The sequence below is a fragment of the Parabacteroides faecalis genome (assembly GCF_022809355.1).
GTDB lineage: Bacteria > Bacteroidota > Bacteroidia > Bacteroidales > Tannerellaceae > Parabacteroides > Parabacteroides faecalis.
In genome coordinates, this window is the sequence record NZ_JAKZMM010000003.1 from 57672 (window position 1) to 138765 (window position 81094).

Consider the following 81094-nt stretch of genomic DNA (forward strand, 5'->3'; position numbering starts at 1 on the left):
CCGGAGGCATGGGCAACTACGGGCGCAACGTGAACCAGACGGCTGGCAAGGCTGGCGGATTCGCAGGTAGCGTGGCGGGTGCTACTGCTGGCAATGTGGCCGGACGTGTCGGGAAACTGCTGAGATAAAGAAAGTATGTGTAACATCAAAACATGGAGAAAACAAGAAAATGGAATTCAAGTCATTAAAGAACATCGAGACATCGTTCAGGCAGATTCGCCTGTTCAGCATGGTGTTCCTCGCCTTGTGTGCCGTGGTGACGGTGTGGAGCGTGTGGAGTTCCTACCGCTTTGCGGAGAAACAGCGGGAGAAGATTTATGTGCTGGACAACGGGAAGTCGCTGATGCTGGCCCTCTCGCAGGACCTGTCGCAGAACCGTCCGGCGGAGGCAAGGGAGCATGTGCGCCGCTTCCATGAGCTGTTCTTCACGCTCTCGCCTGAGAAGAGCGCGATTGAGCACAACGTGAAGCGGGCACTGCTGTTGGCCGACCGCAGCGTGTACAACTACTACTCGGACTTTGCGGAGAAGGGTTACTACAACCGCATCATCGCAGGCAACATCAACCAGGTGCTGAAGGTGGACAGTGTGGTGTGCGACTTCAACGGCTATCCGTACCGTGCCACCACCTACGCACGGCAGCAGATTATCCGGCAGAGCAACATTACGGAGCGTAGCCTCGTGACGACGTGCCGCCTGCTGAACGCATCACGTTCGGACGACAATCCCAACGGATTCACCATCGAGGGATTCACCATCATTGAGAACAAGGATTTACAGACAATCAAACGATGACGGGTATGAAAGAAAACAGAATCAGAAAAACGGCGTGGAGGCTCTTCTGGAGTCTCCGCGACAAAAGAAAGCAGATGACGAAGTCGGCGAAAGACCGGCTGGAGAGTCTGCCACATCGGACGAAGAGACGCATCGTATTGGGAATGCTCGCCGTCTTTGCGGTGCTTGCCCTCTACACTTTCGGCAAAGCCGTCTATGACATCGGAAGGGACGAAAGTCCCACAATAGAAACAGGACATATCAAACCATTAAACGTAAATGCGTATGGAACAGACGAAGATTGAAGTACAAGACAAGGACAAGACTCCCGACAAGGAGAAAGGCAAGGAAAAGCCCAAGCAGGAGCGCACACCGCTGACGGAGGCGGAACGACTGAGACGGCAGAAGATGATTGTGCTGCCTGTCATGGTGCTGGTGTTCCTCGGTGCGATGTGGCTGATTTTTGGCCCATCGTCTGAGGGGACGAAAGAGCCGGGCATGGACGGCTACAACATGGAGATGCCGGATGCCGACAAGGCCGACAGGCAGATTATCGGCGACAAGGCGAAGGCCTATGAGCAGGGAGCGATGGAGGAACGTAAGGAGAACCGCAACCGCTCGATGATGGAGCTGGGGGATATGTTCGACCGTGAAGTGGCTGGAAACGAATCCTCTGCGGATTTCAGTCTGACCGATAATGACAGCACGGAAAAGAGCAAGCCCCTGGCGCCGCAAAGCATCCGTTCGTCTGCCACTGCCTACCGTGACTTGAACACCACGCTTGGCAGTTTCTATGAGCAGCCAAAGGAGGAAAATGCGGAGATGGAGGAGCTGCTGGAGCGCATTGCCTCGCTGGAATCGGAACTTGAAAGCGGAAAAGGCAAGGCTTCCGATATGGACGACCAAGTGGCACTCATGGAAAAGTCCTATGAACTGGCGGCAAAGTACATGGGCGGTCAGAATGGCGGACAGCCCAAGCAGGAGGCAATGCCTGCCACTGTGAGCAAAGCCGGGAAGAACACCGTCACTCCTGTGAAACAGGTAACGAAGCAGGTAGTGTCCTCTCTCGGACAGCCAATGAGCAACGAGGAGTTCATCGCCGCCCATGCGCAGGAACGGAACTATGGTTTCAACACTGCTGTGGGCAAGGTCGGGGTGACGGACAAGAACACCATATCGGCGTGCGTCAATGGAGCGCAGAGCGTGACGGACGGGCAGGCAGTGAAGCTGCGCCTGCTGGAGCCGATGGCCGTGGCGGAACGGATTATTCCCCGAAATGCCGTGGTGGTAGGTGCGGCACGTGTACAGAGCGAACGCCTCGACATCGAAATCACCTCGATAGAGCATGAGGGAACCATCGTGCCTGTGGAGCTTTCGGTCTATGACACGGACGGGCAGCAGGGCATCTTCATCCCCGGCTCGATGGAGATGGATGCGGTGCGGGAGGTTGCCGCCAACATGGGTGGTTCGCTTGGCAGCAGCATCAACATCTCTACCAATGCGGGGGCACAGTTGGCCTCCGACCTCGGCAAGGGGCTGATACAGGGCACAAGTCAGTATATCGCCAAGAAGATGCGTACCGTGAAGGTGCATCTGAAGGCGGGCTACAAGGTGATGCTGTATCAGGACAGAGACTGAGAAATATAAAAGATAAAGTAACAACAATCCAATTTTTATTCACCACTAAAATCCAAAGTGAAATGAGAAAAGCAATCATGATTTTTGCCCTCGCGATGGGCATCGTAACTGCCAATGCGCAGGAGAACAAGACCGTGAAGGAAAGTAACGTGAGTGACGGACAGCCGACCCTGACCAAGGAGGTCTATCCGCAGAAGGAGGCGGACGGCGACCTGTATCACGGGCTGACGAAGAAGCTGACCTTCGACCGCATGATTCCGCCCCACGGGTTGGAGGTGACGTACGACAAGACCGTACACATCATCTTCCCGGCAGAGGTGCGCTATGTGGATTTGGGCTCGCCCAACCTGATAGCGGGCAAGGCGGACGGTGCGGAGAACGTGATCCGTGTGAAGGCAACCGTGAAGAACTTCAAGAACGAGACGAACATGAGCGTCATCACGGAGGACGGCAGCTTCTACACCTTCAATGTGAAGTATGCCAAGGAGCCGCTGCTGCTCAACGTGGAGATGTGCGACTTCATCCACGACGGCGAGGCGGTGAACCGTCCGAACAATGCTCAGGAGATTTACCTGAAGGAACTGGGCAGCGAGAGTCCGATGCTGGTGCGACTTATCATGAAGTCCATCCACAAGCAGAACAAGCGTGAGGTGAAGCACATCGGCTGCAAGCGTTTCGGCATACAGTACCTGCTGAAAGGAATCTATACGCACAACGGACTGCTGTATTTCCACACGGAAATCAAGAACCAGAGCAACGTGCCGTTTGATGTGGACTATGTGACATGGAAGATTGTGGACAAAAAGGTGGTGAAGCGCACCGCCGTGCAGGAGCAGGTTATCCTGCCGCTCCGTGCGCAGAACTACGCCACTTGCGTGCCGGGCAAGAAGAGCGAGCGCACCGTGTTCACAATGGCGAAGTTCACCATACCTGACGACAAGTGCCTCGTGGTGGAACTGAATGAGAAGAACGGTGGCCGTCACCAGTCGTTCGTGATTGAGAACGAGGATTTGGTGCGTGCCAATACTATCAACGAACTTCAAGTGCGCTGACTCTATGAAGAAATGTCTTTTTATGATTATCGCGTCGCTTGCCCTGTTCACGGGGCAGGCGCACGCCCAGCGATGCCTCCCGAAAATGCAGGGCATCGAGGTGAAGGCGAACATGGCGGACGGCTTCAAACTTGGTGGTAACGATGGCGGGTACAGTCTTGGTGCAATTCTTTCCACCTATACCAAAGGGGGCAACAAGTGGGTGTTCGGTGGCGAATACCTGCTGAAGAACCAGCCCTACAAGGAGAAGAAGATACCCGTGGCGCAGTTTACGGCGGAGGGTGGTTATTATTTCAAGATACTTTCCGATGCCCGTAAAACAGTGTTTGTCTATACCGGAGCTTCGGCTCTCGCAGGCTATGAGACGGTGAACTGGGGCGACAAGGTGCTGCATGACGGGGCGATGCTCCACGATAAAGATTCCTTCATCTATGGCGGTGCGCTGACACTCGATGTGGAGTTTTATGTGGCCGACCGTGTTGCCCTGCTCGCCAATCTCCGTGAACGGTGTCTATGGGGCAACTCCACGAGACATTTCCATACGCAGTTCGGCTTGGGCGTGAAGTTCATCATTAACTGATATTGTGTATGGAGATTGACGCATTGAGGCAGATACCGCTGGCGGACTTCCTCACACGTTTAGGGCATGAACCTATCCGAAGAAGGGGAAATGAATGGTGGTATGCCGCACCTTACCGCACGGAACGCACTCCCTCGTTTCGTGTGAACGTGGACAAGCAACTCTGGTATGACTTCGGTTTGGGTAAGGGTGGTGACATCTTCACGCTGGCAGGCGAGTTTGTCCACAGCAACGACTTCATGGAGCAGGCAAGATTCATCACGGAAGCGGGCATCGTTCCGCTTCCGCAGATAGAACCTCGTCCTCATAAGACCGTGGAAAAGAAGCCTGTATTTGAGGAGATGGAGATAAGGCCGTTAAGTCATCGGGCATTACTCTCGTATTTGGAGGAGCGTGGAATTGCTCCGGCGATTGCCCAACGGCATTGCAAGGAAGTCCATTTCCGGCTCTACGGAAAGCGGTACTTTGCCATCGGTTACGGAAATCGTTGCGGAGGATTTGAGCTACGCAACCGCTTCTTCAAGGGCTGCATACCGCCAAAGGACTTTTCTTCATTTAGACAGGGAAGCAGTCGCTGCCACCTCTACGAGGGCTTTATGGATTGGCTTTCTGCGCTGACTCTGGGCATCGGGAATGAGGAGGACAGCCTTGTGCTGAACTCCGTAGCCAATGTGGACAAGGCAATCCCTGCCTTGGAGAACTACCAAGAGATAGTCTGTCACCTCGACCATGACGATGCCGGACGCAGGGCGGTGGAAGTCTTGTGGAAGCATTTTGGGGAGCGTATGACAGATCATTCCGGACTCTATTCGGGCTACAAGGACTTGAACGAGTACCTTGTGGCCAAACAGAAAATCAGTAACCATCAAAACAAAGAATGACAATGAATATCAAGAACAACAAGAATCTGAGAGTAAGATTTATGAGTATGGCAACCGTCCTGTTCATGGGGCTGATGGGGTGTTTCCTCGCCTCCTGCGACGACGAGCTGGACATACAGCAGTCCTATCCGTTCACGGTGGAGACGATGCCCGTGCCCAACAAGGTGACGAAGGGGCAGACAGTAGAAATCCGCTGCGAGATGAAGAAGGAGGGCAACTATGCCAATGCGCTCTACACCATCCGCTATTTCCAGTTTGAAGGTGAGGGCACGCTGAAAATGGACAATGGCATTACGTTCCTGCCCAACGACCGCTATCTGCTCGAAAATGAGAAGTTCCGCCTGTATTACACATCGGGATGCAGCGAGGCACAGAACTTCATCGTGGTGGTGGAGGATAATTTCGGGAATGCCTACGAGTTGGAGTTTGACTTCAACAACCAGAACGCGAAGGACGATACGCTGTCTGTTGTCCCCATCAGTAACTTCAAGCCTTTATCGTGATGATGCGGATATTCATGGCTATCTTTTGTTCGTTCCTGACGGTCTGCCCTCTGTCTGCACAGGGCGACCGCACAGAAACGGCAAGGATATATCGCCTGCCCCGTTTTGAGAGGGCAGTGCGCTGCATCAAGTTCTTCGAGGGATGGCATACAGAAAGGCACTATCCGTACGTCGGGTATGGTCACCAACTCCAACCGGGCGAAAGGTATTCCGCAAGAACTATGACACGCAAGCAGGGCGAGGCGTTGCTGCGGAAGGATTTGCGGAAGTTCTGTGCCATGTTCCGCAAGTTTGGGAAAGATTCTCTTTTGCTTGCCACACTTGCCTACAATGTCGGACCATATCGGCTCTTGGGAAGCAACAAGATACCCAAAAGCACGCTGATAAGGAAGTTAGAGGCTGGCGACCGCAACATCTATCAGGAGTACATCGCTTTCTGCAACTACAAGGGGAAACGGCACAAGATGCTGCTCAAACGCAGGAAGGCGGAGTTTGCGCTACTGTACGAGCCTTAAAAGAACTGATAAATAATAGTTAGGCGTGCCATTTTGTCATTTGGCACGCTTTTTGCACTTTTTGTAATAAAAGCGTAAAAATATGGATTATTCCCAAAAACTGAGACAAATAAATAATCGATACAATCCAGATTCTTCAGTGCTCGTAGAGCAAAGGATGTTCAGTGGAGAGTCTGCATATGATAAAGATGTGGCAAGGTATGTAATGCGTGCAATGAAGGCGGTTGATGATGAATACACAAAACGTACCAAAGCCGCAGGGGAGGTCGTTAAACAGCATCTGAGAGAATCTCTAACGAATGTATCGTATGAATACCAAGGCTCTGTTATGACAGATACACACATAAGGGGAGCTAGTGATATAGACTTGCTTGTACTATGTGAGAAATTTGTCGGAACAGACATTTTTAAGGTAAGACAAGAATTAGCGAAAACATGGAAATATAATGACTGTCAAATTGGCAGATTGTGTCAGTTCGATAACTCATTTTCTCAATATGAGGGAAATAGTTCTCAGGATATGGCATCCTTGCGGACACAGATTGAAAAGATAATGTCACGTACATATACTATATGTGACACATCAAAGCCAAAGGCTGTGAAAATTACTAATCAAAATCTTCATCGAGATGTAGATATTGTAACATCATCATGGTTTCAATCATTGGATTATGTATTGGATGGAATGCCAGAGAATGAACGTGGCATAAAAATATATAATAAAAGCACTGGACTTTCTGAAGGACCGGATTATCCGTTTCTAAGCATATCAAGAATAAACCAAAGAAGTGCAGATACAAATGGACGTTTGAAAAGAATGATCAGGTTTCTAAAAAATGTTCGTACAGATTCTGAGAAAGATATCCCACTTACAAGTTTTGAAATCAATGCTATCTGCTACTCAATACCAGTACAAGATTACGTACAAAAAGAATACAAGGATTTGGTTTATATCTTGTGGCATACGATGTTCCATTTATGGAATGACGGCAAGCAAGATGACCTGAAGTCAGTGGTTGGAAACGAATATGTTTTTAAAGATAAGCCAGAAAAACTTGCGGCATTAAAAGTATTGGAAGACGAAGTTTATAAAATAAATAAGGATTTAGGTAATATATGAAACCAAGAATATTTATCGGTTCGTCAAGCGAAGGTCTTGACGTAGCTAAACGAGTTAAAGACTTTTTTAAGGAGAATTACGATTGTTATCTTTGGACTGACAATATCTTTAAGAACAATGAATCTTTTTTAGAAACATTGGTTAAATCTGCCAGTCTATTTGATTTCGGTTTTATGGTATTTTCTGCTGATGACGAACTTATTGTCAGAGATACACATTTTGAATCAGCCCGTGATAATGTCTTATTTGAATATGGTCTTTTCCTTGGTCGTGTAGGATTGGATCGAGCATTTGTAATAGCTCAACAAGAAGCAAAAATACCTACCGATTTGTTAGGTATAACTAACACACGGTATGAAGTGAAATTTGATGCAGAGGGAAATAAAGTAGCTACAGATTCACTGGAAATAGGTTTGGCTAAATTAAAAAAACAAATTGACGAAAATATTAATCTTGGGCATTTAGGACTCTTGCCATCAACCGTTTTAGCAATTTCTTATTTTGAAGGATTTGTAAAACTTGCAGCAGAATGGCTTACAGAAAACACGCCTGGATTGGAGATTGACGGCATCAAATACGACAAGGGTATCTTAAAAATTGTGATGCCGAACTCTCTTGATGCAGATATTAAAAAGAGTGCGATGTTGTATTACAAGAAATTGGGGTTAAAAGAGACTAAGATTGACACAAAACAAAGAAGTTACCCTATTCATTTTGCGACAAAAGATGGTGACGATTCTTTAGAAATCTATGATATGCCAACTATTTTAACGGGTATAGACAAGGCAATCGACATGTATTTCCGTGTAGGACATATAGGGAAGAAAATCGAACAAGAACTTGCCGAAGAGAATGAGATGAATAATTTTCGAAGAGTTTTGCAACTATTAATCAACGAGGATGCCTTTTGTAGAGAATGTGTAATAATTGAATAAAACTAAAACTCCGATGAAGTTACGGCTTCATCGGAGTTTTAGTTTTCATACATTCGGGATTGTTCCTTTACCGATTACCTCATCATCCTTGCAATGCTCGATAATGCCGGGAGAGAATCCCATGTCCCTGATTGCGATATGCCGGATATATTCCACATATTCCTGATCTTGAAAATTTCTGCCCGTGAGGTTTCTGAAAATCATCTTTATGCTTATTCCGTCATTGCTGTGCAAGATGATTTTTTCGTTCTGTCTGATTGTTTCCATGATTAAAATTTGTTTTTGTGAATACGATCGTAGATTGGCACAAAGGTTTCTTTGCTACTTTCTTTTCCGCTTGCCCTGCTCATGAAAGAAAGTAGGCGGCTTGCGCCGCCCACATATCAAAAGTGCGTATAGAGTCCCGTCACTTGCGTAAAGACCTCTTCCAACATATCGAAGAAGATGCCTTCATGTACTTCTACGTCCATTGCCTTGCTCTCGAAGGTCTTCTTGCTGAACGTCTTGCGGAAAAAACGCATGTTGTAGAGGTCAGTCCCTGCATCATAGATGATGTCAAGGCGGTTGGCACTGGTCTTGTTCCTCGCAAGGCTCATGCGCAGTCTGTTGCCCATATCCACAAAATCCCTGCTGCCTGTCATGACGGCAAAACGCTTGCCGCCTATCTGCTCCAATATAGTCCGTGCTATCGTATTCATTGCCTTTTGGTTTTAGGTTTAGGCGGTGCGGACACCGCCTAAACGCAAGTGAATTTCTCAATACTCTAATTTCTCAGTGATAGATGTGTACTTCTCCAACCACTCTTTCAGACATTCCATGTTGTACTCGCTCGTGATGACTGCCGTATGGCGGTCAATGGCGGTAAAACGGCTGCTCTCGTAGTTGTCTATCCACTCTTTCAAGGTGGACACTCCCCATGCTTCGGCATCGTCAAACATTCCGTCCAATGTAGTGATTGGCTCGCAGAACCTGACAATCAGTGTTTGATAGGTCTCGCTCATAGTCTGTCCTCCTTCCTTTTCAGCCACTCGTTACGCTTCTGTAGGCACTCGTCCAACGTGGGCTTCACGCAGGAGAAAAGTTCTCCGTCCGTGTGGCGGTAGTCGTATTGCACAAGGGTACGCTTGCGTCTGCCGATACCCGATTGAAATCTCTCGTACTTCTCAGTACCTGCCGCTGTGCAGGTACTGAGTCCGTTGATGGTCATTTGTGTAGTCATAATCGTTTCTATTACGCAGCCTTCATCCGCAGACGGATAAGGTTGATGTTGCTGTTTACAAGATTGATGATGCGGTCGTGATACTCGGTGTTGGCATTGCACACGCCTCGGCTCTGAACCACTTGGAGGGTCTTCAGCGACACCTCTATCGTCTCGATGCGCTTGCCGTCAATGGTGGCTGAAAGTATGAGGGAGTCGGCTCGCTTGTAGTACGTGCCTACGCAGTGGTGCATTGCCTTGCCCTCCAATATCATTTCCTCTACGCTCTCTATCACCTTGACGGAGATGAGTTCATCGGCAAACACAAGTCCGAAGAACATGCCTTTCTCTTTGAGGAACTTCTTCTCGTCCTTGATAGCCTGCGCTCGCTCCTCTGCTGTCCGCTCTCGCTGCAATTGCTCCTGCCTTTTCGCTGCCAACTTGTCGTGGAGGACTTTGAGGTCGGTCGGGCAGACGTATTTCGGCTGACGTATGTCCTTGCCGAAGTGGCGCAGGAGGTCTATCGTGTCGCACCATAGAGAGCCGTCGGGAATGGTGTAGCCGTTGCGGATGCAGATTTTCACGGATGCCCAATAGTCCTCCATGTTGCAGGAGGAGTTGAGGTAGTGGCGCAGCATGGGGTGTTGCCCTGCCTTTATCAGCGTTTCCGCACGGCTGTCGGACAAGAGTGCAGGAATAAGTTTCGTGGGTACGATGTCGTGGAAGTCGCCACGGAAGCCGTTCCTGCGCAGCTTGTCCACCGCCTTGTATTCGGGGCAGATGGGCATGTGGGCGATATGCTGGTAGGCAAGGTTGTCGCCACGGATTGCCATGGGGGAGGCAAAGGTGAAGGTGTCTATGTACCTGCCTAACGTGCGCTGTATGGCTACGATGGTGCGCTTGCCCTGCCTGTTCCACCAATAGCCGCCTATTTCAAGGGCGGTGGGAGTAGCCTTGCAGCCTTTCTCCATTTCCACGATGAGGAGGTACATGCGCAGCACTTGATACTCTCCGCAGGTGGTGAGTAGGGTGAAATACTGCTTCTGCTGCAACTTGCGCTCCAAGGTGTTCTTCACCTGCAGACGTGCCTTGCAGTGGGGGCAGGTGCAGGTGCGTGCTGTGCCGTCTGTCTGCCATGTGTGTCCACAGTCCATGCAGGTGGTGCGTCCTTTGGGTTGCCGGTAGGCATAGTGGTCCACGCACTCACGGAACGCCCATTTCAGTTGTCGCTTGCTGATGGGGTGCAGGTGCCTGCTCTCGGCAAGCACCGCTTTCTCAAACTTGTTTCTCGGTCTCATACTTCAAAATCGAATAAGGAGGGTTGTACTTCGGTAGTCTTTGGCTTGGCTGCCCTTGCTCTCTGTCGGTTCTGCATCTTGCGCAGTTCCTCGTCTTGGTATTGGCGGATTGCCTTTTGACGTGCTTCCGCTTTTTCCTCTGCGGTAAGTTCCACTACGTGGTTCACCGCTATCTGACATTGCAGGGGCTTGCCTACCTCTATCTCGTTCTCGTCATAGTAGTGTACGGCTTGTCCGTAAATCTCTCCGTCCGAAAAGCCGTTGCAGCCGCTCTTCTGCACATAGTTCAGAATGTAGGTCACGCAGTCGTCGATGTTCTTGGCAGGGTTGCGGTAGTTCTTGGCGAAGAGTTCGTCCTCCGCTGCACGCTGCTCCAAGTACATCTGTATCGTTTTCTTGAAATGGTCTGTTCCTTTCATGTCGCTTGCTGTTTTATAGGTTATTGTTCTTGTAAAGTATCTCGCAGTCCTCCACCTCGGTGGGCAGTCCGAAGAGGGGGTAGTGGCTGAAATAGGGGTGCGTATTGCCGTCCTCGTCCATGAGGGGCGAAACGATTTCCACCTGCCATTGGCTGACCCACTCGTCCACCATTCGGATTTCCTCGTCTGTCAGCGCTGTTGCATCGCCATTGATGAGGTAGCACAAACTCCATGTGGGTATCTTCTCTGTTGTTCTGTTCATATCGCTGTCTGTTTATAGGGGTTATAACATTCGCTTGATAATCTCTCTGTGGTACTGCGGATTGACCTCGTTGAATAGGAACTCCACGAAGTCCTGCCGTGCCTCCTTGTTCAGTTCGTGGTACAATTCGCTGAACGTGCTGTGGTTGCCGTTGATGTAGGTTTCCACCATATACTCGAAGATGTTGTCCACCTCGTAGTACCTGCACTGCTGCGCTGCCGTCTTGCTTGTTCTCTTTGCCATTGCCGTAGGGTGTTAAAGGGTGAGTAACCAAAGGAGAAGCCCGAAGAAGGTGATGAGGGAGAGCATGAGCACTATCACGCTTACCACTACTCGGAACACTCCGTTCACAATCTCTCTGATGACGCTCCAAAGGATGCCTATGAGCCATAGGAACGCCTGTACGATGAGGGTGCATATTGCTACCGCCATGTAGTGTGCCGTCTGTCTGATGTCCATTGCTGCTGTCATTGTCTGTTGCCGTTTTGAAGTTCCACGATGTTGTCTATCCTGCCGTAAATCACGTTTCTCAGTGCCGTCTTGTCCGCAGCCTGATACTCGCTCCACCTTCCGTATTGGCACACAAGGTAGGGGCGGAGCACATCGGAGAAGTCGAAATTCCACCCCATGAGGGGGACTGCGGTCGTGAAGTAGGTGTTGAAGTTCACATTGTGCGTGAGCCAATCCTTCTCCTCTCGGTTCATCTTTCCTCCGTTGTTGAGTTTGTTGCGGAGTCTGTAAACCTTGCTGTCTTGCAGGGTGTCCAGTTCTGGAACTTCCCATTCGACGAATTTGGTTGCCATTGTTGTTGTCATATCCGTTCTGTTTTTAATTTTTATATGCGGATCCAAGAGCTGAGGGAGTTGAGTTTCAAAACTTCTTATCTGCCTCTCGGTTATCCGACATTTTTTTTATGCGTCTTCCTGTCGCATCGGTCGTTTTCGTTTCGGTTGCCCCATCAAGGTAGGGATTCGGAAATGCAAGGTTTTTCGGGAAAAATACTACCCGTAGGGCTGGAGATTTTTCTCGCAAAACAGGAGGCTTGACCTTGCTTTTCCGGCAAATCCCGGAGTTACCTTTGCAGCCGAACGAGAATGACCACCTGATGCGTCGTCTGGAAGTCGCAAAATGGAGGTAAGCGTAACAAGAGGCAGATTGAATGGAACATCTTCAAAATGCGGAACTGCATGAGAAAAGAAAACGTACTCTAACTTGGAGAATTGCTTGAAAGCGTGAACAAGCCGAAGCCCCACAAAGAAGTATGCCCGTATATGCCTATCCGACTTGTTCGGACAGACACATACGGACATTCTTCTCCGGCTTCGGCGGTGTAGACAACCTTTTGTGGCTCACCCGTGAGCGGCAAGTGGTTGGCTGTACCTATCCCTGTTCCGCTTTCAACAAAAAGAAATATAGAGAGGATAGAGTATGAAAGCGTGAACAAACTGAAGCCCCACAAAAGAAGTGTGTCCGTATATGCCTATCCGACTTGCTCGGACAGACACATACGGACATTCTTCTCAGGCTTCGGCGGTACGGACAACCTTTTGTGGCTCACTCGTGAGTGGCAAGTGGTTGGCTGTACCTATCCCTGTTCCGCTTTCAACAAGAAACAAAAGGCGCAAGTGGTAAAGGCGGTTGTGCCGTAAGAAAGATAATCCGCACATCCATCGTCAAACCTTCGGTTTGATGCGGATATACGGACTTTCTTTCAGCCATGCCGCCAGTGCCGATGACCGACCCTTACCATGTAAGGGTGAATCATCAGCACGGTTTCATTTGCGACAAGAGGAACAACAAAAAAAGAAACGGCAAGCCCCCGTAAAAGTACCTCTCTCGCATAGCCATGAAAGGGTTGTCCGCTTGCCGATTGTCTAAACGAGAGTTTAGGCTTCAAAAGCGGACATTCCTTTCGGATATGCCATAGTAGGAAAGAGGTTGTCTGAACTCGTTTCAGCCAACGCCTTTCCTACAGGAAAATTCACTTTTACGGAAGAACAGTAACAAACAGGTCAAGAAATCACGCTCAAAACACAGAAAAATGAGCAATTCCTTGGGGTACCCGAATAAAAAGTGTACCTTTGCATACAGAGTTGTGAGGCGAAGTAAATCACAGAATATCAGTGCACTTGCACTTTCGCTAAATCGTTACCATAAATCCGTAACTCCTTCATTCCAATCTGATACTCAATCAGATATAAGTTTTTTGATTATCCAATGCAAGATACGAATAATGATCAAACTTTTTTTTGAAATCTTTTATCTGTTCAAAAAAGATATTAACTTTGTGGGCTGTAAAGAAAAAATATTTTAGTGAACAGATTATGATTAAAATTACATTTCCGGATAATTCCGTAAGAGAATATGCAGAAGGAACAACAGCCATGCAGATTGCTGAAAGCATCAGCTCTCGTTTGGCTCAGGAAGTATTGGCTGCAAGTGTAAACGGTGAAGTCTGGGACCTGACACGTCCTATTCATCAGGACGCAACTGTAAAACTGTTCAAGTGGGATGATGAAGAAGGTAAGCATGCTTTCTGGCATTCAAGTGCCCACCTGATGGCTGAAGCTTTGCAGGAGTTGTACCCTGGCATTAAATTCGGTATCGGTCCGGCCATTGAAAATGGATTCTACTATGACGTAGATCCGGGTGAAACTGTTATTAAAGACAGTGATTTTGCTACTATCGAAGCCAAGATGATGGAATTGGTAGCAAAGAAAGAAGCTATTGTTCGTGCAGATATTTCCAAGGCTGATGCTTTGAAGATGTTTGGCGACAGAGGCGAAGAGTATAAAGTTGAGTTGATCAATGAATTGGAAGACGGTAAGATTACAACTTATACACAAGGCGCATTTACCGATTTGTGTCGTGGTCCGCATCTTCCGAATACATCTTATATAAAAGCCGTTAAGGTTTTAAGTGCTGCAGGCGCTTATTGGCGTGGTGATGAAACACGCAAGCAATTGGTTCGTCTTTATGCCATTACTTTCCCGAAGAAGAAGCTTTTGGATGAGTATTTGACTTTATTAGAGGAAGCTAAGAAGCGTGACCATCGTAAGATTGGTAAAGAGCTGGATCTGTTTATGTTCTCGGATACAGTAGGTAAAGGATTGCCGATGTGGTTGCCGCGTGGTACTGCTTTGCGTTTGCGTTTGCAGGATTTCTTGCGCCGTATCCAGGCTCGTTATGATTATCAGGAAGTCATGTGTCCGCCTATTGGTAATAAATTATTGTATATTACTTCAGGACACTATGCGAAGTATGGAAAAGATTCTTTCCAGCCGATCCATACACCTGAAGAAGGTGAAGAATATTTCCTGAAACCGATGAACTGTCCTCATCACTGTATGATCTATAAAAATTCTCCGCGTTCTTATAAGGATCTGCCTTTGCGTTTGGCTGAATTTGGTACGGTATGTCGTTATGAACAAAGTGGTGAGTTGCATGGTTTGACTCGTGTACGTAGCTTTACGCAGGATGATGCTCATATCTTCTGTCGTCCGGATCAGGTGAAAGATGAATTTATCCGTGTAATGGATATCATTTCAATTGTTTTTAAATCGATGGACTTTAAGAACTTTGAAGCTCAGATTTCATTGCGGGATAAAGTGAACCGGGAAAAATATATCGGTAGCGAAGAAAACTGGGAAAAGGCAGAACGGGCTATTATCGAAGCTTGTGAAGAAAAAGGTTTGCCTGCTAAAATAGAATATGGTGAAGCAGCTTTCTATGGTCCGAAGTTGGACTTTATGGTGAAAGATGCCATTGGTCGTCGTTGGCAGTTGGGTACGATCCAGGTAGATTATAACTTGCCGGAACGTTTCGAACTGGAATATACGGGAGAAGATAATAAGAAACATCGCCCAGTTATGATTCACCGTGCACCATTTGGTTCAATGGAACGTTTTGTTGCCGTATTGATTGAACATACTGCCGGTAAATTCCCATTATGGCTGACTCCGGATCAGGTAGTTATTTTGCCGATCAGTGAGCGCTTTAATGAATACGCTTGGAATGTGGCTCGCGAACTGAAGCAAAAGAATATCCGTGTCTTGGTTGATGACCGAAATGAGAAAATCGGACGTAAAATTCGTGACAACGAGATGAAACGTATCCCTTATATGCTGATTGTTGGAGAAAAAGAAGCAGAAAATGCAGAAGTTTCTGTAAGAAAACAGGGCGAAGGTGATAAAGGTTCGATGAAAATTACTAACTTTGCAGCGCTTTTGAATAACGAGGTTGAGGAAATGATCAATCGTTGGTAAAAAGTGAAGATTTAATTAACAAAATAACGAGGAGAATAAAACATTTTTGAATGAAGATTGACAATTCAAAAGAGCAGTATAGAATTAATGAACGAATTCGTGTTCGTGAAGTTCGTTTAGTCGGTGATAATGTAGAGCAGGGAGTTTATCCCACATCACAGGCACTTAAAATCGCCGAAGATCAAGGGTTAGACCTGGTTGAAATTTCACCCAATGCTGCGCCCCCCGTTTGTAGAGTGATTGACTATCAGAAGTTCCTCTACCAACAAAAGAAACGTCAGAAAGAACAGAAGGCAAAATCTGTGAAGGTCGTTGTGAAAGAAATTCGTTTCGGACCTCAGACGGATGATCATGATTATGCCTTTAAGTTGAAACATGCCAAGGGCTTCTTGGAAGAAGGTGCTAAGGTTAAAGCTTATGTATTCTTTAAAGGACGTTCTATTTTGTTTAAGGAACAGGGTGAAGTTTTATTGCTCCGTTTTGCTAATGACTTGGAAGATTACGGTCGTGTAGAACAGATGCCTCTTTTGGAAGGTAAGCGAATGATTATCGTTTTAACTCCGAAAAAAGGCGCCGGTTCTTCGAAAGCTGCCAAGAAATCTGCTGCTCCTGCTGAAAATACAGCGAGTGATGCAAGTGATAGCGAAGAATAGTATAAATAATGAAATAGAATAAACATTTCCTTTTGGGAAATGATCGTTTAATTAATTAAAATAGATTGGAAAATGCCTAAGATGAAGACTAATTCCGGTGCCAAAAAGAGGTTTGCCCTTACCGGAACAGGAAAAATCAAGAGAAAACACGCTTTTAAAAGTCACATTCTGACAAAGAAGACTAAAAAGCAGAAGAGAAATCTTACTCATACTGGTATTGTTGCCGGTGTTGATGTAAACGGTGTAAAGAAATTGCTTTGCATGAAGTAATTATTAGAGCGAGTTTTTTTAGATTTTTATTAACCGAGTGTATTAGCTAAAAAGATCATCGTAAAAGATGACGCTAACATTCAAAACAGATTAGAATTATGCCTAGATCAGTAAATCATGTTGCTTCAAGAGCAAAAAGAAAACGGATTTTGAAACTTACCCGTGGTTATTACGGTGCTCGTAAAAATGTTTGGACCGTAGCAAAGAATACATGGGAAAAAGGTTTAACGTATGCATTCCGTGACCGTCGTAACAAGAAACGTAACTTCCGTGCTTTGTGGATTCAGCGTATTAATGCTGCTGCTCGTCTGGAAGGTATGTCTTACTCTCGTTTGATGGGTGCTTTGCACGCTGCAGGTATCGAAATCAACCGTAAGGTGTTGGCCGATTTGGCTGTTAATCATCCTGAAGCTTTCAAGGCTATCGTTGCTAAAGTAAAGTAAGAATTGAATTTCTTAGGATAAGAAAAGGATCTGTCTGTAAAAGGTAGATCCTTTTTGTTTTTATATTCGGTGCCTATTGCTAAATATTGCTTCCTTGTTATTCTGAATTTGTCGGATAATGTTTTAGAGAAACTTAAACTGTTGATTTATAAATAGGAAAAAGGCAGAAGAGAAATCAGTGAGAATTAAAAACAAAACTCTTGAAAATCGTTTTCGTTTTTCGTTTATTTTGTTGCTAGTTCTTGTGTATTTTTTTCTATATAATATTTGGTTTAATCAAAATAAAAGTATATATTTGCAATACAATCAAACGAGCTTAAAGAGTTAAGCCGCACTTGTTCGATTGGGAAACTCATCAAATTATAATAATTCCGAGACATAGCTTTTGTCACTAATGGCGGGCCGCGCCCTTCGGGGTATGCTTAGCACGGCGGATTACAAAGGTGGCATGGCACTCAAATCCTGTCATACGGAGTTTATTCATATCTACGGTGCGGCTTTCATTCATATAGGGATTACCTCAAAAGGTAATCCCTTTTTTTATGCGTATCTTCATTTCTTTTTGATATGACTGTATGTACTTTTCAGGTAATGATTCGCTATTAAAAATGACTTTTTGTTGTTATGCGTTAAAAAAGTAGTGATATTCGAGTCATAACGTATTTTTTTAGTATATTTGTTTTATACATTAATTTTATCGCACTATGGACTTCGTTAAGTATTTATATATAGCTATTCGGGCAGCTTTGGATGCCGGCAAATCAATCATGGATATTTATACTGATCCTAATTCTGATTTTGGAATTGAACGTAAAGAGGATAATTCTCCATTGACTTTAGCCGACAAGGCTTCTAACCGGATTATTGTTTCTGCTCTTTCTGTTACTCCATTTCCGATTTTAAGTGAAGAAGAAAAGCAATGTCCTTATGAAGAGCGGAAGACGTGGGAGACTTTATGGGTCGTTGATCCGCTGGATGGAACCAAAGAGTTTATCAAACGTAATGGAGAGTTTACGGTCAATATAGCTCTTGTACATAAAAATGTGCCGGTGCTGGGAGTAATTTATGTGCCGGTTCGCAAAAAATTATATTTTGCTTGTGAATCTATTGGAGCTTATAAACTGATGGATATTGACAGTGCTAACCAGCCTTCTATGGATGTACTGAAGAAGAATGCTTCTCGTCTGCCGTCGGCTATGTTCCATCAAGGTATAGTTGTGGTGGCTTCACGTTCACATCAGACGGAAGATACGACACGGTATATTGATAATTTACGGAAGAAAGGTCAGCCGGTGACTTTGATTAGCAGTGGCAGTAGTTTGAAGATTTGTCTGGTTGCAGAAGGTTCGGCTGATGTTTATCCTCGTTTTGCTCCGACAATGGAATGGGATACGGCTGCCGGTCATGCAATAGCTAAAGCTGCCGGTTGTGAGGTTTATCACATTGACGAAAAGACACCATTGTCATATAATAAAGAGAATTTGTTGAATCCTTGGTTTGTAGTGAAGCCGGTGAATAAGTAATTTTGTCTGTGTCATTTTCTGAAAAATAGAGGTGTATTTGAAACTCATCCGTTTAATTCCAAATTTTTTATGTAAGTTTGCACTTCGTCTGAATAGAAGTAAGGAAAAACAATGAGTTTTGAAGTAGTATTTGTATTCTTAGCTTTAATCGGAATGATTACAGCTCTTGTCATGGACAAAATGCGTCCGGGCATGATCTTGTTGACTGTCGTCGTTTTATTTCTGTGCGCGGGTATTCTTACCCCGAAGGAAATGTTGGAAGGCTTCAGCAACAAAGGGATGATTACAGTCGGGATGCTTTTCCTGGTGAGTGAAGGAATAAGACAGAGTGGAGCGTTAGGGCAATTGATCAAGAAATTGCTTCCGCAGCATCATACAACAGTCTTTAAAGCTCAGCTGCGTATGTTGCCGCCGATTGCTTTTATTTCTGCTTTCCTGAATAATACTCCCGTAGTTGTTATCTTTGCTCCGATAATAAAGCGATGGGCCGAGTATGTCAAACTGCCGGCTACAAAGTTTCTGATACCTCTTTCTTTTGTCACGATATTAGGTGGAATTTGTACGCTGATTGGTACATCAACCAACTTGGTTGTGCATGGGATGATCTTGGAAGCCGGTTTTGAAGGCTTTACCATGTTTGAACTGGGTAAGGTTGGTGTGTTTGTGGCAATAGCCGGTATTCTTTATCTTTTTGCATTCTCTAAATTCTTATTGCCGGAAGACCGGTCTGATTCTGTTTTGGATGATGATGAAGAACAACATACCGGTCTGCATCGGGTAGAAGCCGTTTTGGGAGCCCGTTTCCCTGGTATTAACAAGACATTGGGCGCATTTAATTTTACCCGCCATTACGGAGCGATTGTCAAAGAAGTCATCAGCGGCGGTCGTCGTTATACCCATAATTTGGATAAGGTTCGACTGAATGAAGGTGATACCTTGATTCTTTGGGCTGATGATTCTTTCATTCCGACTTGGGGTGAATCAAGTGTGTTCTTGATGTTGGCGAATGGGAAAGATAGTCAGGAACCTGTTTCTGCCAAGAAACGATGGCTGGCATTGGGATTACTTATATTTATGATTGTAGGTGCAACGGTGGGTGAATTACCGGTTGTAAAGGAAATGATTCCGAATATGAAACTGGATATGTTCTTCTTCGTTTGTATAACCACGATTATTATGGCGTGGACGAAAATATTCCCTCCTAAAAAATATACCAAATACATATCTTGGGATATCCTGATAACCATTGCCTGTGCTTTCGGTATTAGTAAAGCCATGGAAAATTCAGGTTTTGCCTCTTTGATTGCCCAGCATATTATCAGTATGGCTGATGATTTGGGACCTTATGCTTTGCTGGCTATTATATTTATCATTACAAATATCTTTACGGAATTAATTACAAACAATGCTGCGGCAGCATTGAGTTTTCCGATTGCGCTGTCGGTTGCTTCCCAGTTGGGTGTTGATCCGAAACCGTTTTTTGTCGTGATATGTATGGCAGCTTCGGCCAGTTTCAGTACGCCGATCGGTTATCAGACGAACTTAATCGTGCAAGGTGTAGGTGGATATAAGTTTATGGACTTTGTAAAAGTTGGTCTGCCTTTGAATATAATAACCTTCCTGATCTCGGTTTTTCTGATCCCTCAGATCTGGAAGTTTTAACTAGAAGATAATAGGAAAAGTGAATATGGATATAAAAGAAAAAGGATATACGGGAACCGATAATCCGAATCATGTATATCCTATTTTTGATAGGATGATGAGTCGTGCCGACAAAGAAGAGCTTCTGCATCAGAAAGGTCTGATGGTCTGGTTTACCGGACTGAGCGGCTCAGGTAAAAGCACGATTGCCATTGCGTTGGAACGCGAATTACATAAACGAGGTTTGCTATGCCGGATTTTGGATGGAGATAACATTCGTAGTGGAATCAATAATAATTTAGGTTTCTCTGCCGCTGATCGGGTAGAGAATATCCGACGGATAGCCGAAGTAGGTAAACTTTTTGTTGATACAGGTGTTATCACATTGGCCGCATTTATCAGTCCGAATAATGATATTCGGAAAATGGCTGCTTCAATTATTGGGGAAGACGATTTTATGGAAGTTTATGTAAGTACTCCGATTGAAGAATGTGAACGTCGTGATGTGAAGGGCTTGTATGCTAAAGCCCGGAAAGGCGAGATCGCTAACTTTACCGGTATTTCAGCTCCCTTTGAAGCTCCCGAGCATCCGGCTTTATCATTGGATACTTCCGTCCTGACGCTGGAAGAATCTGTGAATCAGTTATTGGAAATAATATTACCGAAAATAAGAAAATAAAGATATTGGTTATGTCTGATTATAAATTAAGTCATTTGCAGGAACTGGAAGCCGAGGCGATTTATATCATTCGTGAGGTGGCTGCCGAATTTGAAAATCCTGTTATGCTTTATTCTATTGGTAAAGACTCATCGGTTATGGTTCGTCTGGCAGAAAAGGCTTTTGCTCCAGGTAAGGTTCCGTTCCCGTTGATGCACATTGACTCAAAGTGGAAGTTTAAGGAGATGATCGAATTTCGTGACAATTATGCCAAGAAGTACGGTTGGAATCTGATTGTTGAGTCGAATATGGAAGCGTTTAAGGCTGGTGTTGGTCCGTTTACGCACGGAAGTAAAGTCCATACCGATTTGATGAAGACGCAGGCCTTATTGCATGCGTTGGATAAATATAAGTTTGATGCCGCCTTTGGTGGTGCCCGTCGGGATGAAGAGAAGAGTCGTGCGAAAGAACGTATTTTCTCTTTCCGTGATAAGTTCCACCAGTGGGATCCGAAGAATCAGCGTCCGGAATTGTGGGATATTTACAATACTCGCGTTCATAAAGGAGAAAGTATCCGTGTGTTCCCATTGTCTAACTGGACAGAACTGGATATCTGGCAGTATATCCGATTGGAGAATATTCCTATTGTTCCGTTATACTTCGCCAAGGAGCGTCCGATTGTAGAGATCGACGGCAATCTGATTATGGCTGATGATGATCGTCTGCCGGAACAATATCGTGACAAGATCCAAATGCGTAAAGTGCGTTTCCGTACCTTGGGTTGCTGGCCTTTGACCGGAGCTGTCGAGAGTGAGGCCGATACGATCGAAAAGATTGTGGAAGAAATGATGACGACAACGAAGAGTGAACGTACAACGCGTGTCATCGATTTCGACCAGGATGCCAGCATGGAGCAAAAGAAACGCGAAGGCTATTTTTAAATAAGAGGAGTTTGTTATGGCTATATTAAATATAAAGGACTATTTGGATAAAGATGAGCAGAAAGACTTATTGCGCTTTCTGACTGCCGGATCGGTGGATGATGGTAAATCTACGTTGATTGGTCGTCTGTTGTTTGACAGTAAAAAGCTGTATGAAGACCAGCTGGATGCGTTGGAACGCGACAGCAAACGTATGGGAAATGCCGGAGAACATATTGATTATGCCTTGTTGCTCGACGGTTTGAAGGCCGAACGCGAACAGGGTATTACAATCGATGTCGCTTATCGTTATTTCAGTACCAATAACCGTAAGTTCATTATTGCCGACACTCCGGGGCATGAACAATATACGCGGAATATGATTACCGGAGGTTCGACAGCTAACTTGGCGATCATTCTGGTGGATGCCCGTACGGGTGTGATCACACAAACCCGTCGACATACTTATCTGGTTTCTTTGTTGGGAATCCGTCACGTGGTTTTGGCAGTCAATAAGATGGACTTGGTTGATTTCGACAAGCAGGTGTTCGATAAGATTGTTTCCGATTATCAGGCTTTTGTCCAGCCTTTAGGTATCGAAGATGTAACCTGTATCCCTCTTTCTGCTTTGGATGGCGATAATGTGGTGGATAAAAGTGACCGCACTCCTTGGTACGAAGGTCCGTCATTGTTGGATTTTCTGGAAACAGTGCCCATTGATAAAGATAGGAATTACGAGAATTTCCGTTTCCCCGTGCAGTATGTCTTGCGTCCGAATCTGGACTTCCGCGGGTTTAGCGGAAAAGTGGCAAGCGGTGTAATCCGTAAAGGGGATGAAGTAATGGCTTTGCCTTCCAGAAAGAAATCTCGGGTGAAGAGCATCGTTACTTACGAAGGCGAAATCGAAGAGGCTTTTCCTCCTATGTGCGTTACTTTGACCTTGGAAGACGAAATTGATGTATCTCGCGGTGAGATGCTGGTACATCCGAATGATCTTCCGGTAGAAAAACGAGGCTTCGAAGCGATGTTAGTCTGGATGGATGAAGAAGCGATGGATACAAACAAGCAGTTCTATCTGAAACAGACCACCAATACTACGCGAGCACGGATCGATACAATCCGGTATAAAGTCAACGTCAATACGATGGAACAGTCGGCTGTTGATCATCTCGAACTGAATGAAATCGGGAAAGTAGTCATTTCAACGAATAAAGAATTGTTCTTTGACTCTTATGCAGCTAACAAGCAGACCGGTTCTTTTATCTTGATTGATCCGATTACCAACAACACGTCGGCGGTTGGTATGATCTTGAATCCGGTGGACGATAACCAGCTGGTTCTTGAAAATGAAAGCAATGTCATTACGCTGAATTTACCGGAAATGGGAATCAATCCGGAGCATTACGAGGCTGTCGAGAAAGTATGCAAGGAGATCGAAAGCCGGGGTATTGAGTTGCGGATTATTAAGTGAATGGATATAAATAATACGACCTTTTAATTTTTTGACAGATGTCGAAAAGCTTTAGCACATCTGTCGAAAAGCTTTATCACAGTTGTCAAAAAGCTTTTCGACAATTGTGCTAAAGCTAGAAGGTCACTAGTTTGAGGATAAAACATGGGATTACTTCAGTTTGATAAGCTACCGATTAATACATTGGTAGGTGCCGATTGGGATACCTTTAAGAAGATAACCGACGGGCAAGTCATAGGCGATGAGTACAAAGCCAAGTTTAGGTTAACGAAAGCCGTTTGCAGGCTGTTGAGTTTATTGAAACCTTTTGAAGACGGTCGTTACGCAAAATTAGAAAACCAGCCGTTGGAAATGGATCCGTTGTTCATCTTAGGCCATTGGCGGAGTGGTACAACTTTCGTGCATAATGTTTTTGCTTGTGATAAGCATTTCGGTTATACAACGACTTATCAGACTGTATTTCCGAACCTGATGTTGTGGGGACAGCCTTTCTTCAAGAAGAATATGTCTTTCCTGATGCCCGATCATCGTCCGACCGACAATATGGAATTGAAGGTGGATCTTCCGCAGGAAGAAGAGTTTGCCCTTTCCAATATGATGCCTTATACGTATTATAACTTCTGGTTCTTCCCGCAAAAGATGTTGGAATATTGCGATAAATATCTTTTGTTTGATACAATCACGGAAGAAGAACGCCAGATCTTTATGAAGGCTTTTCTGAAGCTTGTCAAGATATCTTTGCATAATACAGGCGGAACCCAGTATTTAAGCAAGAATCCTCCACATACCGGACGAGTAAAGACCTTGTTGGAAATGTTTCCGAACGCCAAGTTTATTTACTTGAAACGTAATCCTTATACAGTCTTTGAAAGTACACGCAGTTTTTTCATCAATACGATCAAGCCGCTTAAACTGCAACCTATTTCGGATGAAGAGCTGATACATAGTTTTGTGGAAGTCTATAAGCGTCTGTTCTATAAATTCGAGGAAGAGAAATCGCTGATTCCGGAAGGAAATCTGGTTGAGCTGAAATTCGAGGACTTCGAACAGGATGCATACGGTATAACTGAAGATATTTACAAGCGGTTAAACCTGCCCGGTTTTGAAGAGTCAAAAGACCAGATTGCCCAATATCTGGGGAAAAAGAAAGGATACAAGAAGAATAAATATAAGTATGAAGAAGCAACTGTGCATACTGTTGAGGAAAACTGGGGCATGGCTTTGGAGAAATGGAATTATTCTTTGTAATAAATAGGCTGAATGCAATGAAAAAGTATGTATATGTTTGCTGGATAATGTTGGGCTTGTTCCTTTGTCAGGGAAGCTGGGCTGCCGGTGAGAGAGAACAAACCTCGGATGAAAAGGTTGTACCTTTCTTATATGGTGATATGGATCAATGGGTGGTTCGCGAGATTTCTGAGTCGGCAATTATCGGAGGTGAAACGAAGTTGCTTTATGAAATTGCACCGCATGATACCATAAAAGGAAATATTCCGTATGCGAATAAAGGCGGTTCTCCTTGGGCTAACTCGAATGTGATGGCGAAAGTAGCCGGTATTGTCAAGACGAATGTATCGGTATTTCCGGAACGTCGTGGAACTGGCTGGTGTGCCCGCATGGAGACTCGTATGGAAAAGGTGAAGGTTTTCGGTATAGTAGATATTGAAGTGGTAGCTGCCGGTTCTGTATTCCTGGGCTGTATTCACGAACCGATAAAGGGAACGAAGAATCCGCAAAGCATGTTGTTGAGCGGTATTCCTTTTACGAAACGTCCGAAAGCCTTACAATTCGACTATAAGGTGAAAGTGATGCCGGAACACAAGCGGGTGCGTAGTACGGGATTCAGCCGGAAGACAACCGTGCCGGGCCAGGATTCGGTTGCAGTAGTCTTGTTCTTGCAGAAGCGTTGGGAAGACAAAGACGGGAATGTATTCTGCAAACGAGTTGGGACGATGGTTCAGCGATATGCTCAATCAAGCAACGGATGGGTAAATAATGTAACTTATCCGATATTATATGGAGATATAACGAAAGATTCGGCCTATAAAGATTATATGCGTATTCAAGTGGAAGAACGCTATACAACCAACAGCAAAGGTGAAAGTGTTCCTATTCACGAAGTAGGTTGGGCTGACAAGAATGAGACACCGACGCACATGATCCTTCAGTTTGTGTCCAGCCATGGCGGGGCTTATATTGGTTCGCCGGGAAATACATTCTGGATTGATAATGTGAAATTGGTTTATTGATTAGAACTGAAAGTAAAATAATAAAATATATCTGTTGGCAGAATTGAATTAGTGTAACTTGGTTCTACAATCTATGTAGAGTGTTTAAAAATTACGTATGAAAAAAGTATTAGGACTATTTTTGATGTTGTTGTTTGCATGTACGTCTAGACATGAAAATGAAATACAGACACTCTCTGTAGATTTACATTCTTCTGCAGTCTCTTTCGAAGACTTGTTCTCGAAAATAGAGATAATACCTCTGGAGACGTCTGACAGTTGTTTGTTGGTGGATGTAGAGAAAATCGTACAAGTTGATAGTTTGTTGTATATTTTCGATAGTAGGCGTCCTGCGTTATATGTGTTTGATGAGAAAGGGGCGTTTGTTAAACAAATATCCCAATGGGGTAGTGGTCCAGGAGATCATTTGTTGATAAGTGATTTTATGGTTGATAAAAAACAACAGACTATAGGCTTGTTGAGTCCCAACGGGCATCTGGGAATGTATGATTTAGGTGGAAAATTTATCAAGCAAGATGTGTTACCTGCCAAGCCTAATTATTTTGCCGTTGCTTCTCTTGGCTCGGACAAGTGGGCTTTCTGGTCGTGTGTGAGAGAAGATGAGGATGGAATTACAGTTGTTGGAAAAGACTCTTTAAATACCGTCAGTGGTTTTTGGAGGAACGATCGTATTTTGGATATGGGTAATTTGAATCCTTTTTATGAATACAATGAGAATGTGTATTTTGCTACGGCATACCAAAATATAGTCTATAGGTTGACAGAAAAAGGAGTACATCCTGTTTATTGTTGGGATTTTGGTAAAGAAGGCATTGATGATGAAATGTTGCAAAAATATCGTTTGATTGAAAATGAGGGAAAACGAAATGATGAGCTGATTAAAGATTTGTCTGATGGAACACTCCCTTTTTGCATGAAATTTCATCGGGAAAATGATATATATTATTATGTATCTCTGCAAAAAGGTTTAGGTACAGCGAACAAGAATATTAATGTGTTTTATAGAAAACAAGACGGTAGTACGTTTGTCTTTGAAAAGTTGGCTGAAAAATTAAGTATAAATCCTCTTCTATTTACAGAAGATTACATTGTTTCAAAATTAAATTTTGATGATTATACTTATTTGTGTCCTTTTTTGTCAGAACAAGACTACTCAAAACTTTTGTCGCGTAGGGAAGATGATAATCCGTGCTTGATAAAGTATTATTTTAGAAAAGATGGGGAATGAGAAGGCTCGGTGACTTTTGATTTAATGCTTGAGTTATCTATGTAGGTACTTCTTGATTCAGTAAAGTAACTTATAGTCGGATTATAATTTTGGCTTTGTCGGCCGTTTCTTGGTACATTTCCTGATTCATAGCCTAAATTGCCGGCTACCAACTTGCATATGTTCAGAAATTTTGCGAATATTGCATATATGTTGTGCATACGATATTTGTCTATTAAAAGCTTTTATTGCCTTTAATTCGCTAAATATCAACAGTGAATACAACTTTTTATACATAAATCTTTTATCAATTTAATTTCGCCAACGAGTAACATATATTTCAAGATGTCAGTGAAAGAACAAATAGAAGCTTTGCGGAGTGAGCTGGAGCAACATAATTATAATTATTATGTCTTGTCGGCACCGACTATTTCCGACAAGGAGTTTGATGAGAAAATGAAAGAGCTTCAGGATCTGGAAGCTGCTCATCCTGAGTATTATGATCCGAATTCTCCGACACAACGCGTCGGAAGTGATTTGTCAAAAGAGTTCGAACAGGTACAACATCGGTATCCGATGCTTTCGTTGGGTAATACCTATTCGGAAGAAGAAGTACGTGATTTCTATGAACGCACAGAGCGTTCGTTGAATGAACCGTTTGAGATTGTGGCTGAACTGAAGTATGATGGGACGTCTATCTCGTTATGGTATGAAAAAGGTCGTTTGGTGCGGGCGGTGACACGTGGTGATGGCAGTAAAGGAGATGATGTAACGGCGAATGTGAAAACGATACGTTCCGTTCCTTTGCGTCTGAGGGGAAATGATTATCCGGAAGAGGTTGAGATCCGAGGTGAGATATTATTACCTTGGGCTGAATTTGACCGCTTGAACAAAGAACGTGAAGAACAGGAAGAACCTTTGTTTGCCAATCCTCGTAATGCAGCGTCTGGAACTTTGAAACAACAGAATCCGGCTATTGTGGCTGCCCGTAAGCTGGATGCCTATTTATATTATGTATTGGGCGAACATTTACCGGCCGATACGCATTATGGTAATTTGGAGGCTGCCCGTCGCTGGGGGTTGAAAATACCGGATGTGATCAAAGTATGCCATAATTTGCAGGATATATTTGATTACATCCATTACTGGGATACAGAGCGGAAGAACTTGCCGGTTGCCACCGACGGAATTGTCTTGAAAGTTAATTCGCTCCGTCAGCAGAAAAACTTGGGATTTACAGCCAAGAGTCCGCGTTGGGCGATTGCATATAAGTTCCAAGCCGAACGGGCGGAAACGCGTTTGAATTCAGTTTCCTTTCAAGTCGGACGGACGGGCGCGGTTACTCCGGTAGCCAATCTGGAACCGGTCTTATTGGCCGGAACTGTGGTAAAGCGTGCTTCTTTGCATAATGCGGATATCATTGAAGGCTTGGATCTTCATATTGGCGATCAGGTTTATGTGGAAAAAGGCGGAGAGATTATTCCGAAGATCGTAGGCGTAAATACCGAAGCCCGGACGATGATGATAGGAGAGAAGGTCCGTTTCATTACCCGTTGCCCGGAATGTAAAACTCCTTTGGTACGTCCGGAAGGCGAAGCGGCCCATTATTGTCCGAACGATAGTGGTTGTCCTCCTCAGATCAAGGGGCGAATTGAACATTTCGTCACCCGCAAGGCGATGAACATCAATATCGGTCCAGAGACAGTCGAAGATTTATTCAATGTCGGGCTGGTAAAGAATATTGCTGATTTGTACGATTTGCGGATAACAGATTTGTTGACTCTTGAGCGTTGGGCTGAGAAGAGTGCCCGTAATCTGATGAACAGTCTGCGGGAATCGAAGGCAGTACCTTTCGAGCGAGTCCTTTATGCGTTGGGAATCCGTTATGTAGGCGAGACTGTGGCTAAACGTCTGGCTTCGTCGTTTCATTCGATAGATCGTTTGATGGAAGCTTCTTTTGAACAATTAGTCGATGTGGATGAGATTGGTGATAGGATAGCGCAGAGTGTAGTTGCTTATTTCTCGGATGCAGAAAACCGGCAGATTGTGGAGCGTTTGCGAGCACATGGTTTGCAGATGGAAGTGTCAGAGGAAGTCTTGGCTAACCGTTCGGAACGTCTGAAGGGCCTGACCTTTGTAATCAGTGGTACTTTTACGCAACATTCGCGTGACGAGTATAAAGCCATGATCGAACAGCATGGAGGAAAGAATACGGGATCTGTTTCGGGCAAGACCAGTTATATTCTGGCAGGCGAGAATATGGGACCGGCCAAACTGGAGAAAGCAGCCAAACTGGGTGTTCGTATTATTCGTGAAGATGAATTCCTGAAAATGATTGAAGAATGATATTATCACATTACTTTATACGGAAGAAAATCTTGTCAATGCAGGTACAGCCGGCAGTACGCCAGCCGAAAGCTCTTTCTCTGGAAGAAGCAGAACGGATTCTTCTAGTGTATGACTATGCAGACAAAGAGGAAGTGGAAGCTTGCCTGGCAGGAATAAAAGGAAAGCAAAAATGGTTGCATTTGATTTTTTCCGAAACGCCTATACCGGAAGCTGATATGACTCCGGAAAAGTTGGTCTGTACCCGGAAAGAGTTAAATACAAGAGGCTTCCCTCCGGAAGCGTTGGTTGGAAAAGTAAAATCCCTCAAGGCAGATTTGCTGATTGATTTGACAACCGACGTTTGTTATCCTCTATTATATATGGTTGTACAACATCCGGCCGGCATGAAAGTTGGCGTCAAGAAACCCTTGGGTGAGTTCTATGATTTTTCTTTGGCATTGAACTCGCGCGAAAAGATTTCGTATATATGGCAACAAATCGTATTTTATTTGCAGTCATTTCGTACGAAATAATAGAATTTTCTTATTTTTGCAAGAAATAAAGAGATTTGTCAATTAAAACTTATGGCGGATATAAATTTAAAAGGGATGGGTGTTGCTTTGATAACCCCATTCAAGGAAGACGAGAGCGTTGACTATGAGGCTTTAGGTCGGTTAGTCGATTATTTATTGCAAAATGGAGCGGACTATTTAGTCGTTCTGGGAACAACTGCGGAAACTCCAACTTTGACTGAAGAAGAAAAGAAAAAGATTATAGAACTGGTTGTTACGAAGGTTCGCCATCGTATTCCTATTGTCTTAGGTGTAGGTGGTAACTGTACAAAATCAGTCGTTGATAAATTGAAGAACGACAACTTTGAGGGAATTGATGCAATTCTTTCGGTTGTACCTTATTATAATAAACCTTCGCAGGAAGGAATCTATCAGCATTACAAAGCAATAGCCCAAGCTACCGAATTGCCAGTTATATTATATAATGTACCGGGAAGAACGGGTGTGAATATGACGGCTGAGACAACATTGCGCCTGGCTCGTGAGTTTAAGAATATCATTGCCGTAAAGGAAGCTTCCGGAAATATCACGCAGATGGATGATATTATCAAGAATAAACCAAAAGACTTCAATGTAATTTCAGGTGATGATGGTATTACTTTCCCGTTGATTACATTGGGTGCTATCGGTGTTATTTCTGTGATCGGTAATGCTTTCCCGCGTGAATTCAGTCGGATGGTTCGTCTGGCTCTGGCTGGCGATTACGACAGTGCCCGTACAATTCATCACCGGTTTACAGAATTATTCAGTCTGCTTTTCGTAGATGGTAATCCGGCAGGAGTAAAGAGTATGTTAAGTATGATGGGATTTGTAGAAAACCGTCTTCGTTTACCTTTGGTTCCGACTCGTATTGTTACGTACGAAAAGATACGCAATGTGTTGCATGAATTAAGCATCAAATGCTAAGATACAGCATAAGCCGGAAGTGATTCCAACGAGAATCATTTTCAAAACACCCGAGAATCAATTTCAATTCCTTTGAGTTTTGATGTTGGTTCTCGGGTGTTTTTATTGAATGCTGGATAACACTAGATAACCAGGAATTCATGTTCTTTGGTTTATTTTTGCCGCATGCACTACGCTGTGGTTAATCTGAAAGATATGTTTTTGGAATTAAAGAGAAAATGAGGTCTTGAAGATAAATGTTTATAGTACATGAATTTGCCTATATTTAAGCAGTAGCTTATCACGTATCTCAAAAAATAATACGTAAAATCTTCTTTGAAAAACTTGTTTATTCAGAAATAATGTCTAACTTTGCACTCGCAATCGAGAAAATTGGCTCGCTAGCTCAACTGAATAGAGCATCTGACTACGGATCAGAAGGTTATAGGTTTGAATCCTATGCGAGTCACTTCTTGAATAGAAAGAGTTCTAACATTGTAAATTGGCTCGCTAGCTCAACTGAATAGAGCATCTGACTACGGATCAAAAGGTTATAGGTTTGAATCCTATGCGAGTCACTTCTTGGATAGAAGAGTTCTAACATTGTAAATTGGCTCGCTAGCTCAACTGAATAGAGCATCTGACTACGGATCAGAAGGTTATAGGTTTGAATCCTATGCGAGTCACTTCTTGAATAGAAGAGTCTAACATTGTAAATTGGCTCGCTAGCTCAACTGAATAGAGCATCTGACTACGGATCAGAAGGTTATAGGTTTGAATCCTATGCGAGTCACAAAAACGGAGATGGTTTGACTATCTCCGTTTTTTGTTTATATATACTACGCTGTTTATTATTCTGTTTCCTTCGCTTTTATGTTGTTTTGTCATCGAATATAGCCGATAAGGCAGTTCTTCTTTTCTTGTATAATATGTTTGTATGCCAAAATGTCATTATTTGGGTTTGGCATTTATTTTGTGATTTTATTAGCGAAATAAGTAATCAAAATAGATAAGAAAGGAGAATTAAATATATGAACTTTAACAACTTTACAATTAAATCGCAGGAGGCTGTCCAGCAAGCAGTGCAGTTGGTTACGCAGAATGGCCAACAGGCAATTGAGGCGGTTCATTTGTTGAAAGCTGTCATAATGACGGGCGAAAGCATTACGAACTTCCTCTTCCAGAAGCTGGGCGTAAATCAGCAGAATGTGATAAAGGTAGTAGATGCTCAGATTGCATCTTTGCCGAAGGTTTCGGGTGGAGAACCTTATTTATCGGGTGAGGCAAATGCCATATTGCAAAAAGCCATTGATTATTCATCGAAGATGGGCGACCAATATGTGTCGTTGGAACCGATTATCTTGGCTTTGTTTACAGAGAAAAGTACAGCTTCGCAGATATTAAAAGACGCAGGCGTTACGGAAAACGAATTACGTAAAGCAATAGAAGAGCTTCGTAAGGGGAATAAAGTAACAAGCCAGTCTGCCGAAGATACCTATGAAGCATTAAGTAAGTATGCCATCAATTTGAATGAGCGGGCTCGTAGCGGTAAACTGGATCCGGTCATTGGTCGGGATGAAGAAATCCGTCGGGTACTTCAGATATTAAGTCGTCGTACGAAGAATAACCCGATTCTGATTGGTGAACCGGGTGTTGGTAAGACGGCTATTGCAGAAGGTTTGGCGCATCGAATCATCCGTGGTGATGTTCCCGAGAATTTGAAGTCAAAGCAAATCTATTCGTTGGATATGGGTGCTTTGATTGCCGGTGCTAAATACAAAGGCGAGTTTGAGGAACGTCTGAAAGCTGTCGTAAACGAAGTGATGAAGTCGGAAGGAGAAATCATTCTGTTTATCGATGAGATTCATACGTTGGTCGGCGCAGGAAAGGGAGAAGGTGCCATGGATGCTGCCAATATCTTGAAACCTGCTTTGGCTCGTGGCGATTTGAGAGCGATTGGTGCTACAACGTTGGATGAATACCAGAAGTATTTCGAGAAAGATAAAGCCTTGGAACGTCGTTTCCAGATTGTCATGGTAGATGAACCGGATGAGTTGGATGCTATTTCTATCCTGCGTGGATTGAAGGAAAAGTATGAAAACCATCATAAGGTTCGTATCAAGGATGATGCTATCATTGCGGCTGTTCAGTTATCAACCCGATATATTTCGGATCGTTTCTTGCCGGATAAGGCAATCGACCTGATGGATGAAGCCGCAGCTCGTTTGCGTATGCAGATGAATTCGGTTCCGGAAGCGCTGGACGAAGTTTCCCGTCGTATTAAACAGTTGGAGATTGAACGGGAAGCTATCAAGCGGGAAGATGATAAACAGAAGTTGGAACAGTTGAATAAGGAGATCGCTGACCTGAAGGATGAAGAAACAAAGCAGAAGGCTCAGTGGGAAAGTGAGAAATCGCTGATCAACAAGATCCAACAAGATAAGATCGATATCGAGAACCTGAAGTTCGAAGCTGATAAGGCGGAACGTGAAGGCGATTACGGTAAAGTAGCAGAGATCCGTTACGGTAAGATCAAGGAAAAGGAAGCCGATATCAAAGACGTACAGGAAAAGTTGCATAATATGCAAGGTGGCGCTGCGATGATCAAGGAAGAGGTGGACAGCGATGATATCGCCGAAGTCGTTTCTCGTTGGACTGGTATTCCAATTACCAAGATGTTACAGAGCGAAAAGGATAAACTGTTGCACTTGGAAGAGGAATTACACAAGCGTGTCATTGGTCAGGACGAAGCTATTCACGCTATTGCTGATGCTGTTCGCCGGAGTCGTGCCGGATTACAAGATCCGAAGCGGCCGATTGGTTCGTTCATCTTCTTGGGAACAACCGGAGTTGGTAAGACGGAATTGGCAAAGGCCTTGGCGGATTATCTGTTCGACGATGAGAATATGATGACGCGTATTGATATGAGTGAATATCAAGAGAAATTCAGTGCCACTCGTTTGATCGGTGCGCCTCCGGGATACGTTGGATATGATGAAGGTGGTCAGCTGACGGAAGCTATCCGACGGAAACCGTATTCGGTAGTCTTGTTTGATGAAATCGAAAAGGCTCATCCGGATGTATTCAATATCTTGCTGCAAGTATTGGACGACGGTCGATTGACGGATAATAAGGGCCGTACGGTCAACTTCAAGAATACCATTATTATTATGACAAGTAATATGGGATCTTCTCTTATCCGTGAGAACTTCGAAAAGATTACGGATGCCAACCGGAATACGGTTGTCGATGAGACGAAGAAACAGGTTCTTGAGTTGCTGAAGAAGACAATCCGGCCGGAATTCTTGAATCGTATTGACGAAATCATCATGTTTACGCCGTTGAATGAAAAGGAAATTCGTGAGATCGTCGGCTTGCAGTTGAATACGGTTAAGAAGATGGTTGAGAAGAATGGTATCGACTTGCAGTTTACGGATGCTGCTCTCGACTTTATCAGTCACGAAGGATACGATCCGCAGTTTGGTGCTCGTCCGGTAAAACGAGTTATCCAGCGGTACGTTTTGAACGAGTTGTCAAAAGAAATCTTGAGTGGACACGTTGATCGTTCTCGTCCGATTGTTATCGATCGTGCGAACGACGGATTGATCTTTAAGAACTAAATTCTTAGAATCCAGATAAGAAAGCTTCGGTTGCTTGGGCAGCCGAGGCTTTTTTTATGCCTTTTTGTTACGGCTGTCATGAAGGAGGCAAGTCGCTCCATCGGGTATTCAATGTTTTTCCTGCCTGATAAACTTTCGGAAGTGCCTGTCTGAAGTTTCTCTTTGACGATGCTTTATTTTGTTCTTAGTCGGCGAATATATATTCATCGTCGGCGAATATATGTTTGCTGTGGGTGAATATATGTTCGCCCAGGGCGAATAAAGATTTACTGGTTGGGTTTACGGGTTTATTCCGTGAGGTGAGGATTTTTATATGCCTGGGAAATGATTTTTTCAGGCGGGAACGCAACGGAAATAGAATAAAATGCTATATTTGTCAATAGTTTAATCATAAAAGCTTTAGATTATGAGCGGAGACAAAGATTTTATTTACGATGAGGATGAGTCTGTAAAATTCATTCAGAACTATTTACCTCAGGAACTGAAAGGAAAATTCAGCAATGACGACATCAATTATATCGTTGATTTGATCTATGAATTTTACGAAAGCAAAGGATGCATGAGCGAAGACATTGACGATGATACGGAAATAGAAATTGATGAAGACGAATTGACCGCCTTTGTAGTCAAGAATGCAAAACGGGATGGAGTCGGGAAGTTTACTCCCGAAGAAATCACCTTTATTGTACAAGGCGAGATGGCATATTGCGAATCATTGGATATGTTTGAATAAATAACCGATAAAAAAGAAAAAGATGAAAAGTTTGAAAGTTTTGTCAGCATTGCTTCTTTCCTGCGCATTGGTCTTTTCAAGTTGTGGTACTTGGAATAACACCCAGAAAGGAGCAGCCATTGGTGTTGGTGGCGGAGCTGCTGTCGGAGCCGGTGTCGGTGCCTTGGCTGGTAATACAGCTTTGGGTACGGTGATTGGTGCCGCAGTTGGTGGAACTGCCGGAGCATTGATTGGCAAGAAGATGGATAAGCAGAAGAAAGAACTGGAAGCGACACTGCCGGAAGAAACGACCGTTGAAACAATCAACGACGGGGAAGCCTTGAAGGTTACATTTGATTCGGGTATCTTGTTTGCAACCAATTCAAGTACTTTGAGCGATGCTTCGAAGAGCGCTTTGCGTAATCTGGCTACTAGTTTGAATCAGAATCCGGGTACGGATATCAAGATTGTAGGACATACGGATAATACAGGTAATGTGGATTATAACCAGACATTATCAGAGAAAAGAGCCAAGAGTGTGTTCGACTATCTGATGGTTGATCAAGGTGTCAGCTGCAAGCGTATGACTTACGAAGGAAAAGGTATTCACGAACCGGTGGCTGATAACTCAACCGTTGAAGGTCGTGCTTTGAACCGTCGTGTTGAAATTCTGATTTTGCCTAGTCAGCAAATGATTCAGGAAGCACAAAATGGTACATTGAAATAAACCTGAAAGAATAGGAGATCTCCGATCCGCCTCTGTTTTATTCCCGGTTTTCATGAATCAGGAGAGGGGCAGATCGGAGGTTTTTGTATAAAAAGAAAAGAAATCTCTTCTAAGCAAAACATTTGGAATTATACACTGGTTACTTTTATAAAGTCGGGTGACTTCTGAAGCAGATGTATCAGAAGTGTTCCGGCAAGAAAAATGGATGCATGTACAGTAAAGACGAATTAAGAAAGTTAAAGACGGAATTTTGGGAAAGTTTCGCTGCCTATTGTGAGGTTCAACCTTATTTGCGCCGGCGTCGGAAGATGTGGGTTTTATATAATACCAAAGTAAAAGGAGTTGAACTGAAGTTTGATGCAACGCGCAACGGAGCTTTTGTAATTCTGGAAGTTAATCATAAGCAGGAAGACCAGCGGTTGGAAATGTATGAGAAACTGACCTGGTATAAAGAGTATTTGGAGAAAGATTTTCCGGAAGGTCTGATTTGGGATATGTGTTTCGTACGGGAGACTGGGCAACAAGTAGCACGGATCTATGTGGAGAAAGGAGGCATTGATTTCCATAGACGGGAAGATTGGGGCGAGTTTTTCTCATTCATGGCGAGACAAATGTATTTATTGGAACGTAATTTCATGAAGATCGCGGAATACCTGCGAGAATAGGAGATAGGTCATGAAGTGGATAAATTCTGTTGTTTTAGCATGTGCGCTGATGAGTTGTCAGGCAGGAGATGAACAAATACAGGTTCTGTCGGAACCGGGAGTAAGCAAGGAACTGGCAACATTCCGTTCGGAAAAGTATCTGAACGTATCATACAGTTTGTCGTTCAATATCCCGGAAGAAAAGAATGAGCCGGTCACCGGCGTTGCGAATATATTATGGGATCAGGGAGAAAAGCTTCCGCTGATCATTGATTTTCGTGGGGATTCTTCCCAGATTATCTCTGTCATGTTGAACCGGGAACCGGTAGAATATAAGGTGGAAAACGAACATATTATTCTGCCTTCGTCGGGAGCCTGGTCGGGAAAGAACATGGTTTCGATTGCTTTCCGTTCGTCAGACCAGTCGTTGAACCGGAGAGATGAGTTCTTATATACTTTATTGGTGCCGGATCGTGCCCGGACATTATTCCCTTGTTTCGACCAGCCGGATATCAAAGCCCGGTATTCGTTGGAACTGATTATCCCGGAAACCTGGAAAGCCGTTGCGAACGGGAAGATAGCCGGAGTAGATTCCTTGTCTCATCCCGGCAGACATGTCGTTACATTTCAGGAGACCGAACCTTTGCCTACCTATTTGTTCTCTTTTGTAGCCGGAAAGCTGCAGCAGGAGACTTATTCACGAGAGAATCGTTCAATTTCCATTTATCATCGGGAGACCGATCCTGCCCGCAAAGGCCAATGTCCGGAAATTGCCCGTCAGGTCTTGGATGCCTTGGACTGGATGGAAGCTTATACGGGAGTTCCTTATCCGTTTGCCAAGTATGATCTGGTAATTCTTCCGGGGTTCCAATACGGGGGCATGGAACATACGGGAGCTACTTTATATAATGACCAAAGTATGTTCCTGAATGAAGAACCGACGTTGGATGAACAGCTGAGGCGAAGTACTTTGATAGCCCACGAAACAGCCCACATGTGGTTTGGCGATTATGTGACGATGAAGTGGTTTAATGATGTATGGACGAAGGAAGTTTTTGCCAACTATTTCGCTATCCGGATTGTAGAACCGACTTACCCGACCATTAATCATCGCTTGAATTTTGTGCGTGGATACATTCCGGCCTCGTATGCAGAAGACCGGACTGATGGAGCTACACCGATTCAGCAAACTTTGGATAATCTGAGAAATGCCGGGTTGGTGTACAGTAATATCGTCTATGATAAGTCGCCTGTCGTTATGGAGATGTTGATTCAACGGATGGGTGCGGAAGCTTTCCAACGAGGATTGCATGATTATCTGACGACTTACGCATATTCCAATGCGACTTGGGATCAGCTAATTGCTTCCTTGAGTCAGTATACCGAAAGGGATTTGGACCAGTGGAGCCAGGTTTGGGTGAAAGAAGCAGGAATGCCTGTTCTAAAAGCTAGTGTCATCGGGAATCGTTTACGCGTGGAAGAGTCTGATCCTTGGGAACGCGGACTTGTATGGCCTCAGCAGTTGAAGTATCGGATCTGTGAAGGGAATAAAACAGAAGACGTCGTGTTGGAGATAGGAGATACATCTCGCGTCTTGACCGTCGAGCTGAATCAGAAGTATGATTCTCCTGCTATTTTGCCGAATATTGACGGTCGTGGTTATGGCTTTTTCGAGCTTAATCCGAAAGATGTACAAGGCGCTTTTGCCTGTCTGGATACAACAACTGATGACATGCTGAAAGGTTCGTTACTCATCACGTTGCACGAGAATTTACAGAATCGGACATTGAAGCCTGAGCCTTTTTTACAGGCATTGATTGCCTATGCGAAGCAGGAAAAGAATGACTTGTTGTATTCGATGGCACTGGGATATATCAGTCCGGCTGTCCGTTTTTTGCCGGCAAGACCTGATGGCTTGGAGCATGCATTATGGCAATTGGTAGCCGGTGGAATTACACCCGGACGCCGGTTGCAAGCCTTCCGCCAGTATGTTTCATTGGCAGAATCAGAACAAGCTGCCGCACAATTGTATCAGATCTGGGAGAAGCGGGAACTGGAAGGCAAACCTCTGAGCGAGCGGGATGAAATCAATCTGTCTTATCAGCTGGCAATCCGTTTACCGGAAAAGGCGGATGAAATCGTGAACGAACAGTTAAAACGTATTTCGAATCCGGATCGACAGGCTGAATATCGGTTTATCTCTCCATCGGTTTCACCCCGAAAGGAAGTTCGCGACAGTGTATTCGAAGCATTGCTTGTAGCCGATAACAGACGGATTGAACCATGGGCCTCAACGGCGTTGTCGTTACTGAATCACCGGTTGAGAGAAGCAGAGTCTGTAGAATACATCCGTCCGGCTTTGGAAATACTGGAAGAAGTACAACGGACCGGTGATATCTTTTTCCCGACAGCCTGGTTACGAGCCTTGTTGGGTGGACATTCGTCCGTTCAAGCCCGGGATGAAGTAGAAGCCTTTTATGCCGAATATCCGGATTTCCCGGAAATGTTATTGAATAAGATACGCCAGCAGGCAGACCATTTATATCGTTTGCATGCGGGTGAGTAAAAGAATTGTATATGTTGAATCAAGATAAAATCAATCAGGCTCTCCAGAAACTGGGTATTACGTCGCTGAATGATATGCAGCAAGCCGTGTTGGAAGCCGGCACAAAAAAGGATCTGGTTTTGCTCAGTCCGACCGGATCGGGTAAGACGCTGGCCTTTTTGCTGCCATTACTTCCGGTATTAGTGCCGGAAGAGAAAACGCAAGTGCTGGTAATTGCCCCTTCCCGAGAGCTGGCTTTACAGATAGAATCAGTCTTCCGTTCGTTGGGAACAGGATTTAAAGTAACTTGCTGTTATGGTGGACATCCATTCCAGGTAGAGAAACGGAGCTTGGAACATCCGCCCGTATTATTGGTAGGAACACCGGGACGTATTTTGGATCATATAGAGAAAGGCAATCTGTCTTTACAGTCGGTCCATACAGTCATTCTGGATGAGTTCGACAAATCGTTGGAGTTGAAGTTTGTTCCGGAGATGAAAAAGATCATGGCACGTCTGCCGCAAGTAAGACGTAAGGTATTGACTTCGGCAACCGAGGCGATTGAAATACCGGAGTTTATTCATTTGCATCAGCCGATACGGATTTCTTACCTGACTGCTACGAAGTCATTGAAAGGCCTGAAATTATATCAGGTACGATCTCCGCAGAAAGACAAGCTGATGAGTTTGTATGGTCTGTTGGGTGAATTGAATGGAGAATCGGCATTGGTATTCTGCAATCATCGGGAGTCTGTTGAGCGGGTAGGACAATTTCTGGCCCAAAAACAAGTTGATTGTGTATGCTTCCATGGAGGAATGGAACAGGCAGACCGCGAACAACGGTTAGCTCTTTTCCGCAATCGCACCGCCACCGTTTTGATATCAACGGATCTGGCGGCTCGAGGATTGGATATTCCGGAAGTGAAGCATGTGATCCATTATCATCTGCCACTGAACGAAGAAGCTTTTGTTCATCGGAACGGACGAACGGCGCGTATGCATGCCGAAGGAACGGCATATTTATTGTTGAACGAAGCCGAAGCTGTACCGGAATATGTCTCTCCGGAGCCGGATGAATTCTTCTTACCCGAAAAGACGCGTCGGCCAAAAGCTTCAGAATGGACTACACTGACCATTCATCGGGGAAAACGGGATAAGTTAAGCAAGAAAGACATTGCTGGTTTCTTGTACCAGAAAGGACAGATTACCCGAGAAGACTTGGGCGTGATCGAAGTCTTTGAATCGTGTGCCTTGGTGGCTGTCAAAAAGAACTGTAAAAAGGAATTACTTTCCCGGATTCGGGAAGAGAAAATAAAGAATATCAAAGCTAAATTTTCATAAGATGATTCATCGGATATTGATTAAACAGGTAGAATTGAACCAACAAAAGGTTGACATTCTGATAGAACGGAACTTGATCAGCCGGATCGGTAAAGACCTGGTTGCAGAAGATGCTGAAGTGATTGATGCGACGGGCATGGCCGTTATTCCCGGATTGGTGAACGGACATACACATGCTGCCATGACGCTGTTCAGAGGGTTGGCAGATGACATGAAGTTAATGCCCTGGCTGGAACAGAAAATATGGCCCAATGAGGCGAAGATGACACGCGAGGATGTATATTGGGGCGCCAAGTTGGCTTGTTTGGAAATGATCAAGTCCGGAACAACTACGTTTCTGGATATGTATCAGAAGTTCCGGGGAACAGCTGATGCTGTCGAAGAAATGGGAATCCGCGGATATTTGTCGGCCGTTTGTTTTGATCACTTTGATCCGAAGTTGGCTGAAAAGAGTAAGAAAGAATGCGAAAAGCTATATGATGTAGTGGATGAATATGGTCCGAGAGTCCAATATGCCGTCGGTCCTCATGCCATTTATACGGTTTCCGGAGAGTTATTGCAATGGATACATACGTTTGCCAATGAACATCAGGCTTTGATTCATTTACATTTGGCAGAGACGGAAGAAGAAGTAAACAATTCCATTCGGCAGTTTGGTTTTTCTCCGGTTCGTTACCTGTATAAGCTTGGAGTATTGTCACCGCGTCTGGTTATTGCACATGGTGTTTACGTTGATAAAGACGAAATCCGCATGCTGGCTGATTACGGAGTGAAGGTCATCCATAATCCGGCATCAAACATGAAACTGGCTTCGGGGATCAGCTTTAAGTTTGCCGAGATGAAACAGGCTGGTGTAAAAGTAGGAATCGGTACGGACGGTTGTTCATCCAGCAATAATCTGGATATGATCGAGGCCATGAAATTGGCTGCGTTGCTGGGAAAAGCCTGGCGGAAAGATCCGGAAGTATTGACTGCCCCGGAAATGCTGGAAGCCGCCACTTGTACGGGTGCGGATATTTTAGGCTTGAAAGCCGGACGGATAGAAGAGGGATATCTGGCTGATCTCTGTTTGATAGATTTGCAGAGTCCGGCATTTACCCCGAATTTCAACTTTGTTTCCAATTTGGTGTATGCAGCCAATGGAAGTTGTGTTGATACCGTTATCTGTAATGGTAAAGTAGTGATGCGTCATAAACAAGTACCGGGCGAAGCGGAAATATTGGAACAGGCCGCTCGGTGTGCCTATAATTTAGTTAAACGATAAGGAGATATAGATATGAAAGAGACAAAAGACTTATATGCCGAAACAGCGGCATTCTTAGCAGCTTGTATATCCGGCAAACCGGAAACAGCCGTTATTTTAGGAAGTGGATTAGGTTCGTTGGCTGATGCTATCGAAGATCCTACTATCATTCCCTACCAGCAGATCCCGCATTTTATGCGTTCAACGGCTTCGGGACATAAAGGGAATTTTATCTGTGGTAAGTTAGGTGGTAAATCTATTTTAGCCATGCAGGGCCGTTTCCATTATTATGAAGGCTATACGATGGAACAAGTAACGTTCCCGATCCGTGTGATGAAGCTCTTAGGAATCAAGAATCTCTTTGTTTCGAATGCAGCCGGTGGAATCAATACGACTTTCAAGGTGGGTGACCTGATGATTATTCGTGATCACATCAATATGATGCCCAATCCATTGATTGGTCCGAACAAAGAGGAATATGGTCCGCGTTTCCCGGATATGACACGGGCATACGACCGGGAGTTTATCCGTCTGATGGAAGAGATTGCCGCAGAGAAACAGATTGCATTAAAGAAAGGTGTTTATGTTGGTCTGACAGGTCCGTCGTATGAAACGCCTGCCGAATATGCGTTCTATGGAAAAGCGGGTGGCGATGCGATCGGAATGAGTACGGTACCTGAAGTAATCGTAGCCCGTCATTGTGGTATTCGGGTGTTTGGTATGTCGGTCATAACCAATGAAGGTTATCATTTTGCCGATGATTTTGTGAACGATGCCAATGATGTGATTGAAGCTGCCAATCGGGCTGCTGAGCGAATGACGACTTTGTTCTCCGAACTAATTGCTAGGATTTGATGCGATGTTACTTCACAAGGTGCTTGTGACGAGGCTCACAAGATGTTTGTGATGAGGCTCACAAGGTGCTTGTGATGGACCTCACAAAGCGTTTGTGACGAGGCTCACAAGATATTTGTGACGGAGTTCACAAGGTGTTTGTGATACGACTTACAATTTTCAGAATATAAAAAAGGAGGTTGCCATGAATCGGTATTTGTTTTACTTGTTTACTTTGTTAAGCTATCTAAGTCTGATAAGTTGTTCTTTTTCCGAATCAACCGAGGAAAAAATAACTTATAACCCGTATGTGGAGGCGTTTACTTCCGGTTTGATATCACGGTATGTGACACCGACATGTATTCTGCAGGAAGAAATTCCGGCAGAGATGCAAGCCGAAGGTAAATGGAAAGAACATGTACAGCTGAGTCCTAAGGCTGAGGGCTCGTTTGTATTGGAAGAAGGGCGGATTGTGAAATTCAAACCCGCCGGCTGTCTGGAACGAGATACACGCTATACGCTGACTGTCGATCTTGCAGCCTGGAAATCGATACCGGAAAAGAAGTATCAGCATTTCTCTGCTTCGTTTCATACAAAGGCTTTGGAGGTAAAGGCTTATCTTTCTTCTTTAGAAATGAATCCTTCAAATCCAGGGAATTATAATCTGAATTACCTCGTTTTGACGTCTGATCGGGAGTTGCCTGCTATCGTAGAACAATTAGTCGGTCCTTCATCCGGCCTGAAAGGTGTCTGGCAGCATGGTGCAGACGGAAAGAAGCATGTGTTGACGCTTGAGAACATTGTGCCGGGAAGTGAAGAAGTCAGCCTTTCCGTATTGCCCAACAAGTGGAACGTAGCCGAAGAAACGTTAGTTAGTACGTCTGTCCCGGCTAAAGATGATTTCTCGGTGTTTGATGTTCAGTATGTCCGGACACCTGAACGTTATGTGGAAGTAACTTTTACACAAGCGTTGAAGAAAAACCAGGTATTAGATGGTCTGGCTTATATCGAAGACAACGTTTCCAAACTGGTATCGGTAGAAGGAAATAAGTTGCGTTTATATCCGGATCAGAATCGGAACGGAGACTTAAAGGTTGTCTTAAAGAAAGAGATTCAAAGTACATCGGGTATTTTACTGGCGAAAGATGAGACAAGGGAAATCCGGGAAAACGACGGATGTCCGGATGTCCGGTTCATGGGTGATGGCGTGATCATTCCGCAGTCCGACAAGTTGCATGTTCCTTTCCAGGCAATAGCGTTGAAAGGGGTAGTTGTTAGAGTGGTGAAAATCGGAGAACAGAATATCGGACAATTCCTCCAGACGAATGAACTGGATGGCACGGCTGAACTGATGCGTTTGGGCCGGCTGATTACCCGTCAGGTCATCTTCTTCGACGAGCATAATTACGATCTGACGCGTTGGAATACATTTGCCCTTGATCTGAAGCAACTCATTGATCCGGAACCGGGAGCTATCTATCGGGTTATTTTATCGTTCGATGAAAGTCTTTCAGCGTATGATTGTCCTCAGTTGGAAACCAAGACGAAAGAACAGATTCTGGCTGAAAACGAGGTGGCTTTTCGGGAAGAGTTGAATCAGTTTGATGCCGGTGGCTGGTATTATCAGGAAAGCCTGAATACAGATTGGAATACGTATAAGTATGCCGAGCGGAATGATCCGTGTTCTCCTTCCTATTATTTCAATCGTTCTGCCGGGAAGAATATATTGGTCTCTAACATCGGACTGATGGCGATGGCTGGAACTGACGGAAAGATGGTTGTGCTGGCACATCATCTGCAAACAACGGAACCGATGAGCGGTGTGCAGATCGGAGCTTATAACTATCAGAAAGAATTATTGGCTGAAGGGACTACTGATAATGACGGACGTGTGATCTTTGATTGCCGAAAAGCCGGTGGACGCCCTTACTATCTGTTGGCTTCAGAAGGTAAACAGCGTTCCTATCTAAGAGTGAATGAAGGATCTAATCTCTCTTTGAGCTCATTTGATGTGGATGGAGAAGTCGTACAGAAAGGAATCAAAGGATTCATTTATGGAGAAAGAGGTGTTTGGCGTCCGGGTGATACCATTCACGTCGGATTCATGTTGTTCGACCGAAGCAAGATGTTACCGCCACATCATCCGGTGAAACTGTCGTTATTCAATCCATTGGGACAAGTTTATCAGCAGAAGGTCAGTACACAAGGCAGTGATGGATTGTATGTTTTCCATATTCCGACCGAAGCATCGGTTCCAACAGGAGCCTGGAATGTAAAAGTTGAGGTAGGAGGCGTGTCGTTTGATAAGCGTCTTCGTGTGGAAAGCATCAAACCGAATCGCCTGAAAATCCGTTTGGATGTTCCGGACTTATTGGTTCGGGAGCAGGAAGTTTCTATTCCATTGCATACGGAATGGTTACAAGGAGCCAAAGCTCGTAACTTGAAATATGATGTGAAAGGAACGTTCGTTTCTACTGGAACTTCATTCAAGAATTATCCGGATTATACGTTTGATAACCCGACAGTACAGTTTAATAGCGAAGAAAGCCAGCTGATTACCGGAACTACAGATGAGGAAGGTGACGCTTTTGTGAGAATGCAGCTGAATGTAGGTGCAACAGCGCCTGGTATGTTGTTGGGTAGCTTTACGACGAAAGTTTATGAAGAATCCGGCGATTTCAGTATCGATGCGGTTCGTTTGTTGTATTCTCCTTATCAGCGTTATGTCGGAGTCCAGTCCCCACAGAAGAATCGGCAGCCGTTGAGTACGGATCAGGATCATACTTTCCAGTTTGTCTCTGTTGATTACCATGGTACGCCTATCGCTGGTTCGGAATTGGATATTTCAATATATAAATTGGATTGGTATTGGTGGTGGAGTGCAAACCAGAGCACGTTGGCTAATTTTTCTTCAAGCAGTTATTATAAACCTATGAGACAGGAAATGCTGATTACTGATGAAATGGGAAAAGCCTCTTTAGCTCTTTCGTTCGATGAGAAGAATTGGGGAACGTATCTCATCTTGGCAAAAGATCGGGAGAGCGGACATACCACAGGTGTTGTTAGCTATTTTGATTGGCCGAATATCAATCGGGAACGGGATTTTTCTGGTACAGATGCCGCATCCATGTTGGAGTTTAAGTTAGATAAAGACAGTTATGTCCCAGGTGAGGATATTCGGGTTACGATTCCTTCTTCTGCTGGTAGCCGTGCTGTTGTCAGTGTGCAGACCGGTTCAACCGTATTGTTGGTAAAAGAATTTAAGTGTGAAGCGAATCAGACGACTTTTACCATTCAGGCAACTGAAGAGATGCAGCCGAATGCTTATTTGTTTGTTTCATTGTTACAACCGCATGGCGCAACGGCGAATGATATGCCTATCCGGATGTTTGGTGTCGTTCCGTTTACCGTAATTTCAGAAGAGAGTCATTTGCATCCTCAACTGGCAACGGCTAAAGAGTGGAAACCGGAGAGTACGTGTCAGGTGACAGTCTCCGAACAGAATGGCCGGGCGATGTCATATACACTGGCGGTCGTGGATGAAGGTTTATTGGATCTGACCCGTTTCCAGACGCCCGATCCTTGGAAGACTTTCTATGCACGCGAGGCCTTGGGTGTGGATACATGGGATTTGTATAATTATATCCTGGGCGCTTATGGCGGACGGATCGAACAATTGTTCAGTATTGGTGGTGATGATGCCTTGAACAAGGGACCTAAAGCTGTCGTGAATCGTTTTGCTCCGGTTGTTAAGTTTATAGGACCATTCCAGTTGAAGAAGGGCGAACGGAAAACGCATCAGATTGATATTCCTAATTACAACGGTCGTGTTCGGGTGATGGCAGTTGCTACGGATGGCGAATCATTTGGTCATACAGAACAAAGTGTCATGGTTCGTAAGCCGGTGATGTTATTAGGTACGTTACCACGGGTGGTGGGAACGAATGAAGAAATCGTTATTCCGGCTACGGTCTTTGCTACGGAAGATAACGTCGGAGATGTAGCGGTGTCATTGCAATGTTCTGCTGATGTCGAGATGGTGGGTGAGACAACGCAAACTCTTCATTTTACGAAGAAAGAAGATAAAACGGTTTCTTTCCGGATAAAAGTGAAGAATCCGGTGGACAAGATCCGGATTACCATGAAGGCGGAAGGAAAGGGTGAAGTATCGACCTATGCCGCTGACTTGGCTGTGCGGACGGTTACTACGGTACAAAGAAAAGGATGGGATGCCGTTATTAAGCCGGGTGAAACCTGGAAGCAGCCGGTTCAGCTAAGCGGAATGAATGGAAGCAACCGCCTGTTGTTGGATGTCTCGTCTATCCAGCCTCTCAATTTATCTGCCCGGTTAAGCGAGTTGACAGACTATCCGCATGCTTGTCTGGAACAACTGGTTTCGAAAGGTTTCCCGCAGTTGTATCTGTCGGATGTATCGGAACAGACAGCCGATCAGGTATTGGAAGCCGAACAACAGGTGAAACAAATCATCAGCCGCTTGCGTTCGTATCAGTTGCCGACGGGCTCCTTTGCGTATTGGCCCGGACAAAGCAACTCGAATGCGTGGGGAAGTATTTATGCCCTGCATTTCCTGTTGATGGCTGAAGGAAAAGGATATGCAGTTCCGGCTACCTTGAAGCTGCAGGCTTTGGCTGATTTGCAGAAGATGGCGTCGGGATGGAAACCGGTCGCAACGGGTTATCAGCAGGAAGCCGAGATGTTGACACAGGCGTATCGGCTGTATGTCTTGGCCTTGGCGAATAAAGCAGATATGGGAGCCATGAACCGCCTTCGTGCGCAGCAGCAATTGCCTGTCGCAGCTCAGTGGATGTTGTCGGCTTCGTATGCTGTGGTCGGACGTTCTGACGTAGCCAAGACCTTGTTGGAGAAGACAACTGAGAATGCAACCTCTTCGCTGGTATATGATGAGACGTTTGGTTCGGCCTTCCGGAATGAAGCCATACGGCTGGTTGCTCTTTGCCTGGTGAAAGAGAATGAGGAAGCGACTACGCTGGTTACTCGTCTGGCCAAGAAACTTGCTTCGGATGATTGGCTGAGTACGCAGGAGACGGCTTTCGCTTTGGTGGCATTGGCGGGCTATTATCAGCAGTATCCAACGAAGACCGGAAGTATTCAGTTCACTTATCAGTATGCAGATCAGCAGGAAACCGTCCGGACGGAAAAATCTGTCTGGTCAGATAGGTTGTTGGAGGGTGCGGATTCTTCTTCCTCCGATCTTGTGATCAAGAATGAAGGGGAAACGGCATTGTATGTACAGGCAGAATCGTTGGCCGAGATTCCACAGCAGGATGTGAAAGAGTCGCAGCGCAAACTCAAGCTGTCTGTCACGTATCAGACAACCGATGGCCGGCCTTTGGATATCGCTTCCTTGGAACAGGGAACGAATTTCACTGCGCAGGTACTGATCCAGAATCCGACGGCTTTGCCTTTGCGGAATCTGGTATTGACAGAAATCTTCCCGTCAGGTTGGGAAATCCTGAATACACGCTTTATGCCGACGGCTGTTTCTTCAGCAAACAGCAATGTCAGTTATCAGGATATTCGTGATGATCGGGTATGCAGCTATGTCGATTATCTGGCTCCGGGTAGTCATGTGCTGGTTCGCGTGAACCTTTGTGCTGTATATCCGGGTAAATTCTATCTGCCGCCAGTGAGTTGCGAGGCGATGTACGACCGGCAGATTTCCGCGAACACGGCAAGTGGAATGGTGGAAGTGAAATAAATAGATGGATGATAAGCAGGAAAGGCTTGGGGAACGATCTTCTTCAAGCCTTTTCTCGTTTTCGGAAGAAATACCCAAATATAGGTATTGCCATTTCTCCTGTTTTCTGTATTTTTGCAGATCCAAAAAGATTTGATCATTGAAAGCACGATTGCAGACATATCTCCGATGGATTCTCCCGATTATCTTCATCTTGTATTTGGGAGAAATCGTCTCATTCACACACGTTCATATTGTGAACGGTGTTACGATCGTGCACGCTCACCCTTCTCAAGACAAGGACGGACAGCATAAGCATTCTTTACAGGAATTGCAGCTGTTTCATGCTCTTTCTACGATTACTGTAGAAGACGGAGCCGTTACCGTTCTCTCTCTGTTCGATTTCATTCCTTCTTTCTTGCAGGAAATTGAATCGCAGGTTTTCGGGCTCTTGAGAAAGGTTTGTTTTATTCCTTATCATCTGCGGGCTCCTCCGGTTCTGATTTCATTCATTTAATCCAAAGGGCAGGATCGTTTTCCGGGCCCTGAATCATTATGGCTTCTTCTGTCGAAAGGAGAGGGCATACCCAATTTATTATCCTAAAAGAAATGAAATCATGCAAAGAATATTTTTAGTATGGTTCAGTCTGTGCTGTATCCTGTTTGCTGCCAGAGCTGAACACGAGGGAATGAATTTGAATCCGTCTGATGCCAATATCTTCGGACATGTTGTAGATAAAAAATCAGGAGAGCATATCTCTTATGTGAATATTTTCCTGGAAGGAACAACGATCGGAACGGTTACCGATGCTACCGGTCATTACTCGTTGACCAATCTGCCGGAAGGAGAATTTCAGCTGGTGCTGAAATCGATCGGGTATCAGACGGTCAAGAAGAAGGTGGTTCTCAAGAAAGGGAAAACCTTGGAGGTGAATTTTGAGGCGGAAGAAGATGCTGTTTCTCTGGATGGCGTTGTCGTTTCGGCCAACCGTAATGAGACAACACGCCGGATGGCTCCGTCGCTGGTGAATGTCTTGGATTCGAAAGTGTTTGAATCGTCCAATGCGGTGTCGTTGGCCGAAGGACTGAATTTCCAGCCGGGCGTGCGGGTCGAGAATAACTGCCAGAACTGTGGTTTCCAGCAGGTGCGTATCAACGGTCTGGACGGACCTTATACGCAGATATTGGTAGACAGCCGTCCTATCTTCAGCGCATTGACCGGCGTGTATGGATTGGAACAGATTCCGGCCAATATGATCGAACGGGTGGAAGTGATGCGCGGTGGTGGTTCGGCCTTGTTCGGCTCGTCGGCGATTGCGGGAACCATCAATATTATTACCAAAGAGCCTTTGCGCAATTCAGCCCAGGTGTCTCATTCGCTGACCATGGTTGGTGGAAGCAGTGCCGACAATAACACCACGGTGAATGCCTCGTTGGTAACCGACGATCAGAAAGCGGGTATTTATATCTTCGGTCAGAGCCGTATCCGTGATCCGTATGACCATGACGGCGACGGTTATTCGGAATTGGGAAAAATCCGTGCGAAGACCATCGGTTTCCGTTCGTATCTGAAGACAAGTAATTATTCGAAACTGACGTTGGAGTACCATGGCATCCATGAATTCCGCCGGGGCGGAAACTCGTTCAACAAGCCTCCTCACGAAGCGGATATTGCCGAGCAGACCGATCATGACATCAACGGTGGCGGATTGAAGTATGATTTGTTCTCGAAAGATTATAAGCATCGTTTCGGAGCCTATGCATCGGCACAGCATACCAAGCGCGAGAGTTATTATGGAGCCGGAAAGGACCCGAATGCTTATGGCTCGACCACGGATATGACGGCCATCGTCGGCTCGCAATATAGCTATTCGTTCGACCGCTGCCTGTTCATGCCGGCCGAACTGACTACCGGATTGGAGTATAACTTCGACAATCTGCACGACTTGATGCTCGGTCATGATCGCGAGGTGAAGCAGACGACACATATCGAGAGTGTGTTCTTGCAGAATGAATGGAAGAACAAGCGGTGGAGCTTCCTGATCGGTGGCCGTCTGGATAAGCACAACCTGATCAATCACGTCATCTTCAGTCCGCGGGCGAATGTGCGTTATAACCCGACCGACAATATCAATATCCGCCTGGCTTACTCAAGCGGTTTCCGGGCTCCGCAGGCATTCGACGAAGATTTGCATATCGAGGCGGTGGGCGGTACGGTTTCGAAGATTGAACTGTCCGACAATTTGAAGGAAGAGCGTTCCAACAGCCTGAGTGCGTCGGTCGATTACTACCATCGCTTCGGTCCGGTGCAGGTGAACTTTCTGGTGGAAGGATTCTATACCGACTTGAAGGATGTGTTTGACCTGAAGAAGACGGGCCTCGACGAGCATGGCGATATCGTGATGGTGCGTTATAATGCTTCCGGCGCACGGGTGATGGGATTGAACCTGGAAGGAAAGATGGCCTACGCGTGGATGCAGATTCAGGCAGGAGCTACCTGGCAGCGGAGCCGTTATAAGGAAGCCATGCAGTGGAGCGACGATGTGACTCCGCAGAAAAAGATGTACCGCACACCCGATTTGTATGGTTACCTGACATCCACCTTTACGCCGGTGAAGCGTCTGTCGCTTGCCCTGACGGGAACGTATACGGGCAGCATGCTGGTGCAGCATAATTTGCGGGAAGGATACAATATCCCGGATAAGGATGTGACGACGCCCGATTTCTTCGACCTGAACCTGAAGGTGGGCTATGATATTCCGTTGTTTAAGACCGTAACCCTGCAGGTGAATGCCGGCGTGAAGAATATCTTCAATGCCTATCAGAATGATTTCGACCAGGGCGAGAAACGCGATGCGGGTTATATATATGGTCCCGGCATGCCGCGGAGTTATTTCGTAGGCTGTAAGATTTCTTATTGAGAGAAAAGAAACGAGTAGTAATATAAGATGAATTCCGCTGAGCCTCATCGGTTTTTTCCCCGAGCAGCCAAGTTCCCGCTGAGGCTCACCGGAATTTTAGAAATACTCCATCACTTCGCGTATCCCGGTTATTGTTGAGGAGCGGGAGCCGGAATGGCACCGAGCTGTTGCAACATCGTGAAGATGTCGGGCAACCCGTGTTCACGAATAATCTTGCCGTCTTTCAGCTGATAAATATTCATTGCTGTTACTTTGACAGCCTTTCCTGTTGCCGGTATTCCCATGAAAGGTTGTGTTTGTGTCCCGCTCATCGTAAAACGGATCATCACTTTGTCTCCTTCCGCAATGAATTCCTCCGCTTTCCATTGTACATCAGGCATAGCTCCACGCATCATGTCGAGAACGGCAATATAGCCATTTAATCCGTGCAGGGGCTCAGGCGATGTCGGAGCATAAAATATTACGTCGGGCGAGATGATGGCTTCTCCGATACTCTTGTCGCCCGTATTGATGAAGCGAATAAACTGTTCCATTACCTGTTTGTTCGCGTCGGTTACTGATGGCATAGTCATTACTTTTGTCATTTTTCTTTGGTTATTTTACTGATTAAATGAAATTTCTTTGCGGAAAAACTTTGTCGGCAGCTATTCTACTCCGGTCTGATTACATAGAGAGTTTCACCAAGTGCAACAGACCGTAAGAGGCAATGTTATTCACGCATATAATACTGCAAAGTTAGCTTTTACAAAGCTATCCAACAATACGTTATATTTTTATCCCATAGTAACCTATTTCTCGCTTTTGTACAAAACCAGTCTGTTAGCAATATGTTAAGAAATATAATTTTTAGTAGGCTGCATTATATAACGGATATCATGACTAACTTTGCGATAAAAGTAACTTCTGATTTGTAAGAGATGCTAAGAAAGGAAGAGAGAAACTCAATCATTGAAATATGCCCGGTTCGTAATGTGATCGCACGTTTTGGCAATAAATGGGCCTTATTGGTAGTGTTGGTTTTAAGCGAACACGAAAAGGTTCGTTTTAGCGAATTATGCCGGTTGATACCGGATATTTCGTCACGTGTTTTGTCGGGTACATTAAAGACACTGGAAGCAGACGGCCTTGTTTCACGTACAACTTATCCTGTTGTTCCTCCGAAAGTTGAATACCAACTGACGGAAATGGGGCGCACGCTGGTTCCTCTTATTGTTCAGCTAACGGAGTGGGCACAGACCAATATGAAAAAGATAGTAGCACACCGGAAAGAGTTCGAAGCGGAAGATGAAGGATAATTCCGTCTTCCTCTCTTCCCTTTTGACACAAAATCAAGGGCTATGTCTGTTCTTTCATCAATCCATCCAAAAACAAATCCGGCTTCCCGGAAGCGACTGATGTGACAGCCAGACTTCGGGGAAGCCGGATCATTACAGGGCAGGGCTTACACGCCGCCGCCATCTGTGCCATCGTCTTTATCGACGGTGAAGCGGGCGAACTTGGCGACATCGCGCATTTCCTGCAAGCGCTTGCCCGGATGGAACACTACCTTCGGCTTGCGGAGCATGGTTGCCGTGAATTCTTCGGGCGAGGCTGATCCGGCACTGCCCACGGCGATGCGGAAATTACCCAAATCACCGAACTGAACGATCTCGCTGTTCTTCAGGTGTGTTACCATGCCCCAGATTACACGGTCCAACACCGCCTTGATGTCGGCTGAAGTCAGCGTACAGGTTTCTGCGATCTCATCGCACAAATCGTCAAACTCCACCCGGCGCGTGCTCACTGCCTGGGCATAATACAACTTCGCGTCTTCCAACGCACCCCTACTCATGTCTTTTCTCTGCACTAACGTATAAGAAATTGCCATAACTTTATCAGGACAAGTTTTTAATAGGTTCGGCAACCGCGCCTCTTCCTCTCTTGTCACACTACAAAGATACAACGCCCCAAAATCGCCGTGTGGATCAGTGTGGATCAGTGTGGATGAATGTGGACGAAAAGGGATCAAATGGGATCAGTGTGGATGAATGTGGATGAAATAAGGGGAAGTTTTAGGGAAAATGGCCGACTGGAGCAGACAAAAACCGGCATTCTTCATTATGCGAAGTAGAGGCGCAGCGCTGCTGCGCCTCGAGTGTTGGGGTTCTCTTGCATTAGGCAAATCTTGTTGCTGATGAACGAGTATTGCGTTCCTTTTGGATCGCCGTCAATGAGATATGTGGTTACTGTTTTGCCCATGCAATAAAACATTTATATCCTATGGAATCAAGAATAGTGTACAGTCTTTTCATTACTTTTTCAAATTAAACATGTCAGAATTAAGCACTATAAAAATCTTATTAAAAGCCTCCTGTTTTTCTTCATTTGTCAATTGAGTTTTTGACAATAGGAATTCTTTATATTTCCTCCTGATCCTAGTTAATTCGTTATGGCGTGGATGCTCATTAGGATTGTATACAAAATAAATAATCCTGCAATCGAGTTTTAAACGTTCCCCTACGGCTTCCCACCATAATTTATCAGTATCACCTAACGACACTCCAAATAAATAAATCAGGTTGGCTTGGCTGATATTAAAGAGCGATTTTTTATCATTTAAATGTCCAACTGCTTTATTTATTTTAGGTTTCAAAAGAAATTCTTGCACATCCTCATCTTCTTTGAACGACTCATTTCTGATTTGTGATACATCATTTAATCCTATGATTGGAGTATTAGACAGGCCATGAATATGAATGATAGGATAAAGTAAGTTACTTCGGTTAAATATTGTTTGTCCTATCTCTATAAATCCAGACCCTTTCATGTTCAATATTGCTTCTATCGTATTTGTATAATTAAATGATATGATAAAAGTTTCATAAGTACTCGTTTCCCATTTTTTTACATATGAGCGAAATTCTTCTTTGAAGATTTCTCTTAAATATCTTTCTGGATGTGCTAAATCTCTTTTTAATTTATCTTTTTTATCAGCATCACTTTGAATATTATCCTGTTCAACCTTCATAATATAATCACGAAGATTGTCATTCAAATCATTGTAGACCTTTTCCATATCTTCTCTACGAGAGAATTCTTTAGTATATTCTCCCATTGCTATTTCAAGATCTGACCAATATTGATACCGTCCTTCATTGTCTTTATCATGTTTTAGATGCTCTTTTAATTGAGCAATCTGAATATCATTACTTTCAATATTTAAGTAATATGTATAGAAATCACTATAACTGGTCTTGAGGCCAAGATTCAAATCAAATCCATTGCCAATTAAATATACAACTTTCATTACTTTACCTTAAACTATAAATTATAAACAGTTTCATCCCCACAAATATTGCGAATTTTCATCCGCAGAGGCTTATGGTCGCAACGAATACAGGCATCCCAGTATTCTGTTGTTTTGGTTCCATTCTTGATGACATATCCCACCTTGTCAATCTTGATTTCGCTATCGCTATGCCAGGGCGCGTCCTTCTCGGCTGTAGTACAATCCAGACTTATCCATTCGATAGTTTCCAGACCTTCGTCGCTGATAAGAATAGGCGTGAAAGTCTTTTCTTTACTTTTAGGTTTTTGTTGTAATGCCTGTAACTGATTTTTCTGGTTTATTTCATAAATCTTTTGACGTACACGATCACTCTGGAACTGTTTGATTTCAACTTTCCAGCCATTAAACAATCCAGTTGATTCTTCGGTAACTTCCCATTCTGCAAAATCTTCCGCTACTACATTGTCGAGTACCTGTTTCAAGTCGCGAAGCTCTATCGTGATAAGTGGATTTCCCCGCTCTTTGATGAAGCGTTCTAGCTTTTTGCGGTTATCAATGTCAATGTAATAAATAATGACTCGTTTCGTATTGTCTGGTAAGTCAGGCATAGCTTTACGGATGATGTGATTCATCAAAGGCTTGTCCAACACGCGAGTGCTGCCATCCATCAGATTGGGGAGATAGACGGGGATCATTCCGTACTTGGTATCTACAATACAACCTGCCCAGAATTTATCCAAAGTATCCTCGTTTCTAAGGCTTGGTATCAGTTTCTTCAGGCGTTCCATAGTCTGCACAGGGTTACGATATAACGAAACCCCGTCTTTTATTTCCATGACATCAAATTCTGCTTTGGCTGCCAAAAGACGATCTCGTGTCGTCTGGATACTATTGATGTTAATATCTGTATGAATGAATTTACGTCCTAATCTGTTTGCAACAGCTGTCGTTACACCACTGCCACCAAAGAAATCGGCGACAACCATTCCTTCATTGCTGCTGGCCTTAATAATGCGTTCAAGAAGGACTTCAGGCTTTTGAGTAGCATATGCTTGATGCTCATTACTTAATGTAAAAACAGAAGATAAATTCCACACATCATCCATTTGTGATATTTTAAATTCACCATATTCATCTTTACCATCGTTGGGACCTTTCATTGCAAGTTTTTTATCAGGTCCATATATTTGAACATAATATTCTTTTACATATTGTTGTTTAAAATAAGCTTCATTATTCTTTACATAAAAGAATATTGTATCATGTTTCCTCTGAAAATTATTAAACGAAAGATTTCCAGTTCTATAATGCCAAATTATTTCATTTCTAAAATTATCCTCCCCAAACACCTCATCCATCAATATCTTTACATAATGTCCAATATGCCAATCCAAATGCACATAAATGCTTGCCGTATCGCTCATTACAGACTTGATAGCCATCAGATTCTCGTACATCCAATTGAGGTAACTTTCTTTGTCCCAAATGTCACCATACATCTTTTCCTCAAACGAACGCAGTTCTTCTATATCCAGTTCGCTTTCAGCCTGACGGATGGCCTCAGCCACTTTGGGATTGCGGCGAAGATATACCTTTTTGGCATAATCGGCACCGCTGGCAAAAGGTGGGTCAATATAAACCAAGTCCACGGTAATACCTTTGTCTTTCAGGTAGGCACAAGCCGAAAGGCATTCGCCACGAAGCACAAGATTTCCATCTTCGTTTTTCCCTATACGTTCTTGCAACTCGGTTTCGTATAGAGGCATGCCTTGCTTGATGCGTTCTTCCACACGGTCGTTGTCGCGATAGCGAAGGACACACTTGGTGCGTACAAAATTGTCGAGCACGGCTTGACCTTCCAATGTATTGGGAAAATAGGGTATGTATTTTATAGCCATTATTTCGTAGTTTAAATGTTGAAAAACTCTTTTATTGCTTTTATTGTCTTTTTCTCTCTTTCTTCTTTAGTAAGAGTATCTTCAAGATATAAGAAGCGGAAACGTTCGTATCCGAAACGTTCATTGTTTTTACGAATAAACTCGGTTTCCATAAACTGTCGGCGGTCGGCAAATTTAGCTGCAAAACCTTCACCTTTCGTTTCGATAATGATGATCTGTTGGATAGTACCATCATCTTTTCTGTTCAGCAGCAAAAAGTCAGGCACATACTTACCGATATATATCCATTCTTTGTTTACTTGCTTATAACAATCTATTTTAAAGTTGGTGAGTGTGTCATCACCATTGAAATAGATTTCCAATTTAGATTTATATTCTCCCAAAATAGGTAAAACAGAGTCTTTGAAAAATTCACGCTCTAATCCACTATCGAAACGATAAGGCAGATAATGATAGGTCTGTTTGCGTTCTGGATGTGGATCAGTTGGCTCGGGTACGGGATATCCCATCTTTTTCATCTTCTCGATCAATGCTAGTTCTTCGGGCGACAAAACCTTGTTCAGTGCATTGGCATCCCAATCCACAATTGTTTTGACAATGTCTTGAGATGGGAAAAATGGTTTGTCATCTTGCACAGAAATAGGAGAGACAAGTCTCTCTATTTGTAACAGACTGGCTTTGCAAGGAACAATCTCCTCTTTGACTGAGAAATCACGTTTGGGTACAAAAGCTTTCCGGATGAGTGAACGGATATTGTCTTGATCGTAGTGATTGTCATATCGCGAATTACTCATTTCGTCTTTTACCGTAATGCGCTCAAAAATATTTTTAAGGATATCCTCATATTTCTTTAAACTTTCCAAAGTTAGCGTGTGAAAACTTTCTTTTACTATCAGGTATAACCATTGTCGAAAAGAAATGTATTCGCCTGTTTCTGTTTCAGCCAAGTAATGCCCAAGTACTTTACCTTCCAAGTCTTGTTTATGAATTAAAGTAGTATCCGCTTCTACGAAAATATTTTCATCTGTCAGCTTTTCAGTTGTATGCGGGTGCTCTTCTGTAGTTAAAGTCTGATAAGAAACCTTCAGTTGGAAAAAATCAATGGGTGGAACTTTCAGTTTGTCCATTCTGGAGAAACGTTCTATCTGAATGTTCTTCTGGTGCTTGCCTTGATTGAATTCCTGTAAAGAAATGTTCTGTTGCTGCTTCAGCTGTTTATTCAGTGTATCGGCATTGAACTTGTTCAGCCATATCAAAGCTGTTTCATCCGTATTCTTTACGACTTGGCGCAAGCATCGGCAACTGGTTTGCAACACCATGTTGGTAGGACATACCCCTTTTTGAGGTAAGATAACTCCTGTCAGGCTTTTACAGTCCCAACCTTCCTTACCGATTTGAACCAACAACACAATACGGATTTTTGAAAAATCGGTATCAAGTGAATCAAACTCTGTTCCCGAGCCTTCTGGTTGTGGATAGGTTTTATTTCCTCCATGATATTTCAGAATTGCCTCTGTTGGGTTCAGGCCATATTCTGAAACGATACGTGTAACAAGTGGATAAATCAGTTCTTCTAATGTTTCTATCTTCCCGCAATAAATGGCTAACTTGGCACAAGTACCATTGGCGTAAACCGTATTACGATATTTATCCAAAAATTCCTTGACTCCGTTTTTTACGATGGTTTCCATATCGTTATCGGCGTATTTTACTTCGGGTACTTTAAGGAAATTTCCTACACCTTTTATTAAAGGATAGTAATAAACCACGTTAGAAAGGTCGGTATTCTTTATCAAAAAAGAATCTGTCAATTTGACGCTTTCTGCTTTTTCAAGATAAGGTGTACCTGAAAAACCCAATACGCCACAAAAAGAATGTTTTTTAGTCCAGTCTTCTACTACTTGGCGCAGCTTGATTTCTCCATCCGCAGCATGATGCACTTCATCTATAAATACAGCCAGATGAGGAATTCTTCCAATAATATCACGCAACTCATTGGCTATGCGAATTTTTGCCAATTCTTCTTTGTCGAATATATTAGTATCTTCATCTTTATCTACGCGGTCGAGGATTACTTTCTCTGCATTGGTTATAGCAACCAGTCCCATTAAGTCCTCCAAAGGTTGATGGTTATTTATCTTTTGGGCATTCGGATTTCTTACCAGATTACTTTTCTTGGCAGACTTCTGTTCGTCTAAAATCTCAAACTTGATCATTCTTTTCAGATTGGAAGCTGTAGGTTCAGGAATTATCCATGTCGGATCGAATTCCTGGATATGCTTTAAACTTGGAATGATAGACGACTTCAAACCTGAAGGAGCCAATACCATGAAATTATGGGCAAAAGCCGGATTATCGGGTTCATTCAGCGCAAAATATAAGTCCAGATAAATGAAAGCAGCCATCAAGTAAGTCTTTCCAGCTCCCATAGGAAGACTGAAAAGATAGTCTGTATAGTTTACCTCATAAAATATCTTTTTAAAGACATCTTCATAATTGATGTGTTCGCTCTGCGATTTAATGACCTTTTCTAACTCTGGTGCTAACTGATTTCCATTTTTGTCTGTTAATAACGAATATTCCAATAACGCGGCGGCAGCTTTGTTTGTAGAAAGTATATTCCGGGCTTCTACTGTTAGTTCGATAGTGTTAAAATCCAAACTATTGAATCGTCCTTCAGTAAATAATTGCCACAAAGGTCTGTTACCACAAGCAATTTTTAGAAACAGATATATTTTGATTGCCTCAACCTGGGCATCACGCATCTTGTTTTGCACATAAATATATTGTATCAATTCACGGATGGTACAATCAGCTGAATCCATCCATTCGTCGCATTTCTTCTTTATCAGTTTGTAAAACATAGTTTACTTATTACTATCTATTAAATCTTTAGGATCAACCTGAAGAGTCTTCGTTATTTCAAACAGTATTTCTTAACTTGACTGTCAGTGATTGTGAACAATAAAATTGACAATGCAGAAGCTTTTGTCAAGGTTCTCTGCCAGTTAAGTCTGTTTGACGCCTTCTTCTTCAAGCACTTTTTTATTCAGTTTTTGGGTTTATCCTTTGTTATTTTACAAAGATAAAAAATATGATTCTTATAAAAAGAGAAAAGGAGAGGAAATCCTTTTCTTGCAAAAAAATTGCGTTAGGTTATGCCTCTAACTTTTTCGTTGGCGGTGAAAAAGCGGACAATTTTGGCAATTCTATTCTTTTTCAGTAGATGTTCCTTGGATAAAACGCCTTTTGCACAGCATTGTTATACAGAATTCTTCGAGGGTGCAATACGGGAATTATCCAAAATGCTGAACAGAATGAGCCGCAACCTAAATATAATTAATATTCTATTTATTACTTGTTCCTAAGTAAATCGTTATTATCTAACACTCCTTTTTCTATATATGGAATAAAAAGCATTTTATAGAAAGTTAACATTGCATTTCCAATTCTAATGCATAGTTCTTCATTTAATGCTTCCATTATGTTTTCTTTTGTTGAAATTTCAAAATCTATTGTAGCATTTTCAATAGGAACAAAGAGTTTATTGTCTATTATAGAAGCCTGAATATTTGGAAAAACAAATTCTTGAGCGTCTTCTGAATTATGTAATACTTTGTTTCTAATAGAAATTAATTCATACAATGTTTTGACATTTTGATTTTCATCATTAAGTTCAACTTTTCCTTCAGATAATACATGTGGTAAAATAAATAACTTATTCTTAAATCGCAAATTTTTATAAACTTCCAAATAAGTTTTGCATTGAGGAAAATTGAAGTTAAAGAAACAATATATACTATACATAAGGTTTAGTGAATACTCTAATGTGGCGGATGATAATGAAATAAAACTAAAAAACAGATAATCAGTATGTTTTCCTTCCTTTATATCATTTAATGCACATTCTAATTTTTTATAGTATAACTTAATATCATTTTTTAAATAATAACTTTTACCATTACCCAAAAAGTTTGCTTTTAGGAATATCTCTGGTAAGGATTTAATATTTATCGTACAATTTTTGTCCTCCATATTTTTCTATTTATTCGATTAAAATAAAGCAAACAAAGATAGCAAAATTTTTTACCATCTCTCATTTACAGACTAAATGCAAATTCCTCATCAACCGCAAAAGAAATTCCAGTTTTCAAACTTCATTAATTGAGTATTCTTTGGAGATTACCATTAATGAGATACATAATTACTGTTTGATTTTTATTGTTATATTTGCACATATTAAATGAGTTTATATGACGGACTGCTTTTTTATTTATTATGATGTAAATATCTTTTTAGATACAGTATATATAACTTCTTCCAATAACGAAGATTCTAATTCTGTATGCCAATATAGAATTGGAATAGCTAGAGGTGACAGTTATAATGGAAATGGGTTTAATAATATGTATATTTTTACTTCTGGGAGATTAGAAGAATTGAAAATAAAATCGTGGCAAATCTCTCCAATCGTAAAAATGCCTTATTCTTGGGGTGGCTATTCTGATGAAATTAGCGTAAAGGATATAAATGGAGATCTTTATACCATTAAAATAAATCCAGATCCAACCTCTCTTTTTAAGAAGAATGATAACTTTTCAATTGATATAGAGTATGTTTTTAAGACAATACGAAATTTGGAAAACATACTCAATATATCTCATTTAAAAATATTGCAAAGCATCGATAAATTAAAGAAAAGACTTTCTTTTCATTCTAATAAAGAGTGTTCACTTGCCACTATAGATCAATATATACAAGACATAAAGCAGCTTAAAATTACCTGTGATTCATTTATTAAAGAAATATCAGATGAACAAGTTATTAAAACTATTAAGACAGAACAAAATGAAATAGCAAAACTATTCAATCAAATATCTTTAACTCTAACTGATTAGTATTCATACTATTGTATGGCATACATGAAATCAGATAGAAGGTAATCTGTATTGTTGTGCAATTGCTTGTTGCCAAGAAAATATTTCTATAAAATCATCTCGAGGAAATAATATATTATCCGCCAGTTCTCCCAATACCGCCAGTAGGAGGCGCAGCAGCGCTGCGCCTCTACAGTCATGTTCTATCATTAATTTTCAATTTTTAATTCTCCATTTTCAATTGTATCACGCCTCTACAGTCATTTTCATTATCACTGTTTATAGGCATTCATCTCATGCTTAGTGCTTTTGCCAATTCTACCATTTTGCTGACGTTAGCAAAATGGTGGGTAATTCTCATCCTTCAAACGGCAAGCGCGCCAATGAATTGAAATACTGTTTCAATAACCATTCTTGGGCTTTGAGTTTGATCATGGCCTGGCGGTAATCTTCGCTGACGTGCAGGTTGTTTTGTGGCCGCCAACGGGAAAACTGCGCCATCGCACTGAGCTTTTCTTCCAGGCTGTTGCGGATAAAACCGCGACTTTGCAGTTCTTGATATAAGATACTGGCAAACGGGATTTCCAAATCCGGGCGGTTCTTGTATTCGTGAAACCGCTTGATGATCAGTCGGTTCATGCTCTGCTCGTTGTATTCGCGGCTCACTGCCGGCAAGGCTTTGACTTCCTTTTCCTGTTCCATCTGTTTGATCACCCGATAGCGTAAGTCGCTGGTTTTGTAGCCTTTCAGCCATTTACAAAATGTGCGCAGATTGACGCCTGCATAATCGCCGTACTCGCCTTTGGCGCCCAGTTCGAAACAGATAACGATTTCGCCACGATGCAAATACGGATATGATTCTTGCAAATCGGAACTTAATTTTGCCGTCAGCACGCAGATGTCTTTTTCGTTATAGGTTTGATAACCAACCATGATGTAGCTTTGTACGATCTGACTGGTTATGAATGTCGATAAATCACGCGGCGTCATGTCAATGATGCGGGGCGTTTGAAACGCCATCCGCATCTTGTTGGTAAATATATCTAAATTCATAACGGGTTTTGTTGCATTAATTGATAAGCCATTTCAGAAGCACGTTCGGCAACAGCCATCGCTTCTTCTATTTTGGACGTTTTTTTTGTCGTTCGCGGCGCGGAACATTTGTTTTCTATCATAGCAGCTTTTGCGCCGGTCAGGATTTGCAAATCGGTTTCCCAATTGTTATATCGCCACCAGCCAAAAAGTCCGGACTGGTAATCTTTTTTTGTCTGAATAGTATTTTCGCTGGATCGCAAAATAACGTAATCATCGAAGCATTTCATAATTTGATAAGCGTTATTGAGTATCAAAATACCTTTTCCGCTATATCGAACCAGTGTAGCGCACCAATCTTCATCATTCAGCATTTCCATCTTCCACTGATCCCATTCGGCTTTTAGTGCTCGAATTTTTTCGCTCTCGCGCGCGATGTGTGTGTGATTATTTATACTTTCATTTTCTTTATTATTCTCTGCTATACTTTTATTTTCTATACTTTGTGCACTTTTCACTGTGCAAACGGGGGTTTGCACGGTGGTAACCGGGGTTTTCTCTGTGCAAACCGGGGTTTTCACGGTGGAAACCCTTGCTTTGATTTCAGGAAGAGGAATCAATAAATATTGTTTCTCCAGTTTCTTTTCATTCAAATAACGCCCTTTTGCTGTCAGATATCGTTCTTGGATGGATTTAGAGGTTAATATATTCTGTTTCCACATCTCGGCATCAAATAAGTTAATTTCTACCATGTAGTCTAACATGGCTTTTATTTCCGTATCTTCTGTCTCCAATTGATCGGCCAAGTCAAATAAATAGTCCTGGCCGATTTGTATGTAATATGAATTTTCGTAGATGTTGCATAGCAGACTGAAGTATAGGATGGCTCCAGAAAATTCATATTTTTTCATCAATCTCCTGATTTTCATGTTTTTCAGGACATTAGTATCCATTGGGAAGTAATCTAATCCCAATTTTATAGGTCTCGCCATTTTTTTGTTTTTTTGTTTGTTTATTAATTTGTTATTATTCGTTCTTTTCTCTTGAAAGAAAAGAACCAAAAGTTCAAGGCTGCGTCTGCTGAGCTACTCCGTCACTTCGTTACGCTGTGCGCGTCGCAAACTCGCTTCGCTCAGACAGCGACGCTCCGGCCACTCCACTTCGTTCCTCCGCTTAACGCTCACCAGAACGAGGCCCCAAAAATTGATAATTGATAATTGAGAATTGAAAATTTCTTCAATGAGGGATTGAAAATTCATAATAGGGGCGACTGTAGAGGCGTAGCGTTGCTGCGCCTCAAAACGGCATTATACAAACGAATGGCAATCAATATAATAACGAATAATATTATTATGTTTTTCGCCTGTTTTTCCTGTTGCGTTTGGTATGAGGCGCAGCAGCGCTACGCCTCTACAGTCATTTTCAATTGTCAATTCTCAATTTTCAATTGTTTTGCGCCTCTACAGTCATTTTCCTATTTCCGATTTTCGCTTCACACGCCGTCATTACACATGGGTACATCCAAGGGTAAATCATATTCGTTTTTATAATGCGATTAATTATTTGTTGTTGTTTGATGCAAAGGTAAAACGCCTGGTTTTGGCAATGTGGATAAATGAGGATAAACGAGGTTGAAATCCGGCGGGATTCATTCTCAATTTTCTGCCTATCTTTTCTCAAAAACACGCCGGCTTTTACCTAAAAGACGCCGGAAAATGATCAAAAGACGCCGGACATTTGGAGAATATATATGAAATAAATCAAAAAGATGACTTGCCTTTGTATAAGTAATATTTTGTTTGGTATGTATGTAATAGTGATGGACTAAATGTTAAAGAAGGTGTGCTTTTGGGCACACCCTCTTGGGTTATTAGCAATGTTCTTTCTCTACATCTTCGGCGTGCAATGGGATCTTCTTGCCCAGCAGACGAGCGCCGTTTTCTGTGATCAGATAATCTTCTTCGTTGCGGATACCGCTGAAGTCCTTGTAGGTTTCCAGCTTGTCGTAGTTGAGGAACTCGGTGAATTTATTCTCGCTTCTCCAGAGATCGATCAGTTCAGGAATGAAATAAATACCCGGTTCGATGGTCAGGACGAAGCCCGGCTCCAGTTCGCGGCCCAGGCGCAGTGATTTACGTCCGAACTGTGTACTCTTCGGCTGTCCGTTGTAGCCAACGTAGACTTCACCCAGGTTTTCCATATCGTGTACGTCGAGTCCCATCATGTGGCCCAATCCGCAAGGCATAAACATGGCGTGGGCACCGGCTTTAACAGCTTCCATCGGGTCGCCTTTGGCAAAGCCCAGACTCTTCATGCCTTCCATAATTACGGCACACGATTTTTCATAGACATCGACAAACTTGATACCCGGACGCAGAGCGGCAACGGCTGCTTCGTGGGCAGCTACCTGGATGTCGTAAACATCGCGTTGGCGCTGGCTGAATTTCTTGTCGGCCGGAATGGTCGACGACATATCGCCGGCATATCCCATTTCTGTTTCAGCACCGGCATCCAGCAGCAGCATGTCGCCCGGTTTGATCAGATGACTGTGGTCATGGTTGTGCAGTGTCTGACCGTTGACGGTAGCGATCGTTGGGAACGACAGTTCGTAATTGTGCTTGTAGGCTGTCTCAGCAACAACGGCAGCCACATCACTTTCCCGGATGCCCGGACGGACGGTACGCATGGCAGCCAGGTGCATATCGGCAGTTACCACGCAGGCCTTTTCGATTTCGGCTATTTCTTCCGCGCTCTTGTAATTACGCTGGTTGACTACGCCCAGGATGAACGGAACAGACGGCTGTTCTGCTCCCGGCATGACACCCAACCAGGCAAACAGCTTCAGCTGATGTTCAGCCCGGTAAGTCGGCAGGTAGTGGATCTGCTGTCCTTTCTGTTGCGCGTTCTTCAGATATGCTTCGATTTCCTTAAACGGACGGACTTCTTTGATGCCGGCAGCCTCGCTCTTTTCTTTCAGCGTCGGTTGAATACCCATCCAGACGATGGCATCGATGGTCAGCTCATCACCAAAGATGATTTCGCGGTCATTATCAATATCAATGATAGCAGAAAGCCCTGCATACGGAAGTCCGAAGAAATAAAGGAAAGTAGAATCCTGGCGGAAGTGGTACGTGTTGTCTGCATAATTCATACCTGATTCGTCGTTACCCAGGAAAAGCAACAGACCGGAACCGATGGTCTGTTTCAGTTTAGCTCGGCGAGCTATATACGTGTCTTTACTAAACATAGCAATATGATTTTTTTGATTTAACAGAACCAAAGGTAGGAATATTTTCAGAATATGTGTGTTAAGTAATATTATTTCGCTTTTTTCTGATAATATTCGTAGCGTTTCATGATTTCGCTGACATAAGCGAATGTTTCTGAGCCGCGCAGATAACCGTGTTTGCATACCGGGTCGTTATAATATTCCGGATCATTCTTCAGGCGGATGAATTCGGCCACGTTCTTGTCCCACACCAGCGGATCTTTCCCGTACTTCTCTGCCAGTTTCTGGGCATCATAGACGTGCCCGATTCCGGCATTGTAGGCAGCCAGTGTGAATTTGATCTTCTCTTCCGGGTCTGTGATTTCACTGAATCCCTGGCGGAAACGGCGCAGACATTCAACGCCTGTCCGGATACCGGCATCCGGGTCTTTCAGTTCGTGTGGAGATACACCTAAGCGGCGGGCCGTATTCGGCATGATGCCCATCAGTCCTTCGGCTCCTGCCCAGGAAACGACATGCGGATTGAACTTAGACTCCTGATAAGAGATGGAAGCCAGCAGGCGCCAGTCCCAGCCCAATACTTCGGCATGCTTCTTGAAGAGGTTGTCGTAGGGCGAAATATGTCCGTTCTTAACTTCCGGAATATCGAAACCTTCCGACACCTTGCTCAGTTCGAAATAGCGTTTGGTGATGGTTCGGAAAGACTGGTTCCGCTTGGTATCGGTGGCCCACTGGTTGATAGCAGCAGCCAGTAAGGGAGCATCTTTCCGCACGGCCCACGACGAGCGCTGCGGGAAACTGATCTTTAGCTGGATGTTGATATTCCAGTAATACGTCTTGTTCAGCCGGGCAATGTTATCATCACTAACGGTATAGGGAATTTCTCCGTTGGAAACCATGCTGATCAGGTCTTCGTTGGATAACGAATCTTTTTCGAGGGAGATAATTTCTAGTCCTCCGCCTAATTCCTCGTTGAGGTTGTTCAGCCGTTCTTCGTATTTGGAGTTTTTCTGTACGTAAATCTTTTTCCCAATCAGTTCGGTGACGTCCTTCAGGATCGTATCTCCTTTGTTGGCCCGTTGGACAATCACCTGGCTGGTCTGCTGTTCGTGTCCGCAGAACAGCACTTCCTGCTTGCTCTGGTTGCTGATAAAGACCGGGTAGGCGATTACATCTGCTTCGCCGGCATGCAGCATGGAAACCAGCTGGGCCGTGCTTTGGGCAATCTTGATTTCCAGCTCCAGTCCCTGCGACTGGGCGAAGTCTTCAATCAGGTCGTATTCGTATCCCATCGGCTGCATCTTGTACTGGAAATACGAAGTAGAGCTGTATAAGGTGACCGCCGTCAGCTTCCCTTTTTCTTTCAGCTGCGGCAAGTCGGCCGCAGGCGTGCATTCCTCTTCCTCCTGTTGCTTTCCGTTGCTGTGACAACCGGATAGCAGCAGTAGTAATGTGAAGAAGAGGAAGCAGAGTCTGGGCATGATTTATGCTTGGTTTGTTTCAGTTCTTAATTCCAACAAGACCACATTTTCCACGTGGTGAGTATGCGGGAACATATCTACCGGCTGTACTTTCTTCACGGCATACGCTCCGTCGAGGAGACTTAAATCGCGTGCCTGAGTTGCCGGATTACAGCTGACGTAAACAATCCGTTGCGGACGGGCAAACAGAATCGTCTTGATTACATCGTCGTGCATGCCGGCACGTGGCGGATCGGTGATGATGACATCCGGACGTCCGTGTTCGTTGATGAAGTCTTGTGTCAGGATATCTTTCATGTCGCCGGCGTAGAACAGCGTATTCTTAATGTGATTGAAGGCCGAGTTGACTTTGGCATCTTCGATGGCTTCAGGCACGTATTCGATGCCGATCACTTTGCGGGCCTGGCGAGAAACGAAGTTGGCGATGGTACCGGTTCCCGTATAAAGGTCGTACACCAGTTCATTCCCCGTCAGTTGGGCGAACGAGCGGGCTACCTTGTATAAGTTGTAAGCCTGCGCACTGTTGGTCTGGTAGAAAGATTTCGGTCCCACTTTGAACTTCAGTCCTTCCATCTCTTCGATGATATGATCTTTCCCTTTGTAAACAAGGATTTCCTGGTCGGTGATGGTATCGTTGCATTTCCCGTTGATCACGTATTGTAGTGAAGTGATTTCCGGGAATTGCTCAGCCACGTAGGAAAGCAGCGCTTCACGGCGTTCCTTATCTTCGTGGAAGAAGACAATTACCACCATCAAGTCGCCGGTCGAAGCTGTCCGGATCATCAGCGTACGGATGAAGCCTTCCTGATTGCGCAGGTCGAAGAAAGGATAACCCTCGTGCGTCAGGCAGTAGTCTTTAATTGCCAGGCGGATGCGGTTGGAAATATCGTCCTGCAACCAGCATTTGTGAATATCCAGTACCTTATCGAACATTCCCGGAATATGGAAACCGACACCGTTCATGCAGTCAAATGATTCGCCGGACTGCACTTGCTCTTCCGTCAGCCATTTCTTGTTAGAAAAGGTAAACTCCAGTTTGTTACGATAAAACTGCGTATGTTCAGAACCTAAGATAGGCAGGACTTCTTCCATTTGGATTTTACCGATGCGGGTCAGGTTGTCGATGACTTGTTTCTGTTTGTAGCGTAGTTGTGCTTCGTAGGGCAGATGCTGCCATTTGCATCCGCCGCAGACACCGAAATGTTCGCAGAAAGGTACAGCACGTTCCTCTGCATATTTGTGAAACGCAATAGCTTTCCCTTCGGCATAGCTGTGCTTTTTGCGTGTTAACTGGATATCAACTATATCACCAGGAGCGACATAAGGAACAAATACCACCATGTCGTTTACCCGAGCCAGCGCCTTTCCTTCGGCGGCCACATCTGTAATGGTTACCCCTTCCAAGACGGGTAACGGTTTTCTTTTTCGTGCCAAAATATGAATGGATTAAAAATTTTCTGGTTGCAAATGTACGGAATTTGCCGGAATAAGCGAATGAAAAGCCTATGTTTCGTCTTTTTACCTCCGTTTTACACCTTCCGGGCTGCTGATTATACAATATTTCTCGGCTGATATTCTATTCGTTTCATAAAAAAACAGTAAATTCACGCCGGAAAACGAAATGGGTTCGCAGGGTCCTCAATTCTGTACTCTGCATGATATATTTACAAACTGATAATTTAATGTCAAAAGTTTTAATTATTGGTGCCGGAGGTGTAGGTACCGTTGTTGCGCATAAGGTCGCAAAAAATGAGATCTTTACCGATATTATGTTGGCCAGCCGTACAAAGTCAAAATGTGATCAGATTGCGGCTGCTGTAGGCGGTAACCGTATCCAGACGGCTCAGGTGGATGCGGATCGTGTAGAAGAACTGGTAGCACTGATGCGGTCATTCCAGCCTGACATTGTGATTAATGTAGCTTTGCCTTATCAGGACCTGACCATCATGGATGCTTGTCTGGAATGTGGTGTGAATTATCTGGATACAGCTAATTACGAACCGAAGGATGAAGCTCATTTTGAATATAGCTGGCAGTGGGCTTATCAGGACCGTTTTAAGGAAAAGGGTTTGACCGCTATTTTGGGCTGTGGCTTTGACCCGGGTGTTTCGGCTATCTTTACAGCTTATGCTGCCAAACATCATTTCGATGAAATCCAGTATCTGGATATTGTCGACTGTAATGCCGGTAATCATGGTAAGGCATTTGCCACGAACTTCAATCCGGAAATCAATATTCGTGAGATTACTCAGAACGGCCGTTATTATGAAAATGGCCAGTGGATCAAGACCGGTCCGTTGGAAATCCATAAATCACTGACATATCCGAATATCGGAAAGCGTGATTCTTATCTGTTGTATCATGAAGAGTTGGAATCACTGGTGAAGAATTTCCCGACAATCAAACGTGCCCGTTTCTGGATGACATTCGGTCAGGAATACTTGACACACCTGCGTGTAATTCAGGATATCGGTATGGCCCGTATTGATGAAGTTGAATACAATGGTATGAAGATCGTTCCGTTGCAGTTCCTGAAAGCTGTATTGCCTGATCCGAAATCATTGGGAGCTAATTATCATGGTCAGACTTCTATTGGTTGCCGTATCCGCGGTATCAAAGACGGAAAAGAAAGAACGTACTACATTTATAATAACTGCGATCATGAAAAAGCCTATAAGGAAACAGGTACACAGGCAGTCAGCTATACAACTGGTGTTCCTGCTGCCTTGGGTGCTGCCATGTTTGCCCGCGGTTTGTGGAAAGGCGCAGGAGTATATAATGTAGAGCAGTTTGATCCGGATCCATTCTTGGCTGAACTGGGAGAACAAGGATTGCCTTGGGTTGAAAAGTTTGATATTGACCTGGAGGTATGATCGATAAGGAAGCCTTATTAAACGAATGGGATTTCTCTACCGTGCCTTCTCCGTGCTATGTGCTGCACGAAGGCATGTTGGCTGCCAATATGGAAGTGATCGATAAGGTACGCCGGGCTACACAGGCTGAGATTATCGTTGCCTTAAAGGCCAATGCCATGTGGAGTATTTTCCCTGAGTTGAAGAAACATTCAGACGGAGCCACTGCCAGTTCGCTGGCGGAGGCTCGTTTGGTTTATGAAGAGTATGGCGAAAAGACGCATACCTATGCACCCGTCTATACTCCTGAAGAGATTGATGAAATCTTGCGCTACAGCAGTCACATTACGTTTAATTCGTTGACGCAGTATGCCCGGTTTGCCGACAAGGCGCATGCCGCCGGTGTTTCTTGCGGATTGCGTGTGAATCCGGAATATTCGACGGTCGAGACCGATTTATACAATCCTTGTGATCGGGGTTCGCGCTTAGGTATCTTGGCAGAAGAATTGACTGTTTTGCCCGAAGGTATTGATGGTCTGCATTTCCACGCTCTTTGTGAATCTCGTCCGGATGATTTGCGGAATACACTGGCTGCTGTAGAAGAACGCTTCGGCAAGTTTTTCCCGCAGATTAAATGGCTGAATATGGGTGGCGGTCATCTGATGACGCATAAGGACTATGATGAAGAGGAACTGATCCGTATTCTCAACGATTTCCAGGCTAGGTATCCGCATTTGCGGGTCATTTTGGAACCGGGAAGTGCCTTTACCTGGGATACAGGTTGTCTGGTCGCTACTGTTGAGGACAAGGTATGTCATGGTGGCGTGAACACCCTGATGTTGAATGTCTCGTTTGCTTGCCATATGCCGGATTGCTTGGAGATGCCATACAAACCGACGATTTTGGGTACACATGAGCCTGCTGACGGAGAGAAACGCTGGCGCATGGGCGGCAACAGTTGTCTGGCGGGTGATTACTATGGCGACTGGGCTTTCGATGGTGGTCGAGAACCGGAAATAGGAGAGAAGATTGTCTTCCGGGATATGATCCATTATACGATGGTCAAGACGACGATGTTCAATGGCGTAACACATCCTTCTATTGGTATCTGGAATCCGCAGACGGGTTTTCGTCTGGTTCGTCGTTTCGGCTATGAGGATTATAAGAATCGTATGTCTTGATTGATCTAGCTTCGCTGGTAAGACCAGATGCAAGCCTACTATAGATCAGGCACGAATTTTACAGAAACACAGTTTTGAACTACTGTGAAATCTGCGAAGTTCGTGCCTGATTTTTTGTTGCCAATAATAGATAAAGGCTGCCTGTCTATCACAGATGAGCAGCCTTTAGAAAGTGGAAATAAAAAAGATATTATTATAATTAGAGTGTTCCTCCGCCTAATGCCCTGTACAATAGAACTTGATTGATACAATGCCGAGTACAGAGCGACGTGTAATCCAATTCACATTCCATGTATTTCTCATCCGCCGAGAGTACTTCCAAATAGCCGATGAAACTAAGTTTGAATAACTCGTTGGCATCCGATACAGAACGGGCATGTAATTTTCGTTCCTCTTTTTTCAGCTTATTCCGTTTCAACAAATTGTCATGAGAACGAATCAGATTGACAATTTCCTCGTATGCCTTCAATGCTTTTTCCTGATATTGCAGCAAGGCAATACGCTGAGCACTTTGGGCATCGTTCCACAAGGCTTTTATTTCATGCTGTTTGAATATAGGAGCGGTGAGTCCGGCACCCAGATTGTAGATTAATGAGGCTGGTGCCGTAAACCAGTGACTCACATCGAATGCGTTGAATCCACCTCCTACATTCAGTGTCAGTGAAGGGAAAAATGCCTTGCGTGCAGCTTCAGAGTCCGCTTTGCTGGCCAGTAATTCCTGTTCAGCGCTGCGAATATCCGGGCGATTGTAAATCAGTTGAGAAGGTACACCAACCTCTGTTGGGAATTGTAAATCTTCCATTTCCCGGAAAGAAATTCGTCGAATCTCCGTTGGATAAGAACCGATTAAAGATGAAATGGCCCGTTCCTTCTCTTCAATCTGTTGTTCGTTCTCAAGCAATAATCCACGTAACTGCAACAGACGTGATTCGAATTGATCCACACCCAGCTGTGTAACTTCGCCTTCCTGTTTCAATTCATACGTCAGTTTATATGAGTCTTCTGTATTTTGTATCGCCACTTTGATAATCTCTTTTTGGCGGTCTAACCCGATCAACTCATAGTATTGGGTTGCCAATTCGGAGATGAGCAGAGTTTGTGCATAGCGAGCAGCTTCTTGGGATGCCATCCATCGGGCTGCAGCAGCTTGTTTTTTATGGCTTAATTTACCCCAAATATCAGCTTCCCATTCAAACTGGATTCCTAATGTGAAATCGCTGTATGGATCTGGGATATGTTTCTCTTTTTCCAGATCTGGCGTATTGGTGGTACTGTTTCCAACTCCGTCCATCGAATATTCTCCGAACCGTTGGACTCCAGCTCCCAAGCCAGCCGATATATTAGGTAAGAGTCCGCCTTTCGCTCGCATTAACTGATTTTGAGCCATGCGAACCCGTTCGACGGTTTGCCTGAACGAATGGTTGTTTGCCAATGCCTGTCGGATATATGTTTGCAAGATAGTATCCTGAAAGAATTGCTGCCAGGATAGGGTTGCAATTGTAGTTGAATCGTTTGATGCTTGACCATACGTTTCAGGAACAACCAACTTTTCTTCTTGTGTCAGCTGTGGGGCTTTGCATCCGGTGACAAATACGGAAGCCAGCAACACGAGTCCATATAGAGTATTCTTATTCTTCATCATCGTCATCATACTTTTTTTGGTTACCTTTCAGGCGTGTTTCGATAGTTTCAAATAGAACGTACAAACCTGGAATCAAGAAAATTCCAACGAATGTACCAATCAGCATGCCTCCGGCTGCTGCCGTTCCGATGGAGCGGTTACCTAATGCTCCGGCACCGGTCGCAAATACCAATGGAATCAATCCGCATATGAAAGCGAATGAAGTCATCAGAATGGGGCGCAAACGACTTCTGGCTCCTTTGATAGCGGCCTCCAGAATGTTGAGTCCTTGATGACGGTATTGGTTGGCCATTTCGATAATCAAGATGGCATTTTTACCCAACAAACCGATTAGCATGACGAGTGCTACCTGCGCATAGATGTTGTTCTCCAATCCTGCCAGTTGCAAGAATAAATAAGAACCAAATACTCCAGCCGGTAAAGAAAGGATTACAGGCATTGGCAGAAGTAAACTTTCGTATTGGGCTGCCAGCAATAGATATACGAATAGCAGACAGATCGCAAACGTAATTAATGTTTGTCCGCCAGATTCTTTTTCTTCACGAGTTACACCAGACCATTCGATATCATATCCGCGTGGTAAAGTTTCTTTGGCTATTTCTTCAACGGCTTGTATGGCTTCACCAGAGCTGACACCTTCTGCTGCATTCCCCGTAATCAAAGCCGAGGTAAACATATTGTAACGGGTAATCTGACTTGGTCCGTAGATACGATCCATTGTCAGGAAGTTAGAATAGGGAACCATGTTCCCATCTTTGTTTTTGGCATACAAGTCATAAATATCTTCTGGATTCATACGATATTCAGGTGCCGCTTGAAGCATAACCTTATACATCTGTCCAAACCGGATAAAGTTGGAAGAATAGAAACTACCAATATATGATTGAAGAGTTTCCATTGATTCTTGCAGATTGACACCCAGTTTGGCTGCTTTCTCTAAATCTACTTTCAGTAAGTACTGAGGGAAATTCGGATTGAAGCCAGAAGAAACACCTTGTAAACGAGGATCCTTGTTTAGTTTTTCTACCAACTCATCGGCTACATCTGCAAAATCTTGGAAACTACCGGCAGTTTTGTCTTGTAGACGAAGTTCAAAACCACTGGCGTTACCAAAACCCGGAACTGATGGCGGCAAAAAGAACTGGATTTGGGCATCTTTGATATGCGCTGTACGGTCTGCATAAACCTGCATTAATTCTTCTGCCGTTTTCTCTCGCTCGTCCCATGGTTTCAGATTAATCATTCCCATACCGAAGCTGGCACCTTCCGTTTCAGTCATCAAACTATATCCGGCCAACGTTGAAACACTCTCTACTTCGTCGAATGGTAATAAGGTGGCCTGTACGCTGTTTAAGGCAGCCTCGCTACGTTCGAGTGTCGCACCCGGAGGAGTATCCACATTGACATAAATCATACTTTGATCTTCATTGGGTATGAAGCCGGTTGGAAGAATACTACTCATTCCCCAGGTTGCGAAAAAGAATAGAATCAGTGTCGCATACGTGAAGAAGCGACGTCCCAAGAATCGGCTTAATCCTTTATGGTAGAAATTCTCAAATCTCTCATACTGATGATTGAATATCCGGAAGAATTTTCCACTTATGCCGACTTTCTTATGCAATTCTCCCGGAGGAAGTAACAGCATGGCACATAGAGCCGGAGAAAGGGTCAAGGCATTGATACCCGAGATGACGATAGCAACAGCTAATGTCAGAGAGAATTGGCGGTAGAAAATTCCTACAGTTCCGCTCATAAAACCAACCGGAATGAATACGGCAGACATGACGAGGGTAATAGCAATGATCGCCGCTCCGATTTCTCCAATGGCGGCAACCGATGCTTTATAGGGAGATAATCGTTGTTCGTGCATTTTAACATGAACTGCTTCGACGACGACAATGGCATTGTCTACCACAATACCAATGGCAAGAACCAATGCGAAAAGCGTTAACATGTTAATGGAGAAGCCCAACATCTGCATGAAAAAGAAGGTACCGATCAATGAAACCGGTACGGCTATGGCCGGAATCAGGGTAGATCGGAAATCCTGTAGGAAAATATATACGACGATGAATACCAAGATAAAGGCTTCAATCAACGTTCTAAGCACGGCCGAGATTGAGGCATCCAAGAATCGGGATACGTCATACGAGATATTATATTCCATTCCCGGAATGAAGCTGGACTCTTTGATCTCTTCCATCTTGGCTTTGATATTCTGGATCACTTCCCGTGCATTTGAACCCGGTCGTTGCTTGATCATGATGGAAGCCGACGGACGTCCATCTGTCATGGAGATCATATTATAATCTTCAGAGTCGAATTCGATGGTTGCCACGTCTTTGAGGCGAAGTAGGGATCCGTCAGACATCGCTTTCAATACAATTTCCCCGTACTCTTCTGGTGTAGAGAACTTACCGGTATATTGTAATACGTATTGCAGATGTTGCGGGAGCTTATCAGAACTGATACCGGTTTTACCCGGAGCAGCTTCGATATTCTGTCTGCGGATCGCTTCTGTTACGTCTTGAGGTGACATATTATAAACGGCGAGTCGGTTTGGATTTAACCACACGCGCATGGCATAGTCGCGGCTACCCATAATTTCAACCAATCCGACACCGTCAATACGCTTTAATTCGCGTAAGATATTAATATCCGCAAAATTATAGACGAATTTTTCCGTATGAGCACTGTCTGTACTGAAAATGTTGAGGTACATCAACATACTGTTTACCTCTTTTTCAGTAATCACTCCGGCACGGATAACTTCTTCGGGTAATTCATCGAGAACGGTAGTTACACGGTTCTGTACGTTCACAGCTGCAACATCCGGATCTGTTCCTACCTTGAAATAAATTGTGGTCAGTGACATACCATCATTCGTACATACCGTTGTCATATAGGTCATACCCGAAACACCATTGATGGCTCTTTCAAGTGGTGTAGCAACGGTTTTCGACATAACATCCGCACTGGCTCCGGTATAACGGGCTGTTACTGTCACCGAAGGAGGAACGATATCAGGAAACTGCGTAATGGGCAGGCTTGTAATAGCCAATAAACCCAGGCAGACAATCAATACGGAAATAACACCCGAAAGGATAGGACGTTTGATGAATAATTTAAACATAATCAGATCGCAGATTTATTGGTTTAAACTATCTTTATCCAAAGTGATGCCTTGCATGATTTGCTGGAAGCCGATGGTATCCGGATGGATTTCCATTCCGTCCTTGACGCTTTGAATACCTTCGTACACAATATAAGTGTCTGGTTCCAGATCTTCTGTGATATAGAACTTCTCATATCGCTGAAGAGGCTGGAAGCTCCGAACCTTCACAATGCCTTCTTTATCGACAACATATACATAGGTAAAATCCTGAATCTCGAAAGTTGACTTTTGTGGGACCAGATATACGTCAGACATCTTCGTCATCATCCGTACCTTTCCGGTAACTCCATGCTTCAATAGTCCATCGGGATTGGGAAAACGAACGCGGAATGCAATGGATCCCGTACCTCGTTCAAAATCACCTTCGACAGTTTCTACACGTCCTTTATGCGGGTAAACACTACCGTCGGGGAGAATCAGTTCGATGTTATTCATCTCGGGCAATTGTTCTCCACGAAGTTGAGCCCGCTTGAATTTAAGATATTCACTTTCGTTTACCTTATAATAGGCAAAAATCTCAGATACGTCGCTGACAGTGGTCAACAAGCTTTCAGGCGTTACCAAGCTTCCTACTTTATATGGAATACGGTCAATGTATCCATCGAATGGCGAGGTAACAGTTGTATATGAATAGTTGGTTTGCGCTCTTTGCAATTGTGATTTAGCTTGTTCCACTTTCATGCGTGCCACCTCTTTTTGGGTCATAACCTGATCCAGGCGAATCTTCGACAAAATGTTCTTCTTTACGAGTCTCTCGATACGCTCTGCTTCATATTCAGCCATCTGTAATTCAGCTTCTGATTGCTTGTAATTGGCCTGAGCTTCTTTCACACTCACGCTATATTCTTCAGAGCTGAGACGGAAAAGAGGTTGTCCTTTTTGAACTTTCTCTCCTTCATCTACTAAGATTTGCTGAACAAATCCTTCCACCTTTGGTTTGACTTCCACAAATTGAATAGCCTGAACATCTGCTACGTACGATTGCGGAAATTCAATACTGGTTGGTGTTAATCGGGTTATTGGCGTTTTGGTGGTATGAAACACCTTTTCTCGTTGTGCTTCACTACACGAAGAAACAACTCCAGCTACGCCTAGCAGGAGTATTAACTTCTGATAAATACTCTTCATAAGTTTCTTGGTAAGTTAAATATGTTTATTGGGTCTGTTGAAAAAAGTATGCAATGCGATATGCTCTGAATAAAAAATCCAGATAGAAGATTGCATATATTAAAGTGGGAAAAGCTAAATCAAGTAAGTGCAAAGAGTCGCCTGCCGACTATTATTACATGTTACACATGCGATTTCCGGTTTTGGCTTTACAACCTCTTCTTGAGGTAAAATATATATATTAGGAATTAGTGTCAATAGCACAGGTAGGGCTGCAACAAATGTCCGTGTTAACGTACGAGTACGAGTGTAATCATCATCCGGATCAATTTGATTCGTTGATATGGATGTTTGTGCAGAAATGCAAGTTTCCTCTTGGTATTTGTATGGTGCATTCTCACCCGCCAAAACATCTGTTTGAATCAACAGAATGGTAATGACGTATAAAATTCTTGCCATAAATATTTTCCAATCGGAAAGTTTCATCTTCTATTTCTTGTCTGATACAAATTTCTTGCGATGCAAAGTTAAGAATTATTTTTAATAATGCAACTTATTTGAAAATTCTCTTTAGAGATGGATTTTTTTGTTACACTATTTGGTTTATAAAATAAACTGTTTTATATTTGCATCGAAAGCAAATGAGAAGCGCGCCTCTTTGTTTTTCTTTTTTCATTAAATGGTTTATTTTATAAACTGATTTGTTTGACTAAATGGAAAGAATGATGGAAACAATTAATTCAGAGAAAAGGCATTTTCCGCTTTATTTAAAAGAACGTATAGCAACTTATTTGGTGACTTGTGTATTTCTGGGCATTTTAAATATAGTTGTTGCACCACATGAATGGTGGATATTTTGGGTTGCACTTGGTTGGGGCATGAATTTGATCAAGCAGATTCTTTTTTGGTATTATACAAAAGGAGAGGAGGAAAAAAGATGATACGTATGGTATGTTGGCTAGCTATACTATTGGCTTCAGTGTGTCAGGTAAAAGGAGAATCATTCCAAATAAAAGTAGAAGTTAAAGGCATTCGTGGAGAAACAGGGAATGTTTTGGTGATGGCACAACAAAAAGATAATGATCAGCCTGTTTATGGAATGGCTAAGGCTTGTAAAGGACACGTTGTTGTGACTTTGGAAAATGTTCCCTGGGATTCATGTATTATATCTGTCTTTCATGATGAAAACGGAGATTGGAAAATGAATATGGACGAAAAAGGACTACCTCTGGAAGGATTTGCCCGGAGTTCTTATACATATAATCCGGATAAACCGGTATGCAAGTTGAAGTTGTATTATATGGACAGGCAGCAGTGATGAAAAGGTTTTGCGGATTGGTTTTATTCCTTTGGATGGCAATGGCAGGAATGGCCCAGCAGAAAGTCATGTATTCGGGTTTCGTACAGAATCAAGAAGGAATACCAATTGGTTATGCAACGGTATTATTGTCTGCATTAACTTCGGATGGACAAGAAGGGGTCGTTGCGGATAGTTTAGGCTTTTTCCAACTGGCAATTACTCCGGGACTTTATGCAGTTCATCTTCGCAGTGTTGGGTATGAATCTTTACGATGTCAATTGGAGATACATGCCTTGCAATGTGATACATTCGTCATGCAAGTTTCACAGACATCTTTACAAGAAGTAGTTGTTCGTGCGCATGCTGTTGAGCGAAAGGCCGACCGTTTCATCTGGCAGATACCACCGGGGCTAAATAGCAACGGGATTGATTTGTTGAGGCAAGCTCCTGGTGTTTGGTGTCGGATGGGAAGATAGCCATTAATGGCACATCGGGAACTCGGGTATTTGTAAATGATCGGGAAGTGAGGTTGGATGGAACTTTGCTGATGTCTTATTTACAATCTCTTCGTTCAGAGAATATTCAACGGATAGAAGTTGTCCCGATGGCTGGTGCGGATGAAGATGCGATAATGCAGGGTGGTGCCATTTATATCTGGTTACGGCAGATGAAAGAAAAAGGTTGGCAAGGGAATACTTCTTTGTTCTCTTCTCTTTCTTCCGGATTTCAGCAATACGAACCACATGTTACTTGGAACAGACTTCAAGGGAAATGGAATTGGTATGGAAGCATGTCGATGATTTACCAGCCGCAAGCGGATGGCATTTTGGATGGAAATCGGATATATACTGATAATAGAAAAAGTTTCACCAGCGAAGGTAGGTTTGAGGATCCATCGGATTATGAAACATGTCAGAATGGATTGGTATATACTCCTGATGATAAGACAAACGTAGGTATGGAAATAGAGTATATCAGGCGTTACTCTTCTCGTTTGATGCACAGCCATTCGTTGTTGGAAGCTGAAGAAGGATGGATGGAAAGTTTAGGGGATTATAGGCAAGTTGATCATTATCAGATGGTGACAGGCAGTTTTAGTTTTCGCCATCAACTGGATACGTTAGGTTCTGCCTGGCATATCTTGGTTGATTATACACAGAAAAGGTCAAATGGAGATAACCGATATGATATCTGTTGGCAATATCCGTCGGGAATGTCTGACTCTATTTACCGCACACAAAGTCGGATGGATTATCGTATCGCTAGTCTGGATGCCGGTTGGAAATGGTTCCGTGGAAAGACAAACTATGGGCAAGTTGGCCTGAAATATACGTTTACACAGATGAAGGATAAAGCGGGTTCTGATGGTTGGTCGGAGACTTCTTCCTGGATTCCTATTCCTGGATATGATTATGCTTTGGACTATCATGAACATATCATGGCTTTGTATGCTCAATATGCATTCGATTGGAAGAGTCTTTCATTGAAGGCAGGATTGCGGGGCGAGTATTCACAGACATCCGACCGGACGAATGTCATACAAAGATCGTATTGGGATTTCTTCCCACATGTGGATGTTACGTATGCTTTTGATAAGCTTCGCCGACGCATGTTGGTAGGGCAATATGCCCGATATATCGAACGTCCGGCTTTTTCGGCTTTGAATCCGAACCGGGTACAAACTTCGGATTATCATTATCAGATTGGGAATCCTGCCTTAAAGCCGATGTATACAGATCGGCTCAATTTGACGTTTGTGTATGATTATCGGTATACATTGACAATTGGCTGCAACTTAAACCGCGATTTAATTCGTCAGTTTACCAAGCAGGATCCGGTAAATCCGGATGTGTCTTTTGTGACTTATGAGAATCATAACCGGGAGAATCATTGGTTCGTAGCCTTGAATATTCCTTGGCAACCGGTTTATTGGTTTAGCTGGAACTCGAATTGGGTGGGCGTGAGGCAAGATATCCGGGTTTATGCCGAAAATCATTTTCAGACGCATTATTTGTATTTTGGAAACGCAACGGCTTCTTTCTTTTTACCTTGGGATGTCCGGCTGGATTTACAATATACGGGTAGTTCGCGGCTGTATTCGGGGAATAGTGAAGTGAATCCCCGGCATACGCTTGATCTGCGTTGTCAGAAACGTTGGGGCGATCGGTGGAGTGTACAGATCGGTGTCGATAATATATTCAATCAGTTTCCGGGTTATGTAGCCCGGTTGGATGATTATATCCATGTCACAGATTATGGTGCGAAATCGTCAGGGCGTTTATTTAAAATAGGCATAAGCTGGAATTTTAATGCCGGGCGGAAGATAAATAAAATGGCGGTTGAAAAAGATTCTTCTTCAGAGCGTGATCGTTTAACAAAACAATATTAATTTTGAAACATTAAAAACAATAAGGACATGATGGAAGACAGAAAATTATCGGAAAAGGAAAGTTTGGAACTGATTTCACGGATGATTCAGGAGACGCAGGAAAGTAAAGCCCGCTATGAGGCTTATCCTTTATTAATATGGGGATATACGACTATTGTGATTTCGCTTTGCATCTGGTATGGAATGACTAGTCTGGGATGTTCCTGGCAGATCAACTTTTTATGGTTTGCTTTGCCGGTGATCAGTACTCCAGCCTCTCTGTATTTTAATCGGAAAAATCCGAAGCGTGGTGTCAGGAATTATATGGACCGGATCACTACTTATATTTGGAGTTTGTTTGGAGCGGTTGTTGTTGTGTTGGGCGTTAGTGCCTTCTTTACTCCGATGAAAATCTTGTTTATGGTTGCGTTGCTGATGAGTATGGCAACGACTTTATCAGGAGCTGTCAGCAAATTCAAACCTTTGGTATGCTGCGGTATCGCAGGAGTGGTTCTGTCGTTTGTATTATTGTTTGTCAGTATGCCGCATTCTATTCTGATTTTTGGTGCTATCTTTGCCGTCATGATGGTTATACCCGGACATATCTTGAATCGTAAAATGAAAGAATTATGCTGAAAGAGTTAAATCCCTTGTTGCATTCCCAACTTCGATTGGCAATTATGTCGATCCTCTTATCGGTTGAAGAGGCAGATTTTGTTTATCTGAAAGAGAAAACACAATCGACAGCCGGTAATTTGAGTGTGCAGCTTGATAAACTGAGTGAGGCAGGATATATCAGCATTGAAAAGAGTTTTGTTGGGAAAAAAACGCGTACGGCTTGCCGGATTACGCCGGTTGGTCACGAGGCGATGAAAGAATATGTGGCTACGCTGAAAACCTATTTGCAAGGATTATAAATCTTGGGGAAGAAAGCCCCGAGAGCATGATTAATGAAACTAACGGGAATCGGGAACGGTTCTCGTTAGTTTTGTTTTTGATTCATGTGAATGCTGTCATGCTACAGATTTACTTTACACCCATTTAACAAAAAAAGAGAAAGCAATGGGAAAGAAAGGAATCAGTCATCGCAAATTCAGTATTGAGTTCAAATTGTCCGTTTT

At 43.7% G+C, this 81094-nt stretch carries 75 protein-coding genes, 4 tRNA genes and 2 pseudogenes (1 of these 81 running past the window's edge); 52 read left to right on the top strand and 29 right to left on the bottom strand.

From position 1 onward, the window contains the following. From traJ to cap12, 11 genes are all read left to right on the top strand, one after another. Positions 1-128, top strand: the end of a protein-coding gene (traJ, locus tag MUN53_RS01640) for a conjugative transposon protein TraJ (RefSeq protein WP_103004140.1). It extends 877 nt beyond the left edge of the window; the window shows 128 of its 1005 coding nt (coding positions 878-1005); its start codon lies off the left edge, out of view; it ends in the stop codon at positions 126-128. 41 nt (positions 129-169) lie between these two features. Beyond that, entirely contained in the window at positions 170-793 is a 624-nt protein-coding gene (traK, locus tag MUN53_RS01645; protein ID WP_021824925.1) for a conjugative transposon protein TraK, read from the top strand. 5 nt (positions 794-798) lie between these two features. After that, a complete protein-coding gene (locus MUN53_RS01650; protein ID WP_103004168.1) occupies positions 799-1077 on the top strand; it encodes a TraL conjugative transposon family protein in 279 nt (92 codons plus the stop codon). Next, positions 1058-2410, top strand: a complete 1353-nt coding sequence (gene traM / locus MUN53_RS01655; protein ID WP_103004139.1) for a conjugative transposon protein TraM — start codon at positions 1058-1060, stop codon at positions 2408-2410. The genes MUN53_RS01650 and traM overlap by 20 nt, the downstream gene beginning before the upstream one ends. Before the next feature lie 62 nt (positions 2411-2472). Further along, a complete protein-coding gene (gene traN / locus MUN53_RS01660; RefSeq protein ID WP_103004138.1) occupies positions 2473-3462 on the top strand; it encodes a conjugative transposon protein TraN in 990 nt (329 codons plus the stop codon). A gap of 4 nt (positions 3463-3466) precedes the next feature. Continuing rightward, on the top strand, positions 3467-4042 hold the full coding sequence (locus MUN53_RS01665) for a conjugal transfer protein TraO (protein ID WP_103004137.1): 576 nt from the start codon (positions 3467-3469) through the stop codon (positions 4040-4042). 8 nt (positions 4043-4050) lie between these two features. Continuing rightward, entirely contained in the window at positions 4051-4923 is an 873-nt protein-coding gene (locus MUN53_RS01670; protein ID WP_103004136.1) for a toprim domain-containing protein, read from the top strand. A gap of 2 nt (positions 4924-4925) precedes the next feature. Continuing rightward, a complete protein-coding gene (locus MUN53_RS01675) occupies positions 4926-5426 on the top strand; it encodes a DUF3872 domain-containing protein (protein WP_103004135.1) in 501 nt (166 codons plus the stop codon). Continuing rightward, positions 5426-5941 (top strand): glycoside hydrolase family protein, encoded by a 516-nt coding sequence (locus MUN53_RS01680; RefSeq protein WP_103004134.1) that lies wholly within the window; start codon positions 5426-5428, stop codon positions 5939-5941. The genes MUN53_RS01675 and MUN53_RS01680 overlap by 1 nt, the downstream gene beginning before the upstream one ends. 82 nt (positions 5942-6023) lie before the next feature. Then, a complete protein-coding gene (locus tag MUN53_RS01685) occupies positions 6024-7061 on the top strand; it encodes a hypothetical protein (RefSeq protein WP_021825084.1) in 1038 nt (345 codons plus the stop codon). Continuing rightward, positions 7058-7996 carry a CBASS system CD-NTase-associated NAD(+) hydrolase Cap12 gene (cap12, locus tag MUN53_RS01690; RefSeq protein WP_021824954.1) on the top strand — a complete coding sequence of 313 codons (939 nt, stop codon included), beginning with the start codon at positions 7058-7060 and terminating at the stop codon, positions 7994-7996. The genes MUN53_RS01685 and cap12 overlap by 4 nt, the downstream gene beginning before the upstream one ends. A 45-nt stretch (positions 7997-8041) precedes the next feature. On the opposite strand, the gene MUN53_RS01695 is transcribed toward cap12, so the two are convergent. The 10 genes from MUN53_RS01695 to MUN53_RS01740 form a co-directional block, all read right to left on the bottom strand. Then, positions 8042-8263 (bottom strand): DUF7688 family protein, encoded by a 222-nt coding sequence (locus tag MUN53_RS01695; protein ID WP_103004133.1) that lies wholly within the window; start codon positions 8261-8263, stop codon positions 8042-8044. A gap of 116 nt (positions 8264-8379) precedes the next feature. Next, positions 8380-8694, bottom strand: coding sequence for a hypothetical protein (locus MUN53_RS01700; RefSeq protein ID WP_103004132.1), 315 nt, complete (start codon positions 8692-8694; stop codon positions 8380-8382). 57 nt (positions 8695-8751) lie between these two features. Beyond that, positions 8752-8997 carry a DUF6956 domain-containing protein gene (locus MUN53_RS01705; protein ID WP_103004131.1) on the bottom strand — a complete coding sequence of 82 codons (246 nt, stop codon included), beginning with the start codon at positions 8995-8997 and terminating at the stop codon, positions 8752-8754. Then, positions 8994-9215, bottom strand: coding sequence for a DUF3873 domain-containing protein (locus MUN53_RS01710; RefSeq protein ID WP_103004130.1), 222 nt, complete (start codon positions 9213-9215; stop codon positions 8994-8996). Before MUN53_RS01710 ends, MUN53_RS01705 begins: the two co-directional genes overlap by 4 nt. Before the next feature lie 11 nt (positions 9216-9226). Beyond that, the gene (locus MUN53_RS01715; protein WP_103004129.1) at positions 9227-10492 is read right to left on the bottom strand and encodes a PcfJ domain-containing protein; all 1266 of its coding nucleotides are present in this window, start codon (positions 10490-10492) and stop codon (positions 9227-9229) included. Further along, positions 10489-10911 carry a PcfK-like family protein gene (locus tag MUN53_RS01720; RefSeq protein ID WP_103004128.1) on the bottom strand — a complete coding sequence of 141 codons (423 nt, stop codon included), beginning with the start codon at positions 10909-10911 and terminating at the stop codon, positions 10489-10491. The genes MUN53_RS01715 and MUN53_RS01720 overlap by 4 nt, the downstream gene beginning before the upstream one ends. 13 nt (positions 10912-10924) lie before the next feature. Beyond that, on the bottom strand, positions 10925-11173 hold the full coding sequence (locus MUN53_RS01725; RefSeq protein ID WP_103004127.1) for a DUF6926 domain-containing protein: 249 nt from the start codon (positions 11171-11173) through the stop codon (positions 10925-10927). Positions 11174-11194: 21 nt separating this feature from the next. Then, complete coding sequence (locus MUN53_RS01730; RefSeq protein ID WP_103004126.1) at positions 11195-11416, bottom strand: hypothetical protein; 222 nt, start codon at positions 11414-11416, stop codon at positions 11195-11197. A gap of 12 nt (positions 11417-11428) precedes the next feature. Then, the gene (locus tag MUN53_RS01735) at positions 11429-11644 is read right to left on the bottom strand and encodes a hypothetical protein (protein WP_103004125.1); all 216 of its coding nucleotides are present in this window, start codon (positions 11642-11644) and stop codon (positions 11429-11431) included. Further along, positions 11641-11988, bottom strand: coding sequence for a molybdenum ABC transporter ATP-binding protein (locus tag MUN53_RS01740; RefSeq protein ID WP_103004167.1), 348 nt, complete (start codon positions 11986-11988; stop codon positions 11641-11643). The genes MUN53_RS01735 and MUN53_RS01740 overlap by 4 nt, the downstream gene beginning before the upstream one ends. Positions 11989-12609: 621 nt before the next feature. Between MUN53_RS01740 and MUN53_RS01745 the strand changes: the two genes are divergently transcribed. From MUN53_RS01745 to MUN53_RS01805, 13 genes are all read left to right on the top strand, one after another. Further along, positions 12610-12822: a hypothetical protein gene (locus tag MUN53_RS01745; protein ID WP_130085190.1), complete on the top strand. Its 213-nt coding sequence runs from the start codon at positions 12610-12612 to the stop codon at positions 12820-12822. Positions 12823-13497: 675 nt separating this feature from the next. Next, positions 13498-15438, top strand: coding sequence for a threonine--tRNA ligase (thrS, locus tag MUN53_RS01750; RefSeq protein ID WP_243323152.1), 1941 nt, complete (start codon positions 13498-13500; stop codon positions 15436-15438). A 50-nt stretch (positions 15439-15488) separates the two neighbouring features. Beyond that, entirely contained in the window at positions 15489-16091 is a 603-nt protein-coding gene (gene infC, locus MUN53_RS01755) for a translation initiation factor IF-3 (protein ID WP_243323153.1), read from the top strand. A gap of 72 nt (positions 16092-16163) precedes the next feature. Then, the gene (gene rpmI, locus MUN53_RS01760; RefSeq protein ID WP_022455799.1) at positions 16164-16361 is read left to right on the top strand and encodes a 50S ribosomal protein L35; all 198 of its coding nucleotides are present in this window, start codon (positions 16164-16166) and stop codon (positions 16359-16361) included. Positions 16362-16459: 98 nt separating this feature from the next. Next, positions 16460-16804, top strand: a complete 345-nt coding sequence (rplT, locus tag MUN53_RS01765; protein WP_022455800.1) for a 50S ribosomal protein L20 — start codon at positions 16460-16462, stop codon at positions 16802-16804. A 704-nt stretch (positions 16805-17508) separates the two neighbouring features. Beyond that, a complete protein-coding gene (gene cysQ / locus MUN53_RS01770) occupies positions 17509-18327 on the top strand; it encodes a 3'(2'),5'-bisphosphate nucleotidase CysQ (protein WP_243323154.1) in 819 nt (272 codons plus the stop codon). Between the two features lie 111 nt (positions 18328-18438). Beyond that, positions 18439-19989, top strand: a complete 1551-nt coding sequence (locus MUN53_RS01775) for an SLC13 family permease (RefSeq protein ID WP_243323155.1) — start codon at positions 18439-18441, stop codon at positions 19987-19989. 25 nt (positions 19990-20014) lie between these two features. Continuing rightward, positions 20015-20647, top strand: coding sequence for an adenylyl-sulfate kinase (gene cysC, locus MUN53_RS01780; protein ID WP_243323156.1), 633 nt, complete (start codon positions 20015-20017; stop codon positions 20645-20647). A gap of 11 nt (positions 20648-20658) precedes the next feature. After that, the gene (gene cysD, locus MUN53_RS01785; RefSeq protein WP_022455805.1) at positions 20659-21567 is read left to right on the top strand and encodes a sulfate adenylyltransferase subunit CysD; all 909 of its coding nucleotides are present in this window, start codon (positions 20659-20661) and stop codon (positions 21565-21567) included. A 16-nt stretch (positions 21568-21583) separates the two neighbouring features. Beyond that, entirely contained in the window at positions 21584-23017 is a 1434-nt protein-coding gene (gene cysN / locus MUN53_RS01790; protein ID WP_243323157.1) for a sulfate adenylyltransferase subunit CysN, read from the top strand. 144 nt (positions 23018-23161) lie between these two features. Continuing rightward, positions 23162-24265 (top strand): sulfotransferase family protein, encoded by a 1104-nt coding sequence (locus tag MUN53_RS01795; protein ID WP_243323158.1) that lies wholly within the window; start codon positions 23162-23164, stop codon positions 24263-24265. A 17-nt stretch (positions 24266-24282) separates the two neighbouring features. Further along, the gene (locus MUN53_RS01800; protein WP_394803023.1) at positions 24283-25266 is read left to right on the top strand and encodes a PCMD domain-containing protein; all 984 of its coding nucleotides are present in this window, start codon (positions 24283-24285) and stop codon (positions 25264-25266) included. Between the two features lie 97 nt (positions 25267-25363). Further along, positions 25364-26494: a 6-bladed beta-propeller gene (locus MUN53_RS01805; protein WP_243323159.1), complete on the top strand. Its 1131-nt coding sequence runs from the start codon at positions 25364-25366 to the stop codon at positions 26492-26494. Between the two features lie 101 nt (positions 26495-26595). Here the strand turns inward: MUN53_RS01805 and MUN53_RS01810 are convergent. After that, positions 26596-26770, bottom strand: a pseudogene (locus MUN53_RS01810) (IS982 family transposase); the annotation flags it as partial. Between the two features lie 48 nt (positions 26771-26818). On the opposite strand from MUN53_RS01810, the gene ligA reads away from it, so the two are divergent. From ligA to MUN53_RS01900, 18 genes are all read left to right on the top strand, one after another. After that, on the top strand, positions 26819-28819 hold the full coding sequence (ligA, locus tag MUN53_RS01815) for an NAD-dependent DNA ligase LigA (RefSeq protein WP_243323161.1): 2001 nt from the start codon (positions 26819-26821) through the stop codon (positions 28817-28819). Beyond that, positions 28816-29334, top strand: coding sequence for a DUF6913 domain-containing protein (locus MUN53_RS01820; RefSeq protein WP_243323163.1), 519 nt, complete (start codon positions 28816-28818; stop codon positions 29332-29334). The genes ligA and MUN53_RS01820 overlap by 4 nt, the downstream gene beginning before the upstream one ends. Positions 29335-29385: 51 nt before the next feature. Beyond that, entirely contained in the window at positions 29386-30279 is an 894-nt protein-coding gene (dapA, locus tag MUN53_RS01825; protein ID WP_022455812.1) for a 4-hydroxy-tetrahydrodipicolinate synthase, read from the top strand. 374 nt (positions 30280-30653) lie between these two features. After that, positions 30654-30727, top strand: a tRNA-Arg gene (locus tag MUN53_RS01830). 35 nt (positions 30728-30762) lie between these two features. After that, positions 30763-30836 (top strand) — tRNA-Arg (locus MUN53_RS01835). 34 nt (positions 30837-30870) lie between these two features. Then, a tRNA-Arg gene (locus tag MUN53_RS01840) sits at positions 30871-30944 on the top strand. Between the two features lie 33 nt (positions 30945-30977). After that, positions 30978-31051 (top strand) — tRNA-Arg (locus tag MUN53_RS01845). Between the two features lie 238 nt (positions 31052-31289). Continuing rightward, positions 31290-33878 (top strand): ATP-dependent chaperone ClpB, encoded by a 2589-nt coding sequence (clpB, locus tag MUN53_RS01850; protein ID WP_243323164.1) that lies wholly within the window; start codon positions 31290-31292, stop codon positions 33876-33878. A 406-nt stretch (positions 33879-34284) separates the two neighbouring features. After that, positions 34285-34611 carry a hypothetical protein gene (locus MUN53_RS01855; RefSeq protein WP_243323165.1) on the top strand — a complete coding sequence of 109 codons (327 nt, stop codon included), beginning with the start codon at positions 34285-34287 and terminating at the stop codon, positions 34609-34611. A 22-nt stretch (positions 34612-34633) separates the two neighbouring features. Next, entirely contained in the window at positions 34634-35317 is a 684-nt protein-coding gene (locus tag MUN53_RS01860; RefSeq protein ID WP_243323166.1) for an OmpA family protein, read from the top strand. A 209-nt stretch (positions 35318-35526) separates the two neighbouring features. Then, complete coding sequence (locus MUN53_RS01865) at positions 35527-35982, top strand: DUF4268 domain-containing protein (protein ID WP_317236333.1); 456 nt, start codon at positions 35527-35529, stop codon at positions 35980-35982. 10 nt (positions 35983-35992) lie between these two features. Beyond that, positions 35993-38527: a M1 family metallopeptidase gene (locus MUN53_RS01870; protein ID WP_243323168.1), complete on the top strand. Its 2535-nt coding sequence runs from the start codon at positions 35993-35995 to the stop codon at positions 38525-38527. Positions 38528-38538: 11 nt separating this feature from the next. Continuing rightward, positions 38539-39846 (top strand): DEAD/DEAH box helicase, encoded by a 1308-nt coding sequence (locus MUN53_RS01875; protein WP_243323169.1) that lies wholly within the window; start codon positions 38539-38541, stop codon positions 39844-39846. 1 nt (position 39847) lies between these two features. Further along, positions 39848-41110 carry an amidohydrolase gene (locus MUN53_RS01880; protein WP_243323171.1) on the top strand — a complete coding sequence of 421 codons (1263 nt, stop codon included), beginning with the start codon at positions 39848-39850 and terminating at the stop codon, positions 41108-41110. A gap of 12 nt (positions 41111-41122) precedes the next feature. After that, the gene (locus MUN53_RS01885) at positions 41123-41944 is read left to right on the top strand and encodes a purine nucleoside phosphorylase I, inosine and guanosine-specific (RefSeq protein ID WP_243323173.1); all 822 of its coding nucleotides are present in this window, start codon (positions 41123-41125) and stop codon (positions 41942-41944) included. Between the two features lie 184 nt (positions 41945-42128). Then, the gene (locus tag MUN53_RS01890) at positions 42129-47663 is read left to right on the top strand and encodes an alpha-2-macroglobulin family protein (RefSeq protein ID WP_243323175.1); all 5535 of its coding nucleotides are present in this window, start codon (positions 42129-42131) and stop codon (positions 47661-47663) included. Positions 47664-47802: 139 nt separating this feature from the next. Next, entirely contained in the window at positions 47803-48159 is a 357-nt protein-coding gene (locus MUN53_RS01895; protein ID WP_243323176.1) for a hypothetical protein, read from the top strand. A 100-nt stretch (positions 48160-48259) separates the two neighbouring features. Beyond that, complete coding sequence (locus MUN53_RS01900; RefSeq protein ID WP_243323177.1) at positions 48260-50563, top strand: TonB-dependent receptor; 2304 nt, start codon at positions 48260-48262, stop codon at positions 50561-50563. Between the two features lie 128 nt (positions 50564-50691). Here MUN53_RS01900 and MUN53_RS01905 read toward each other — a convergent pair whose 3' ends face one another. Beyond that, the gene (locus MUN53_RS01905) at positions 50692-51147 is read right to left on the bottom strand and encodes an ester cyclase (RefSeq protein ID WP_243323178.1); all 456 of its coding nucleotides are present in this window, start codon (positions 51145-51147) and stop codon (positions 50692-50694) included. A 333-nt stretch (positions 51148-51480) separates the two neighbouring features. Between MUN53_RS01905 and MUN53_RS01910 the strand changes: the two genes are divergently transcribed. Then, entirely contained in the window at positions 51481-51858 is a 378-nt protein-coding gene (locus MUN53_RS01910; protein WP_243323179.1) for a winged helix-turn-helix transcriptional regulator, read from the top strand. 40 nt (positions 51859-51898) lie between these two features. On the opposite strand, the gene MUN53_RS18280 is transcribed toward MUN53_RS01910, so the two are convergent. The 7 genes and pseudogenes from MUN53_RS18280 to MUN53_RS01940 all read right to left on the bottom strand — a co-directional run bounded on the left by MUN53_RS18280 (position 51899) and on the right by MUN53_RS01940 (position 59764). Beyond that, a complete protein-coding gene (locus MUN53_RS18280) occupies positions 51899-52030 on the bottom strand; it encodes a hypothetical protein (RefSeq protein ID WP_262918176.1) in 132 nt (43 codons plus the stop codon). Next, entirely contained in the window at positions 52005-52430 is a 426-nt protein-coding gene (locus MUN53_RS01915) for an HU family DNA-binding protein (protein ID WP_243323180.1), read from the bottom strand. The genes MUN53_RS18280 and MUN53_RS01915 overlap by 26 nt, the downstream gene beginning before the upstream one ends. A 284-nt stretch (positions 52431-52714) precedes the next feature. Next, positions 52715-52801 (bottom strand): annotated as a pseudogene (locus MUN53_RS01920) (DUF4357 domain-containing protein); the annotation flags it as partial. A gap of 52 nt (positions 52802-52853) precedes the next feature. Beyond that, a complete protein-coding gene (locus tag MUN53_RS01925) occupies positions 52854-53849 on the bottom strand; it encodes an AbiH family protein (protein ID WP_243323181.1) in 996 nt (331 codons plus the stop codon). Positions 53850-53863: 14 nt separating this feature from the next. Further along, positions 53864-55729 (bottom strand): DNA-methyltransferase, encoded by a 1866-nt coding sequence (locus MUN53_RS01930; RefSeq protein WP_243323183.1) that lies wholly within the window; start codon positions 55727-55729, stop codon positions 53864-53866. Between the two features lie 11 nt (positions 55730-55740). Next, complete coding sequence (locus MUN53_RS01935; RefSeq protein ID WP_243323185.1) at positions 55741-58593, bottom strand: DEAD/DEAH box helicase family protein; 2853 nt, start codon at positions 58591-58593, stop codon at positions 55741-55743. A 490-nt stretch (positions 58594-59083) separates the two neighbouring features. Then, a complete protein-coding gene (locus tag MUN53_RS01940) occupies positions 59084-59764 on the bottom strand; it encodes a hypothetical protein (protein WP_243323186.1) in 681 nt (226 codons plus the stop codon). Between the two features lie 218 nt (positions 59765-59982). Between MUN53_RS01940 and MUN53_RS01945 the strand changes: the two genes are divergently transcribed. Beyond that, on the top strand, positions 59983-60627 hold the full coding sequence (locus MUN53_RS01945) for a hypothetical protein (RefSeq protein WP_243323187.1): 645 nt from the start codon (positions 59983-59985) through the stop codon (positions 60625-60627). Between the two features lie 30 nt (positions 60628-60657). Here the strand turns inward: MUN53_RS01945 and MUN53_RS01950 are convergent, their stop codons facing one another. From MUN53_RS01950 to rlmD, 6 genes are all read right to left on the bottom strand, one after another. Then, positions 60658-60816, bottom strand: a complete 159-nt coding sequence (locus MUN53_RS01950) for a hypothetical protein (protein ID WP_243323188.1) — start codon at positions 60814-60816, stop codon at positions 60658-60660. Between the two features lie 147 nt (positions 60817-60963). Continuing rightward, positions 60964-61659 (bottom strand): hypothetical protein, encoded by a 696-nt coding sequence (locus tag MUN53_RS01955; RefSeq protein WP_243323189.1) that lies wholly within the window; start codon positions 61657-61659, stop codon positions 60964-60966. Further along, positions 61656-62630, bottom strand: coding sequence for a DUF4373 domain-containing protein (locus MUN53_RS01960; protein ID WP_243323190.1), 975 nt, complete (start codon positions 62628-62630; stop codon positions 61656-61658). Before MUN53_RS01960 ends, MUN53_RS01955 begins: the two co-directional genes overlap by 4 nt. 878 nt (positions 62631-63508) lie before the next feature. Further along, positions 63509-64885, bottom strand: a complete 1377-nt coding sequence (locus MUN53_RS01965; RefSeq protein ID WP_243323191.1) for an aminopeptidase P family protein — start codon at positions 64883-64885, stop codon at positions 63509-63511. Positions 64886-64956: 71 nt separating this feature from the next. Continuing rightward, complete coding sequence (locus tag MUN53_RS01970) at positions 64957-66348, bottom strand: MltF family protein (RefSeq protein WP_243323192.1); 1392 nt, start codon at positions 66346-66348, stop codon at positions 64957-64959. 3 nt (positions 66349-66351) lie between these two features. Further along, positions 66352-67782 (bottom strand): 23S rRNA (uracil(1939)-C(5))-methyltransferase RlmD, encoded by a 1431-nt coding sequence (gene rlmD, locus MUN53_RS01975; protein WP_243323193.1) that lies wholly within the window; start codon positions 67780-67782, stop codon positions 66352-66354. Positions 67783-68030: 248 nt separating this feature from the next. Between rlmD and MUN53_RS01980 the strand changes: the two genes are divergently transcribed. Both MUN53_RS01980 and nspC read left to right on the top strand, forming a co-directional pair. After that, a complete protein-coding gene (locus MUN53_RS01980; RefSeq protein WP_243323194.1) occupies positions 68031-69221 on the top strand; it encodes a saccharopine dehydrogenase family protein in 1191 nt (396 codons plus the stop codon). After that, the gene (nspC, locus tag MUN53_RS01985) at positions 69218-70381 is read left to right on the top strand and encodes a carboxynorspermidine decarboxylase (protein WP_243323196.1); all 1164 of its coding nucleotides are present in this window, start codon (positions 69218-69220) and stop codon (positions 70379-70381) included. The genes MUN53_RS01980 and nspC overlap by 4 nt, the downstream gene beginning before the upstream one ends. A gap of 199 nt (positions 70382-70580) precedes the next feature. On the opposite strand, the gene MUN53_RS01990 is transcribed toward nspC, so the two are convergent. The 4 genes from MUN53_RS01990 to MUN53_RS02005 all read right to left on the bottom strand — a co-directional run bounded on the left by MUN53_RS01990 (position 70581) and on the right by MUN53_RS02005 (position 76791). Continuing rightward, a complete protein-coding gene (locus MUN53_RS01990) occupies positions 70581-72032 on the bottom strand; it encodes an efflux transporter outer membrane subunit (protein ID WP_394803024.1) in 1452 nt (483 codons plus the stop codon). Beyond that, positions 72010-75156 (bottom strand): efflux RND transporter permease subunit, encoded by a 3147-nt coding sequence (locus tag MUN53_RS01995; protein WP_243323197.1) that lies wholly within the window; start codon positions 75154-75156, stop codon positions 72010-72012. Before MUN53_RS01995 ends, MUN53_RS01990 begins: the two co-directional genes overlap by 23 nt. A 15-nt stretch (positions 75157-75171) precedes the next feature. Further along, positions 75172-76326 carry an efflux RND transporter periplasmic adaptor subunit gene (locus MUN53_RS02000; RefSeq protein WP_243323199.1) on the bottom strand — a complete coding sequence of 385 codons (1155 nt, stop codon included), beginning with the start codon at positions 76324-76326 and terminating at the stop codon, positions 75172-75174. 114 nt (positions 76327-76440) lie between these two features. Next, positions 76441-76791 (bottom strand): hypothetical protein, encoded by a 351-nt coding sequence (locus tag MUN53_RS02005; RefSeq protein WP_243323200.1) that lies wholly within the window; start codon positions 76789-76791, stop codon positions 76441-76443. A gap of 236 nt (positions 76792-77027) precedes the next feature. On the opposite strand from MUN53_RS02005, the gene MUN53_RS02010 reads away from it, so the two are divergent. Genes MUN53_RS02010 through MUN53_RS02035 form a run of 6 tightly spaced genes read left to right on the top strand, consistent with a single transcriptional unit; the run spans position 77028 to position 80890 of the window. Beyond that, a complete protein-coding gene (locus MUN53_RS02010; protein WP_243323201.1) occupies positions 77028-77246 on the top strand; it encodes a 2TM domain-containing protein in 219 nt (72 codons plus the stop codon). Next, positions 77243-77623, top strand: coding sequence for a DUF2141 domain-containing protein (locus MUN53_RS02015; RefSeq protein ID WP_243323202.1), 381 nt, complete (start codon positions 77243-77245; stop codon positions 77621-77623). Before MUN53_RS02010 ends, MUN53_RS02015 begins: the two co-directional genes overlap by 4 nt. After that, complete coding sequence (locus MUN53_RS02020; RefSeq protein ID WP_243323203.1) at positions 77584-78081, top strand: carboxypeptidase-like regulatory domain-containing protein; 498 nt, start codon at positions 77584-77586, stop codon at positions 78079-78081. Before MUN53_RS02015 ends, MUN53_RS02020 begins: the two co-directional genes overlap by 40 nt. A 53-nt stretch (positions 78082-78134) precedes the next feature. Next, positions 78135-79994: an outer membrane beta-barrel family protein gene (locus MUN53_RS02025; RefSeq protein ID WP_243323204.1), complete on the top strand. Its 1860-nt coding sequence runs from the start codon at positions 78135-78137 to the stop codon at positions 79992-79994. 27 nt (positions 79995-80021) lie between these two features. After that, positions 80022-80609: a hypothetical protein gene (locus MUN53_RS02030; protein ID WP_243323205.1), complete on the top strand. Its 588-nt coding sequence runs from the start codon at positions 80022-80024 to the stop codon at positions 80607-80609. Beyond that, a complete protein-coding gene (locus MUN53_RS02035) occupies positions 80603-80890 on the top strand; it encodes a winged helix-turn-helix domain-containing protein (RefSeq protein WP_022456835.1) in 288 nt (95 codons plus the stop codon). Before MUN53_RS02030 ends, MUN53_RS02035 begins: the two co-directional genes overlap by 7 nt. Positions 80891-81094: the final 204 nt, after the last annotated feature.

Excerpts from the sequence above, each read along its gene's own strand:
- traK (WP_021824925.1), top strand. The coding sequence starts at position 170 with ATGGAATTCAAGTCATTAAAGAACATCGAGACATCGTTCAGGCAGATT.
- MUN53_RS01650 (WP_103004168.1), top strand. The coding sequence starts at position 799 with ATGAAAGAAAACAGAATCAGAAAAACGGCGTGGAGGCTCTTCTGGAGT.
- traM (WP_103004139.1), top strand. The coding sequence starts at position 1,058 with ATGGAACAGACGAAGATTGAAGTACAAGACAAGGACAAGACTCCCGAC.
- traN (WP_103004138.1), top strand. The coding sequence starts at position 2,473 with ATGAGAAAAGCAATCATGATTTTTGCCCTCGCGATGGGCATCGTAACT.
- MUN53_RS01665 (WP_103004137.1), top strand. The coding sequence starts at position 3,467 with ATGAAGAAATGTCTTTTTATGATTATCGCGTCGCTTGCCCTGTTCACG.
- MUN53_RS01670 (WP_103004136.1), top strand. The coding sequence starts at position 4,051 with ATGGAGATTGACGCATTGAGGCAGATACCGCTGGCGGACTTCCTCACA.
- MUN53_RS01675 (WP_103004135.1), top strand. The coding sequence starts at position 4,926 with ATGAATATCAAGAACAACAAGAATCTGAGAGTAAGATTTATGAGTATG.
- MUN53_RS01680 (WP_103004134.1), top strand. The coding sequence starts at position 5,426 with ATGATGCGGATATTCATGGCTATCTTTTGTTCGTTCCTGACGGTCTGC.
- MUN53_RS01685 (WP_021825084.1), top strand. The coding sequence starts at position 6,024 with ATGGATTATTCCCAAAAACTGAGACAAATAAATAATCGATACAATCCA.
- cap12 (WP_021824954.1), top strand. The coding sequence starts at position 7,058 with ATGAAACCAAGAATATTTATCGGTTCGTCAAGCGAAGGTCTTGACGTA.
- MUN53_RS01695 (WP_103004133.1), bottom strand. The coding sequence starts at position 8,263 with ATGGAAACAATCAGACAGAACGAAAAAATCATCTTGCACAGCAATGAC.
- MUN53_RS01700 (WP_103004132.1), bottom strand. The coding sequence starts at position 8,694 with ATGAATACGATAGCACGGACTATATTGGAGCAGATAGGCGGCAAGCGT.
- MUN53_RS01705 (WP_103004131.1), bottom strand. The coding sequence starts at position 8,997 with ATGAGCGAGACCTATCAAACACTGATTGTCAGGTTCTGCGAGCCAATC.
- MUN53_RS01710 (WP_103004130.1), bottom strand. The coding sequence starts at position 9,215 with ATGACTACACAAATGACCATCAACGGACTCAGTACCTGCACAGCGGCA.
- MUN53_RS01715 (WP_103004129.1), bottom strand. The coding sequence starts at position 10,492 with ATGAGACCGAGAAACAAGTTTGAGAAAGCGGTGCTTGCCGAGAGCAGG.
- MUN53_RS01720 (WP_103004128.1), bottom strand. The coding sequence starts at position 10,911 with ATGAAAGGAACAGACCATTTCAAGAAAACGATACAGATGTACTTGGAG.
- MUN53_RS01725 (WP_103004127.1), bottom strand. The coding sequence starts at position 11,173 with ATGAACAGAACAACAGAGAAGATACCCACATGGAGTTTGTGCTACCTC.
- MUN53_RS01730 (WP_103004126.1), bottom strand. The coding sequence starts at position 11,416 with ATGGCAAAGAGAACAAGCAAGACGGCAGCGCAGCAGTGCAGGTACTAC.
- MUN53_RS01735 (WP_103004125.1), bottom strand. The coding sequence starts at position 11,644 with ATGACAGCAGCAATGGACATCAGACAGACGGCACACTACATGGCGGTA.
- MUN53_RS01740 (WP_103004167.1), bottom strand. The coding sequence starts at position 11,988 with ATGACAACAACAATGGCAACCAAATTCGTCGAATGGGAAGTTCCAGAA.
- thrS (WP_243323152.1), top strand. The coding sequence starts at position 13,498 with ATGATTAAAATTACATTTCCGGATAATTCCGTAAGAGAATATGCAGAA.
- infC (WP_243323153.1), top strand. The coding sequence starts at position 15,489 with ATGAAGATTGACAATTCAAAAGAGCAGTATAGAATTAATGAACGAATT.
- rpmI (WP_022455799.1), top strand. The coding sequence starts at position 16,164 with ATGCCTAAGATGAAGACTAATTCCGGTGCCAAAAAGAGGTTTGCCCTT.
- rplT (WP_022455800.1), top strand. The coding sequence starts at position 16,460 with ATGCCTAGATCAGTAAATCATGTTGCTTCAAGAGCAAAAAGAAAACGG.
- cysQ (WP_243323154.1), top strand. The coding sequence starts at position 17,509 with ATGGACTTCGTTAAGTATTTATATATAGCTATTCGGGCAGCTTTGGAT.
- MUN53_RS01775 (WP_243323155.1), top strand. The coding sequence starts at position 18,439 with ATGAGTTTTGAAGTAGTATTTGTATTCTTAGCTTTAATCGGAATGATT.
- cysC (WP_243323156.1), top strand. The coding sequence starts at position 20,015 with ATGGATATAAAAGAAAAAGGATATACGGGAACCGATAATCCGAATCAT.
- cysD (WP_022455805.1), top strand. The coding sequence starts at position 20,659 with ATGTCTGATTATAAATTAAGTCATTTGCAGGAACTGGAAGCCGAGGCG.
- cysN (WP_243323157.1), top strand. The coding sequence starts at position 21,584 with ATGGCTATATTAAATATAAAGGACTATTTGGATAAAGATGAGCAGAAA.
- MUN53_RS01795 (WP_243323158.1), top strand. The coding sequence starts at position 23,162 with ATGGGATTACTTCAGTTTGATAAGCTACCGATTAATACATTGGTAGGT.
- MUN53_RS01800 (WP_394803023.1), top strand. The coding sequence starts at position 24,283 with ATGAAAAAGTATGTATATGTTTGCTGGATAATGTTGGGCTTGTTCCTT.
- MUN53_RS01805 (WP_243323159.1), top strand. The coding sequence starts at position 25,364 with ATGAAAAAAGTATTAGGACTATTTTTGATGTTGTTGTTTGCATGTACG.
- ligA (WP_243323161.1), top strand. The coding sequence starts at position 26,819 with ATGTCAGTGAAAGAACAAATAGAAGCTTTGCGGAGTGAGCTGGAGCAA.
- MUN53_RS01820 (WP_243323163.1), top strand. The coding sequence starts at position 28,816 with ATGATATTATCACATTACTTTATACGGAAGAAAATCTTGTCAATGCAG.
- dapA (WP_022455812.1), top strand. The coding sequence starts at position 29,386 with ATGGCGGATATAAATTTAAAAGGGATGGGTGTTGCTTTGATAACCCCA.
- clpB (WP_243323164.1), top strand. The coding sequence starts at position 31,290 with ATGAACTTTAACAACTTTACAATTAAATCGCAGGAGGCTGTCCAGCAA.
- MUN53_RS01855 (WP_243323165.1), top strand. The coding sequence starts at position 34,285 with ATGAGCGGAGACAAAGATTTTATTTACGATGAGGATGAGTCTGTAAAA.
- MUN53_RS01860 (WP_243323166.1), top strand. The coding sequence starts at position 34,634 with ATGAAAAGTTTGAAAGTTTTGTCAGCATTGCTTCTTTCCTGCGCATTG.
- MUN53_RS01865 (WP_317236333.1), top strand. The coding sequence starts at position 35,527 with ATGTACAGTAAAGACGAATTAAGAAAGTTAAAGACGGAATTTTGGGAA.
- MUN53_RS01870 (WP_243323168.1), top strand. The coding sequence starts at position 35,993 with ATGAAGTGGATAAATTCTGTTGTTTTAGCATGTGCGCTGATGAGTTGT.
- MUN53_RS01875 (WP_243323169.1), top strand. The coding sequence starts at position 38,539 with ATGTTGAATCAAGATAAAATCAATCAGGCTCTCCAGAAACTGGGTATT.
- MUN53_RS01880 (WP_243323171.1), top strand. The coding sequence starts at position 39,848 with ATGATTCATCGGATATTGATTAAACAGGTAGAATTGAACCAACAAAAG.
- MUN53_RS01885 (WP_243323173.1), top strand. The coding sequence starts at position 41,123 with ATGAAAGAGACAAAAGACTTATATGCCGAAACAGCGGCATTCTTAGCA.
- MUN53_RS01890 (WP_243323175.1), top strand. The coding sequence starts at position 42,129 with ATGAATCGGTATTTGTTTTACTTGTTTACTTTGTTAAGCTATCTAAGT.
- MUN53_RS01900 (WP_243323177.1), top strand. The coding sequence starts at position 48,260 with ATGCAAAGAATATTTTTAGTATGGTTCAGTCTGTGCTGTATCCTGTTT.
- MUN53_RS01905 (WP_243323178.1), bottom strand. The coding sequence starts at position 51,147 with ATGACAAAAGTAATGACTATGCCATCAGTAACCGACGCGAACAAACAG.
- MUN53_RS01910 (WP_243323179.1), top strand. The coding sequence starts at position 51,481 with ATGCTAAGAAAGGAAGAGAGAAACTCAATCATTGAAATATGCCCGGTT.
- MUN53_RS18280 (WP_262918176.1), bottom strand. The coding sequence starts at position 52,030 with ATGGCACAGATGGCGGCGGCGTGTAAGCCCTGCCCTGTAATGATCCGG.
- MUN53_RS01915 (WP_243323180.1), bottom strand. The coding sequence starts at position 52,430 with ATGGCAATTTCTTATACGTTAGTGCAGAGAAAAGACATGAGTAGGGGT.
- MUN53_RS01925 (WP_243323181.1), bottom strand. The coding sequence starts at position 53,849 with ATGAAAGTTGTATATTTAATTGGCAATGGATTTGATTTGAATCTTGGC.
- MUN53_RS01930 (WP_243323183.1), bottom strand. The coding sequence starts at position 55,729 with ATGGCTATAAAATACATACCCTATTTTCCCAATACATTGGAAGGTCAA.
- MUN53_RS01935 (WP_243323185.1), bottom strand. The coding sequence starts at position 58,593 with ATGTTTTACAAACTGATAAAGAAGAAATGCGACGAATGGATGGATTCA.
- MUN53_RS01940 (WP_243323186.1), bottom strand. The coding sequence starts at position 59,764 with ATGGAGGACAAAAATTGTACGATAAATATTAAATCCTTACCAGAGATA.
- MUN53_RS01945 (WP_243323187.1), top strand. The coding sequence starts at position 59,983 with ATGACGGACTGCTTTTTTATTTATTATGATGTAAATATCTTTTTAGAT.
- MUN53_RS01950 (WP_243323188.1), bottom strand. The coding sequence starts at position 60,816 with ATGATAGAACATGACTGTAGAGGCGCAGCGCTGCTGCGCCTCCTACTG.
- MUN53_RS01955 (WP_243323189.1), bottom strand. The coding sequence starts at position 61,659 with ATGAATTTAGATATATTTACCAACAAGATGCGGATGGCGTTTCAAACG.
- MUN53_RS01960 (WP_243323190.1), bottom strand. The coding sequence starts at position 62,630 with ATGGCGAGACCTATAAAATTGGGATTAGATTACTTCCCAATGGATACT.
- MUN53_RS01965 (WP_243323191.1), bottom strand. The coding sequence starts at position 64,885 with ATGTTTAGTAAAGACACGTATATAGCTCGCCGAGCTAAACTGAAACAG.
- MUN53_RS01970 (WP_243323192.1), bottom strand. The coding sequence starts at position 66,348 with ATGCCCAGACTCTGCTTCCTCTTCTTCACATTACTACTGCTGCTATCC.
- MUN53_RS01980 (WP_243323194.1), top strand. The coding sequence starts at position 68,031 with ATGTCAAAAGTTTTAATTATTGGTGCCGGAGGTGTAGGTACCGTTGTT.
- nspC (WP_243323196.1), top strand. The coding sequence starts at position 69,218 with ATGATCGATAAGGAAGCCTTATTAAACGAATGGGATTTCTCTACCGTG.
- MUN53_RS01990 (WP_394803024.1), bottom strand. The coding sequence starts at position 72,032 with ATGATGACGATGATGAAGAATAAGAATACTCTATATGGACTCGTGTTG.
- MUN53_RS01995 (WP_243323197.1), bottom strand. The coding sequence starts at position 75,156 with ATGTTTAAATTATTCATCAAACGTCCTATCCTTTCGGGTGTTATTTCC.
- MUN53_RS02000 (WP_243323199.1), bottom strand. The coding sequence starts at position 76,326 with ATGAAGAGTATTTATCAGAAGTTAATACTCCTGCTAGGCGTAGCTGGA.
- MUN53_RS02005 (WP_243323200.1), bottom strand. The coding sequence starts at position 76,791 with ATGAAACTTTCCGATTGGAAAATATTTATGGCAAGAATTTTATACGTC.
- MUN53_RS02010 (WP_243323201.1), top strand. The coding sequence starts at position 77,028 with ATGATGGAAACAATTAATTCAGAGAAAAGGCATTTTCCGCTTTATTTA.
- MUN53_RS02015 (WP_243323202.1), top strand. The coding sequence starts at position 77,243 with ATGATACGTATGGTATGTTGGCTAGCTATACTATTGGCTTCAGTGTGT.
- MUN53_RS02020 (WP_243323203.1), top strand. The coding sequence starts at position 77,584 with ATGCAAGTTGAAGTTGTATTATATGGACAGGCAGCAGTGATGAAAAGG.
- MUN53_RS02030 (WP_243323205.1), top strand. The coding sequence starts at position 80,022 with ATGATGGAAGACAGAAAATTATCGGAAAAGGAAAGTTTGGAACTGATT.
- MUN53_RS02035 (WP_022456835.1), top strand. The coding sequence starts at position 80,603 with ATGCTGAAAGAGTTAAATCCCTTGTTGCATTCCCAACTTCGATTGGCA.